Source organism: Kribbella sp. NPDC002412 (assembly GCF_053592935.1).
On sequence record NZ_JBSFBL010000011.1, the window covers coordinates 1 to 110,252 of the forward strand.

Annotated in this window: 114 protein-coding genes and 1 riboswitch (1 of these 115 running past the window's edge); of the genes, 68 read left to right on the forward strand and 46 right to left on the reverse strand. The window is 69.7% G+C overall.

Going from position 1 to position 110,252, the window contains the following annotated elements; genetic code table 11:
* Positions 1–216: 216 nt before the first annotated feature.
* Together ACWCOV_RS11350 and ACWCOV_RS11355 are read right to left on the reverse strand one after the other, a co-directional pair.
* Positions 217–579 (reverse strand): VOC family protein, encoded by a 363-nt coding sequence (locus tag ACWCOV_RS11350; protein ID WP_449829136.1) that lies wholly within the window; start codon positions 577–579, stop codon positions 217–219.
* A gap of 57 nt (positions 580–636) precedes the next feature.
* Entirely contained in the window at positions 637–3,291 is a 2,655-nt protein-coding gene (locus tag ACWCOV_RS11355; protein WP_449829137.1) for an alpha/beta fold hydrolase, read from the reverse strand.
* 58 nt (positions 3,292–3,349) lie between these two features.
* Between ACWCOV_RS11355 and ACWCOV_RS11360 the strand changes: the two genes are divergently transcribed.
* The 4 genes from ACWCOV_RS11360 to ACWCOV_RS11375 all read left to right on the forward strand — a co-directional run bounded on the left by ACWCOV_RS11360 (position 3,350) and on the right by ACWCOV_RS11375 (position 7,127).
* A complete protein-coding gene (locus ACWCOV_RS11360; protein ID WP_449829138.1) occupies positions 3,350–3,982 on the forward strand; it encodes a DUF998 domain-containing protein in 633 nt (210 codons plus the stop codon).
* Positions 3,979–4,428, forward strand: a complete 450-nt coding sequence (locus tag ACWCOV_RS11365; RefSeq protein WP_449829139.1) for a YdeI/OmpD-associated family protein — start codon at positions 3,979–3,981, stop codon at positions 4,426–4,428. Before ACWCOV_RS11360 ends, ACWCOV_RS11365 begins: the two co-directional genes overlap by 4 nt.
* On the forward strand, positions 4,428–4,778 hold the full coding sequence (locus ACWCOV_RS11370; RefSeq protein WP_449829140.1) for a YciI family protein: 351 nt from the start codon (positions 4,428–4,430) through the stop codon (positions 4,776–4,778). The genes ACWCOV_RS11365 and ACWCOV_RS11370 overlap by 1 nt, the downstream gene beginning before the upstream one ends.
* Positions 4,779–4,889: 111 nt before the next feature.
* Positions 4,890–7,127, forward strand: coding sequence for an arylsulfatase (locus ACWCOV_RS11375; protein ID WP_449829141.1), 2,238 nt, complete (start codon positions 4,890–4,892; stop codon positions 7,125–7,127).
* On the opposite strand, the gene ACWCOV_RS11380 is transcribed toward ACWCOV_RS11375, so the two are convergent.
* Entirely contained in the window at positions 7,124–7,816 is a 693-nt protein-coding gene (locus ACWCOV_RS11380; RefSeq protein WP_449829142.1) for a M23 family metallopeptidase, read from the reverse strand. The two genes, ACWCOV_RS11375 and ACWCOV_RS11380, sit on opposite strands and share 4 nt — an antisense overlap.
* 124 nt (positions 7,817–7,940) lie before the next feature.
* Between ACWCOV_RS11380 and ACWCOV_RS11385 the strand changes: the two genes are divergently transcribed.
* Together ACWCOV_RS11385 and ACWCOV_RS11390 are read left to right on the forward strand one after the other, a co-directional pair.
* Positions 7,941–9,701 carry a PHP domain-containing protein gene (locus ACWCOV_RS11385; protein ID WP_449829143.1) on the forward strand — a complete coding sequence of 587 codons (1,761 nt, stop codon included), beginning with the start codon at positions 7,941–7,943 and terminating at the stop codon, positions 9,699–9,701.
* A gap of 5 nt (positions 9,702–9,706) precedes the next feature.
* Complete coding sequence (locus ACWCOV_RS11390; RefSeq protein WP_449829144.1) at positions 9,707–10,279, forward strand: hypothetical protein; 573 nt, start codon at positions 9,707–9,709, stop codon at positions 10,277–10,279.
* Here the strand turns inward: ACWCOV_RS11390 and ACWCOV_RS11395 are convergent.
* On the reverse strand, positions 10,276–12,522 hold the full coding sequence (locus ACWCOV_RS11395) for a HelD family protein (protein WP_449829145.1): 2,247 nt from the start codon (positions 12,520–12,522) through the stop codon (positions 10,276–10,278). The genes ACWCOV_RS11390 and ACWCOV_RS11395 overlap by 4 nt on opposite strands.
* A gap of 169 nt (positions 12,523–12,691) precedes the next feature.
* Between ACWCOV_RS11395 and ACWCOV_RS11400 the strand changes: the two genes are divergently transcribed.
* Both ACWCOV_RS11400 and ACWCOV_RS11405 read left to right on the forward strand, forming a co-directional pair.
* Positions 12,692–13,219, forward strand: coding sequence for an NADPH-dependent FMN reductase (locus ACWCOV_RS11400; protein WP_449829146.1), 528 nt, complete (start codon positions 12,692–12,694; stop codon positions 13,217–13,219).
* A 30-nt stretch (positions 13,220–13,249) separates the two neighbouring features.
* On the forward strand, positions 13,250–14,260 hold the full coding sequence (locus tag ACWCOV_RS11405; RefSeq protein ID WP_449829147.1) for an LLM class flavin-dependent oxidoreductase: 1,011 nt from the start codon (positions 13,250–13,252) through the stop codon (positions 14,258–14,260).
* Here ACWCOV_RS11405 and ACWCOV_RS11410 read toward each other — a convergent pair.
* Positions 14,257–14,754, reverse strand: a complete 498-nt coding sequence (locus tag ACWCOV_RS11410) for an Lrp/AsnC family transcriptional regulator (RefSeq protein WP_449829148.1) — start codon at positions 14,752–14,754, stop codon at positions 14,257–14,259. The two genes, ACWCOV_RS11405 and ACWCOV_RS11410, sit on opposite strands and share 4 nt — an antisense overlap.
* A 142-nt stretch (positions 14,755–14,896) precedes the next feature.
* Between ACWCOV_RS11410 and ACWCOV_RS11415 the strand changes: the two genes are divergently transcribed.
* Positions 14,897–16,051, forward strand: a complete 1,155-nt coding sequence (locus ACWCOV_RS11415) for a trans-sulfuration enzyme family protein (protein WP_449829149.1) — start codon at positions 14,897–14,899, stop codon at positions 16,049–16,051.
* Between the two features lie 24 nt (positions 16,052–16,075).
* On the opposite strand, the gene ACWCOV_RS11420 is transcribed toward ACWCOV_RS11415, so the two are convergent.
* On the reverse strand, positions 16,076–16,648 hold the full coding sequence (locus ACWCOV_RS11420) for a ClpP family protease (protein ID WP_449829150.1): 573 nt from the start codon (positions 16,646–16,648) through the stop codon (positions 16,076–16,078).
* A gap of 126 nt (positions 16,649–16,774) precedes the next feature.
* On the opposite strand from ACWCOV_RS11420, the gene ACWCOV_RS11425 reads away from it, so the two are divergent.
* The 3 genes from ACWCOV_RS11425 to ACWCOV_RS11435 all read left to right on the forward strand — a co-directional run bounded on the left by ACWCOV_RS11425 (position 16,775) and on the right by ACWCOV_RS11435 (position 18,632).
* A complete protein-coding gene (locus ACWCOV_RS11425; protein ID WP_449829151.1) occupies positions 16,775–17,131 on the forward strand; it encodes a helix-turn-helix domain-containing protein in 357 nt (118 codons plus the stop codon).
* A gap of 3 nt (positions 17,132–17,134) precedes the next feature.
* Complete coding sequence (locus tag ACWCOV_RS11430) at positions 17,135–18,118, forward strand: pyridoxal-phosphate dependent enzyme (protein ID WP_449829152.1); 984 nt, start codon at positions 17,135–17,137, stop codon at positions 18,116–18,118.
* 121 nt (positions 18,119–18,239) lie between these two features.
* Complete coding sequence (locus ACWCOV_RS11435; RefSeq protein ID WP_449829153.1) at positions 18,240–18,632, forward strand: GNAT family N-acetyltransferase; 393 nt, start codon at positions 18,240–18,242, stop codon at positions 18,630–18,632.
* Here the strand turns inward: ACWCOV_RS11435 and ACWCOV_RS11440 are convergent.
* Complete coding sequence (locus tag ACWCOV_RS11440) at positions 18,619–19,494, reverse strand: hypothetical protein (RefSeq protein ID WP_449829154.1); 876 nt, start codon at positions 19,492–19,494, stop codon at positions 18,619–18,621. The genes ACWCOV_RS11435 and ACWCOV_RS11440 overlap by 14 nt on opposite strands.
* Before the next feature lie 100 nt (positions 19,495–19,594).
* Here ACWCOV_RS11440 and ACWCOV_RS11445 point away from each other — a divergent pair, with 100 nt between their 5' ends.
* The 3 genes from ACWCOV_RS11445 (at position 19,595) to ACWCOV_RS11455 (ending at position 22,394) form a co-directional block, all read left to right on the forward strand.
* Positions 19,595–20,164, forward strand: coding sequence for a DUF4865 family protein (locus ACWCOV_RS11445; protein WP_449829303.1), 570 nt, complete (start codon positions 19,595–19,597; stop codon positions 20,162–20,164).
* 102 nt (positions 20,165–20,266) lie between these two features.
* On the forward strand, positions 20,267–21,451 hold the full coding sequence (locus ACWCOV_RS11450; RefSeq protein ID WP_449829155.1) for an MFS transporter: 1,185 nt from the start codon (positions 20,267–20,269) through the stop codon (positions 21,449–21,451).
* Positions 21,452–21,461: 10 nt separating this feature from the next.
* Complete coding sequence (locus tag ACWCOV_RS11455) at positions 21,462–22,394, forward strand: DMT family transporter (protein WP_449829156.1); 933 nt, start codon at positions 21,462–21,464, stop codon at positions 22,392–22,394.
* Here ACWCOV_RS11455 and ACWCOV_RS11460 read toward each other — a convergent pair.
* Complete coding sequence (locus ACWCOV_RS11460; protein WP_449829157.1) at positions 22,313–23,008, reverse strand: TetR/AcrR family transcriptional regulator; 696 nt, start codon at positions 23,006–23,008, stop codon at positions 22,313–22,315. The genes ACWCOV_RS11455 and ACWCOV_RS11460 overlap by 82 nt on opposite strands.
* Positions 23,009–23,058: 50 nt before the next feature.
* On the opposite strand from ACWCOV_RS11460, the gene ACWCOV_RS11465 reads away from it, so the two are divergent.
* Positions 23,059–23,970, forward strand: a complete 912-nt coding sequence (locus tag ACWCOV_RS11465) for an SDR family oxidoreductase (protein WP_449829158.1) — start codon at positions 23,059–23,061, stop codon at positions 23,968–23,970.
* On the opposite strand, the gene ACWCOV_RS11470 is transcribed toward ACWCOV_RS11465, so the two are convergent.
* Positions 23,967–24,767 carry an MBL fold metallo-hydrolase gene (locus tag ACWCOV_RS11470; protein WP_449829159.1) on the reverse strand — a complete coding sequence of 267 codons (801 nt, stop codon included), beginning with the start codon at positions 24,765–24,767 and terminating at the stop codon, positions 23,967–23,969. The genes ACWCOV_RS11465 and ACWCOV_RS11470 overlap by 4 nt on opposite strands.
* A gap of 14 nt (positions 24,768–24,781) precedes the next feature.
* Entirely contained in the window at positions 24,782–25,378 is a 597-nt protein-coding gene (locus ACWCOV_RS11475) for a LysE/ArgO family amino acid transporter (protein WP_449829160.1), read from the reverse strand.
* Positions 25,379–25,451: 73 nt separating this feature from the next.
* Here ACWCOV_RS11475 and ACWCOV_RS11480 point away from each other — a divergent pair, with 73 nt between their 5' ends.
* A complete protein-coding gene (locus tag ACWCOV_RS11480; RefSeq protein ID WP_449829161.1) occupies positions 25,452–26,345 on the forward strand; it encodes a LysR family transcriptional regulator ArgP in 894 nt (297 codons plus the stop codon).
* Here the strand turns inward: ACWCOV_RS11480 and ACWCOV_RS11485 are convergent.
* Positions 26,326–26,829, reverse strand: a complete 504-nt coding sequence (locus ACWCOV_RS11485; protein ID WP_449829162.1) for an N-acetyltransferase family protein — start codon at positions 26,827–26,829, stop codon at positions 26,326–26,328. The two genes, ACWCOV_RS11480 and ACWCOV_RS11485, sit on opposite strands and share 20 nt — an antisense overlap.
* Before the next feature lie 64 nt (positions 26,830–26,893).
* Here ACWCOV_RS11485 and ACWCOV_RS11490 point away from each other — a divergent pair, with 64 nt between their 5' ends.
* Positions 26,894–28,039 carry a calcium:proton antiporter gene (locus ACWCOV_RS11490; protein ID WP_449829163.1) on the forward strand — a complete coding sequence of 382 codons (1,146 nt, stop codon included), beginning with the start codon at positions 26,894–26,896 and terminating at the stop codon, positions 28,037–28,039.
* On the opposite strand, the gene ACWCOV_RS11495 is transcribed toward ACWCOV_RS11490, so the two are convergent.
* The 3 genes from ACWCOV_RS11495 to ACWCOV_RS11505 form a co-directional block, all read right to left on the reverse strand.
* A complete protein-coding gene (locus tag ACWCOV_RS11495; protein WP_449829164.1) occupies positions 28,005–29,447 on the reverse strand; it encodes an ankyrin repeat domain-containing protein in 1,443 nt (480 codons plus the stop codon). The two genes, ACWCOV_RS11490 and ACWCOV_RS11495, sit on opposite strands and share 35 nt — an antisense overlap.
* 141 nt (positions 29,448–29,588) lie before the next feature.
* A complete protein-coding gene (locus ACWCOV_RS11500) occupies positions 29,589–29,948 on the reverse strand; it encodes a YybH family protein (protein WP_449829165.1) in 360 nt (119 codons plus the stop codon).
* Positions 29,945–30,979 carry an amidohydrolase family protein gene (locus ACWCOV_RS11505; RefSeq protein WP_449829166.1) on the reverse strand — a complete coding sequence of 345 codons (1,035 nt, stop codon included), beginning with the start codon at positions 30,977–30,979 and terminating at the stop codon, positions 29,945–29,947. The genes ACWCOV_RS11500 and ACWCOV_RS11505 overlap by 4 nt, the downstream gene beginning before the upstream one ends.
* A gap of 114 nt (positions 30,980–31,093) precedes the next feature.
* Here ACWCOV_RS11505 and ACWCOV_RS11510 point away from each other — a divergent pair, with 114 nt between their 5' ends.
* Genes ACWCOV_RS11510 through ACWCOV_RS11520 form a run of 3 tightly spaced genes read left to right on the forward strand, consistent with a single transcriptional unit; the run spans position 31,094 to position 32,584 of the window.
* Positions 31,094–31,510, forward strand: a complete 417-nt coding sequence (locus ACWCOV_RS11510) for a hypothetical protein (RefSeq protein ID WP_449829167.1) — start codon at positions 31,094–31,096, stop codon at positions 31,508–31,510.
* A 2-nt stretch (positions 31,511–31,512) separates the two neighbouring features.
* Complete coding sequence (locus ACWCOV_RS11515; RefSeq protein ID WP_449829168.1) at positions 31,513–31,944, forward strand: thiol-disulfide oxidoreductase DCC family protein; 432 nt, start codon at positions 31,513–31,515, stop codon at positions 31,942–31,944.
* Positions 31,916–32,584 (forward strand): TetR family transcriptional regulator, encoded by a 669-nt coding sequence (locus ACWCOV_RS11520; RefSeq protein WP_449829169.1) that lies wholly within the window; start codon positions 31,916–31,918, stop codon positions 32,582–32,584. The genes ACWCOV_RS11515 and ACWCOV_RS11520 overlap by 29 nt, the downstream gene beginning before the upstream one ends.
* 127 nt (positions 32,585–32,711) lie before the next feature.
* Here ACWCOV_RS11520 and ACWCOV_RS11525 read toward each other — a convergent pair whose 3' ends face one another.
* A complete protein-coding gene (locus ACWCOV_RS11525; RefSeq protein WP_449829170.1) occupies positions 32,712–33,224 on the reverse strand; it encodes a DinB family protein in 513 nt (170 codons plus the stop codon).
* A gap of 197 nt (positions 33,225–33,421) precedes the next feature.
* Here ACWCOV_RS11525 and ACWCOV_RS11530 point away from each other — a divergent pair, with 197 nt between their 5' ends.
* Positions 33,422–35,170 carry a DEAD/DEAH box helicase gene (locus tag ACWCOV_RS11530; RefSeq protein ID WP_449829171.1) on the forward strand — a complete coding sequence of 583 codons (1,749 nt, stop codon included), beginning with the start codon at positions 33,422–33,424 and terminating at the stop codon, positions 35,168–35,170.
* A 62-nt stretch (positions 35,171–35,232) separates the two neighbouring features.
* Here the strand turns inward: ACWCOV_RS11530 and ACWCOV_RS11535 are convergent, their stop codons facing one another.
* Complete coding sequence (locus ACWCOV_RS11535) at positions 35,233–35,790, reverse strand: CGNR zinc finger domain-containing protein (RefSeq protein WP_449829172.1); 558 nt, start codon at positions 35,788–35,790, stop codon at positions 35,233–35,235.
* A 37-nt stretch (positions 35,791–35,827) separates the two neighbouring features.
* Here ACWCOV_RS11535 and ACWCOV_RS11540 point away from each other — a divergent pair, with 37 nt between their 5' ends.
* Genes ACWCOV_RS11540 through ACWCOV_RS11550 form a run of 3 tightly spaced genes read left to right on the forward strand, consistent with a single transcriptional unit; the run spans position 35,828 to position 38,601 of the window.
* Positions 35,828–36,787 carry a phosphotriesterase family protein gene (locus ACWCOV_RS11540; protein ID WP_449829173.1) on the forward strand — a complete coding sequence of 320 codons (960 nt, stop codon included), beginning with the start codon at positions 35,828–35,830 and terminating at the stop codon, positions 36,785–36,787.
* Positions 36,788–36,802: 15 nt separating this feature from the next.
* A complete protein-coding gene (locus ACWCOV_RS11545; protein WP_449829174.1) occupies positions 36,803–37,171 on the forward strand; it encodes a DUF1304 domain-containing protein in 369 nt (122 codons plus the stop codon).
* 41 nt (positions 37,172–37,212) lie between these two features.
* Positions 37,213–38,601 carry an MFS transporter gene (locus ACWCOV_RS11550; protein ID WP_449829175.1) on the forward strand — a complete coding sequence of 463 codons (1,389 nt, stop codon included), beginning with the start codon at positions 37,213–37,215 and terminating at the stop codon, positions 38,599–38,601.
* Here the strand turns inward: ACWCOV_RS11550 and ACWCOV_RS11555 are convergent.
* Positions 38,582–39,223: a LysE family translocator gene (locus ACWCOV_RS11555; RefSeq protein WP_449829176.1), complete on the reverse strand. Its 642-nt coding sequence runs from the start codon at positions 39,221–39,223 to the stop codon at positions 38,582–38,584. The genes ACWCOV_RS11550 and ACWCOV_RS11555 overlap by 20 nt on opposite strands.
* A 155-nt stretch (positions 39,224–39,378) precedes the next feature.
* A riboswitch (cobalamin riboswitch) is annotated at positions 39,379–39,487 on the forward strand.
* A gap of 49 nt (positions 39,488–39,536) precedes the next feature.
* Here ACWCOV_RS11555 and ACWCOV_RS11560 point away from each other — a divergent pair.
* From ACWCOV_RS11560 to ACWCOV_RS11575, 4 genes are all read left to right on the forward strand, one after another.
* Positions 39,537–39,734, forward strand: a complete 198-nt coding sequence (locus tag ACWCOV_RS11560; RefSeq protein WP_449829177.1) for a CbtB domain-containing protein — start codon at positions 39,537–39,539, stop codon at positions 39,732–39,734.
* Positions 39,735–39,738: 4 nt separating this feature from the next.
* Complete coding sequence (locus ACWCOV_RS11565; RefSeq protein ID WP_449829178.1) at positions 39,739–40,488, forward strand: CbtA family protein; 750 nt, start codon at positions 39,739–39,741, stop codon at positions 40,486–40,488.
* Between the two features lie 37 nt (positions 40,489–40,525).
* Positions 40,526–41,074, forward strand: coding sequence for a histidine phosphatase family protein (locus tag ACWCOV_RS11570; RefSeq protein WP_449829179.1), 549 nt, complete (start codon positions 40,526–40,528; stop codon positions 41,072–41,074).
* Positions 41,075–41,162: 88 nt separating this feature from the next.
* Positions 41,163–41,546, forward strand: coding sequence for a hypothetical protein (locus ACWCOV_RS11575; protein ID WP_449829180.1), 384 nt, complete (start codon positions 41,163–41,165; stop codon positions 41,544–41,546).
* 145 nt (positions 41,547–41,691) lie between these two features.
* Here the strand turns inward: ACWCOV_RS11575 and ACWCOV_RS11580 are convergent, their stop codons facing one another.
* From ACWCOV_RS11580 to ACWCOV_RS11595, 4 genes are read right to left on the reverse strand one after another with little or no spacing between them, the layout of a single operon-like run.
* Positions 41,692–42,069, reverse strand: coding sequence for a VOC family protein (locus ACWCOV_RS11580; RefSeq protein WP_449829181.1), 378 nt, complete (start codon positions 42,067–42,069; stop codon positions 41,692–41,694).
* Positions 42,070–42,074: 5 nt separating this feature from the next.
* Complete coding sequence (locus ACWCOV_RS11585) at positions 42,075–42,665, reverse strand: class I SAM-dependent DNA methyltransferase (RefSeq protein WP_449829182.1); 591 nt, start codon at positions 42,663–42,665, stop codon at positions 42,075–42,077.
* A 36-nt stretch (positions 42,666–42,701) separates the two neighbouring features.
* On the reverse strand, positions 42,702–43,553 hold the full coding sequence (locus tag ACWCOV_RS11590) for a fumarylacetoacetate hydrolase family protein (protein WP_449829183.1): 852 nt from the start codon (positions 43,551–43,553) through the stop codon (positions 42,702–42,704).
* Between the two features lie 25 nt (positions 43,554–43,578).
* Complete coding sequence (locus ACWCOV_RS11595) at positions 43,579–44,274, reverse strand: GntR family transcriptional regulator (RefSeq protein WP_449829184.1); 696 nt, start codon at positions 44,272–44,274, stop codon at positions 43,579–43,581.
* A gap of 107 nt (positions 44,275–44,381) precedes the next feature.
* Between ACWCOV_RS11595 and ACWCOV_RS11600 the strand changes: the two genes are divergently transcribed.
* Positions 44,382–45,473: a mandelate racemase/muconate lactonizing enzyme family protein gene (locus ACWCOV_RS11600; protein ID WP_449829185.1), complete on the forward strand. Its 1,092-nt coding sequence runs from the start codon at positions 44,382–44,384 to the stop codon at positions 45,471–45,473.
* Entirely contained in the window at positions 45,470–46,309 is an 840-nt protein-coding gene (locus ACWCOV_RS11605) for an amidohydrolase family protein (RefSeq protein WP_449829186.1), read from the forward strand. The genes ACWCOV_RS11600 and ACWCOV_RS11605 overlap by 4 nt, the downstream gene beginning before the upstream one ends.
* On the opposite strand, the gene ACWCOV_RS11610 is transcribed toward ACWCOV_RS11605, so the two are convergent.
* Positions 46,306–47,382: a DNA polymerase IV gene (locus ACWCOV_RS11610; RefSeq protein WP_449829187.1), complete on the reverse strand. Its 1,077-nt coding sequence runs from the start codon at positions 47,380–47,382 to the stop codon at positions 46,306–46,308. The genes ACWCOV_RS11605 and ACWCOV_RS11610 overlap by 4 nt on opposite strands.
* A gap of 43 nt (positions 47,383–47,425) precedes the next feature.
* Positions 47,426–47,860 carry a GNAT family N-acetyltransferase gene (locus ACWCOV_RS11615; RefSeq protein ID WP_449829188.1) on the reverse strand — a complete coding sequence of 145 codons (435 nt, stop codon included), beginning with the start codon at positions 47,858–47,860 and terminating at the stop codon, positions 47,426–47,428.
* 109 nt (positions 47,861–47,969) lie between these two features.
* Between ACWCOV_RS11615 and ACWCOV_RS11620 the strand changes: the two genes are divergently transcribed.
* Entirely contained in the window at positions 47,970–48,284 is a 315-nt protein-coding gene (locus tag ACWCOV_RS11620) for a WhiB family transcriptional regulator (protein ID WP_360514274.1), read from the forward strand.
* A 27-nt stretch (positions 48,285–48,311) separates the two neighbouring features.
* Entirely contained in the window at positions 48,312–48,725 is a 414-nt protein-coding gene (locus ACWCOV_RS11625) for a PaaI family thioesterase (protein WP_449829189.1), read from the forward strand.
* 28 nt (positions 48,726–48,753) lie between these two features.
* On the opposite strand, the gene ACWCOV_RS11630 is transcribed toward ACWCOV_RS11625, so the two are convergent.
* From ACWCOV_RS11630 to ACWCOV_RS11640, 3 genes are all read right to left on the reverse strand, one after another.
* Positions 48,754–49,101 carry a TFIIB-type zinc ribbon-containing protein gene (locus ACWCOV_RS11630; RefSeq protein ID WP_449829190.1) on the reverse strand — a complete coding sequence of 116 codons (348 nt, stop codon included), beginning with the start codon at positions 49,099–49,101 and terminating at the stop codon, positions 48,754–48,756.
* Between the two features lie 63 nt (positions 49,102–49,164).
* Positions 49,165–51,069: a penicillin-binding transpeptidase domain-containing protein gene (locus ACWCOV_RS11635; RefSeq protein ID WP_449829191.1), complete on the reverse strand. Its 1,905-nt coding sequence runs from the start codon at positions 51,067–51,069 to the stop codon at positions 49,165–49,167.
* Positions 51,070–51,272: 203 nt separating this feature from the next.
* Positions 51,273–52,031 (reverse strand): VOC family protein, encoded by a 759-nt coding sequence (locus tag ACWCOV_RS11640; RefSeq protein ID WP_449829192.1) that lies wholly within the window; start codon positions 52,029–52,031, stop codon positions 51,273–51,275.
* A 138-nt stretch (positions 52,032–52,169) separates the two neighbouring features.
* On the opposite strand from ACWCOV_RS11640, the gene ACWCOV_RS11645 reads away from it, so the two are divergent.
* A complete protein-coding gene (locus ACWCOV_RS11645; protein WP_449829193.1) occupies positions 52,170–52,502 on the forward strand; it encodes an L-rhamnose mutarotase in 333 nt (110 codons plus the stop codon).
* Here ACWCOV_RS11645 and ACWCOV_RS11650 read toward each other — a convergent pair.
* From ACWCOV_RS11650 to ACWCOV_RS11670, 5 genes are all read right to left on the reverse strand, one after another.
* A complete protein-coding gene (locus tag ACWCOV_RS11650) occupies positions 52,499–53,203 on the reverse strand; it encodes a pirin family protein (protein ID WP_449829194.1) in 705 nt (234 codons plus the stop codon). The genes ACWCOV_RS11645 and ACWCOV_RS11650 overlap by 4 nt on opposite strands.
* A gap of 5 nt (positions 53,204–53,208) precedes the next feature.
* Entirely contained in the window at positions 53,209–53,724 is a 516-nt protein-coding gene (locus ACWCOV_RS11655) for a DinB family protein (RefSeq protein ID WP_449829195.1), read from the reverse strand.
* A 101-nt stretch (positions 53,725–53,825) separates the two neighbouring features.
* Complete coding sequence (locus ACWCOV_RS11660) at positions 53,826–55,241, reverse strand: trypsin-like peptidase domain-containing protein (RefSeq protein WP_449829196.1); 1,416 nt, start codon at positions 55,239–55,241, stop codon at positions 53,826–53,828.
* Between the two features lie 151 nt (positions 55,242–55,392).
* Positions 55,393–57,030, reverse strand: a complete 1,638-nt coding sequence (locus ACWCOV_RS11665) for a sensor histidine kinase (protein WP_449829197.1) — start codon at positions 57,028–57,030, stop codon at positions 55,393–55,395.
* A complete protein-coding gene (locus ACWCOV_RS11670; protein ID WP_449829198.1) occupies positions 57,027–57,719 on the reverse strand; it encodes a response regulator transcription factor in 693 nt (230 codons plus the stop codon). The genes ACWCOV_RS11665 and ACWCOV_RS11670 overlap by 4 nt, the downstream gene beginning before the upstream one ends.
* A 128-nt stretch (positions 57,720–57,847) precedes the next feature.
* Between ACWCOV_RS11670 and ACWCOV_RS11675 the strand changes: the two genes are divergently transcribed.
* Positions 57,848–58,846 (forward strand): acetamidase/formamidase family protein, encoded by a 999-nt coding sequence (locus ACWCOV_RS11675; RefSeq protein WP_449829199.1) that lies wholly within the window; start codon positions 57,848–57,850, stop codon positions 58,844–58,846.
* Here ACWCOV_RS11675 and ACWCOV_RS11680 read toward each other — a convergent pair.
* Positions 58,781–59,695, reverse strand: a complete 915-nt coding sequence (locus tag ACWCOV_RS11680) for a DMT family transporter (protein ID WP_449829200.1) — start codon at positions 59,693–59,695, stop codon at positions 58,781–58,783. The genes ACWCOV_RS11675 and ACWCOV_RS11680 overlap by 66 nt on opposite strands.
* Before the next feature lie 75 nt (positions 59,696–59,770).
* On the opposite strand from ACWCOV_RS11680, the gene ACWCOV_RS11685 reads away from it, so the two are divergent.
* Together ACWCOV_RS11685 and ACWCOV_RS11690 are read left to right on the forward strand one after the other, a co-directional pair.
* Complete coding sequence (locus tag ACWCOV_RS11685) at positions 59,771–60,220, forward strand: Lrp/AsnC family transcriptional regulator (protein WP_449829201.1); 450 nt, start codon at positions 59,771–59,773, stop codon at positions 60,218–60,220.
* Between the two features lie 188 nt (positions 60,221–60,408).
* Complete coding sequence (locus ACWCOV_RS11690) at positions 60,409–61,620, forward strand: pyrophosphate--fructose-6-phosphate 1-phosphotransferase (RefSeq protein ID WP_449829202.1); 1,212 nt, start codon at positions 60,409–60,411, stop codon at positions 61,618–61,620.
* Here ACWCOV_RS11690 and ACWCOV_RS11695 read toward each other — a convergent pair.
* Entirely contained in the window at positions 61,617–62,048 is a 432-nt protein-coding gene (locus ACWCOV_RS11695; protein WP_449829203.1) for a low molecular weight protein-tyrosine-phosphatase, read from the reverse strand. The two genes, ACWCOV_RS11690 and ACWCOV_RS11695, sit on opposite strands and share 4 nt — an antisense overlap.
* Positions 62,049–62,050: 2 nt before the next feature.
* Complete coding sequence (locus ACWCOV_RS11700) at positions 62,051–62,440, reverse strand: phage holin family protein (RefSeq protein ID WP_449829204.1); 390 nt, start codon at positions 62,438–62,440, stop codon at positions 62,051–62,053.
* 149 nt (positions 62,441–62,589) lie between these two features.
* Between ACWCOV_RS11700 and ACWCOV_RS11705 the strand changes: the two genes are divergently transcribed.
* Genes ACWCOV_RS11705 through ACWCOV_RS11740 form a run of 8 tightly spaced genes read left to right on the forward strand, consistent with a single transcriptional unit; the run spans position 62,590 to position 71,512 of the window.
* On the forward strand, positions 62,590–63,738 hold the full coding sequence (locus ACWCOV_RS11705) for a DUF4185 domain-containing protein (RefSeq protein WP_449829205.1): 1,149 nt from the start codon (positions 62,590–62,592) through the stop codon (positions 63,736–63,738).
* Positions 63,735–64,442 carry a FadR/GntR family transcriptional regulator gene (locus ACWCOV_RS11710; protein ID WP_449829206.1) on the forward strand — a complete coding sequence of 236 codons (708 nt, stop codon included), beginning with the start codon at positions 63,735–63,737 and terminating at the stop codon, positions 64,440–64,442. Before ACWCOV_RS11705 ends, ACWCOV_RS11710 begins: the two co-directional genes overlap by 4 nt.
* Positions 64,443–64,458: 16 nt before the next feature.
* Positions 64,459–65,745, forward strand: a complete 1,287-nt coding sequence (locus ACWCOV_RS11715; RefSeq protein ID WP_449829207.1) for an ABC transporter substrate-binding protein — start codon at positions 64,459–64,461, stop codon at positions 65,743–65,745.
* Positions 65,742–66,671, forward strand: coding sequence for a carbohydrate ABC transporter permease (locus tag ACWCOV_RS11720; protein WP_449829208.1), 930 nt, complete (start codon positions 65,742–65,744; stop codon positions 66,669–66,671). Before ACWCOV_RS11715 ends, ACWCOV_RS11720 begins: the two co-directional genes overlap by 4 nt.
* Positions 66,658–67,467, forward strand: a complete 810-nt coding sequence (locus ACWCOV_RS11725) for a carbohydrate ABC transporter permease (RefSeq protein WP_449829209.1) — start codon at positions 66,658–66,660, stop codon at positions 67,465–67,467. The genes ACWCOV_RS11720 and ACWCOV_RS11725 overlap by 14 nt, the downstream gene beginning before the upstream one ends.
* Before the next feature lie 9 nt (positions 67,468–67,476).
* The gene (locus ACWCOV_RS11730; protein WP_449829210.1) at positions 67,477–68,241 is read left to right on the forward strand and encodes an SDR family NAD(P)-dependent oxidoreductase; all 765 of its coding nucleotides are present in this window, start codon (positions 67,477–67,479) and stop codon (positions 68,239–68,241) included.
* A complete protein-coding gene (locus tag ACWCOV_RS11735) occupies positions 68,238–69,452 on the forward strand; it encodes an enolase C-terminal domain-like protein (RefSeq protein WP_449829211.1) in 1,215 nt (404 codons plus the stop codon). The genes ACWCOV_RS11730 and ACWCOV_RS11735 overlap by 4 nt, the downstream gene beginning before the upstream one ends.
* Entirely contained in the window at positions 69,449–71,512 is a 2,064-nt protein-coding gene (locus ACWCOV_RS11740; protein WP_449829212.1) for a hypothetical protein, read from the forward strand. Before ACWCOV_RS11735 ends, ACWCOV_RS11740 begins: the two co-directional genes overlap by 4 nt.
* Here ACWCOV_RS11740 and ACWCOV_RS11745 read toward each other — a convergent pair.
* The gene (locus ACWCOV_RS11745) at positions 71,496–72,164 is read right to left on the reverse strand and encodes a GntR family transcriptional regulator (RefSeq protein WP_449829213.1); all 669 of its coding nucleotides are present in this window, start codon (positions 72,162–72,164) and stop codon (positions 71,496–71,498) included. The genes ACWCOV_RS11740 and ACWCOV_RS11745 overlap by 17 nt on opposite strands.
* A 183-nt stretch (positions 72,165–72,347) precedes the next feature.
* Between ACWCOV_RS11745 and ACWCOV_RS11750 the strand changes: the two genes are divergently transcribed.
* A complete protein-coding gene (locus ACWCOV_RS11750; protein ID WP_449829214.1) occupies positions 72,348–73,949 on the forward strand; it encodes a phage tail tip lysozyme in 1,602 nt (533 codons plus the stop codon).
* Positions 73,949–74,551: a PEGA domain-containing protein gene (locus ACWCOV_RS11755; RefSeq protein ID WP_449829215.1), complete on the forward strand. Its 603-nt coding sequence runs from the start codon at positions 73,949–73,951 to the stop codon at positions 74,549–74,551. The genes ACWCOV_RS11750 and ACWCOV_RS11755 overlap by 1 nt, the downstream gene beginning before the upstream one ends.
* A gap of 4 nt (positions 74,552–74,555) precedes the next feature.
* On the opposite strand, the gene ACWCOV_RS11760 is transcribed toward ACWCOV_RS11755, so the two are convergent.
* Positions 74,556–75,428, reverse strand: a complete 873-nt coding sequence (locus tag ACWCOV_RS11760) for a dimethylarginine dimethylaminohydrolase family protein (RefSeq protein ID WP_449829216.1) — start codon at positions 75,426–75,428, stop codon at positions 74,556–74,558.
* A 246-nt stretch (positions 75,429–75,674) separates the two neighbouring features.
* Between ACWCOV_RS11760 and hisC the strand changes: the two genes are divergently transcribed.
* Together hisC and ACWCOV_RS11770 are read left to right on the forward strand one after the other, a co-directional pair.
* The gene (hisC, locus tag ACWCOV_RS11765; protein ID WP_449829217.1) at positions 75,675–76,754 is read left to right on the forward strand and encodes a histidinol-phosphate transaminase; all 1,080 of its coding nucleotides are present in this window, start codon (positions 75,675–75,677) and stop codon (positions 76,752–76,754) included.
* A complete protein-coding gene (locus ACWCOV_RS11770) occupies positions 76,751–77,467 on the forward strand; it encodes an SDR family NAD(P)-dependent oxidoreductase (RefSeq protein WP_449829218.1) in 717 nt (238 codons plus the stop codon). Before hisC ends, ACWCOV_RS11770 begins: the two co-directional genes overlap by 4 nt.
* 362 nt (positions 77,468–77,829) lie before the next feature.
* Here ACWCOV_RS11770 and ACWCOV_RS11775 read toward each other — a convergent pair whose 3' ends face one another.
* Both ACWCOV_RS11775 and ACWCOV_RS11780 read right to left on the reverse strand, forming a co-directional pair.
* A complete protein-coding gene (locus ACWCOV_RS11775; protein ID WP_449829219.1) occupies positions 77,830–78,426 on the reverse strand; it encodes a hypothetical protein in 597 nt (198 codons plus the stop codon).
* A gap of 476 nt (positions 78,427–78,902) precedes the next feature.
* A complete protein-coding gene (locus ACWCOV_RS11780; RefSeq protein ID WP_449829220.1) occupies positions 78,903–79,850 on the reverse strand; it encodes an EamA family transporter in 948 nt (315 codons plus the stop codon).
* 152 nt (positions 79,851–80,002) lie between these two features.
* Between ACWCOV_RS11780 and ACWCOV_RS11785 the strand changes: the two genes are divergently transcribed.
* The 5 genes from ACWCOV_RS11785 to ACWCOV_RS11805 all read left to right on the forward strand — a co-directional run bounded on the left by ACWCOV_RS11785 (position 80,003) and on the right by ACWCOV_RS11805 (position 86,138).
* Positions 80,003–81,202, forward strand: coding sequence for a phytase (locus tag ACWCOV_RS11785; RefSeq protein ID WP_449829221.1), 1,200 nt, complete (start codon positions 80,003–80,005; stop codon positions 81,200–81,202).
* 350 nt (positions 81,203–81,552) lie between these two features.
* Positions 81,553–82,719, forward strand: coding sequence for a pyruvate dehydrogenase (acetyl-transferring) E1 component subunit alpha (gene pdhA / locus ACWCOV_RS11790; protein WP_449829222.1), 1,167 nt, complete (start codon positions 81,553–81,555; stop codon positions 82,717–82,719).
* Positions 82,719–83,696, forward strand: a complete 978-nt coding sequence (locus tag ACWCOV_RS11795; protein ID WP_449829223.1) for an alpha-ketoacid dehydrogenase subunit beta — start codon at positions 82,719–82,721, stop codon at positions 83,694–83,696. Before pdhA ends, ACWCOV_RS11795 begins: the two co-directional genes overlap by 1 nt.
* Positions 83,696–85,186, forward strand: coding sequence for a dihydrolipoamide acetyltransferase family protein (locus ACWCOV_RS11800; RefSeq protein ID WP_449829224.1), 1,491 nt, complete (start codon positions 83,696–83,698; stop codon positions 85,184–85,186). Before ACWCOV_RS11795 ends, ACWCOV_RS11800 begins: the two co-directional genes overlap by 1 nt.
* Before the next feature lie 121 nt (positions 85,187–85,307).
* Positions 85,308–86,138: an EamA family transporter gene (locus ACWCOV_RS11805; RefSeq protein WP_449829225.1), complete on the forward strand. Its 831-nt coding sequence runs from the start codon at positions 85,308–85,310 to the stop codon at positions 86,136–86,138.
* Between the two features lie 80 nt (positions 86,139–86,218).
* Here the strand turns inward: ACWCOV_RS11805 and ACWCOV_RS11810 are convergent, their stop codons facing one another.
* Positions 86,219–87,673: a S8 family peptidase gene (locus tag ACWCOV_RS11810; protein WP_449829226.1), complete on the reverse strand. Its 1,455-nt coding sequence runs from the start codon at positions 87,671–87,673 to the stop codon at positions 86,219–86,221.
* Positions 87,674–87,961: 288 nt separating this feature from the next.
* Here ACWCOV_RS11810 and ACWCOV_RS11815 point away from each other — a divergent pair, with 288 nt between their 5' ends.
* The 7 genes from ACWCOV_RS11815 (at position 87,962) to ACWCOV_RS11845 (ending at position 93,749) form a co-directional block, all read left to right on the forward strand.
* Positions 87,962–88,702, forward strand: coding sequence for a GntR family transcriptional regulator (locus ACWCOV_RS11815; RefSeq protein WP_449829227.1), 741 nt, complete (start codon positions 87,962–87,964; stop codon positions 88,700–88,702).
* The gene (locus ACWCOV_RS11820; protein WP_449829228.1) at positions 88,699–90,015 is read left to right on the forward strand and encodes an MFS transporter; all 1,317 of its coding nucleotides are present in this window, start codon (positions 88,699–88,701) and stop codon (positions 90,013–90,015) included. Before ACWCOV_RS11815 ends, ACWCOV_RS11820 begins: the two co-directional genes overlap by 4 nt.
* 99 nt (positions 90,016–90,114) lie before the next feature.
* On the forward strand, positions 90,115–91,104 hold the full coding sequence (locus ACWCOV_RS11825; RefSeq protein WP_449829229.1) for an ATP-binding cassette domain-containing protein: 990 nt from the start codon (positions 90,115–90,117) through the stop codon (positions 91,102–91,104).
* Positions 91,101–91,916 carry an ABC transporter permease gene (locus ACWCOV_RS11830; RefSeq protein ID WP_449829230.1) on the forward strand — a complete coding sequence of 272 codons (816 nt, stop codon included), beginning with the start codon at positions 91,101–91,103 and terminating at the stop codon, positions 91,914–91,916. The genes ACWCOV_RS11825 and ACWCOV_RS11830 overlap by 4 nt, the downstream gene beginning before the upstream one ends.
* A gap of 118 nt (positions 91,917–92,034) precedes the next feature.
* Entirely contained in the window at positions 92,035–92,526 is a 492-nt protein-coding gene (locus tag ACWCOV_RS11835) for a pyridoxamine 5'-phosphate oxidase family protein (protein ID WP_449829231.1), read from the forward strand.
* Positions 92,527–92,566: 40 nt separating this feature from the next.
* Positions 92,567–93,010, forward strand: coding sequence for a VOC family protein (locus ACWCOV_RS11840; protein ID WP_449829232.1), 444 nt, complete (start codon positions 92,567–92,569; stop codon positions 93,008–93,010).
* A 109-nt stretch (positions 93,011–93,119) separates the two neighbouring features.
* Positions 93,120–93,749, forward strand: a complete 630-nt coding sequence (locus tag ACWCOV_RS11845; RefSeq protein ID WP_449829233.1) for an NYN domain-containing protein — start codon at positions 93,120–93,122, stop codon at positions 93,747–93,749.
* Positions 93,750–93,853: 104 nt separating this feature from the next.
* Here ACWCOV_RS11845 and ACWCOV_RS11850 read toward each other — a convergent pair whose 3' ends face one another.
* Entirely contained in the window at positions 93,854–95,203 is a 1,350-nt protein-coding gene (locus ACWCOV_RS11850; RefSeq protein WP_449829234.1) for a serine hydrolase domain-containing protein, read from the reverse strand.
* A gap of 86 nt (positions 95,204–95,289) precedes the next feature.
* Here ACWCOV_RS11850 and ACWCOV_RS11855 point away from each other — a divergent pair, with 86 nt between their 5' ends.
* Positions 95,290–98,529 (forward strand): BTAD domain-containing putative transcriptional regulator, encoded by a 3,240-nt coding sequence (locus ACWCOV_RS11855; RefSeq protein WP_449829235.1) that lies wholly within the window; start codon positions 95,290–95,292, stop codon positions 98,527–98,529.
* Positions 98,530–98,535: 6 nt separating this feature from the next.
* Here the strand turns inward: ACWCOV_RS11855 and ACWCOV_RS11860 are convergent, their stop codons facing one another.
* The 5 genes from ACWCOV_RS11860 to paaI all read right to left on the reverse strand — a co-directional run bounded on the left by ACWCOV_RS11860 (position 98,536) and on the right by paaI (position 103,159).
* On the reverse strand, positions 98,536–99,162 hold the full coding sequence (locus ACWCOV_RS11860; protein ID WP_449829236.1) for a TetR/AcrR family transcriptional regulator: 627 nt from the start codon (positions 99,160–99,162) through the stop codon (positions 98,536–98,538).
* A gap of 186 nt (positions 99,163–99,348) precedes the next feature.
* Entirely contained in the window at positions 99,349–99,879 is a 531-nt protein-coding gene (locus ACWCOV_RS11865; RefSeq protein WP_449829237.1) for a DinB family protein, read from the reverse strand.
* 329 nt (positions 99,880–100,208) lie between these two features.
* Positions 100,209–101,510: a phenylacetate--CoA ligase PaaK gene (paaK, locus tag ACWCOV_RS11870; RefSeq protein WP_449829238.1), complete on the reverse strand. Its 1,302-nt coding sequence runs from the start codon at positions 101,508–101,510 to the stop codon at positions 100,209–100,211.
* Positions 101,511–101,525: 15 nt separating this feature from the next.
* Entirely contained in the window at positions 101,526–102,731 is a 1,206-nt protein-coding gene (gene pcaF / locus ACWCOV_RS11875) for a 3-oxoadipyl-CoA thiolase (protein ID WP_449829239.1), read from the reverse strand.
* A complete protein-coding gene (paaI, locus tag ACWCOV_RS11880) occupies positions 102,728–103,159 on the reverse strand; it encodes a hydroxyphenylacetyl-CoA thioesterase PaaI (protein WP_449829240.1) in 432 nt (143 codons plus the stop codon). The genes pcaF and paaI overlap by 4 nt, the downstream gene beginning before the upstream one ends.
* Before the next feature lie 118 nt (positions 103,160–103,277).
* Between paaI and paaN the strand changes: the two genes are divergently transcribed.
* From paaN to ACWCOV_RS11895, 3 genes are read left to right on the forward strand one after another with little or no spacing between them, the layout of a single operon-like run.
* Positions 103,278–104,945, forward strand: a complete 1,668-nt coding sequence (gene paaN / locus ACWCOV_RS11885; RefSeq protein ID WP_449829241.1) for a phenylacetic acid degradation protein PaaN — start codon at positions 103,278–103,280, stop codon at positions 104,943–104,945.
* Positions 104,938–106,314, forward strand: coding sequence for a serine hydrolase (locus tag ACWCOV_RS11890; protein WP_449829242.1), 1,377 nt, complete (start codon positions 104,938–104,940; stop codon positions 106,312–106,314). Before paaN ends, ACWCOV_RS11890 begins: the two co-directional genes overlap by 8 nt.
* Before the next feature lie 13 nt (positions 106,315–106,327).
* Complete coding sequence (locus ACWCOV_RS11895; RefSeq protein ID WP_449829243.1) at positions 106,328–106,846, forward strand: flavin reductase family protein; 519 nt, start codon at positions 106,328–106,330, stop codon at positions 106,844–106,846.
* On the opposite strand, the gene ACWCOV_RS11900 is transcribed toward ACWCOV_RS11895, so the two are convergent.
* Entirely contained in the window at positions 106,834–107,295 is a 462-nt protein-coding gene (locus ACWCOV_RS11900) for a MarR family transcriptional regulator (RefSeq protein ID WP_449829244.1), read from the reverse strand. The two genes, ACWCOV_RS11895 and ACWCOV_RS11900, sit on opposite strands and share 13 nt — an antisense overlap.
* 58 nt (positions 107,296–107,353) lie before the next feature.
* On the opposite strand from ACWCOV_RS11900, the gene ACWCOV_RS11905 reads away from it, so the two are divergent.
* The 3 genes from ACWCOV_RS11905 to ACWCOV_RS11915 form a co-directional block, all read left to right on the forward strand.
* Complete coding sequence (locus ACWCOV_RS11905) at positions 107,354–107,794, forward strand: deazaflavin-dependent nitroreductase (RefSeq protein ID WP_449829245.1); 441 nt, start codon at positions 107,354–107,356, stop codon at positions 107,792–107,794.
* Positions 107,795–107,798: 4 nt separating this feature from the next.
* Positions 107,799–108,830, forward strand: a complete 1,032-nt coding sequence (locus ACWCOV_RS11910; protein WP_449829246.1) for a zinc-dependent alcohol dehydrogenase family protein — start codon at positions 107,799–107,801, stop codon at positions 108,828–108,830.
* A gap of 205 nt (positions 108,831–109,035) precedes the next feature.
* Positions 109,036–110,252 carry the 5' portion of an ABC transporter substrate-binding protein gene (locus tag ACWCOV_RS11915; RefSeq protein WP_449829247.1) on the forward strand. Its footprint extends 64 nt past the window's final position, so 1,217 of the gene's 1,281 nt are visible here — the first part of the coding sequence; its start codon is at positions 109,036–109,038; its stop codon lies beyond the right edge, outside the window.

The window sequence follows — 110,252 nt, forward strand, 5'->3', positions numbered from 1 at the left end:
CCCACGCCGAACAACGCAAGAAAGCCCCAGTAGACAGCGCGCCAGGCCAGCGCGGGTCACCTCGATCACCAAAGGTGTCGTTGGCGGCAAGCGGGCGTTGGCGCTCTGCCCCCCGCTTGCCGCCCTTTCTCCCCTGAATGCGCCTGATTGCAAGACCCTGGAACAGAAGACCCCGTCCGCACCGGTTCCCCAAGGCCGGTGCGGACGTTTCTTTGCTCAGAGCCCGGCGAAGTACTCCGGCTTCATCTGGATCAGCTGGACGTAGTTGCCGTCCGGGTCGACCACGGTGGCGAACCACCCGACCCCACGGTCCTCCGGGTGCACCAGCCACTCGACGTCGAGGCTGCGCAGGTGCGCGGCCGCGGCCTCGATGTCGTCGACGGCGAAGTTCACGATGCACCGGCCGGGCTCGGCGGTCTTCGCGGCGACGTCGTCGCGGTGCTCGATCACCAGGCCGAAGCCGCCGAGGTTCAGGTTGCCGTAGCCGTCCACCTCGGCGTGGAAGCCGTCGCGGTACCACGCCTTCAACCGCTCCGGGTCGGCGCTGCCGAGCAACATGCTGTTCAGAACGGGCTGCATAACTGTGCCTATCTGCGAGAGAGCTGCCGATCAGCTCACGCACCAGGTACGTCGGAACTAGGCGAGCCGGCTCGACATGGTCCGGTCGACGAAGTCCTCGACGATCGGCCCGAGCACGTCCGGCTCGACGTCGTGCGGATGCCCGTCCATGGTCAGCCGCCGCCCGTCCGGGAGCAGGTCGGCCACGACCTGCGCGGTGTTCCGGCGCCAGTCCCGGCTCTCGCCGCCGTCGATCACCAGCGTGGGCACGGTGATCGCGGTCGCCCAGTGGTCCGGGATGGTGAAGTCGCCCATCACCAGGACGTCGTACGCCAGCGTCGGCGCCAGCGCCTCCAGGTCCTTCCACAGCGGGGCGGACCGCATCGGCGCGAGCACCTCGGCCGGCATCTCGACGGCCTGGACCAGGAACAGCTCGGTCGCGTCGCCGTACCGGTCCTGCCTGACCAGTTCTTGCAGCCGGTCCGCGAAGTCCGCCGCGAGTCGCGGCCGGGTGTCGTCGATGATGAACGGCGGCTCGATCAGCAGCAGCCCGAGGATCGGCACGCCGTACACCGCCGCCTCGGCCGCGAGCACTGCGCCGGACGAGACCCCGAGTGCGTACGCCGAACCGCCGGCCGCGTCCACGACCGCGGCCAGGTCCTCGAACTCCCGCTCGACCGCCCACGGCAGCACCTCGCCGCTGTCGCCCCGGCCACGCCGGTCGTAGGTCACCACGGTGAACTTGCCGGCCAGCCGTTTGGCGAGCGGGACGAAGGTCCGCCGGTCGTTCAGCGCGCCGCCGACGAGCACGATCGCCGTCTCGCCCGCGCCGTACGTCTCGAGCACGATCGGGGTCCCGTCGGCCGAGGTCACGGTCGTTGTCCGCGGCAACATCGTGGCCGGGGTAGCGGTCGGCGTCGGGGCGTCGCCGTACAGGCCGCCGAGGTATGCGAACAGCTCGCTGTGCCCGTACAGCCGGGGCTCGGTGTGCCGCGCGAGGCCTTCGAAGTACCGCTCGTACCGGCGTCGCGTGGTCTCGAGCTCCCCGGCTTCCTCCAGCCGCTGCAGGCAGAACGCGCGGACCGTCTCCAGCAGGCGATACCGCGAACCGGACGTCCCATCCACGCGGACGACGAGCGAGCGGTCGACCAACCGGCTGAGTAGCTCGGCCACCTCGGCGACCGGTACGTCATCGCCCGCACACACCGCCTCAGCCGCGGCCAGCGTGCACCCGCCGGGATGCGGTGCCAGCCGGCGCAGCACCGCCCGCTCGGGTTCGCCGAGCAGGTCCCAGCTCCAATCGACCATCGCCGACAACGTCTGCTGCCGATCGGGTAGACCGCGCCCGCGGTAGCGGTCGTCGAACCGGTCGACCAGGTCGCGCACATCCATCGCCGCCACCCGGCTCGCGGCCAGCTCGAGCGCGAGCGGGAGCCCGTCGAGCCGACGGCAGAGCGCGACCACTGCCGCGGTGTTGTCGGCGGTCAGGGTGAAGCGCGGATCCGCCGCGGCAGCACGCGCGACGAAGAGCTGGACGGCCGGGCTGGCGGCCGCGTCCGTGTCAGCGGAGGGGAGGCCCAGCGGTGGAACCGGCCAGCGATGCTCTCCCGCGACTGCAAGCGGCTCGCGGCTGGTCGCGAGGATCCGCAGCTCGGGTGACTCGCGCAGCAGCCGGGCAGCCACGTCCGCGGCGGCCTCGATCACGTGCTCGCAGTTGTCGAGGACAAGCAATCCGGTCGTTGCCTCGATCAACGCCGACACCTCGTCGGCCGTCGCGCCGGCGTCGAGTGCGGCGAGCTCGGCCAACCAGGCTTCGTCCCCGCTTCGGCGGGCTGCCGCGAGTGCAAGGCTCGTCTTGCCGACCCCACCCGCACCGGTCAGCGTCACCAGCCGGGCCGAGGCAAGGCGCTCCGCCACCTCGTCCACAGCTGCATCGCGGCCGATCAGCTCGACCTCGGCCGGCAGGTTGGTCTTCAACGGCTCGCGGACGGTCGGCGGCTCGATCAGGATCTCCTGATGCAGCGCGACCAGCTCCGGGCCGGGATCGAGCCCGAGCTCGTCGGCCAACCGGTTCCGCAGGTCGGTGTAGCTCTCCAACGCCTCGGCCTGCCGGCCGGACTGATGCAACGCCTTCATCTGTACGGCGCGCAGCCGCTGACGCAACGGGTTCCGGGCCACGAGCTCGGCCAGCTCGGCGACGAGTTCGTCGTACTCACCGAGCACCAGGCGGGCCTCGGCGTACGCCTCCTGAACGGCCAGCCGCTCCTCGTCGAGCCGGTCGATCGTCGCCCGGGCAAACGCGTCCTGCGCGACATCGGCGTACGCCGGACCGCGCCAGAGCGTGAGCGCATCGGCCAGAGTGGCGGCACGCATCCGGGCGTTGCCGGTCTGCCGGGCCCGGGCCGCCAGCGCGCGGAACCGGCCGGAATCCACAGCCTCGGCCGCGACCGTGATGAGGTAGCCGGCGGGCGTCGTCCGCACCAGGTCGCGTGCCCCGGGCTCGGCGTCGTCCAGGGCCTTGCGCAGTTGGGAGACCCGGGTCTGGAGCGTCGCGGTCGGGTTGGCCGGGAGCTCGTCGCCCCACAGATCATCGATGATCGCCGCCGCCGCGACCGGCCGCCCTGCGTGCAGCAGCAGGTCAGCCAGCAGTCCCCGCACCTTCCGGTCCGGGATCCGCACCGCCTGGCCGTCATCGGTCCAGGCCGTCACCGGCCCCAACACCCCGAATCGCATGCGCCTCAGCCTAGGACTCCCGAAGGTTTTCTGAAGGCCTTCGCTCGACGCTGAAGCCATGAAACGACCTCTCCTGCTGGCCGGGGCACTCGCCGGCCCTCTGTACGTCGGGATCGGGACCGTCGAGGCGATCGTCCGCGACGGGTTCGACATCCGCAAACACTCGCTCAGCCTGCTCGCCAACGGGACCGGCGGCTGGGTCCACTCGGTGATGATGGTCGGCACCGGACTGCTGACCGTGCTCGGCGCGATCGGGCTCGCCAAGTCCTTCGCTCCAGGCGAGCGGTCGCGCTGGGGCGTCGGCGGCCTGCTCGTGTACGGCGCCGGCGTGGCCGCGGCCGGGTTCATGCGGGCCGATCCGGCGCTCGGGTTCCCGCCGGGGACACCGGACGCGATGCCGGAGACGGTGAGCTGGCACGGGGCCGGGCACGTCATCGCCGGGATGATCGGGTTCATCGGGCTGATCGTCGCCTGCTTCGTGCTCAGCCGGTGGTTCGGGCGGCACCGGTCGGCCGGCTGGTCGCGGTTCTCGCTGATCACCGGCATCGTCTACTTCCTCGGCCTGGCCGGTCTCGGCGCCGGGGCCGGCACCGCGGCCGTCAACCTCGGTTTCACCGTCGCTGTCATTCTGGGCTGGACCTGGATCACCTTGCTGATGCTGCGCGCTCGCGCGGAGGGGAGTCTGCGATGAAGTTCACGGCCGAGCTCGAGGGCACCGGGAAGACCGCGGCCGGGTTCGAGGTTCCCGCCGAGATCGTCGAGGCGCTCGGCGGCGGCGCGCACCCGAAGGTCAGCGTGACCGTCAACGGGTTCACCTTCCGGACCTCGATCGCCCGGATGGGTGGGCGGTACCTGCTCGGCGTCAGCGGGGAACGCCGTACCGCTGCCGGGGTCGCGGCGGGGGACGTGCTCGAGGTCGACGTGGTGCTCGACACGGCTCCGCGCGAGGTCGACGTACCCGAGGAGTTTGCCGCGGCGCTGGCCGGGGACGCGAAGGCGCAGGAGTTCTGGCAGACGCTGAGCTACAGCAAGCAGCAGTGGCACGTGCTGCAGGTGACCGGCGCCAAGACCGAGGAGACCAAGGCACGGCGGATCGAGAAGTCGATCGGCATGCTGCGCGAGGGCCAGGCCCGCTGATGCGATTCATCGCCTTGCTGCGTACGTCGGAGTCGCACGGCTTCCCGCCACCCGCGCTGCACGAAGGCATCGCCGCCCTCGGCGCCGAGGCCGTCCGCAGCGGGGTCCTCGTCGACACCGCGGGGCTGCTGCCGATCGCGACCGCGACCCGAGTCGGAGTGCACGCCGGCCACCTGACCGTCACCGACGGTCCCTTCGAGGACCCGACCCCGCTCGGCGCCTACGCGGTGTACGACGTCGCGACCCGGGCCGAGGTCATCCACTGGACCGAGCGGTTCATGGACCTGCATCGCCGTACCTGGCCGGGCTGGGAAGGCGAGTCGGAGATCCGCCAGATCGTCGGGCCGTGACATCTCGCGGACACCCGGCGGCTCTTGACACCGGCATTCGGCGGGGAAATCCTGGGCAACAACTAGGTGCACTGGTCCGACCAGTGCACTCCGGGCGAGCGCAGGAGGGTCATGGACGAGAGCCGGCGGTTCGAGGGGCGGATCGGCCTCACCCACCTGGACTCGGTGCCGCACTGGGCGCCCGTCCCGACGCCGGGAGCCTCGGCGCCGAACGTGGTCTACGTGGTCCTCGACGACGTCGGGTTCGCCGACCTCGGCTGCTTCGGGTCGGAGATCGACACCCCGACGATCGACGGGCTCGCCGCCGACGGGCTGCGGTACGTGAACTTCCACGCGACGCCGTTGTGCTCGCCGACCCGGGCGTCGCTGCTGACCGGGCGGAACCACCACTCCGTCGGCATGCGCCTGCTGTCCAACCTCGACACCGGCTACCCGAACGGGCGCGGTCAGGTCACGAAGGCGGCCGCGACCGTGGCCGAGCTGCTGGTCGACGCCGGCTACAACACGATGTGCGTCGGGAAGTGGCACCTCGCGCCGACCGAGCACACCACCGCGTCCGGTCCGTACGACCAGTGGCCGCTCGGCCGCGGCTTCGAGCGGTACTACGGCTTTCTCGAGGCCGAGACCGACTGCTTCTACCCCGAGCTCTACGCGGACAACCACGCGATCGAAGCGCCGGCGCGGCCCGAGGACGGCTACCACCTGACCACCGACCTGGTCGATCAGGCAATCGCGTTCGTCCGGGCGCAGACCTCGACGACGCCGGAGAAGCCGTTCTTTCTGCATCTCGCCTTCGCCGCCGCGCACGCACCTCACCAGGCTCCGCAGCAGTACCTCGACAAGTACCGCGGCCGGTACGACGAGGGCTGGGACGTCATCCGGGACCGCCGGATCGCCCGGCAGAAGGAGCTCGGCGTCATCCCGCCCGACACGCAACTGTCCCCGCGCAACGACGGCGTCGAGCCGTGGGCGGAGCTCACCGACGACGAGCGCCGGCTGTTCGCCCGCCTGCAAGAGGCGTACGCCGCCATGCTCGACCACACCGACGCCGAGCTGCGCCGGTTCGTCGACGCGCTGGCGGCGCTGGGCCGGCTGGACAACACGATGATCGTGGTGATGTCCGACAACGGCGCGAGCCAGGAGGGCGGCAAGCGCGGCTCGCTCAACCCGGCCGCGTTCCAGAACGGCATCGAGCCGGACTTCGCCTGGAACCTCGAGCACCTGGACGAAATCGGCGGACCGCGCGGGCACTCGAACTACCCGTGGGGCTGGGCGCAGGCGGGCAACACCCCGTTCCGGCGCTACAAGCAGAACACGCACGAGGGCGGGGTACGCGTGCCCCTGGTCGTGCGGTACCCGGGGCGGATCGCCGACTCGGGAGCGATCCGGTCCCAGTTCCACCACGTCATCGACATCACCCCGACCGTGCTCGACCTCGTCGGCGTCGAGGCGCCCGCGACGTACCGAGGGGTGCCTCAGCTCCCGCTGCACGGGACGCCGCTGACCTACACGTTCGACGACGCCGAGGCGCCGACCACGCATCGCACGCAGTATTTCGAGATGTTCGGCCACCGGGCGATCTGGCACGACGGCTGGAAGGCCGTCGCCTTTCACCAGCGGGGGACGGACTACGCCGAGGACCGCTGGGAGCTGTACGACACCACGACCGACTGGTCGGAGTGTGACGACGTCGCTTCCCGCTACCCGGAGAAGCTGGCGGAGCTGCAGCAGCGGTTCTGGGCGGAGGCGGGCAAGTACGACGTGTTGCCGCTCGACGACCGCGGATTCGCTGTCCGGGCCAAGGTGGCCAGGCCGGGATCGATCCGTGCCCGCCGCACGTTTGTCTACTACCGCGGGATGCCGCACCTGCCGGCGGCCGCGTGCCCGCCGACGATGAACCGTTCGCACCGGATGACCGCCTTCGTCGAACGCACTGACTCGGACGGTGACGGCGTGCTGGTGGCGCTCGGTGGCGTGGCCACCGGGTTCTCGTTGTTCGTCAAGGACGACCGGCTGGTCTTCGACCACAACTACCTCGGCAAGCACACCGTCTTCCGGTCCGATGCGCCGATTCCCGTGGGTACGACGGAGCTCGCGGTGGACGTGGAGAAGACCGGCGACTGCACCGCCTCCGTGCGGCTCCTGGTCGACGCCAAAGAAGTTGCCTCCGGCAAGCTCGACGCCGTGCTGCCGAACTTCCACGGCTGGGAAGGCCTCGACATCGGCCACGACGGCGCGTCCCCGGCGTCGACCGAGTACACCGGCACCTTCCCGTACCAAGGCCACCTGGACCGCGTCGAGATCACTCTTCCTGACGACGACGTGCCGCTCTTCGAGGCCGTCGACTAGCAGTAGGAGCGACAGCCGCGGTCGGAACCGTAAGCTCGGCGGGCCTTGGCTACCGCCGCGACAGGGGACAATTGGCGGCCTTCGCGCCACGCGTTCAGGTAGGGCTGGGGTGGGACGGAGCCGCGGCGGATCCACCAGCGGCCGGGTGGGGTCGGCCAGCTGATTCCGAAGTGCAGGTGGGGCGGGGTGACCCGGGCGCTCCCGGTGTTGCCGATCGAGCCGAGCAACTGGCCGGCGCGGACCCGCAATCCTGGCTTGATGCCGGCACCGATCGCAGACAGGTGTGAACCGTAGTACCGCACGCCGTCGACCCCCACCACGGACACCGACAACCCACCGCGGTCCCGGCCGACGTTGGTCTCCGGGTCCCACCGGTCGACTGCGGTCACCTCGTCCACCTGACCGTCCACCGGCGCGACGAACTTGCAGCCGGTCTTCGCGAAGATGTCCGACGCCGGATAGTCATGATGACTCTGTGACGCAGAGGCTTCGCAGCCGCGGATGGGGAACACGTACGTTGCCGCGGGCAAGGGTGACGGCGACCGGCTGGGCGGCTGCGCCGACGGCCTGCTCGCCCGCACCGCCGGCGCGTCCGGCGGAGAATCGCTGCACGCAGGCAGCGCGAGCAGACCACCGACCGTGACAGCGGTGGTCGCGGCCCGTCGGAACGTCGCCCAGCGAGTTCTCATCCCGGGCCATTGAAGTGGTCCGGCGGCGGGTTGTCCATCGGTAGGCGTTCACCGGGACAACATCTGGTGGTCATGGGAAAGGGCGATGATCGCGCGGGATTCCGCCATCCGAGAGGACTGCACGATGGGGCACGCGCACGACCACAGCCACCCGCACTCGCATGACCACGACCACGGTCATGACCACGACCACGGTCACGGGCATCACCACCACCACCCGAACACCGAGCTGGACGCGGCCACGCTGGCGGCGCTCGACGAGTCGGTGCCGGACAGCGACCTGTCGCCGAGCGAGGTGTCCCGGCGGGCCCTGCTGCGGTCGGCAGGCATCCTCGGAGGTACGGCCGCCCTCGCCGTCACCGGAGTGCAGGCTGCCGCGGCCGCCGCGCCCAAGGACGGCTGGATCTTCAAACCGGGCAGCCGTCCCAACGTCTGGCTGGCCGGCGACCACCACATCCACACGCAGCTGAGCTCCGACGGCATGTACCGGGTGATCGACCAGGCGCGGCACGCGGCGGCCTACGGCTTGGACTGGCTGGTCATCACCGACCACGGCGGCGCGACGCACGCCCGGATCGGCGTCGACCTGGTCAACCCGCAGATCAAGGCGGCCCGGTCGGAGCTGCGCAACACGCTGATCTTCCAGGGCCTGGAGTGGAACATCCCGGCCGCCGAGCACGGCACCGTCTTCGTGGCGCCGGGCAGCCGTGAGGTCGACGTACTGAAGCAGTTCGAGAACAGCTACGACGGCAGCGTGAAGGGAGCCGGCGCGAACACACCCGCCAACGAGGCGCTCGCGGTGTCCGGCATCCAGTGGCTGGGTCAGCAGGTCGACCGCCGCCGGGTCGCGGACGCGTTGTTCCTGGCCAACCACCCGGCTCGCAACGGCATCGACAGCCCGCATGAGATCCGCAACTGGCGCGACGCCGACCCGCGGATCGCGGTCGGCTTCGAAGGCGCGCCGGGTCACCAGGCGGCCGGTCTGCCGGCCGGGATCGGCGCCGCGAACGCACGCGGCTTCTACGGCAACTCGCCGAACGCGAACTCGTTCTCCGGTTACCCGGCCGAGAGCTACCGCACCTGGGGCGGTTTCGACTGGATGACGGCGACCGTCGGCGGCCTGTGGGACAGCCTGCTCGCCGAGGGCAAGCCGTGGTGGATCAGCGCGAACTCCGACTCGCACGTGAACTGGAACGAGACCGCCCGTCGCCCGGACGGCTCGAGCCAGGCGCAGTTCGACCGGGACGGCCGCTACATGGACCCTGTCTACGGCAACACGGTCAACTCGACCGCAGGCGACTTCTGGCCCGGCTTCTACAGCCGCACGCACGTCGGCGCGGACCGGCGCGACTACCTCGCGGTGATGGAGGGCCTGCGCAACGGCCGCGTCTGGGTCGACCACGGCGCACTGGTCAAGGGCGTCGAGGTCGAGGTCCGTGAGGTCGGCAAGCGGTACGGCGAACCGCTCGGCGGCGCCCTGATCACGCGCAAGGGCCGGGCTCTCGAGCTCGTCGTCCGGATCACCGCGCAGACGATGCCGAACTGGGCGACCTTCGTGCCGACCCTCAACCGGGTCGACGTGATCCAGGGCGCGGTGACCGGAACCGTCTCCGACCGCGACACCTTCACCACGCCGAGCACGAAGGTGGTCCGGCAGTGGGACACCTCGGGCCGGCGCGGCACGTTCGAGCTCGTCTACCCGCTGGGCAAGGCGGAGGCGCCGTACTACGTCCGCGTCCGCGGCACCGACGGGAACCGCAGCCAGGCCGGGTACCTCGGCGCGGCAGTCGACCCGGCCGGGCCGCAGCTCGACGTGGTCGGCGACGCGGACCCGTGGGTCGACCTGTGGTTCTACACGAACCCGATCTGGGTCCTGCCGAAGTAACCGACATGATCATCGCGATCGACGCGGACAGCCGGGACACGGCCACGGCCGACCACCTGCTGTACGACCTGCTCGACGCCGTGCACCAGCCGGTCGTCGCCTGCACCCATTTGGTGGCAGGCGGCGACCGCCCGCACGTCGCGGTGTCGCTGATGAGCACCGCGGACCTGGCCGACGCCGTCCGCGGCCACTTCGCCACTCAGCACGCCGGGCTCGCGATCACCCGGCCGGGCGCGTCCGAGCCGGAGCTGGCCGGCCCGAGCCACCTCGTCCGCGGCGCCTACCGCGCCGCCGTGGAAGCAGCCCTCGGTACGGCGGGACGCGCGGTCCGCTGGCCCGGCCACGAACAGGCCCACGGCGTCCTGCCCGCCGCCGAGCTCCGCACCCGCTGCGGCATCGACGACCTCGAAGCCGTCGGCGGCATCCCGATCACCGACGACGCACTCGTCGACACCCGAGACTTCCTCCGCCCCCTCCGCCGCGCCGGCCGCCTGGTCCTCCAGCTACAACCCGCCGCCGGCAACCTCCTCATCCCCTTCGAACTCCAACACCAACAAAAGTGCTGCGCCGACCACTAACGGCGGTCGTCCCAGGCGGTGGAGGGCTGGAGTACTTCGGGGAGGGGGCCGACTACGCCGAGGCGTTGGGTGCAGCGGGTCAGGGCGACGTACAGGTCGCGCAAGCCGCGTGGTGACTCGATCAGGATGCCGTCGGGGTCGACGACCAGGACCGAGTCGAACTCGAGGCCCTTGGCGCCGGCCGCGCTCAGCACCGTCACGTCGTTGAGGTGAGCGACCGCCTCCTGCACGAACTCGAGGCGGTTGCGGGACGTGATGACACCGACCTGCCCGTGCTGCGTCTCCTCGGCCGCGACCTTCTGCACGTACGCCGCCTGGTCGGCGGGCGCGATGTCCGCGTGCCAAGGCCGCACCCCGGTCGACCGGACCGAGCGCGGCGCCTTCGCCCCCGGGTCGACCTCGCGCAGGACGTCACCAGCGAGCTCCATCACCTCGGCGGGCGTGCGGTAGTTGAGGGTCAGCTCGGCCAGCCGCCAGCGATCGCCGAACGTCGACCCGAGCGCGCCCTCCCAACTCGTCCCGCCGCCGATCGCGCCGGTCTGCGCGACGTCACCGACCACAGTCATCGAGCGAAGCGGGCACCGCCGCGCGATCGCCCGCCACGCCATCGGCGTCAGCTCCTGCGCCTCGTCCACGATCACGTGTCCGTAGGTCCACCGCCGGTCGGCGCCGGCCCGGTCGGCCAGCGTCCGGTCGTCGTCCGCCTCGTACCGCTCCGCGAGCATCTCGGCGTCCAGGATGTCCTTCGCGGTCAGCACCTCCGCGTCGTCGTCCTCGTCGAAGTCCGTCGACCCCGAACCGGTCAGCACGTCCAGCGAGCCTTGCGCGTAAGCGATCGCCCGTGCCCGGGCCGCTTTCTCCTTCGCCGCTTCCCGGCCGTCGTCCCCGAGCAGCTCGGCCGCTTCGTCCAGCAGTGGTACGTCGGACGGGCTCCAGTCATCGCCGTACCGCAGGAGGTGTTCGCGATCCAGGACACTCAGCTGCGGCGCGGCCAGGGTCAGCCGGTCCTCGTCGCCGTACAGGTCCTCGAGGAGTTTCTGCGGGCTGAGCAGCGGCCACAGTTGGTCGAGCACCGCCTGCACGGTGGGCTCCGCGAGGACTTCCTTGCGCAGCTCCTGACGGTCGTAGTCGTCGAGCAGGTTCTCGCCGCCGAGCGGGTCGGCCCCGATCAGGTCGGCGTACTGGTCCGTGAGGAAGTCGACGACCTCGGTCAGGAAGAACGGCCGCGCCTGGTTGTGCGTGAGGTTGCGGCTGCGGGCCCGCGCCCGGGCGTCCGCGCAGAACGGCGGGTCGAGCCGCAGCACGGTGCGGTCGACGGTGAGGTGGATCGGACGGTCCGGCACCCACTGCCGGTCGTCGACCGCCTTCGCGATCACCTCGGCCATCACCGCGCGGCCCTTCACCTCGGCGCTCTCCGCGACCTCCGGCCGGGTCGCGGTCAGGCCCGGGTACAGCTCGGCGACCGTCACGAGGCGGACGCCGTCCTCACCGAGCGACGGCAGCACCTCGCCGATGAAGCGCAGAAACGCCGGATTCGGCCCGACCACCAGAATTCCGCGCTTTTCCAGCTGCTCACGGTGCGTGTAAAGCAAATACGCCGCCCGGTGCAGCGCGATCGCGGTCTTGCCGGTGCCCGGACCGCCCTGGACGACCAGGATTCCGGGCAGTTCCGAGCGGATGATCCGGTCCTGGTCGGCCTGGATCGTCTGCACGATCGACTCCATCCGGCCGGTCCGGCGGGCCTCGAGCGCGGCGAGCAGGACGGCCTCGCCCATCACGCCGGTGCCGGGTTTGGACGCGTCCGGCGCGTCCCGGTCCAGGTCGAGCTGCTCGTCCTGGACGTCGACCACCTTGCGTAGCCGGGTCCGGATGTGGCGGCGCCGTACGACGCCCTCGTTCGCGACCGCGGTGGCGATGTAGAACGGGCGGGCCGCGGGCGCGCGCCAGTCGACCAGCAACGGTTCGTAGTCGGCGTCGTGCAGCCCGAGCCGGCCGATGTGCAGGGTCTCGCCGTCGGCGGCGTCCAGGCGGCCGAAGTACAGGCCTTCCTCGGCGGAGTTGAGCCGGGCCAGCCGGGTGTTCAGCTCACGGATCCGGCCGTCGCGCTGGTGCAGGGCCTGCGCGTTGCGGGTGTGGACCAGCTGCTCGTCCTGCTTGCGGGCCTCGGCGCGCTCCCGCTCGGCGTCGAGCGCAGCGTAGAACGCCGTCAGGTGAACCTGCTCGGCCTGAACCGGATTCGGCAATTCAAACCCCTTGTGATAAAATGCGGTCCGTTGGTTCCTGGAGGACATTTCTGCATTTCCTCCGGTGGCAGCCACAAATCCATGAGTTTATCCCGGATCCCGCCTTTTCTGAACTGCTCCTCGTCTCGACCTTGACCTCAAGTCGTGTTGAGGTATTAGCGTCCACGCCGTGACCGTTCATCCGCTGCGGCTGGCCCTGCTCACCCGCACCGTCGACCCCGGTCGCTTCGGCACTCTGGTCACCCATTGGTTCGCCCGCCAGGTCGAGCAGTCCGACGACTTCAAGCTCGACCCGATCGACCTGAGCGCCGTGCCACTGCCCGAGCTGCCGGCCCGCATCGCCGAGGCCGACGCAGCAGTCATCGTCACCGCGGAGTACAACCACGCGTACCCAGGTGACCTCAAGACCGCGATCGACGCCGTACGGCGGCCCTGGTACGGCAAGCCGATCGCCTTCGTCGTGTACGGCGGCCGGTCAGGCGGACTGCGGGCCGCCGAGCAGCTGCGACTGGTGTTCGGCGAGCTCCATGCGGTCACGATTCGCGACACCCTCGGCTTCCACGAGACCGACTTCACCGCGGACGGCGAGCCCGCCGACCCCACGACACCCCATGCTGCGGTGTCGCTGCTCGACCAGCTCGCCTGGTGGGCCAGGCCACTACGGGATGCTCGCGAACGAACGCCGTACCCGGAATAGCTCGCGACGGGCGGCGGTTGGTGGTTGAACGTGACCTCCGAACCGATGCCGTTGTCCGTGCTCGACCTCTCGCCGGTGCCGACCGGATCGCGGCCGTCGCAGGCGCTGCACGAGACGCTGGAGCTGGCCCGCGCCGCAGAGGCCGCCGGGTACCACCGCTACTGGCTGGCGGAGCATCACAACATCCCGAGCGTCGCCAGCTCGACTCCCGAGGTGATGATCGCGGCCGTCGCCGCGGCCACCTCGCGCATCCGCGTCGGCTCCGGCGGCATCATGCTGCCGAACCACTCGCCGCTGAAGGTCGCCGAGACGTTCCGCGTGCTGGCCGGCCTGCACCCGGATCGCATCGACCTCGGCATCGGCCGCGCACCCGGCACCGACCAGCGGACCGCGCTGGCGCTGCGTCGCAGCCGGGAGGCGCTCGGCGCTGACGACTTCCCCGAGCAGTACGCCGAGCTTCGCGCGTACGCCGAGGGCTTCCCGGCCGGCCACCCGTTCGCGCCGATCTCCGCGCAACCCGACGACGTACCGCTGCCGCCGGTGTGGATCCTCGGCTCCAGCACGTACGGCGGCCAGGCCGCGGCCGCACTCGGGACGGGGTTCGCGTACGCCGGTCACTTCGGGACGCTGGATCCGGCCGGTGTGATCGCGTCGTACCGGGAGAACTTCCAGCCGTCCGACCACCAGTCGACGCCGCACGTCATCCTCGCGCTGGCCGCGATCGTCGCCGACACCGAGGAACGCGCGCAGCAGCTCGCGCAGGCCAACGCGCTGTCCATGCTGCGCCTGCGCTCCGGCCGGCCGGGTCCGCTGCCGTCACCCGAGGAAGCCGCCGCCTACCCGTGGTCCGACGCCGAGCGCGCGGCCGTCGAGGAGTGGGCCGGGCTGGTCTCCGTCGGCACGCCTGACCAGGTCGTTGCCGATCTGTCGAGCCGCGCGAAGGCCGCGGACGCCGACGAACTGATCATCACCACGAACATCCACGACCCCGCCGAGCGCCGGCACTCCTTCGCGCAGCTGGCCGCCGCCTGGGGTCTCTAGCTCGCTCCGCCGCGGACGTGCTCGAAGATGAGGCTCGTCTCGGCGTGTACTACGGCTGGGTCAGCGGTCAGGTGGTCCAGCACGAACTCGCGGAGCGCGTCCGGCGACGCAGCCGACACGTGCAGCAGGTAGTCGTTCGCGCCGCTGACGTGGAACAGCGACAGCACTCCCGGTAGCCCGGGCACCTTCGTCCGGAAGCGGTTGATCTCATCGCGGGAGTGCGCCCCGATGCGCACCGCGACCAGCGCCTGCAGCGGCTGTCCGAGCGCCGCCAGGTCCACGTCGGCGTGGAAGCCCCTGATCACCCCGCGCTCCCGCAGCGACCGCACCCGCATCAGGCAGGTCGACGGGGCGATTCCGGCTGCCTCCGCGAGCGCGTTGTTCGGCATCCGGCCGTCGGCGGCCAGCAGCCGGACCAGCTCGCGGTCGACGTCGTCGAGCCCGTCGGGAGCCGCGCGCGGGGCCGGTCCCGGGGTCCGACGATCCTTCGGCATGGCACCACTGTAGGACTCCTCCACAGAATCCACAGCGTGTGGATGAGCCTGTGGATGAATTTTCTTCGGAACTCTTGCGGCAGATCTGCAGAAGATTCCATCCTCGTCGCCGAGTGAGTGCAGGCGACATGAGGAGGCACGCATGACCCAGCTCGACACCCGGTCGGTGCACGCCGGCCGCGACGACCTCACCGCGCTCGGCGTCCACGTGCCGCCGATCGACCTGTCCACGACCTATCCGCTGCCCGGGGTGACGGCCGGCGGGACGTCGTACGACGTACTCACGCAAGGCAAGGCGCCGGACGGCGGCAGCCTGGTGTACCAGCGGCTGTGGAACCCGACGGTGGCCCGGTTCGAGGAGGCGCTCGCGGAGCTCGAGCGCACCGACTCGGCGGTCGCGTTCGGGTCCGGGATGGCTGCGCTCACCGCTTGTCTGCTCGCCACTGTCGCCGCCGGCCGCCCGGACGTGGTCGCCGTACGGCCGCTGTATGGCGGGTCAGACCACCTGTTGTCCACAGGCCTGCTGGGTACGACGGTCAGCTACACGTCGGCCGATTCGGTGGCAGCGGAGATCCGGCCGGAGACCGGGTTGGTGCTTCTGGAGACGCCGGCCAACCCGACCGTGGAGCTTGTGGATATCGCGGCGGTGGTCCGGCAGGCGGGCGACGTGCCCGTGCTTGTGGACAACACGTTCGCGACGCCCGTCCTGCAGCAGCCGGCTCGTCACGGGGCGAGCCTGGTGCTGCACTCGGCAACCAAGTACCTCGGCGGCCACGGCGACGTCATGGGCGGCGTCGTCGCGGCCGGCGCGGAGTGGACAGCCCGGCTCCGCCAGATCCGGGCCGTGACCGGTGGCCTGCTGCACCCGCTGGCCGCGTACGAACTGCACCGGGGACTGCAGACGCTGCCAGTGCGAGTACGGGCGCAGCAGGCAACCGCCACCAAACTCGCCGACTGGCTGACCGCCCAGCCGTCTGTGGAAAAGGTCTACTACCCAGGTCTCACCGACCCCCACGAACTGATCGGCCGTCAGCAGTCAGGCCCCGGCGCCGTCCTGGCCTTCACAGTCGCGGGCGGCTACGAAGCCGCCGCCCGAGTAGCCGACTCGCTGAAGCTCATCACCCACGCAGTCTCCCTAGGCGGCGTAGACACCCTCATCCAGCACCCCGCCGCCCTAACGCACCGCCTGGTGGCCAAGGAAGCCAAGCCCGGAGACGCCCTCCTCCGCCTCAGCCTGGGCCTGGAAGACCCCGAGGACTTGACCGCCGACCTGCTCCAGGCACTCGCCCGCGCCTGACCAGCCACCCCTACACGCCGGCCGTCAGGCCGGTACTGCGGTTGGCCTCGTGAGGACCCGGTCGATGATGCCGTAGTCCTGGGCGGCCTCGGCGGTGAACCAGCGGTCTCGGTCGAAGTCGGTGGTGATGCGGTCGAGGGGTTGGCCGGTGCGTTCGCTGATCAACCGGGCCAGGTCTTCGCGGGCTTTGATCGCCTGCTCGGCCTGGGTCTTGATGTCGGAGGCCGTGCCGCCCATGCCGCCGGTCGGCTGGTGCATCATGATCCGGGCGTGCGGCAGCGCGTACCGCTTGCCCGGCGTGCCGCAGGTGAGCAGCACCTGACCCATCGACGCGACCAGGCCCATCGCGTACGTCGCCACGTCGTTCGAGATGAAGTTCATCGTGTCGTAGATCGCCAGCCCGGCCGACACCGAGCCGCCGGGGGAGTTGATGTAGAGCGAGATGTCCGCCTTCGGGTCCTCGGCGTTCAGCAGGATCAGCTGTGCGCACAGGGCGTTGGCGTTCTCGTCCTTGATCTCGTCGCCCAGGACGAGGATCCGCTGCCAGAGCAGCCGCTGGTAGATGTGGGTGTCGAGGGTGTTCGGCGTTTCGCTCATGCCGTCCAGCCTGCGGCCGGACCGTCCGGAACCGGCCGGGAATCTGCCCGTGGCAGATCTGCCCACCGCAGACCTGGCCGGGATGGCACACTCGGTACAGGAGATCCGGAGGCGAGGAGGCCAGACGTGTTGCTACGCCAGGTGATCGGGAACGTCTTTCGCCGGCTGCGGCGTGAGCGGGGGATCACCCTGCGCGAGCTCGCCGAGCTGGCCCAGGTGTCGGTGCCCTACCTGTCCGAGATCGAGCGCGGCCGCAAGGAGCCGTCGTCCGAGATCCTGGCCGCGATCTGCCGCGCGCTGGACCTCGAGCTGACCGATCTGCTGGCCGAGGTGCAGTTCGACCTGGCGACCGCGGTCCGGTCCACGCTGCCGATCCGTCTCCAGACGGCCGCGATCCGGGTCGAGCAGTCGGCTCCGCGCCGGATCACCTCGTCCCCGCGTGCCTACTCCGGCTCGGCCGAGGCCTTCTGCCTGGTCGCCTAGGTCGTGCGCTGGTACGACAACCCGACCGCACGCTCCTGGCGTACGGCGCCTCCACCGGACGAGGTGCTGGCGTTCCACCAGAGCCTGCCCGGGTACCGCCTGACGCCGCTGACCCCGGTCCCGTCGCTGGCCGCTGAGCTGGGTGTCGGCCAGGTCTTGGTGAAGGACGAGTCGCAGCGGCTCGGCCTGCCCGCGTTCAAGGCGCTGGGCGCGTGGTGGGCGATCCACCGGGCGATGCAGGACCACGCGGGTCCGGTGGAGCTCGTCACCGCGACCGACGGCAACCACGGCCGGGCGGTCGCTCGCCGGGCCGCGATGCTCGGGCTGCCGTCCCACGTGTTCGTCCCGGACGTCGTGAGCGATGCGGCGATCGACGCGATCCGGTCCGAGGGCGCGACGGTGACTGTCGTACCTGACACGTACGACGCCGCGGTCGCCGAGGCAGCGTCGTACTCGGACGACCCTGGCCGGCTGTTGATCCAGGACTCCGCCTGGCCCGGGTACGAGGTGGTGCCGCAGCACATCGTGGACGGCTACTCGACCCTGTTCCGCGAGATCGACGTACAGCCCGACCTGGTCGTCGTGCCGATGGGTGTGGGGTCGATCGCGCAGGCGGCAGTCACCCACTACCGCAGCGGTTCGTCCACTCCCGCTGTGCTGGGCGTAGAGCCCGCCTCCGCCTCCTGCGTCACCACCAGCCTGCTGGCCGGTGAGCTTGTCACTGTCCCCACCGGCAAGACAGTCATGGCCGGCCTCAACTGCGGTACGGCGTCGACCCTCGCCTATCCCGTACTTCGCTCAGGCCTCGACTACGCCGTCACAGTCGACGACGACGAGGCACTGCAAGCAGTGGATGACCTGGCCGCGGCCGGCATCTCGTCGGGCGCAAGCGGCGCAGCCACGCTGGCCGGCCTCCGTGCCGCCCGCGACCGCCTCCAACTCACCCCGGACAGCACCATCATCCTGATCAGCACCGAGGCCCGCTAAAGCAGAAGACTGCAAGCACAGCCCCGTCCTAGCCTGACCGGATGCAGACTCACGTGAAGTCGGCCGCACCTGACGAGGTCGCGGGCTGGAGCGCTCGCCTGGCTGCGGCGGAGAGAGTGCTGTGAAGCTCGTGGTGCGGTTTCCGGTGGATGACGTGGAGCTGTCGACGCTGCACGCGGTTGCGTTCGGTGGCGAGGTCGAGGTGCAGGCGTGGCGAGAGCGGCTGGAGCGGTGGGCGCTCACCTGGGTGGGGGCCTTCAGCAACGAGCAGCTGGTCGGCTTCGTGCAGGTGTGCTGGGACGGCGGTGCCCATGCGTTCGTGCTGGACACCGCCGTACATCCGGACCATGGTCGGCAAGGCATCGGGAAGCGGTTGGTGCTTGCTGCGGCTGAGGAGGCGAAGGCCGCCGGGTGTGAGTGGCTGCATGTGGACTACGAGCCACACCTGACCGCCTTCTACGTCGAGGCCTGCGGCTTCAGGCCGACCGACGCGGCGCTGCTCAAGCTGAGATAGCGGTCAGCCGCTCGGTGGACACGCAGGAGATCAGGCAGCGCTCCTTCGCGTCGCCGAGCAGGTCGGCAGTCCACGTGGTGAAGCCACCGTCGCCCAGCTCCGCGCCGTCGCAGCCGATGCCCAGCGCCGTACCGGCGTAGTAGTTCCGGCCCTTCTCCCGCGCCGCGTCCTCGACCAGCTCGGTCTTCAGCGCCGGGCGGACGGTGTCGTCGATCCGCTCCCGCACAGCCGACGGCGTGAACGTCGTGAACGTCAGCTCGGCCGCGTCACCCAGCACGTCGTGCCAGTAGCGCAGGTGATCTACCAGCAGCTCCGCCTCGGTCCGTCCCGAGCCGGTGTCCCGCGCACTCGACACCAGCACGAACAGCTGGAAGTGCGCGAACATCCCCGGCCCGTCGACCGCCTGTGCCCGCACGACTCGCTGGCACGCAGCCAGGTGTACACGTGGCTCACCAGCACGACGCCGTACGGCGGCCTCGATCGCCAGCTCGTTGGTCGGGTCGCTGGCGACCTCGGTGCTGCGGATCGTGCTGAGCACCTGGTGCTGGTTGATGTTGGAGACCGCCGAGCACGTGCCGAGGGGCGTCACCGGCGACAGCTCGACGCCCGCGAACTGGTCTGGCAGCAGCTCCCACAGCCGCTGCTGGGTCTTCACGAGCCGCCGCGGGTCGGACGTGGACGGCTGCACGAACCGGTCCTGCTGCCACCGCTGCAGCAGCCGCGCCGGCGTCACCTTCGCGGCCCGGCCACGGCTCACGTCCAGCAGCACGGACTGCAGGTCCGACGGACTCAGCCCGTCGACCAGCGCGTCGCGGCTGCCCTCCGGCAACTTCGCCCAGATCCGTTCGCTCACGTCACCCATCGCCCTACTCTGACCGACGCGTGGACGACCGCGCTCCCCAATTCTTCTGTACCTACTAGTATGTCGGCGACCGAGCGGAAGGGTGTGGACCGTGGACGCGATGCAGTACGAGATCACGTTGCCGACCGACTACGACATGGGGATCATCAGGCGGCGGGTGGCGACCACCGGGCACCGGCTGGACGACTTCGACGGGCTGGGGATCAAGGCGTACCTGATCCAGGACCGGGCCAACGGCGCGATGATCAACCAGTACGCGCCGTTCTACCTGTGGAACGACTCGGCCGGCATGGGCCGCTTCCTCTGGGGCGGCGGGTTCTTCAGCGCGATCTGCACGTCCTTCGGCCGTCCGCCGGTGCGGCACTGGACCGGCGTGGAGGCACTGGCCGGCCCGGAGTCGGACCAGCCCGCACTGAGCGCGACCAGGCACACGCAGGCACTGCCCAACGACGTGGACCCCGCGGATCCGGTCGGTGTGGCGCTCGAGGTGCTGCGCGAGAACGCAGGGCGATCCGGCGTCCACTCCGCGGCGCTGGCCGTCGATCCCAGCCGCTGGGAGCTGGTGTTCTTCACCTTGTGGAGCTCGCCCGAGCCGGGCGCGGTGCCCGGCACGCGGTACCAGGTCCTGCACTTGTCCACACCCGGAAGAAAAGACCTGCTGGGGCGCTGATTTCGCCGTATCTTTCAAGGCATGAGATACCCGAGCCCGCACCTTTGACGCCCTGACCGCCTACCGAAGAGCCTGTCCACTCGCATCGTCGCGTACGAGGCGTTGCAGGACTTCATCCCGCTGTATCCGCTGTACCAGCTGCTGTTCGCCGACCACGGGTTGTCGGCTGCCCAGATCTCGATCCTGTTCGTCATCTGGTCGACGACTGCCTTCGTGCTCGAGGTGCCGTCCGGCGCCTGGGCCGACACGTACTCACGGCGGAAGCTGCTGGTCCTCGGCGCGCTGATCAGCGCGCTCGGGTACACGGCGTGGATCACCGTGCCGTCGTTCGCCGGCTTCGCCCTCGGCTTCGTGCTCTGGGGCGTCTCGTCCGCGCTGATTTCCGGCACATTCGAGGCCTTCGTGTACGACGAGTTGGCTGCCCGCGACTGCACGGACAAGTACGCCGGGCTGCTCGGCCGGGCCAGGTCGGCCTCGCTGATCGCCAACCTCGCCGCGACCGCGTTGGCCGCGCCGCTGTTCGACCTCGGTGGCTACGTGCTGGCGGGAATCGTCAGTGTCCTCAGCTGCCTGGTTCAGGCTGCTGTCGCGCTGACCCTCCCGGAGGCGCCGGCCGTCGAGCCGGCCCAGCCGGAGGAGGACGAGCCACACTCGACCTCCACCCGGGCTGCCCTCACCGAGTACTGGACGATGCTGCGGGCCGGTGTGACCGAGGCGTTGACCAGTCGGGCCGTGCGGCGAGCGGTGGTGCTCGTCGCCTTGCTGGGTGGCTTCCTGGCGTTCGACGAGTACTTCCCGTTGCTCGCGCGAGATGCGGGAGCGTCGACCACGGTGGTGCCGTTGCTGATCGCGGTGACCGTCGCCGCGCAGGCGATCGGCGGCGCGCTCGCGGGACCGGCGTACAAGTTGCCAGCAGCAACCTTCGCGGTCGGGCTCGGCGCGACGGCCGGACTCATCGCCTGGGGTGCGCTGAGCGGCACGGCCTGGGGCTTCGCGCCGATCGCGATCGGGTACGGCGTTATGCAGCTGGTGATCGTGGTCGCCGAGGCGCGGCTGCAGGACTCGATCACCGGTCCGGCGCGAGCGACCGTGACGTCGGTGTCCGGGTTCTTCGCCGAGGTGTTCGCGGTCGCGGTCTACGTCGGGTTCGCGGTCGGTTCGTTGTGGTTCAGCATGGCGGTGCTGGTTGCCGCGTTGACGATCCCGGTGTTGCTGACGGCGATCGTCGTACCGTTCGCGCTGCCGCCGGCGAAGAATTCGGTGTCCGCCGAAGTGTCCGAGACCTAGCGTCGTAGGTATGAGGAAAGACAGCGTGTTGGCGGTGGGTGCGGCGGCGGTGGCGGTCGTGTTGTGGGCTGCGGCGTTCGTGGCGATCCGTCATGTCGGGCACGAGTTCTCGGCCGGTGCGCTGTCGTTGGGCCGGTTGCTGGTCGGCAGCGTGCTGCTGGGAGTGTTCGTGTTCACCCGCCCACGCCGCTGGCCGGCGAAGGGTGACTGGAAGTTCCTGCTGCCGTGCGGGCTGTTGTGGTTCGGCGTCTACAACCTCACGCTGAACGCGGCCGAGCAGCACCTCGACGCCGGCACGACCTCGATGCTGGTGAACATCGGCCCGCTGCTGATCGCCTTGCTGGCCGGCGTGTTCCTGCACGAGGGCTTCCCGCGCCAGTTGGTGATCGGCAGCATCGCCGCGTTCGGCGGGGTGGTGCTGATTGGCATGTCGTCGTCCGACGGACAGGCCGAGACGTGGGGCGTCGTCTTGTGCCTCGTCGCCGCGGCGGCGTACGCGATCGGGGTCGTCACGCAGAAGCCCCTGCTCGCCAGGCTGCCGGCGCTCGAGGTGACCTGGCTGGCCTGCGTCATCGGCACGATCAGTTGTCTTCCGTTCGCGCCGGCCTTGGTCCGGGAGACGGCTGACGCGCGACCGTCGAGCATCTGGTGGGTCGTGTTCCTCGGTGCGTTCCCGACCGCGATCGCCTTCACCGCCTGGGCCTACGCGCTGGCCCGGACCACCGCCGGGCGGATGGGCGCGACGACGTACCTGGTCCCGCCGCTGACGATCTTCCTCGGCTGGCTGCTGCTCGGCGAGAGCCCGGCGCCGCTGGCCTATCTCGGCGGCCTGCTCTGCCTGGTCGGGGTCGCGATCTCGCGCTACCGGCCGCGGCCGGCCAAGGTCGCGATGCCGGCGGTGAGCACCGCGAGTCCGGACTCGAAGCCGCTGTCGAAGTCGTAGGCGAGGCCTTCCGGCCCCAGCTCATTGACCACCCGCACCAGCGTCGGCGCCTTGCCTTCGGGCAGTCCCTGCACCCGAGCGAGCAGGTCGGGCGCCAGGTCGAACGTCTCCGAGCGGACCGAAGCCTCGCCCAGGGCGAAGCCGTGGATGAAGTCGACCAGCGTGTTCACCGACTCGACGATCTGCCGCGGTGACAGCCCGGCCCGGTCGAGCGCGCGGTAGTACGGCTCCACTGTCACGACCACGACCTCCGAGACTGTCGACGTATCGGACAGCACCTGCAGCGCCAGGTTCGGATGTGCCCGGAGCGCGTTGCGATACGCCCGCGCCGCCTCCTTGAGCTGCTCCTGCCACGGCACGGCGTCGCCCGGATCGGTCTGCTCCACGCCGGCGAACACGAGCTCGGCGAGCCCACCGAGGACGGCCGCCTTGTTCGGCAGGTGGTGGTAGAGCGACATCGGGTTGACCCCGAGCGTGGACGCGAGCCGCCGCATGGTGAGCGCGTCGATCCCCTCGTCGTCGACGATCCGCAGCGCCGCCGTCAGGATCGCCTCCCGGCTCAGCCGCTCCTCCCCGGCACGGGGTCGACCGGACCGCTTGCCAGCATTAACCATACGCCGTATGGTACATAACCATACAACGTATGGAAAATGTGGAGGCGGGTATGAAGCCGTTGGCGGGGAAGGTTGCGTTGGTGACCGGGGCGAGCCGGGCGGCCGGCCGGGGCATCGCGGTCCAGCTCGGCGCCGCGGGCGCGACCGTGTACGTGACCGGGCGCACCACGAAGGGGCGGCGGTCGGAGATGAACCGGCCGGAGACGATCGACGAGACCGCCGAGCTGGTCGACCAGGCCGGCGGCCACGGCATCGCCGTACCGGTGGACCACCTGGATCCCGAGCAGGTCCGCGCGCTGGTCGAGCGGATCGAGGCCGAGCAGGGCGCGCTGCACATCCTGGTGAACGACATCTGGGGTCAGTTCAGCGAGCCCGAGTGGGACAAGACCGTCTGGGAGAGCAACCTCGAGGACGGCCTGCGGCTGCTCCGGCTCGGCGTCGACACGCACGTGATCACCAGCCACTACGCGCTGCCGCTGCTGATCAAGTCACCGGGTGGCCTGGTCATCGAGATGACCGACGGGACGAACGAGTACAACGCGGACAACTACCGCGTCTCGTTCTTCTACGACCTCGCCAAGGGCGCCGTCAGCCGGATGGCGTTCGCGCTCGCGCATGAGCTCGACAAGTACGACGCGACCGCCGTCCTGCTCACGCCCGGCTGGCTGCGGTCCGAGGCGATGCTCGAAGGCTTCGGCGTGACCGAGGAGACCTGGCAGGACGCGACCGAGCGGATCCCGCACTTCGCGATCTCCGAGAGCCCGTCGTACGTCGGCCGCGCGGTGGCGGCCCTGGCCGCGGATCCCGACGTACGGCGCTGGAACGGCAAGTCCACGTCGAGCGGCGAGCTCGCGCAGGTCTACGGCTTCACCGATCTCGACGGGAGCCGGCCGGACGCGTGGCGCTACATCGTCGAGGTCCAGGACCCCGGCAAGCCGGCCGACACCACCGGCTACCGCTAAAGCTTGTACGGCGGGCAAACCTCGCTGCCATCGGCCGGAGTGGCCAGCGCGCGCGCATCACCGGACAGCGCAGCATGGGGATGGGCGGCCGCGATCGGGATCCCCGACGCGGCCGCCAGCGCGAGCACCTCCCGCCGCGACGTCACGGCCCGCGCCGGATCCCGCTCGTACACGTAGATGAGCTCAGGCCATCGAGCCTGCGCCGGATGCACCAGCACGTCACCGCCGAGCACTGCCCGCTCGGTCACCACCGACTGATGCCCGGGCGTGTGCCCGGGCGTCGGCACGAGCCGCAGCCCGCGTATCCCGGTCTCACCGTCCACAACCCGGAGCTGCTCGGCGTCGACGATCGGCCGGATCATCCGCTCGTACGTCGCCCCGCCCCGCACATGCTCGAGCTCGGCCCGCTGTACGACGTACTCCGCATTCTCGAACCGCGGCCGCTCGGCCTCCGCGCTCCACCCCACGTGATCCAGGTGCACATGCGTCAGCACCACGGTGTCGATGTCGCTCTCTCGTACGCCGACCTTCGCCAGCAACCCCGGCAGCCGTCCGCTCACCCCCAGCCACTCAGCGGCCTCGCCGCCCGCTGGGCCCACTCCCGCGTCAACGAGAACGACACCTGCGTCCCCGGTCACGAGATAGCTGTGGAAATGCAGCCACCACCCCGCGGCCCGCACGTTCCCGGGCATCACCGCCGAGGTCCACTCCGCATGGTCCGCACTCCACCCCGGCAGCGCGTCCTCGACGGGCTCCGGGAACACTGCCACCGCATCGCACAACACCGTCACGTCCACGGGCACAGTCTGGGTCAGTCGAGGAGCATCCAGGTGGCCAGACCGGCCATCAGCACGGCGATGGTCGAATCGAGGACCTGCCAGGCGCGCGGGCGGGCGAACAGGGGCGTGAGCTTGCGGGCGAAGAACCCGAGCGCGAAGAACCAGGTGAACGACGCGGTGACAGCGCCGATGCCGTAGACCCAGCGGCCGTCGGCGCCGCGCTGGTTGGCCAGCGATCCGAGCAGGACGACGGTGTCGAGATACACGTGCGGGTTGAGGTAGGTGAAGCCGAGGCAGGTCAGCAATACGCTGCGGAGCGCGGCGGGAGCGTGGTCGGCCGGGCTGATCGCGCCGGGGTTGAGCGCGCGCCTGGCGGCGAAGGCGGCGTACACGAAGAGGAAGGCGGCGCCGCCGTACTTCGCGATGTCGAGCGCGAGCTCGCTGCGGGTGAGCAGGGCGCCGAGGCCGGCGATGCCGCTGGAGATGAGGAGTGCGTCGGACAGGGAGCAGACCAGCACCACCGGCAGCACGTGCTCGCGACGCAGGCCCTGACGCAGCACGAAGGCGTTCTGCGCTCCGATCGCGACGATCAGGGACAACGTCGTGGCAAATCCGGCAAGGAGGGGCATGGCTACGACGGTAGGTAACCCGACTCCATCAGACCAGCTAAAGATTCTGAAGGGGCATTAGCATGGCTTCATCATGCAGATCGACTCGGCACAGCTCGACACCTTCGCAGCCGTCGTTGACGAAGGCAGTTTCGACGCGGCCGCGCGCCGGCTGAACATCACGCCCTCTGCCGTCAGCCAGCGGATCAAGGCGTTGGAGAGCCGGCTCGGCCAGGTCGTCGTGATGCGAGCCAAGCCGGCGAAACCCACCGAGGCGGGGGAGGCCCTGCTCCGGCTGGCCAGGCAGGTCTCGCTGCTCGAGTTGGAGGCGATCGCCGCGGTCCGTGGCAAGGTCGACACGCTCCGCCTGCCGATCGCGGTGAACGCGGACTCGCTCAACAACTGGTTCCTGCCCGCGATGCTCGACCTGTCCGAGCAGCACGCCGCGCGGTTCGTCGTCCATCAGGAGGACGAGGAGCACTCCGCGGAGTTCCTGCGCAACGGCACGGTGCTCGCCGCGGTGACCGGCGACCCGCGGCCGGTGCAGGGCTGTCGCGTGGTGCCGCTGGGGAAGATGCGGTACCTGCCGGTTGCCACGCCCGCGTTCGCGGAGCGCTGGCTGGCCGGGAAGCCGTTGCCGGAGGCGCTGGCCGAGGCGCCGATGATCGTGTTCAACACCAAGGACCTGCTGCAGCACCGGCTGATCCGCAAGGTCACCAGGCGCAGGCTCGACCCGCCGACGCACGCGGTGCCGGCGCCCGGCGCCTTCCACCAGGCCGTCCGGATCGGCCTCGGCTGGGGAATGATCGAGGACGAGGTCGCCGAGCCCGACCTGGCCGCCGGCCGCCTGGTGGATGTTGCCCCTGGCAAGTACATCGACGTGCCGCTGTACTGGCAGCACTGGAAGCTCCAGTCCAGCGTCCTGGACGCGCTGACCGCAGCAGTCCTGCGCGCCGCCTCCGTGGGTCTCAGAGCGGGCGGTGCATGACGTGCAGGCCGACGTACCCGTGCTTGGGGTGGTGGAAGGCCTCGGGGACGGTGCCGATGATGGTGAAGCCCAGGTCCTGCCACAGGTGCACGGCTGCCGCGTTGGTCTCGACGACGGCGTTGAACTGGATCGACCGGAAGCCTGATCGCCGGGCCCAGTCGATCATGTCCTCGCAGAGCAGCCGCCCGACGCCCTTGCCGCGGGCGGCCGAGCCGACCATGAAGCTCGCGCTCGCGACGTGCGACCCCGGCCCCGGCCGGTTCGGGTACATGTTGGCGCTGCCCAGAACGGTGCCATCGGCATCGACCGCGACCGTGGTCCGGCTGAGCGGGTCCTTGGACGGTGACATCCAGAGCGCCCGCGCCCGCTCCTCGGTGAGATCCGGGTCGTAGGCGTAGGTCTCCTGCGCGGTGACGATGTCGTGGAAGAACGGCCAGATCGCCGCCCAGTCGGCCGGTGTGGCATTCCTGATCTGTACTGACATAGTGCGAGAAGCATCACCCGAGAAGCCCAGGATGCCAACACCATTCCCGATAGACTGCCTGGGGATGACAAACACCGTGATCCAAGGGCTCCCACGCTGGAGTCTGGCCGTCCCCCCGTTGGCCTTCCTCGTGCTGTTGGTGTCCTGGGGTCGCGACCTGGGCGCGGTCCTGCTGATCCTGGTCTGCGCCGGGCTCGGCGCCGCCGTGATCGCGGCCGTCCACCATGCCGAGGTCGTCGCGCACCGCGTCGGCGAACCGTTCGGCACGCTGATCCTGGCGCTCGCGGTGACCGTGATCGAGGTCGCGCTGATCGTGACGCTGATGGCGTCCGGCGGCGACAAGGCGTCGTCGCTGGCGCGGGACACGGTGTTCGCCGCGGTGATGATCACCTGCAACGGCATCCTCGGGTTGTCCCTCGTCGTAGGCTCGCTGCGGCACCACGTGCAGGAGTTCCGTGTCCGGGCGTCCAGCAGCGCCCTGGCCGTGATGACCGCGCTCGTCACGCTCAGCCTGGTGCTGCCGACGTTCACGACCAGCGCGCCGGGCCCGCAGTTCAGCCCGGCCCAGCTCGCCTTCGCCGGTGTCGTCTCCCTGGTGATGTACGGCGTCTTCGTCTTCGTCCAGACCGTCCGGCACCGCGACTACTTCCTGCCGGTCCTCGCCGGTGCGCCGGAGGTCCAGCGGCACCGTGATGTCGAGGCGCCGGCCGTGGTCGACGAGGAGGACCCGGACGAGCATGCGGCCGCGCCAAGCGGCAAGACTGCACTGCTCAGCCTGGGCTTGCTCTTCGTCTGCCTGGTCTCGGTGGTCGGGCTCGCCAAGACGGTGTCGCCGAGGCTCGAGTCCGCGGTCGAGTCGGCCGGCGCGCCGCTCGCGGTGGTCGGCGTCCTCATCGCCCTGCTCGTGCTGCTGCCGGAGACGGTTGCCGCAGTCCGCGCAGCACTGCGGAACCGCCTCCAGACCAGCGTGAACCTCGCGCTCGGGTCGGCGCTCGCCAGCATCGGCCTCACCATCCCGGCCATCGCGATCGCGTCCATCTGGCTCGACGGGCCGCTGGTGCTCGGGCTGGGCGGCAAGGAGATGGTGCTGTTCGTGCTCACGGTGGTGACCGGCATGCTGACGCTGGCCACCGGCCGTGCGACGTTGCTGCAGGGCGCCGTACACCTGATGGTTTTCAGCGCGTTCCTGTTCCTTGCGGTAAGCCCTTGAGGTAGTCGATCACCGCCTGCTGGTGGTTGTGCTCGGCCCAGCCGAGCGCGTTCCCGCCGTACGACGGATCGCGTTGCTCCGGGTCGGAGCCGAGCTCGATCAGCTTCTTCACGGTGTCGAGGTGGCCGTAGAGCGCTGCCTGGTGGATTGCTGCGGATCCGCCCATGATGTTCAGGTCGAAGCCCAGGTTCCGCAACGGTTCCAGGGCTTGCGTCCGGCCGATCTCGCCGGCCCGGATCGGGAGGTAGGGATTGCGGGCGACGGCACGCGCGGCGAGCTCGGGGCTGACGTCCGGGGTCTCACCTCGCATGATCGCGGCGAACACCTCGTGGACTTCGTCCAGCGGGGCCGCCCCGGCAGCGCGGAGGAGCTCGGCGATCTCGGTGTGCCCTTGTATGGCGGCCAGCTCGTAGGCCCGGTGTCCGCAGAAGACCGGGTGCTCGGTCCCGCGCCCCTCCGGATCAGTGCCTTGGGCAAGCACCAGTTCGACCCGATGCAGGAGGCCTTCGGACGAGGCGAACACCAGCTCGTCCTCCATCAGCTGCTGTGGTGTCGGGTGCGCAGCCGTCATCCGTTCATGCCAAGGACCGCCGTCGCCCCGGCCGAGTCCATACTCGAGCAGGAGCTCCAGGTGCACGTCGTCGTACGGCGGGGGAGCACCGGGACCGCAGTTGTACATGGTCTGGCTGTCGTTCGGGTCAGCGCCGGCGTCGAGCAGCAGCCGGGCGAGCTCGACCCGGTCGCGATGCGGTGGCTGATCGCCTTCGCCACGGCCGAAGACGCCGGTCAACGCGGTGAAGGGCGACGGCAGGCCTTGCCAGAGATAGCCCGCGTTCGGGTCCGCGCCGTGTTCGAGCAGCAGGCGCGCGATCTCCACCTGATGCGGCGCGTCCAGACGGCTGTAGGTCAGGTAGACCAACGGCTCCCAGCGGTACGGCCCGCCTTCTGCGCGGGCCTGCTGCGGAAGATCCGCGCGTACGGCGTCCAGCTCGCCGGCCACCACCTTGGTGTAGATGTTGCTCAAGGCAATGTCCGGGGAGCGTTCGAGCAGCTCCCGCGCGGCGTGCTGCCGAGCCGGGTCGTCCTGCCCGTAGTGCAGAGTCGCCAGCCGGAGGAACTCGTCCGCTCGCTGCTCGGGCGTCTCGAGCGGGCCGCCGATCGGCTGCCGATGCGGCGACCGGCTGTACCGGTCGACCAGCTCGAGATGCCGCACGATCCGCGGCCAGCTGGGGAATCCGTAGCTCCGGGCGATCACCAGCTGCGCGTCGGCCAGCGTCTGCACCGGGTGGAACTCGGCGGCGAGGGCGACTGCGTCGGGGTTGTCGGCACGGACCTGCTTGAGGAGCTGCTTGGCCTGCTTGCGCAGGTGGTCCAGGTGCGGGTCGTTCGGGAGATTCCGGGTCGGCATCGCGACCTCCTCTCTACGAGCCTGCTGTCCGCGTCGTCAGGCGAGAAAGGAGGTGAACAGCTACCGCACAACTCCATGATCAGGTGGGCTGAGCCCTTCCCGCGGACCGGTGGCACCCTGAGCGCCTACCGGAAGGCTAGCTCAGAGCGGCTTTTCCATCCACCACTCGGTGAACTCGTGGGCGCGGTCCTTGTCGAGACGGATCACCCACAAGTTGCTGAACTCGGCCGGCGGTTCGGTCAGGTACGTGGTCCAGCCGCGGACGAACCCGACCCCGTCGCCGAACCCGAGCACGTCGTACTCGAAGGTCGTCTCACCCGGCGCGTCCGCGACCTCCAGCCAGGCGGTCGCGATCGCGTCCCGGCCGAGCACCGGCTCCTCGTCCGGCCGCCGGTACCAGGCGGCGTCCTCGGTCCACAATGCCGCGATGTCGGCCGGGTCGTTCGACTCCCAGGCCCTCCGGTACTTCGCGACCCAGCGGTCCAGGTCCTTCTCCTTCACGCGATCCGCCGGTGGTTCAGGACGACCGCCGCCGGGTTCGTGAGGACGGCGGGGTGCTCGCGCGGATCGGCGTCGTACGTGACGAGGTTGCCGTCGCCGCGGAGGCCGAGGTACTCCTGCGCGCTCGTCGACGCGGCGGCCAGCGCCTGGTCCACGGTCAGCCCGTGCTTCACGAGCAGGGCGACTTCGCCGGCCACGGAGCCCACGACGTCGGATCCGGTCAGCACGCGAACGCCGTACCGGTCGGCGAGCGGGAGCACCGATGCGAGGTACTCCGACCGGGCCTGGCGGCGCGACTCCTGCTCCGGGGTGGCGTTCGGGATCTCGCTGACCGAGGCGCAGAGGGTCGGCGTCCAGGCGCCGCCGCGAGCGCCGAGGGCCTCCAGGTCCTGCTCGGTGAGTGACGTACCGTGCTCGATCGAGTCGACACCGACCCGGATCAGCTCGCTGACGATCGCAGTGTTCGTGTGCGCCGCGACTCGCGCACCCCGTGAGTGCGCGAGGTCGACCATCGCCTGAATGACGTCGGTCGGGTAGGTCTGCGCCACTTCGCTGCCGCGGATCGGGCCGTCCGGTCCGACCGCCGGAAAGTCGGCGACGAGCTTGAGCCAGGTCGCGCCGTCGGCGATCTCGGCCTCGACCGCGGCCAGCAGGTCCTCCGGGGCGACCGGGTCGTACATCCCCGGGAAGTAGCGGCCCTGCGGGGCGAGGAAGCGCCCGGCCGCGAGCACGAACGGACGGCCGTCGTCCTCGGTGGTGGCCAGCTTGAGCGTCACCTCACGGTTGCCGCCGACGTCCCGCAGCGCGCTCACTCCGGCGTTGGCCAGCTCGCCGAGCCGCTCGTTCGCGAAGTCCGCGCCGAACATCACCGGCCCGTTGTCGCCGGGCCCCATCGTCAGGTGGCAGTGCGAGTCCACCAGCCCCGGTACGGCGAACCGCCCAGGCAGCACGTCGTCGTCACCGGCGCCGAACACGAGCCGGCCGGCGTCCCCGGCCGGCAGGACCGTCCCCTCGAAGACCCAGGTCGTCATCCCGCCATCCTGCCCCAGCACGAGACCCAGCTCACGTCACAGGCTACTTGAACATGTTCAAAAGGTGCCTGTAGGTTCAAGTTGAACGTGTTCAAAAGTGAGGATGTGATCGGCATGACCGTGACGACGTACCTGCTGTACCTGGTGATCTCCGTGCCGCTGATCGTGTGGGTGGCGCGCACCCTGAGCCGGAACGGGCGGATCTTCCTGGTCGACGTGTTCCACGGCAACGAGGACTTCGCCGACGCGGTGAACCGGCTGCTCGTGGTCGGGTTCTACCTGGTGAACCTGGGCTTCGTGACGCTGTTCCTGCGCACCGACAACGCGGTGGTGGACGCGCGCGGGGTGTTCGAGCAGCTGAGTGTGAAGCTCGGCATCGTGATGCTCGTGCTCGGCGCGCTGCACCTGACGAACGTCTGGATCTTCAACGCGATCCGCCGCCGCAGCCGGATCGACGAGATGACCAACCCGCCGGTGCCGCCGAACGACGTGCTCCCGCCCGCCGAGCCGTCGCCGCGCTTCGGTTACTGATCATGCGCGAGCTGACCGTCCTGTACGACGAGCAGTGTGGGCTGTGCCGCCGGTTCAGAGCGTGGCTGGCGGCGCAGCGGCCGGCGCCGAACGGGCGCGGAGGGGTGGTGCACCTGCGGTTCGTCGCGGCGGGGTCGGCGGACGCGCGGGCGCTCTACCCCGGCCTGGACCACGCGGCCACGCTGCGGGAGGTGACGGTGGTCGCCGACGACGGTTCCGTGTACGTCGGCGACCGGGCGTGGATCGTGTGCCTGTGGACGACGTGGGAGCACAGGCACACCGCCGTACGGCTGGCGAGTCCGGCGATGCGGCCGGTGGCGCGGGCCATGGTGCAGGCGGCCGCCGGTCTGCGGAGCTGGACCAGCGTTCGGGATCCTGGGGAGGGAGGTGACTACGCTGACCGATGTGACGGAAAGTGCGACGTCGAAGGGTGAGCAGACCCGGGAGCTGATCCTGTCCACCGCGCTGCGGCTGTTCCGCGAGCAGGGGTACGGCAAGACGACGATGCGCGCGATCGCCACCGAGGCGGGCGTGTCGGTCGGCAACGCGTACTACTACTACAGCTCCAAAGAGCACCTGATGCAGGCGTACTACGACCACCTGCAGGACCAGCACCGGGAGGCGGTCGCGTCGATCCTGGCCACGGAGAAGGCGTTCGTGCCGCGGTTGACCGGCGTACTGCGGACCTGGCTCGAGGTGGCAGCGCCGTACCACGAGTTCGCCGGGACGTTCTTCAAGACGGCGGCCGAGCCGAAGAGCCCACTGTCGCCGTTCAGCGACCAGTCCAGGCCGGCCCGGGAGGCGAGCGTCGAGACCTTCCGCCAGGTCGTCGACGGCTCCGACCTCAAGCTCCCCGCCGACCTGAAGGCGGAACTGCCCGAACTGCTGTGGCTGATGCAGATGGGCATCGTGCTGTTCTGGGTCCACGACGACAGCACCGACCTCCGCCGCACCAAGGCCCTGATCGACCGCTCGGTCCCGCTGGTCGACCGCCTCCTCCGACTGACCCGCGTCCCGGGCGTCCGCGGCGTGGTCAACGACATCGTCGGCCTGATCCGGTCGGTCAAGGTCTGACACTTCCCGGGGGCGTGCGGAGGAACTGGTGGGCTTGAACAGGCTATTTCCTGTTCAAGCCCACCAGACACCCGGTCAGCCCCCGACTCCTGGCCACGGCGGAGGGGCCACGCGTGCGTGTGGGGGACTACTCGCCCGTCGAGCCGTCGATCCGTTCGCGGAGAAGATCCGCGTGCCCGTTGTGCCGGGCGTACTCCTCGACCATGTGGAAGAGGAGCCAGCGGAGTGAGTACTCGGTCCCGAACTTCGGCCGGATGAAGGTGTGGTCGAGCTCGTACTCGGCGGCGATGCCGTCGGAGATCTTCACGATCTCCTGGTAGCCGGCCAGATCCTCCTCCGCCTGTGCGGGGTCGACCAGGTCGAAGTCGCCGTCCGGGTACTCGTTGCTCCAGAACTTGTGCTGCACCTCCTGCCCGGCGAGGCAGCGCTGGTACCAGTAGCGCTCGACCTCGGTCAGGTGACGGACCAGCCCGATCAACGACATGCTCGACGGCTCGACCGTGCGCTGGACGAGTTGCTCGCCGGTCAGCCCGGACAGCTTCCAGAGCAGTGTGCCGCGGTGGAAGTCGAGGAAACCCTGCAGGAGCTCGCGTTCGCTCCCGACCTTGGCCGGGATCACCCGGGAGTCAGCCGTAGTCACGCGCTGAACCTATGTGACGGACCTCCTGTGGACAACTCACGTGCGCGTGGCCCCCGGTGCCGTAGACTGATCGAGACGGCCCGCCCAGTTCTGCCTCGGGCCGGTGAGCGCAAACACACTGCGCCAGCAGTCGACTACCACGCGCCGCGGCCGGAGCCGCGCCGGGCAGGACGACCCCCGATCTTTTGGAGCATTGCATGGCGGTCAGCCGCCCCACGTCCACATCCACGCAAGACCAATCCACTTCCACCTCCCGTCCGCGCCGCCGGCGCCGCTCCGGCGCCCGGCCCGACGGTGCAGGTGCGCCTTCGACCGCCGCACCTTCCAGTACCACGGCGGGTGCGCCTACTCCAGCCGCGGACGGCAGTCAGCAGCGGCCGAGCCGCAACCGGCCGCGCCGCCGCGGTGACCGGCAGCCGAAGGTTGTCAACAGCAACAACACCGCAGACCTCAACGCGTACGACGACGTGGCCGAGTTGGTTGTCCCCGACAACCTCACGTTCGCCGATCTCGGCGTACCGGGTCCGTTGGTGGCCGCGCTGTCCGTTGCCGGTGTGTCCAAGCCGTTCCCGATCCAGGCGGCGACGCTGCCGGACTCGCTGGCCGGCAAGGATGTGCTCGGTCGCGGGCGGACCGGCTCCGGCAAGACGTACGCGTTCGTGCTGCCGGTGATCGCCCGCCTCGCCGCGAGTGGTTCCAAGCGCCGGCCGCATCACCCGCGGGCGTTGATCCTGGCCCCGACGCGTGAGCTGGCGACCCAGATCCAGGCGTCGATCACGCCGCTGACCGACGCGTTCGGCCTGCGCACGATGACGATCTTCGGCGGCGTCGGCCACGGCCCGCAGATCACCGGCCTGCGCAAGGGCGCCGACATCGTCGTCGCCTGCCCGGGCCGGCTCGAGGACCACCTGCAGGCCGGTCACGTGCGGCTCGACGCGGTCGAGATCACCGTGCTCGACGAGGCCGACCACATGGCCGACCTCGGCTTCCTCCCCGCCGTACGGCGGATCCTCGAGGCGACCCCGGCGGACGCCCAGCGGCTGCTGTTCTCGGCCACGCTGGACGCCGGCGTCGACGTACTCGTGCAGCGGTTCATGACCGACCCGGTCACGCACAGCGTCGACTCGGCGCAGTCGCCGGTCGCGAAGATGACCCACCACGTGCTGCACGTCCAGTCCGACTCCCGGCTGCCGGTGCTTGTCGACCTGACCGCGGCGCCGGGCCGGTCGCTCGTCTTCACCCGGACCAAGTACGGCGCCAAGGCGCTGACGAAGAAGCTGATCGCCCAGGGCGTCCCGGCCGTCGAGCTGCACGGCAACCTGTCACAGGGCGCCCGGACCCGGAACCTCGAGGCCTTCGGCAACGGTACGGCGAAGACGCTGGTCGCGACCGACATCGCGGCGCGCGGTATCCACGTCGACGACGTCGCGCTGGTGATCCACGCGGATCCGCCGATCGAGCACAAGGCGTACCTGCACCGTTCGGGTCGCACCGCCCGCGCCGGAGCCGAGGGCACGGTCGTGACGCTGATGACCGACGACCAGGTCCGCGATGTCCGCGACCTCACCCGCAAGGCCGGGATCGCCCCGACCATCACCAAGCTCAAGGCCGGCGACCCGCTCCTCACCGAGTTGGCTCCAGGCGAACGCACCTTTGTCGAGCCGCAGCTCCAGGCATCAGAGCGCGTCGCCTCCACCGGCTCCGGCTCAGCGCGCGGCAACCGCCGCCGGCGTGGCTCGCAGTCGGCGACGGGCCAGCGGTCCGCCGGGCAGCGCCCAGGAGATGGGACCAAGTCGGGCGGCCCGTCCCGCGGTCGTGGTCGCTCCAAGTCCGCGAGCACACCGAAGACCTACAGCACCACCACGCCGGGCTCGAGCTCACGCACCGCCGGAGCTGCCGCTTTCTCCGCCGGCGCCCGCATCGGCACCTCCCGCCGCGCCCGCTGAACCAACTACACGACCCGGGCCCGGCTTGGCGCTGACGCTCGGGGGCAGTTCGAAAGGCCCGGTCAGGTGTTGGCTGGCTGGGCCTTCCGGGCTCGGTGGGCTCGGACTCGGCCTCGGGTGGCGCAGGTCGGGTTGGGGCACCACCGGCGCCGCCCCGACGGGTCGCTGAACACGCCCCGGCAGTCATGCTCCGGGCACGCCGAGAGGAACTCCCGCTCCGGCCCGGTCAACTGATCGATCGCCTGCCGCGCGATCCGCCCGAGCGCCTCGGCTGCCGTCGCCGGCCGGCTCCGCACGAGCCGACCGGTCACTTTCACCCGCATCGGCTCGTCGCCGACCAACCTCTCGAGCGCCTTCACCTGGGTCGCATCGGGGCGTACGCCGTCGACTGTTGCCAGCGCGATCGGCCGCAACAGCTCGCGCAGTTCGTACGCCGACGCCAGATCCTCGGCCGTCACCTTCCGCACCGGCCGCAACTCCACCCGGTCGAGCCACTCCGCGAACCGCTCGACCGTCGGCAACCGCTCCACCGGGTGCTCGCCGAAGTGCGTTCCGCGGGTCGCCAGGAGGTTCAGCCAGGTCGCGCCCAGGTCGAAGCGAAAGTCCATCCGATCAGCCACCTGGACATCGTAACGCCCCGCCCGTTACGTTGGTAACGTGTCAACCATTACAACGTCCGACCGAGCCGCTCGTGACCGGGCGGGCGTCGGCGTCCGGGCCGTGCTGGGCGACCTCGCACCCGATGAGCTCGGCGTCTGCGACTCGCACGACCACCTGTTCTTCCGTTCGGTCGTGCTGCCCGGGCAGGAGCTGGATGATGTGAACGCGGCGCTGGCCGAGGTGCGGGACTTTGCCGCGGCGGGTGGGCAGGCCATCGTGCAATGGACACCTCACGGGTTGGGGCGGCACGCGGACGAGCTGCCGGAGATCTCAAGGAATACAGGGGTTTCGATCGTCGCGGCCACTGGGCTGCATCGGGTCGAGCACTACCCGGAAGGGTTCGTCGCCGGTTTATGTGATCGGCTGGTGGAGATCTTCGTCAGGGAGCTGACCGTTGGCATCGGCAACAGTTCGGTGCGGGCCGGTTTGATCAAAGTGGCCGGCGGGTTCCAGGTGCTCGACCATCATGCGCGGTTCGTGATGCGGGCCGCGGCCGAGGCGTATCACGCGACCGGCGCGCCGATCGCGGTTCACCACGAGCACGGCTCGGCGGCGGACGCCGTACTGGATCTGCTGGTCGACGAGCTCGCCGTACCGCCGTCGAGCGTGATCCTCGGGCACCTCAACCGGTCGCCTGACCACAGGGCGCACCGGGAGCTGGCCGAGCGTGGCGCGTGGCTGGCCTTCGACGGGCCGTCGCGGGCTAACCACGCGACCGACCCGTGGCTGATCGAGTGCCTCGCCGCACTCGTCGACAGCGGGTACGGCGACCGGCTGCTGCTCGGCGGGGACACCACGACCGCACGGGCCCGGGCCGCGACCGGAGAGGGGCCTGGCATGCCGTACCTGCTCACCCACCTCCGCCCGCGGATCGAACGGCAGCTAGGGAAGGACGTTGCGGAGGCGATCTTCCGGACCAACCCCGCGCGCGCCTTCGCGGTTGAGTGGCGCGGCTGAGAGTACGGTTCGCTCGTGAGCGTCGTTGCGCAGGTGTTCGTCGTACTGGCGGGTGTCTTCCATCTGGCGGTGTTTGCGATGGAGAGCCTGCTGTTCCGCAAGCCGAGCACGTATCGGCGGTTCCTGGTCAAGGACGAGACGGAGGCCGCGGTCGCGGCGCCGTGGGCGTTCAACCAGGGCTTCTACAACCTGTTTCTGGCCCTCGGCGCGCTCGGCGGGCTGATCGCCGGTGGTGACAAGGGGCATGCGATCGCGCTGTTCAGCTGCGCGTGCATGGCGGGCGCCGGCCTGGTCCTGATCGCCTCCGACCTCCGGATGCTACGGGCGGCCGCGGCGCAAGCCGTCCCGCCGATCGCGGCGCTGGTCCTCGCCGCCGTGCTCTAGTAGTTGACTTGAAGTGCACTTGATGTCCGAGGGTTCTCGGCATGACCACGACAGCCGCGGACCCGACCAGCACTGAAGCCACGCCCACGACAGGTGGTGTGCTCTCGCCGCAGTACCGGGCGCTGACCATCGGGATGGTCGCGCTCATCACCCTGGTCGCGTTCGAGTCGCTGGCTGTGACCACCGCCATGCCGACCGTCGCCCAGGCGCTCGACGGGCTCTACCTCTACGCTCTCGCCTTCGGCGGCCCGCTCGCATCCGGCGTGGTCGCGATGGTCATCTCCGGCACCTGGAGCGACCTCAAAGGCCCGACGCGGCCGCTCTGGCACGGGACGGCCTGGTTCCTGGCCGGCCTGCTCATCGCCGGTCTCGCACCGACGATGGAGGTGCTGGTCGTCGGTCGCGTCATCCAAGGCTTCGGATCCGGCCTGCTGACGGTTGCCCTGTACGTCGTGGTCGGGCAGCTGTACCCGGCCCAGCTGAGGCCGCGCATCTTCGCCGCCTTCGCCACCGGCTGGGTGGTGCCGTCGCTCGTCGGCCCCGCGATCGCCGGCTTGATCGTCGAGCACGCCAACTGGCGGATCGTGTTCCTCGCCGTACCGGTGATCGCGATCCCGGCGGCGCTTGTGATGCGGCCTGGTCTGGCCCGCGGGGACGCCCATGAAGCCCGGTCCGGCCGGCTCTGGGACAAGCGCGCGCTCTGGGCGGTCGCGGCTGCAGTCGGTGTGGGGCTGCTGCACTACGGCGGCCAGCAGCACGGCGGACTGCAGTTGGTGCTGCTCGCCATCGGTCTGGCCGGTGTCGTTGCGTTCGCCCCGAAGCTGCTGCCGAGCGGCACCTTCGTCTTCAGGTCCGGCCTGCCGTCGGTCGTCGCGCTCAGAGGATTGGTCGCGGCCGCGGGCTTCGGTGCCGAGGTCTTCCTGCCGCTGATGCTGACCCGGGAGCGCGGCCTGTCTCCGGCAGTCGCCGGACTCGTGCTGACCGTCAGCGCGCTGAGCTGGACCGCAGCCTCCTGGTACCGCGGCCGGCCCAACCAGCCGTTCTCGCACGCGGTCTTCCTACAAGCCGGCATGGTCGCGATCCTGCTCGGCATCGTCACCGCGGCGCTGACCCTGAACGACGGGGTCCCGGTCGTCGTCGGCATCCTCGGCTGGAGCCTGACCGGCCTCGGTATGGGCACGGTCTTCCCGACCCTGTCGGTCCTGGTCCTCGAGTACTCCGAGCGCGACGAGCAGGGCGCCAACAGCTCGGCCCTGCAGCTCAGCGACTCGTTGTCCACCGCAACGGTCCTGGCCGTCGGCGGCTCACTCTTCGCCGTACTCGAGCCGCACTCCGCCCCGACCGCCTACCTGGTCGCCTTCGGGCTCCCCGCCTTGCTCGCCCTCCTCGGCGTGCAAGCGGGACGTCGTACTACTCCTTCGAGCCTGTAACGGCGATGCTGGCGCCGAGGCCGATGATCATCAGGCCGCCGGTGCCGCCGACGAGCTCGAGCCGGCGCGGTGAGCGGGCGAACCACTCGCGGGCGGTGCCGGCGACCAGCGCCCAGACGCTGTCCGAGACCAGGGCGATCGCGATGAAGATCAGGCCGAGCATCAGGATCTGGAGCCACGCCGGGCTGCTCGCGCCCGGGTCGACGAACTGCGGCAGCGCGGCGGCGAAGAACACGGCCGTCTTGGCGTTGGTGACCCCGACCAGGAAGCCCTGACGCATGGTCCGACGGCTGCTGCCCGGCTTCACGCCGCTCGTCATCGCCGCGACCAGCGACTTGCGGCTGCGGAACGCCTGCACGCCGAGATAGATCAGGTACGCCGCTCCCGCGAGCTTCACCGCGGTCAGGGCGATCGTGCTGGCGGCGATCAGGGTGCCGAGGCCGAGGGCGACGGCGATCAGCAGGACCGCGGCGCCGACGGTGTTGCCGACCATCGTCAGCACCGCCTCCCGCCGCCCGACCGCCAGCGCCCGGCCGACGATGAACAGCACACTCGGACCGGGGACGACGATGATGATGAACGCGGTGATCGCGAACGCGACCAGATGATGAGCCGACGGCATCTGCCCAGGTTAAGCGCGGTCGTGGGGAACGTCACCTCACTTGTCCACTCGTTGACCGTGCCCCCCGTTCAACCCTTTTGTTGTTTTCGCCGGCCGCAGGCCGGCGCGGTGGGGAAAGTCACCTCCGTTGCTCACTCGTTGACCCCTGTCCAACCTCACCGCTACGGTGCGGGGGACAAACTGCGGTGCCATGAGGGAAGCCGGTGAGAGTCCGGCACGGCCGCGCCACTGTGAGCGAGCACTGCTCGTGAGTCAGGACGCTCGGGTACCAGCAGCCTTTCGAAGGGGACGCGCACTTCCCCAGGAGGTTCAGATGGCAGCTCCTGCCCGCACTGTCGCCGTACCGGCCCTTTCACCCCGGCTGCTCGCCGTCGCGCTGCTCAGCGTCGGCCTGCTGCTTGTGCTCGGCTATCTGGTCGCCTTCGACCAGGGCGCCGTGTCGCAGTCGGGCATGTACCTGCACGAGCTGATGCACGACGGCCGGCACCTGCTCGGCGTGCCCTGCCATTAGCCCGATGCGCACCTTCGGATCGCTCCTGGTGCGCGGACTGATCGTCGGACTCCTCGCCGGCCTGCTGGCCGGAGCTTTCGCGTACACGATGGGCGAACCGCACATCGATGCCGCGATCGCGATCGAGGAGGCCGCCGGCGCGCACACCCATGACCATGGCGACGGCACTGCTCAGGAAGCTGAGGAGGAGCCGCTCGTCTCCCGGGACGGCCAGCGGGCCGGCCTGTTCGTCGCCACCACCCTGTACGGCGTCGCCCTCGGCGGCATCTTCGCCGTCGGCTACACCCTGCTCCGGCGCAAGCTGCGGACCGGCAACGACTCGTACGCCGCTCTCGGCCTGGCCGCGGCCGGGTTCGTCGGGATCGTGCTCGTGCCGTTCCTGAAGTACCCGCCGAACCCGCCGGCCGTCGGCGACCCCGAGACGATCACCCGCCGTACCGTCACCTACCTGCTGACGCTGGTGATCGGCCTGCTCGCCGTGTGGGCCGGCGTCGCCGCGTCCCGCTGGGCCGCGCGGTACGGCGATCTCGCGCGGCTCGCCGGTGGGGTCGGTGCCTTCCTCGTCACGATCGTGGCGGCGTACCTGATCCTGCCCGCGATCAACGAGGTTCCGGGGTCGTTCCCCGCTACGCTGCTGTGGCAGTTCCGGTTCGCCTCGCTCGGTACGCAGGCGACCCTGTGGCTCCTGCTCGGTTTCGGGTACGCCGCCGCGGTGGACCGCCGGTTGTCCCGACAGAAGGTGGTTGCCGCTTGACTGTCTTGAATGCCTCGCCAGCGCTCGGGGAGGCCCCATGACCGGGTTGACACTGGTCGCGCATGCCCTGACTCCCGCACTGCGCGGCCTCGTCCTCGGTGGTGACGCCGAGCCGGACCCGGCGGGGTTGTCAGCCGCCCGCGAGCTCAAGCTCGAGGCCGACGCGGTGTACGCCGGGCCGGAGCTGGCCGCCGTACGCACCGCCGAAGCCCTCGGCCTGACCCCGGTCGTCGAGCCGGCGCTTCGGGACCGGGAGTACGGCGAATGGTCCGGGCGCGAGCTCGAGGACCTGCTGGCCGCCGAGCCGGAGCGGGTCGCCGCCTGGCTCGAGCGCCCGCACACCGCGACGCCGGGTGGCGAGACCGAGAACGACGTACTGACCCGGGTCGCGGACTGGCTCGGCGACGTCGGTCAGCAGGACGATCGCCGCACTGTCGTGGCCGTCGTCCACCCCGCGGTGGTCCGGGCGATCGTCCTCTACGTCCTCGACGCGCCCGCGGAGTCCCTGCGCCATGTCGACGTCCGCCCGCTGGCGACAGTCACCCTCTCCCTCCACAACGGATCCTGGTCGCTCGCGCTCAGCTGACGGTCAACCCGCAGGCGAATCGCGCTTTGGCGTCGCGGGAGTTGCCGGGCAAGGTGTATGACGGTGGGTGTCACCCGAAAGGACCCATATGACGCTCACCGAGGCCCGCAACTTCCTCCGCTCGGAACTGCTCGCGGTCGCGGCGACCGTCGTACCGGCCCAGACACCCACGGTGACCCAGGACGTCGGTCCGGTGAGCCCAGGCGCGCTCTCCGACGACCGCGGACCGGAGTCGGTGTGCACGATCACGGTCGAAACCGGCGACCCGACGTCCCCGGACCCCGAGGCCCTGATCAGCTTCGCGGCCGAGACGCTGGAGGCCCGCGGCTGGAAGGTCGAGGACGAGCCGGTTGACGACGGCAAGTACCGCGTCCTGGCGCGGCGCGAGGGCTACGACCTGACCGTAGAAGCCCACAACACCGACTGGCGCATCACGTTCACGGGCCAAACCCCTTACGTCGACGACCTGTAGGTCTGTCCCACGCAGGTCCTACCCACGCCTCCTACGCACCCGCTCCTCCGTCGCGGCCGCTACGCGCGCTCCCACCCACCCGATTCTTGCGGGCTCCCGCCCGCGACGCAGGAGCGGCTGCGTAGCACGCGTGGGATGGATCCTCTCAGCTCGTCGCGGCTCGTTCGGCGGCGCTTCGGAGGACGCAGAACTCGTTGCCTTCCGGGTCGTGCATGACGACCCAGCCCGTGCCGTCGGGTTCGCGGCGGTCGTGGGCGACGGTGGCGCCCAGGGTGAGCAGCCACTCGACCTCCTCGTCGCGAGGGCCGTCCGGTTCGAGGCACAGGTGGACTCGGTTCTTGACCACCTTCTCGTCGTCGTTCTGCTCGAACAGCAGCGTCATCGAGTCCGTCACGACGGCGGCGTACGGGTCGCCGGGCTGGTCGTCGTCGGGGCGGGGAGCTTTCAGAACCTTCAGCCAGAAGCCGGCCAGTTCGTACGGGTCGTGGGTGTCGAAGGTCACGGTGCGCACGCGCGAGGTCATGGGTCTCACTTCCGGAAGAACACGCGGTCGGGGGCGATGACAGGATCCCGGTACGGCGTGAAGCCGGCGGCGACCGCGAGGTCGGTGAGGGCGTCGGCCGTCCACCGATGCACGTGGATGTTCATGGGATGGCCGCCGTACCCGGACGTCTTGTGGTTGCTTTCGGTGCCGACGTGGAAGCCGAGCAGGAGGACGCCGCCCGGAGCGAGCACCCGGTGGAACTCCGCGAACGCGTCCGGGACCACCTCGCGGGGCAGGTGGATGATCGACCACCAGGAGATCACGCCGCTGACCGAGCCGTCCGGGAGCTCCAGGGCGGTCATCGAGCCGACGCGGTAGTCCGGGCCCGGATGGTCGCGCCGGGCGATTTCGATCATGCCGGGGGACAGGTCGACACCGATCACCGGCAGGTCGCGTTCGTGCAGGAGGCCGGCGAGCCTTCCCGGCCCACAACCCGCATCGAGGACCGGACCAGACGCCAGCTTCGCGAACAGGTCGAGGTACTCCGGCTCGTCGGCCGGCCCGTCCTGCACGATCTCGGCGTACGACTGCGCGACGGTGTCGTACGAAGTCCGGATGTCGTCGAGAAAGTCCACCCGGCCGACCCTAAGGCCGGCCGGGGACAGTTTCGATCAGGCCTTGCCGAGGGTCTGCTTCTGCTTGCCGAGGCCCTGGATCTCGAGCTCCATCGTGTCGCCGGGGGCCAGGTACGGGAACCGGCCGGACAGCGCGACGCCCTCCGGGGTGCCGGTGTTGACGATGTCGCCGGGGCTCAGGGTCATGTACTGCGACAGGTCGCGGATCAGCGCGGCCACGGTGAAGATCATGTCCCGGGTGTTCGAGGCCTGCCGGGGCTCGCCGTTCACGAAGGACTTCAGGTCGAGGTTCTGGACGTCGTCGACCTCGTCGGCCGGGATCAGCGCCGGGCCGAGCGGGTTGAAGGTCTCGCAGCACTTGCCCTTCGACCACTGGCCGCCGGACTGCTCGATCTGGAAGGCGCGCTCGGACACGTCGTTGGAGACCGCGTACCCGGCGACGCAGGCCAGCGCGTCCTCGTCGGTCTCGACGTACCGGGCCTCCTTGCCGATGACGACGGCGAGCTCGACCTCCCAGTCGGTCTTGGTCGCGCCGCGGGGCACGAGCACCTCGTCGTACGGCCCGACGACGGTGTTCGGGTGCTTGAAGAAGACGATCGGCTGCTTCGGCGGCTCGGCGCCGGACTCGGCCGCGTGGGCGGCGTAGTTCTGGCCGATGCAGACCACTGCCGGCGGGCGCGCGACCGGGGCGCCGATCCGCAGGCCCTCGACATCGGCCACCGGCAGCTCACCGGCGGCCAGCGCGGCTCGGGCGCGGGCGATGCCGTCCGAGGCGAGGAAGGCCCCGTCGATGTCGGCGGTGAGCGGGCTCAGGTCGTGAACGGTGCCGTCGGCGGCGCGCACGTACGGGCGCTCCTCGCCGACCGCGCCGAGGCGCAGCAGTTCCACAGGTATCTCCCTGGATGAGGACGGATCACTCTTTGTCGAACATCGGCCGCAACCGAGCCCGGGAGGCCTCGATGTGCGACCGCATCGCGTCGGCCGCTTCTCCCGCGTCGCCCTTCCGGACGGCGGTCACGACTGCCTTGTGCTCACGCAACGCCTTCGTCGCGATGCCGCCACCGTAGTACAGGCGGAACAGGTGCAGGTGGCAGTGTGTCCGAGCAAAGGACAGCCGCGCGGTCTCGTTGCCCGACAGCTCCAGGACCAGGTCGTGGAAGCGCTGGTCGTGCGCGGCCATCGCCCGGTAGCTCTCGTACGCCGGACGGTCCGGTACGTCGGTGTAGCTCAGCATCTCGGCCTTGAGCCGGGACAGGTCCTCGGTGCTCGCCCGCTCCGCGGCCCGGCCCGCCGCCCACGGCTCGATGAGCAGCCGGTACTCGAACAGGTCCTCGAACTCGGCCGGCGTCAGCCGGGACGACACCCGGTAACCGCGCAGCGGCTCCTTGATCACCAGGCCGTCGGACTCCAGCCGGGCCAGCGACTCCCGGATCGGGGTCTGCGAGATACCCAGCTCCCGCGTCAGCGCGTCGATGTTCAGCCGGGTGCCGGGCTCGACCACGCTGTCCATGATCAGGCCCTTGACCGTCTCGTAGACGTCGTCGCTCAGCACCTGTCGCTGCGGCAGGCGCGTGAGCTGCCCCGCCAGACCCACATGCGCATCCGTCACCGTCGGCTCCTCCCAGAGGGCTCTCATTCTGCCCCACACTTGACGGCTCCAGTGTGAAGCGGCAGCATCAGCTTCGCAATATCCTATAGGATCTGGGAGGCACCACGGTGAGTACTGCGATCGTCCGGGCCGAGGCGTTCCTGGTCGACCTCGAGGTCGAGACGGTCCGGACCGACGCGGTGCAGTCGTTCCTCAAGCAGGAGACGATCTTCGTCTCGCTGGAGACGGCCGACGGGCTCAGCGGACTGGGGTACTCCTACACGATCGGCACCGGCGGCACCGCCGTACTCGCCCTGCTCCGGGACCATCTGCTGCCGCGCCTGGCCGGCGCGGACGCGCGCAACGTCGAGGCGATCTGGTCGGACCTGTTCTGGTCGACGCACGCGACCACGGTCGGCGCGATCACCTCCCTGGCGCTGGCGGCGGTGGATACCGCCTTGTGGGACCTGCGGTGCCTTCGGGCCGGCGAGCCGTTGTGGCGGCTGGCGGGCGGGTACCGGCAGCGGGTGCCGCTGTACGACACCGAGGGCGGCTGGTTGCACCTGACAACCGACGAACTGGTCGCCGGGGCGCTGGCCTCGCAGAAAGCCGGCTGGCCAGGCGTCAAGCTCAAGGTGGGCAAGCCGCGGGTGCACGAGGATCTCGAGCGGCTGCAGGCGGTGCGCGACGCGGTCGGACCGTCGTTGGACATCATGGTCGACGCGAACCAGTCGATGACGTACGCCGAGGCCAAGCGGCGAGCCGCTGCCTTCGAAGCCGTGGACCTGTCGTGGTTCGAGGAACCGCTCCCTGCGGACGACCTGACCGGCCATGTCCGGCTGGCGGAGTCGACCTCGATCCCGATCGCGGTGGGCGAGTCGCTGTACTCGGTGTCGCAGTTCCGGGAGTACGTCGCCGCCGGCGGAGCCGGGATCGTCCAGGTCGACGTGGCCCGGGTCGGCGGGATCACGCCGTGGCTGAAGGTCGCGCACCTGGCCGAGGCGTTCAACCTCGAGGTCTGCCCGCACTTCCTGATGGAACTGCATGTCAGCCTGGCGGCCGCCGTACCGAACGGCCGGTACGTCGAGCACATCCCGCAGTTGCGGGCGATCACGCGCTCCGAGATGGTTGTCGCAAACGGTCACGCGGTGGCTCCGGACACGCCCGGGCTCGGGATCGACTGGGACAGTGACGCAATCGACGACAGGCGGGTCGCATGAGCAGAGTCGACGCTCACCATCATGTCTGGGACCTGACCGTCCGTGAGCAGAGCTGGATGGCCGGTCCGGAGATGGACCCGATCCGGCGCAGCTTCGGCATCGACGACCTGGTCCCACTGGCCGCGGCGGCCGACGTCACCGCGACCGTGCTGGTCCAGACCGTCGGGCTGGTCGAGGAGACCGTGGAGTTCCTGGAGGTTGCTGCCAGCAACGATCTGGTTGCCGGCGTGGTCGGTTGGGTCGACCTCACCGCTCCCGACATCGCCGACGTCCTGGCCGGGTTGCTCGCGCGACCGGATGGCTCGTATCTGAAGGGGATCCGCCACCAGGTCCACGACGAGCCGGACGTGAACTGGCTGCTCCGCTCCGAGGTGCAACGCGGTCTGGCCGCGGTCGCGGACGCCGGCCTGGTCTACGACCTGCTCACCAAGACCCCGCACCTGCCCGCCGCGATCGAGACCGCGCGAGCTCATCCCGGCCTCACTTTCGTCGTCGACCACATCTCCAAACCCGTGATCGGCGAGCCGCTCGAGCCCTGGGCCGGTCACTTGCGCGAGCTGGCCGCGCTCCCCAACGTGACCTGCAAGCTCTCCGGCATGGTGACCGAGGCCCCCTGGTCCACCTGGAAGCCCGCTGACCTCCAGCCGTACGCCGACACCGTCCTGGAAGCCTTCGGTCCGAGCCGGACCATGTTCGGCTCCGACTGGCCGGTCTGCCTGCTCGCCGCGTCGTACGCCGACGTCGTCAGCACCGCGGAAACCCTCACTGCCACCCTCAGCCCAGCCGACCGCGAGGCCGTCTTCAACACCACGGCCACCCGCACCTACAACCTCTAGCCAGTCGCGAACTCGACCCGGACGCCCAGCAGGCGGACCGGGCGATTCAGGTCGAACTTTTCCAGGACCGCCAGCGCGGCCGCCGCGATCACCTCGGGGTCCTGGGTGATCTCGGGGAGCTTGCGGCTCTTGATCGGGGTGTAGAAGTTCTTGAACCGGACCTTCACCGCGATCCGCTGGATGCTCCGGCCCTCAGCCACGACGTCCCGGGTCACTTCGACGGCGATTCGGCGTACCTGCTCGACGATCTCCGAGCGCTCGGCCAGGTCCTCGGGGAACGTCTCCTCGCGACTGCGGGAGACCGGCTCGCGGGGGACGTCGGTGACCTGGGTGTCACCGAGTCCGCGGCCGAGGGCGGCGTACCAGGCGCCCATCTTCGGGCCGAACCGTTTCCGGAGCACGTCGAGGTCCGCGGCGGCGAGGTCGGCGACGGTGACGACGCCGAGCTCGTTCAGGTTGCGCTCCATCCGGCTGCCGATACCCCACAGCTCCCGGACCGCCCGGTGGTTCATCACCTCCCGCCAGTTCGCGGCCGTGAGGCGGTAGACGCCGTCGACCTGAGCCGCACCGGCTTCCTCGAAGGGTGTCGCGTGCGACCGCGGCTGCTTCGCGAACGTGGTCGCCAGCTTGGCGCGGACCTTGTTGTCGCCGATGCCGATCGAGCAGGTGAGCGTCGTACTCTCGGCGACCGCCGCTCGCAGCTCCGCGGCCAGCCGCTCCGGATCGTCGGTCTCGGCGCCGACGAAGCATTCGTCCCAGCCCCACACCTCGACCACCACGGGGAACGCACGCAGCGTGTCCATCACCTCGGTCGACGCCGCCTCGTAAGCGGCCGGGTCCGACGGCAGGAACACCGCCTGCGGACACTTCTTGTACGCCGCCCGCACCGGCATCCCCGAGTGCACACCGAACTCACGGGCCTCGTACGACGCGGTGGCCACGACCTGCCGTGGTTGCGTCGGATCCCCGGACCCGCCGACCACCACCGGCAGCCCGACCAGCTCCGGGCGCCGCCGGATCTCGACAGCCGCGATGAACTGATCCATGTCCACGTGCAGGACCCACCAGCTCATACCCCACAGGTAACCACAGCCCGCCGACAAGCCCGGGCGACGCTCAGAGCTTCTTGCGCATCTGCTGTGAGGTGACGGTGTAGCCGAGCGAGGTGTAGAGGTTGATCGCGGTCCTGTTGTTGCCGAAGACGTTCAGGTCCAGCTGGGTGTGGCCGCGGCGGCGGACCTCCTCCTCGCCGGCCAGCATGATCGAGCGGCCGTAGCCCTTGCCGCGGTGGTTCTCGTCGACCTCGAGACCGAAGATGAACGGGATCCGCGGCTTCGTGGTGATCCACAGGCTGCCGACCGGCTCGTCGCCGTCGCAGGCCATCCAGATCACGTGGTCCTCGGTGTCCCGGCCGTCGGGCAGCAGCTTCTGCACCTCACGGTGTGCGACCTCGATCGCCTCCTCCGGGGTCAGCCCGCGGGCCGGTCCCATCCCGGCGGCGAACGATTCGGCGTTGCGGTGCTTCCAGGCCTCGAACTCGGCCTCGGTCATCGGACGGAGTGTGACGGGCGGCGGCGTGCTCATCTGCCGACCTTACTGCCCCGGCGTTTGCGCGACGGGTACCAGAACACGTGATGAGGACGCAGGTGAGGGAACCGGGATGAGACGGCGCAAACCGCCCGCAGGCGCAGTGGCAAAGGCGCCGGTCGGTCTGCCGTACCCGCTGATCGAGAACTGGGCCTGGCAGGACGAGGCCGCGTGCCGCGACGTGGACCCGGAGCTCTTCTTCGCCGCCGAGTCCGAGCGCGGCCTGCGCAAGCACGCCCGCGAGACGCTCGCCAAGTCACTCTGCGGGACCTGCCCGGTCCGCCGTGAGTGCCGCGAGCACGCCCTGGTCGTCGGGGAGGCGTACGGCGTCTGGGGTGGCACCACCGAGGAGGAGCGCGAACCGGCCCTGCACGCTCGGCAGCACTGAGGGTTACCCGCCGGTTAACCTGGACGGATGGAGCTGACCTACGAGCTGGCCGAGAAGGCCCTGGCCGCGCAGCCGTTCAGCGTGCTGGTCGGCGCCCGGCTGACCGCCTTCGGCGACGGCGGGGCGACCCTCGAGCTCGACATCCGCGACGACCTCAAGCAGCAGAACGGCTTCCTGCACGGCGGCGTCGTCGGCTACGCGGCCGACAACGCGATCACGTTCGCGGCGGGATCGGCGCTGGGACCCGAGGTGCTGACCGGTGGCTTCACGATCAGCTACCTGCGCCCGGCCCAGGGCGCGGTGCTGCGCGCGGAGGCGAAGGTCGCGTACGCGGGCAGCCGGCAGGCGACCTGCACCTGCGAGTTGTCGACGGTCGACGGCGACGGCGCCGCCACGCTGTGCGCCGTCGCGCAGGGCACTGTGATCGCCGCGCGTCGATGACGGGCGATCACAGCGCCGGGAACCGGGATCAGTCGAAGAGCTCTTCCAGGAAGGACTTCTTCTTCTTGCGCGGGTGGCCCTGGTTGCCGTACCGCGGGTCGTAGCGCCGGTCGTCATCGTCGTACCGGCGCCGGTCGTCGCCGCGGCGGTCGTCGTACCCCCGGCGGTCGTCGTAATCCCGGCGGTCGTTGTCGTACCGCTTCTCCTCGCGGCGAGGCTGCGGTGCGTTGTACTTCAGCTCGGCGTCGACGAGCCGCTCCAGCTCACCACGGTCCAGGAAGATCCCGCGGCACTCGCTGCACTGGTCGACGGTGACGCCACTGCGTTCGTAGGTACGCATCGCGCCTCGGCACTTGGGACAGGTCAAACTCTCCATCCAGCCACCCTAAGTGACATTTTCCCCGAAGCACCGCGAGTTCAGGGAACTCTCAGGGAAGTCCTACTGGAAGCGGCCGAGGAAGTTCTTCAGGATCGGGCCGGCGGCCTTGGCGCCGGATTCGCCGCCTTCGACGATGACGGCGAAGGCGACGTCGCCGCGGTAGCCGACCATCCAGCCGTTGGTGACGACCTTGCCGTTCTGGACCACCTCGGCGGTGCCGGTCTTGGCGGCGACCGCGCCGTTGCCGGCCAGCACCTTCGCCGTACCGCCGGTGACGGTGGTCCGCATGAAGGTGCGCAGCGCCGCAGCGGTTGCCGGTGGCAACGGAGAGGCGGCCGGCCCGGCGGCGTCCTTCTCCGGGACCAGCACCGGCTTCATCGCGGTCCCGTTCTTGACCGCCGCACCGATCATCGCGACCCCGAGCGGGCTCGCGGTCACGGTGCCCTGGCCGATCATCGACGCGGCCTCGGCGACATCGTCCTTCGGCGCCGGCACCGAACCGCCGTACGCCGGGATGGACAGGTTCAGGTCCGGGCCGAGGCCGAACATCGCGGCCGCCTTGGTCATCCCGTCCTTCGGCAGCCGGCCGTGCTGCGAGATGAACGCGGTGTTGCAGGACTCGTTGAACGCCTTCTGCATCGTGCCGGCGCCGTACGCCGCCAGGCCGTCGTAGTTCTTGAACGACTTGCCGAACACGGTGATCGTGTTCGTGCACGGCAGTGAGGTCGCGGCGGTCTCACCACTGCCCAGCAGCGCCGCCGACGTGACGATCTTGAACGTCGAGCCCGGGGCGTAGCGGCCCTGGAAGGCGCGGTTGTAGTTCGTCGGCTGCGGCCCGTTCGCCGCCGCCAGGATCTGACCCGTCGACGCTTGTACGGCGACCAGCGACGCGGGCAGCTTGCTCGTCGCCAGCGCGGCCTCGGCGGCAACCTGCAGCTTCGTGTCCAGCGTGGTCTTCACCGGCTTCCCGGCGGTGCCCTTCTGGCTGAAGACGGTCTTGATCGTCATCTTGGTCTTGCCGTCCCGCAGCGTCACCGTCCCGCCCGGCGTCCCGGCGAGCTGCTGCTGGAACGCGTACTGCAGACCCGTCGTGCCGACCTGGTCCTGCGCGGACGCGGTCGGGCCGGCGTTCTTCAGGGTCTCCTCGGTCGCGGTCTTCATCGTGCCGATGATCGACCGCGCGAACGACGCGGTCGGCGGCAGCGACTGGGTGCCGCCCATCGTCAGCACGCCGGGCAGCTTGCCCATCGTCGGCCGCAGCTTCTCCCACTCCTCGGCGCGGATGGTGATCGCGTCGACGAACTGGCCGGCCGGCGCGGCCTTGGCCCGGGCGGCGAGTTTCGCGCCGTCCACGTCGAGATACTTCGTGAAGGCGGCGTACGTCGCTGCCGTCGCCTTGGCGCCGGACGCGACACCGACGATGACGACCTGCCGGTTCGCGGTCAGCGCGGTGCCGTTGCGGTCCAGGATCGACGCCCGCGCGGGCAGTGCGCGGACCCGCTTCAGGTAGTTCGCGTCCCCGAGCCCGGGGTAGATGGTGTCGCCGGCCGCCTTGATCTTCCAGGCGTCGTTGACCTTCACGGCGGTCGCCGTACTGGTCCACTTCATCGTGCCGATGCCACGCAGCTCGGCCTCGACCGCGAGCTCCTGCGTGCAGGTGTTCCCGTCGGTGCAGTCCGGGTCGCCCTGCGGTGTCACCTTCACGGTGCTCGCGACCAGTGCGGAGTCGACATCGTCCAGCCGCTTGGCGAAGACCGTCGGGTTGTCGGTCAGCGCTCCGGCCGCGTCCGGCTTGCCGTCCGGGGCCCACGCGGCGACCCAGGCGGTGGCGAACTGCTTCACCACCTCGGCGGACGCCTGCTTCTCGTCATTGGGATCCGCTGGGCCGCTGCCGGACTTGCTGTCCGAACAACCGGCGGTGATCAGCAGACTACTCAGACAGACGATCGCAGTGGTTCGCTTCACGTTCTCAACTCTCGCACGACGACGGATGGAGACCTGGGACAGTCTTCGGCGTGTGGCACTCGCCCCACGAGGGCGAAACTACTCAAGCCACTCAAGTTACGACGCGCCCTCTGCCTCCGGGGTTGGCGGTGATCGGCAAATTCCCTGATCGGGCAGCAATCGATCGCCGCGGTGAATCACGGCAAGAGGCAGGACGAATCGCGTCAGCCCAGCGTGATGACCGCGAACGGCGCCGACTCGGCGTCCGCCAGGATCGCCATCCGGCCGAAGTCGGTGTCGAACGGTTCGCAGACGACCTGCCCATCGCCCGCGCACACCGTGGCGACCGCCGCATCGGTGGAGGCGGTCGAGAAGATCGGCAGCCACTGCGGTGGCAACGATCCCGCCGGCAGGTCCGGGTGCAGCTCGGCGACCCCGGCGACCGGCCGGCCACCGGCGTACAAGGCGGCGTACCGCGGACCGTCGCCGCCGATCTCCTCCGCCTCGTAGCCGAACACCGCGACGTAGAACGCCTTCGCCGCCTCGAAGTCCCGGCTCAGCGCCTCACTCCACACCAGCGATCCAGGATCGGTACGGCGCGGCGTCCCGCTGTGCTCGTCCGCCTGCCACAAGCCGAAGCGCGCCCCGTCCGGATCGGCCGCGATCGCCAGCTGCCCCTGCTCCTCGACGTCGTAAGGCCCCTGCACGACCCGGCCGCCGTGGGCCACGACCGAGGCGAGCGTCCGCTCCAGCTGGTCGGTCGCCAGGTACGTCGTCCAGCGGCTCGGCAGCTCTCGGCTGCTCTTCGAGCCGATCCCGCCGACGTCATGGCTGTCCAGTGAACCCGTCCAGTAGTTCCCGCGGTCGGCCCGGTCGAACGTCCAGCCGAGGAGCTCGCCGTACGACGCCTTCGCCGCCACCGGGTCGTCGGCGGCCAGGTCCACCCAGGTCGGCGTACCAGCAGGCCGGGTCCGCTGCAGCATCAGGCCTCCGGGAAGACGTTGTCCGAATCGAGCCCCAAACCTGCCAGCCGATCACCGTCCCCGTCGAGGAATCCAGCCATCGGGACGGGTAACGGTTCGGTCACCGCGGCGCCGTCACCCGGCGTATTCTGCTCCCTTGTGACGACCCGCCTAGCTCTGCACAGCCGGCTGATCCCCGGCACCGAAGAGGCCTACGAGCTCGAGCACGCCCGCGTCTGGCCCGAACTGATCACGGTGATGCGCGCCGCCGGCATCGACGACTGGTCGATCTGGCGCAGCGGCCGAGACCTGTTCCACCTGGTCGTGTGCGACGACTTCGAGGCCGCCGTCGCGAAGCTGAAGGACGACCCGGTCGACCAGCGCTGGCAGCAGCACATGAGCCAGTTCGTGGAAGGTTTCGCGCAGAACCCCGAGGGCGTGGCCGGCCAGGCCCTCCGGCACGTCTGGACGATGAGCGAGCAGCGGGACTAGTACATCTCCCACACCAGCAGCTCGGCCCCGTCGGGTCCCGCGGTGGCGCGGGGTCCGTCGACCCCGGTCAGGCGTACGGCGTCCGCCGTACCGAGGTCGCCGGCGCCTTCGAGGCTCACGGTGCCCTCGGCAACGAAGAGATGCACGTACGGCGCCGCCGGCAAGCCGACCGCCTGACCCGGAGCCAGCCGGGCCACCGACATCCCGGCGGAACTCTGGTTGATGGTGGTCGCGGTGCTGCTCGCGTGCTTCGGCAGGCCGGACGCGATCGGGACCAGTTCACCCGACGACAGGTCCACGGCAGCCTGCTGGTAGGACGGCGTGAGGTCGAACTCCTCCGGGCGTACCCACATCTGCACGTAGTGCGCGGGCTCGTCGCCGTCGTTCCACTCGGAGTGCCGGATGCCCGAGCCGGCGCTCATCCGCTGCGCCAAGCCTGGGTGCACGATACCGGTGTGGCCCTCGGAGTCCCGGTGCGCCAGGGTGCCACGCAGCACCCAGGTCACGATCTCCAGGTCCTGGTGCGGATGCGTGTCGAACCCGGTGCCGGGGGCAACGGTGTCGTCGTTGTGCGCGACCAGGAAGCCGAACCCGATGTTCGCCGGGTCGTAGTGCGGCCCGAACGAGAACGAGTGCCGCGAGTCCAGCCACGCACTCGAGGTCTGAAACCGCTCACCCGCTCGCCGGATCTCCACACTCATGACATCTAGTAGTACCCCTTCCGCCCGTCCAGCAGCTCACGCATCGCGTCGAGGTGGCCGACGTGCCGCGCGGTCTCCTCCACCATGTGCATCAGCATCCAGCGCAGCGTGGCCTGTGCCGCGCTGAAGTCCGGGTGCTTGCCGACGTCGTCCAGCGAGTGCGTGGCGACGATCTCGTTGGACTCCTTGCACTGCGCCTCGAACTCGTCCAGCAGCTGACCCAGCGGTACGCCGTCCACGATCATGTCGGCGTCCTCGGGCTCGTCCTGGAACTGCGGGTTCCCCGCGTACGACTCGCCCAGGAACAGCACGTTGAACCAGCAGTGCTCGGTCCACCGCATGTGCGACACCAGCCCAGCCGGCGTCATCAACGGCGACGTCGGCAGCACCGCCCGGTACGCATCCCCCTCGGCCAGCCCCTCCAGCTTCCAGCGCACCAGCGCCCGCTGCATGTCCAGCCACCCGACCAGCTGCGTCCGCTCATCAGCCACGTACGGCGGCCGCCCCCGAGAAAATCCCATGGCCGGACCGTAGCGTCCGGACAGCTGGGCCGCACGTCAATAAACAAAGGGACTGCGGCCGCTCGGTGGGCGGCCGCAGTCCCGGTCGGGGAGGGTTTGGGTCAGCCGGTGGGGTTGCCGTTGTCGGAGCCGAGGGTGGCGGTCACCGTCTGAGACTGGCCGTTGCGGGTCAGCGTGATCTTCACTTCGTCGCCCGGGCGGTGCGAACGGACCGCGGCGACCAACGCGTCCCCTGACGCGATCGCCTTGCCGTCCACAGCGGTCACCACATCACCCGCTTGCAGACCGGCCTTGTCCGCCGCACCGCCAGGCGTCACCTCGCCGAGGCGTGCTCCGTTGGGGAGCCCGCCGGAAGACTGCGCGTCGCCGACCTGGACGCCGAGCCGCGCATGCGTGGCCTTGCCCTTGGCCACCAGCTCGTCGATGATCGGCTTGGCCTGGTCGATCGGGATTGCGAAGCCCAGGCCGATGTTGCCGCCTTCGGATTGTCCCGATCCTCCGGCGGTCTTGATCGCGCTGTTGATTCCGACCACCTGGCCGGCGAGGTCGATCAGGGCGCCGCCCGAGTTACCCGGGTTGATCGCGGCGTCCGTCTGGATTGCTGGGAAAACCGTCGTGCTGTCCTGCTCGTTGTCGCCCGACGTCACCGGGCGGTTCAGCGCGGAGACGATACCGCTGGTCACGGTGGCCTCCAGGCCGAACGGCGAGCCGATCGCGACCACGCCCTGGCCGACGGCGAGCTTGCCGCTGCTGCCGAGAGTGGCCGGGGTCAGGTCGGTCGCGTCCGCCTTGATCACGGCCAGGTCGGTGAGCGGGTCGGTGCCCTTGATGGTGGCCTTGACCGTCCGGCCGTCGTTCAGGATCACCGAGATCTCGCCGCCGTTGCCGGCGCCCGCGACCACGTGGTTGTTGGTGACGATCAGGCCGTCCTTGCTGATCACGATGCCGGAGCCGGTCCCCGCGCCCTGCGACGTCGCGACCGCGATCTTGACCGTGCTCGGCAGCACCTTCGCGGCGGCGGCCTGCACCGAGCCGTCCGGCGCCGAGGCCGGCGCGGCCTGGTTGCCGTTCAGCGGAGCGGTCACCGACGGGGTGTTGCTGGTGGAGTCGTTCGTCGCCGAGTAGATCGCGGCCCCGCCGACACCGCTGGCGGTGCCGACCACAAGGGCCGTGGCGGCCACGAGGGCCAGGCCGAGCCGCTTGGGCTTGCCGCCGGACGACGCGGGGGCCCCGGTCTGGGCGCCCTGCGGGGGCTGCGGACCGAAGGGCCAGTTCGGGCCCGGAGACGTCCCCTGATGCGTCCCCGGCGCCCCGAACTGTGGGTAAGCACTCCCGCCCGACGGGTGCTGACCCGGCCGCGGCTGCCCACCTTGGGGCGCGAACTGCTGCTGCTGATGCGGGCCGTAGCCACCCATCGGAAGCTGCTGCGTCCGCTCAGGCAACTGCTGCGTCCGCTCCGGCTGCTGCGGGTTCTGGCCCGGCTGGTTCTGCGGCTGCTGCGGCTGGTTCTCGTTCATGGCCAATACTTTGCGGGCTGGACCTGAGAAGCCCCTGAAGATCCCGTCAGAGGTACCGAAGAACTCCATGAAGATCCCCTGAAGGATCAGTCAGCCCGTCTTCAGACACGCAGAAGCCCCCGGTACGGGCGTACCGGGGGCCGGCTGCGACTCAGCGGGTCTGGGTGGCGGCGTGCGGGAGCCACAGCGTGAACTGGGCGCCTGCACCGGGCGCGTTGCGGGCGTAGATCATGCCGCCGTGCTGCTCGGCAGCATGCTTCACGATCGCCAGGCCCAGCCCGGAGCCGGGGCGGCTACGGGCCTCGCTGGAGCGGTAGAAGCGCTCGAAGACGTGTGGCAGGTCCGCCTCGGCGATGCCTGGACCGGAGTCCGTCACCGTGAGCACGCCGTCCTGGAGCCGCACCGTGACCCGGCCGACCGGCTGTCCGTCCGCGCGTACGGGGGTGTCCTCGGGGATGCTGTACTTCGCGGCGTTGTCGAGCAGGTTCGTCACCGCGCGCCCGAGCAGCCGCTCGTCGCCCCACACCGGGAACGGAGTCAGCTGGACGTCCCACTCCAGGCCCGGCGCGCGACGGCGTACCTTCATCACCGCGTCCTCGACCACGTTGGACAGCTCGATCAGCTCGGCGTTGCGCACCTGCGGGGTGTCGCGGGCCAGCTCGGTCAGGTCGCCGATCAGCGTGGTCAGCTCGTCCATCTGCGCGCGGACGTCGTCCAGCAGCTGCTGCCGGTCCTCCGGCCGGAGGCCACCCCGCTTGTCCGCCTGGGCGAGCAGGTCGAGGTTGGTCCGGACGCTGGTGAGCGGCGTCCGCAACTCGTGCCCGGCGTCGCCGACCAGCCGCCGCTGCCGGTCCTGCGAGCGCGCCAACGCGCCCAGCATCGAGTTGAACGCCAGCGCCAGCCGCGAGATCTCGTCCGACCCGCTGATCGGAATCGGCTTCAGGTCCTCGGTCCTGGCGACATGCTCGACGGCGCCGGTCAACCGCGCCAGCGGCCGCAGGCCGGACCGCGCGATCGCGTTGCCGGCCAGTGCGGCGCCGATCACGCCGATCAGCCCGAAGGCCCACAGCACGACGCCGAGGTTGTGCAGCGTCCGGTCGATCGAGCCCAGCGACTGGGCGACGACGAGTGCGGCCGGCTGGAACAGGTCCGGATCGTCCTGGCAGTCCGCGCCGAGCGGGCAGTAGCGCGCCGGTACGGCGACCACCCGGAAGTGCGACCCGCCGTTGCGGACGCCGACGGTCCGGAGGCTGGCCTCGTTGCCCTGGGACTTGGCGACCTCGAGCTCGGCCGGGCCGATCGGCGGCAGCAGGCTGTTCCGCGCGCCGAACGTCTGCCCGTCCGCGCCGACCATGCCGACCCGGATGTCGCTGAGGCCGAGCGCGTCCGAGGGCACCCGCTCGAGGTTGCTCAGGTTCGTCAGCACGCCCTTCTGGGCGGCTGCGCCGGCGCGGTCGATCAGGCTGTCGTCGAGGTTCTGGTACATCTGCTGCCGCACGGTGATGTACGCCGCGATGCTGACGATCGCGACCGCGAGGCCGACCGCGACGGCCGCCAGCAGGGTGACGCGGGCGTGCAGGCTCAGCCGGTGCAGCTTGGCCTGCCACCAGTCCTTGGTCTGGGCAGCGGTCGCCGCCACCCGATTCCCGTTGCCGTTGGCAACGGGAGGGCCGGTCGGCGGCGGAGCGCCTGGCGGCGGCGGGCCTGGAACCGGCCCGCGCTGGGCCGGCGCGGCCTGCTGGGTCGGGCGATCGGTGTACGACGGGAAGTCGGGGTCGGACGAACTCACGGTGGGGTGTCTCTCAGGACGTAGCCGATGCCACGCACGGTGTGGATGAGGCGCGGCAGGTCGTTCACCTCGGTCTTGCGGCGCAGGTAGCCGATGTAGACCTCGAGGGAGTTCGCGGTGGTCGGGAAGTCGTAACCCCAGACGGCGTCCAGGATCACCGCGCGCTCGAGCACCCGGCGCGGGTTGCGGATCAGCAGCTCGAGCAGGGAGAACTCGGTCCGGGTGAGCGGGATCGGAACGTCGCCGCGGTGCACCTCGTGGGCGTCCACGTCGACGACGAGATCGGCGTACTGCAGCACCTCGCCGCGCTGGCCGCCCTCGCCGGGCGCGCTGCTGCGGCGGAGCAGCGCGCGGAGCCGGGCCAGCAGCTCCTCGAGGGCGAACGGCTTGGTCAGGTAGTCGTCGCCACCGGCGTCCAGGCCGTCCACCCGGTCGGCCACCGCGTCCCGCGCGGTGAGCACCAGGATCGGCACGTTGTTGCCGGCCGCGCGCAGCGCCTTGGTGGTCTCCAGGCCGTCCAGCCGCGGCATCATCACGTCCATCACCACGACGTCCGGCTCGACGTTGCCGATCACCGCGAGCGCCTCGGCGCCGTCGGACGCGGTCACCACCTCGAAGTCGTTGAACTCCAGCGAACGGCGCAGCGAGTCCCGGACCGCCCGGTCGTCGTCCACCACCAGTACGCGCATCTCTCGTTCCCCGCTCCGCTCGAAGGACTGTTCAATCTTTGTCGAGATTAGGCCGTCTCTGTGAGAATCGCCTGAGAACCCGCTGATCGCTCGCCCAACACCTCCTGGGCACCTTAGGTTTGCGACTCGTGGACATCGTCGAATTCACGCCCCAGCCCGGCGAGTACGCCTGGACCTTCGGCGGCGCCGCCCCGGTGCGGCGGATCAAGCCGGGGACAGCGTTGCGACTCTGGACCGAGGACGCGTTCTGCGGCAGCCTGCGCAGTACGGCGGACCTCGCGAGCGCATCGCTGACCATGCCGTTCGTCAACCCGCAGACCGGCCCGTTCCACGTCGAGGGCGCCGAGCCGGGGGACACCCTGGTCCTGCACTTCGTCGAGCTCACCCCGGCCCGGAGCTGGGGCGCGTCCGCGACGATCCCGTTCTTCGGCGGCCTGACCAGCACCGACCGGACGGCCACGCTCCAGGACCCGCTGCCCGAGCGGACCTGGATCTACGAGGTGAACACCGAGAAGCAGACGGTCGGATTCCAGGCGCAGGGCAGCGACTTCGAGGTCTCGCTGCCGATCGAGCCGATGCTGGGCACGGTCGGCCTCGCGCCGGCGGCCGGTGAGGTGCGCTCGTCGCTGGTGCCGGACACGTTCGGTGGCAACATGGACACGCCGGAGATGCGAGCCGGCGCGACCTGCTTCCTGAACGTGAACGTCGAGGGCGCACTGTTCTCCGTCGGCGACGGCCACTACCGGCAAGGCGAAGGTGAGTCCTGCGGGACCGCGGTCGAGGGTGCGATGAACGTCGTACTGATCGTCGACCTGCTCAAGACACCCGGACCGGCCTGGCCGCGGATCGAGAACGACGACTACCTGGCGGTGGTCGGGTCGAGCCGGCCGCTCGAGGACGCATGGCGGGCCGGACAGGTCGACATGGTCGGCTGGCTCGGGTCCCTGTACGGCCTGGACAAGCTGGACGCCTACCAGCTGCTCAGCCAGGTCAGCGAGGTCCCGCTGGCCAACGTGGTCGACGCCAACTACAGCGTGGTGACCAAGGTCCCGAAGCGCCTGCTACCGGCGGCCGACGTCTACAGCGGCATCCACCGGCACCTCCGCGACCTTGCGGCGACGCTCTGACCTGCTGACGGCCACGCCGACCAGGCACAGCGCGCCACCCGCCAGCGCAAGACCGGCCGGAGTCTCACCGAGGAACACCCACGCGAGCAGGATGGCAATCATCGGCACCAGGTACGTCGTCGCGCCCATGCGACCCGCACTCGTCCGGGACAAGGCGTAGGCCCAGGTCGTGAAGCCGAGCGCGGTCGGGAACGCACCCAGGTAGAACACCCACCACAGCGTCGCCGGACCCGCCGCACCGATCTCGTCGACCAGTCCGGGCGTGTACGGCAGGCAGACGATCGTGCCGATGATGCAGGCCAGCCAGGTGACCTGCGCGGCGGGCAGTCGACTCAGCAAAGGCTTCTGCGTGACCACGCCGACGGCATAGGACACAGCAGCTGTCACGCACAGCACTACACCCCAGGTCTCAGCCCGACCGGTCGACGTCGTCAGGCCGATCACCAGCACGCCACCGAAGGCGATCAGGCTGCCGACGACCACCTGCCGCGGGAAGCCCTCGCCCAGCGTCAGTCCGGCCAGCAGGGCGACCAGCAGTGGTGCGATGTGGACGATCATCGCCGCCGTACCCGCGTCGAGTCGCCGCTCGGCCGCGTTGAGCGCGACGTTGTAAAGACCGAACCACAGGAGTCCGCACGCCAGCAGCAGCGGCCAGTCGCGCCGCTGGGGCATCCGGAACGGCTCGCGCTTCACCAGCAGGAGCAGTCCCAGCAGGGCGCTCCCGACCAGCAGCCGGGCGAGCGACAGCGGACCGGCCGACAGTTCGGTCCCGAGGTGCCGGATCGCCACGAACGACGAGGCCCAGAGGACGACGCTCACGCCGGCGGCACCGAGTGCGAGGGGATTCATGCCCACAACGCTAGAAAGGATCAAGCGGGGTTACCATGTCGATACGGAGGTTAGGAGGCCGAGTTGCTTACCGAAATGAAAAGCGGATTGCTGGATGAGTTGAACATCCGGATTCTCCAGGAGCTGGAGGCCGATCCCCGGCTGCGGACTGCCGAGCTGGCCCGCCGACTGGGTGTCTCGACGCCGACCGTGCGCGAGCGGGTCACCCGGCTGGAGGAGTCCGGCGTGATCCGCGGCTACCGGCTCGACATCGATCCGGCCGCGCTCGGCCGGCCGGTCGCCGCCTGGGTTCGGCTCCAGCCGGGGCCGGGTCAGGTCCTGCGGATCGCCGAGCTGGCCCGGAGCACACCGGAGGTCGTCGAGTGCCACCGGATCTCCGGCGAGGACTGCTTCCTGATGCGGGTCCAGGTCCCCGCGATCGACAAGCTCGAGGACCTGCTCGACCGCTTCGGTCCCTACGGCCGCACGAACAGCTCGTTCGTCGTGTCCACCCCGGTGCCGCCGCGCCCGGTCCCACTCGACTGAGGCGGACCGCCACCCCATCACAATCGCGCTGACCCGGCAGCGGTCCCGCTCGCGCGGCTGTCGTGGCGTGGATTGTGATGGCCTGGCGATCCGCAGCCTCGTCCGAAAGCTGGGCCGAACCACCGTGGAGAGTGGTCTGCATCACTAGTCTGGTGGCGACTTCAGCGACCTTTGGAAGGACCCGACCCATGGCTGCCGACAAGTCTGTCCGCAGAGTTGCCCTGCTCACCGCCGGCGGGCTCGCGCCCTGCCTGTCGTCCGCCGTCGGCGGGCTGATCGAGCGCTACACCGAGGTGGCGCCCGACGTGGAGATCATCGCCTACCTGAACGGCTACCACGGCCTGCTCAGCGGCCGGCACCTCGACGTGACCCCCGAGGTGCGCGCCCAGGCCGGCGTGCTGCACAAGTTCGGCGGCAGCCCGATCGGCAACAGCCGGGTCAAGCTGACCAACACCGCCGACCTGGTCAAGCGCGGCCTGATCGCCGACGGCCAGAACGCGCTGCAGGTCGCGGCCGAGCGGCTGGTCGCCGACGGCGTCGACGTACTGCACACCATCGGGGGTGACGACACCAACACCACCGCCGCGGACCTGGCGGCGTACCTGCACGAGCACGACTACGACCTGACCGTGGTCGGCCTGCCGAAGACGATCGACAACGACGTGATCCCGATCCGGCAGAGCCTGGGCGCCTGGACCGCGGCCGAGCAGGGCGCGCTGTACGCCCGCAACATCATCGCCGAGCACTCCTCGAACCCCCGGATGCTGATCGTCCACGAGGTGATGGGCCGCAACTGCGGATGGTTGACCGCGGCAACGGCCCTGGCGTACCGGGACTGGTGGAAGCAGCAGGACTGGAACCCGGGCATCGGCCTGGACGCGGCCGGCTGGGATGTGCACGCCGTGTACGTGCCGGAGGCAACGATCGACCTGGACGCCGAGGCGGACCGGCTGCGCAAGGTGATGGACGAGACCGACTGCGTCAACATCTTCCTGTCCGAGGGCGCCGGCGTGGAGTCGATCGTGGCCGAGCTGGAGGCCCGCGGCGAGGAGGTCGGCCGGGACCCGTTCGGGCACGTGAAGCTGGACACCATCAACCCGGGTGCCTGGTTCGCCAAGCAGTTCGCCGAGCGGATCGGCGCCGAGAAGACGATGGTGCAGAAGAGCGGCTACTTCAGCCGCTCGGCCGCGGCCAACGACCGCGACCTCGCGCTGATCAAGGAGTGCACCGACTACGCGGTCGACGCCGCGCTGCGCGGTGAGAGCGGAGTCGTCGGCCACGACGAGGAGCGCGGCGACCAGCTCCGCGCGATCGAGTTCCCGCGGATCGCCGGCGGCAAGGAGTTCGACCCGGGCGTCGACTGGTTCGTCGGGCTGAAGGCCGAGATCGGCCAGTCCTAAGTCGTCGACCGGAGGCGGCCGACCCACACGTCGGCCGCCTTCTCGATCTGGTCGAGGACCTCGTCGAAGCCGTCGTCCTCGCCGTAGTACGGATCCGGTACGTCGACCTCCGCGAACAGCTGGACGGTTCCTCCCCGGCGGGTCAGCTCCGACAGATGGCCGGAGTCCATCGCGAGCACGAGGTCGCGGTCGGCGAACCACCCAGTCCGGAACTGCTGCGCGCGGTGTGCGCTGCCGTCGTACCCGCGCCGCCTGAGCGCGGCCGCGGCCCGCGGGTCCATCGGGTCGCCGACGTGCCACCCACCGGTCCCTGAGCTGGTCACGACCACGTCGTCGATGCCCGCCGCGGCCAGCTTCGCGCGCAGCACCACCTCGCCGATCGGCGACCGGCAGATGTTTCCGGTGCAGACGATCTCGACTCTCCGCATGGTCAGCGGATCTCCGCCTTGTCCGGGAGTACGGCGTTCAGCAGCATGCCGACGATCGTGATCACCAGCGAGCCGAGCAGCGCGGCCGGCCAGAAGCTGTCGACGTGGAACTGGACGTCCAGCTTCCCGGTGATCCACGAGGTGAGCAGCAGCATCGCGGCGTTGATCACGAAGATCAGCAGGCCGAGCGTCAGGATGATGAACGGCAGCGACAGCAGCTTCACGATCGGCTTCACGATCGCGTTCACCACACCGAAGATGGCCGCCACGATCAGCAGCGTGAGGACCCGCCGGCCGGTGCTGGCGCCCTGGATGGTGATCCCGCTGATGAGCCAGGCCGCGACCCCGAGCGCGACCGCGTTGGCGAGCAACTTGATGATCAAGTTCTTCATGCCGTCGATCCTGCCATCCGGCGGGTGGCACCCAGTCCCGTGCCGCGCCCTGATTCACCCCTGGCTCTTGACAGGCTAATGACCAAGTGATCAGATCACTTTCATTCGTCAGGTGAATGACTGCCGGGAAACCGGGGCTGGGAGCCAAGATGTCACCACGTCGTTGGGTGTCTGCAGTAGCTGTGCTGTCGCTGTCAGCGGCCGCGGTCGGCGTGCCGGCGGCCGAGGCCGCCACGCCGGACGGGACCGCCGAGTGTGACGCCGTACGGACCAACTTGACGGCTCAGGCGGAGCCGCACGCCGACCCGGAGGGCCAGCTCAACGCCTACAGCAACACCGGCAAGGGCTGGACGGGTGGCGACACCACCAACTCGGTCAAGCTGTCCGGCGGCCGGACCGTGTGGATCTTCTCCGACACCTTCCTCGGCCCGGTGAACCCCGACGGTAGCCGCCCGACCACGACGCCGTTCATCAACAACTCGTTCGTCGTGCAGCGCGGCAGCTCGCTGAAGACCGTGACCGGAGGTACGAAGGCCAACCCGACAGCACTCGTGCCGCCGCCGGCCAACGGCTGGTACTGGTTCGGCGCGGCGCAGACGAGCGACGCGGGCCGCAACCTCGACGTCGTCGCCCTGCGGTTCGAGAAGACCGGTCCGGGGCAGTGGGACTGGCGCTGGGCCAGCAACTACGTCGCCCGGTTCGACAGCAAGACGCTGAAGCTCCGCAAGCTGGTCCCGATCCCGTCCGCCGCCAACGTGCAGTGGTCGGCGTGGTTGCAGCGGGACAGCGGCTACACCTACATCTACGGCGTCGAGGACCTGGGCGCGTCGAAGTACCAGCACGTGGCGCGCGTTCGCGGCGACGACCTGACCGCGAAGCCGTGGGAGTACTGGACCGGCAGCGGCTGGTCGGCGGACGAGACCGCCTCGGTGCGCGTGCTGGAGGGCGTCGCCAACGAGCACAGCGTGACTCGGTGGCGCGACGGCTACGTGCTGGTCACGCACGACACCACCGAGCTGTTCAGCAAGCGAGTCCTCGGCTACTTCTCCTGCTCGCCGACCGGACCGTTCGTCAAGCCGGTCGAGCTCTACCAGACCCCGGAGACCGGTGCGGACGGCAGCTACCAGAACGCCAACATCATCACGTACAACTCCCACGACCACCCGGACCGGCGCCGCGGCAACGAGCTCCTGATCAGCTACAACGTCAACAGCCTGGACGCCAACACCGACCTGTACGCCGACGTGAGCATCTACCGTCCGCGCTTCGTCGCCGTCACGCTGGCGGAAGCCCGATGAGCACGTCGGGTGGCGTCGTACGGCGGAGTCTGCTCGACGACCTGGCCACGTCCATGCTGGCGCTGATCGCCGATCGCAAGCTGGCGGCCGGGGACCAGTTCGAGTCGGTCCGGTCGCTGGCCGACCGGTTCAAGGTCGCCGTACCGACTGTCCGGGAAGCGCTGCGCAGGCTTGAGGCCACCGGCGCGGTTGAGCTCCGGCACGGATCCGGTGTGTACGTCGGTCCGCACATCGGCCGCCTGGTGCTGCCGAACCCATTGGCGCCGACGCCGTCGTCGGACCGCCTGATCGAGCTGCTGCAGGCCCGGGCCCTGATCGAACCGCCCGTCGCCGCCCTGGCCGCGCGGGTCCGGACCGAGGCCGCGCTGCAGCGGATGGACCGCGACCTCACCGCCGCGGCCGAGCTGATCGCCTCCGGCGACCACGCCCAGCTGGCCGAGGTCAACATGGACTTCCACCGCTCGCTGGCACAGGCGTCCGGGAACGCGACGCTGGCCGAGGTGGTCGAGTCAGTGACCGTGGTCAACGTCCGGGAGCAGCTGGAGATCCTGCACATCCACGGCGACCGGCAGACCGACCTGGACGAGCACCGGGCCATCCACGCCGCCGTACTGGCCGGTGATCCGGAGCTGGCCGAGCGCCTCACCCGCGAACACCTCGACGGAGTCCTTGCCGTCATCAACGACCGACTTCAGCACCCCTGAGCTGGAAGGACGCATCATGCAACGCATCACCAACCGGAAAGCACTGACCGCCCTGGCGGTGGCCGGCGCGCTCGTGCTGTCCGCCTGCGGGGGCGGTGGCGGCGGCACGGAGGCCGCCAAGGGCGAGGACAAACCGGTCGACTCGCTGAAGTTCTACAACGACAAGGGTGGCTGGAAGGACGCCTTCGTCCAGGTCGGCGCGGCCAGCAAGAAGGACATCGGGGTCGGGATGGAGCCGGTCGGGTACTCCGACTCCAACACCTACACGGCGTTCATCCGGTCGTCGTTCCGGACCAAGGAGAAGGCCGACCTGTTCACCTGGCACACCGGCAAGGAGCTGGAGGACCTGGTCGACCAGAAGCTGGTCGCCGAGACCACCGACCAGTGGACCAAGGCGGTTGCCGACGGCAACGTGCCGGAGCAGCTCAAGCAGTACTTCACCTTCGACGGCAAGCAGTACTGCGTCCCGCTGAACGCCGGCTACTGGGTGATGTACTACAACAAGGCCGTCTTCAAGAAGGCCGGGATCACCGAGACCCCGAAGACCTGGGCCGACCTGGTGGCGGTCGCCGACAAGGTCAAGGCGGCCGGCGTGAAGCCGTTCTACCAGACCAACATCCTGTTCAGCTTCGTCTGGTTCGAGACGCTGCTCGCGGGCAAGGACCCGGACCTGTACGACGCCCTCGCGGCCGGCAAGGCGAAGTGGACCGACCCGGGCGTGGTCGAGGTGATGAACGAGTGGAAGAAGATGATCGACGCCGGCTACTTCAGCGACCCGGGCTCGAAGACCGAGCCGCAGGCGCAGCTGAAGAACGGTGACGTGGCGATGATCAACTTCGGCACCTGGTTCAGCGGCAACCTGAACTCGCTGAAGATGAAGGCCGGCACCGACTACGACTTCTTCGTCATCCCGAACGTGAACCCGGCGCTGCCGAAGACTTCGATGATCTTCGAGACCGGGCCGGTGTGCTCGGCGGCTCAGAGCGAGCACTCCTCGACGGTCAAGAAGTGGACCGACTGGTGGGTCACCCCGCAGGCGCAGACCGCGTGGGCGAACTCGCGCGGCGACCTGTCCTTCAACCCGAAGGCCGAGGTCAAGGATCCCAGCCTGGCCGCACTCAACAAGGACGTCGGCGGTGACGGTTACCGGCTGATCAACCGCTGGTTCGAGGCGACGCCGGTGCCGGTCGCGAACAAGGCGCTGGAAGTGTTCGGCGCGTTCGTCACCAAGCCGGGCGACCCGATGCCGGGCCTGCAGAAGATCCAGGCCGAGGCGGACGCGTACTGGGCCAAGCAGAAGTGACTTCCACCATCGAGCGGCCCGCTGCCACCAAGCAGCGGGCCACCGCCCAGCAGTCAGCCCGGACAGGTGCGCGCGTGGCACCCCTGTTCGGGCTGCCGGCTGCGGGCGTGGTCGCACTGCTGCTCTACCTGCCGTTCCTGTGGACGACGTACATCAGCTTCACCGACTACGACGGGCTGGCGTCGCCGGTCTGGTCCGGGCTGGCCAACTACAAGGCGATGTTCAGCGATCCCGACCTGGTGGGGGCGCTGGTCAACACGCTGCTGTGGGTGGCTGGCATGGTGACGCTCCCCGTGGTGCTCGGGCTGCTGGTCGCCGTACTGACGTATGGACACAAGTGGGGGACGTGGCTGCGGTTGCCGTTCCTGCTGCCGTACGCCATCTCCGGTGTGGCGGTCGGTGTCATCTGGGGCTTCGTGCTGCAGCCGGACGGCGCGCTCGGCCAGGCGCTCGGGTTCCTCGGGCTGCCCGGTGAGCACACCGGCTGGCTGCAGGCCGGTCCGGGCAACACGCTGATGATGATCGTCGCCGTGACCTGGCAGGCAGCTGGCGTGAACGCGCTGCTGTTCGTCGTCGGGTTGCAGTCCATCCCGGCCGAGCCGCTCGAGGCTGCCCGGCTGGACGGCGCCGAGGGGTTCCGGCTGTTCCTGCACCACCTCTGGCCGCAGCTTCGGCCCATCACCACGGTGGTGATCGGGCTCTCGATCGTCGGCAGTCTCAAGACGTTCGACGTGGTCTGGGTGATGACCCAGGGCGGTCCGGGTACGTCGTCCGAGACGCTCGCACTCTCCATGTACAAGGAGACCTTCGTGCTGAACGACTACGGCCAGGGCTCCGCGATCGCGTTGTTCCTCAGCCTGGTCACCTTCGCCGCGTCGATCCTGTACCTGCGCTACCAACTGGGGGACTCACGTGAGCAAGGTTAGAACCGGAGTCCTCGTCGTCCTCGGGCTGCTGTGGCTGGCGCCCGTCTACCTGCTGATCGTCAACGCGTCCAAGGCCGTCGACGGGTACGACCCCGCGACGGTGTGGAAGCCGGACGGGTTCGCCCTGTTCGCGAACTTCGCGGACGCGTGGAGCAAGGCCGCGCTCGGCGACACCCTGCTGGCGACCACGCTCTACAGCGTGGTCTCGCCGGTGCTCGCGGTGCTGATCGGCGCCGCGGCCGGCTACGCGATCGTCGTACTGCGGCTTCGCCACGGGTTCCTGTGGTTCGTGTTCATCTTCGGCGGGACGATCTTCCCGCTGCAGATGATCCTGATGCCGCTGTTCTCCGGGTTCGCCGACTCCGGCCTCTACGACACCCGGCTCGGGATGGTGATCGTCTACACCGCGATCAGCGTGCCGTTCTCGGCGTTCGTGATGCGCAACTTCTTCACCGGGATCGCGCGCAGCGTGTTCGAGGCCGCGGTGGTCGACGGCGGCGGGCTGTTCCGGATCTTCCGCAGCATCTACCTGCCGATGGCCGGGGCGGCGCTGGCCGCGATCTTCATCCTGCAGGCCACCTTCGTCTGGAACGACCTGCTGCTCGGCCTGACCCTCAGCCAGTCCGAGTCGGTCCGCCCGATCATGCCCGCGCTGACCGGCCTGCAGAGCACGTACGGCGGCGCCGCGCTGCCGACCGTGCTCGCGGGCGGCCTGCTGGTGTCGCTGCCCACCGTCATCCTGTTCCTTGCCGCACAACGCTTCTTCTCCCGGGGCCTCGCCCTCGGCCAGTTCTGAAAGGCGGATATGAGTCGCACAGTTGTGGTCACCGGGGGAGCCGCCGGTATCGGTCGCGGCGCGGTCGAGCGCTTTGTCCAGGCGGGCGACCGGGTCCTGGCGCTCGACCGGGACGCCGACGCCTTGGCAGCGCTGCACGCTGACCTCGGCGACCAGGTGACTGGCGTCGCCGTGGATGTCGGCGATCGCGAGGCGCTCGCCGCTGCCGCCGCGGACCTCGAGAGTGTCGATGCCTTGGTCTGTGCCGCGGGAGTCCAGCGCTACGGCACCGTCGTCGACACGCCGGCGTCGGTCTACGACGAGGTGATGGCGGTGAACGTCGGTGGGGTGTTCTTCGCCTGCCAGGCGTTCGTGCCGAAGCTCCCGCGGGGTGGCAGCGTCGTGGTGGTCGCCTCCGTGCAGGCGTATGCGGCTCAGAAGAGCGTGGCGGCGTACTCGATGGGCAAGGGTGCGTTGCTGTCCCTGGTCCGGGCGATGGCTGTCGACCACGCTCCGGACGGGATTCGGGTGAATGCGGTCTGCCCGGGGTCCGTTGATACGCCGATGCTGCGGACCTCGGCCGCCCAGTTCGGTGGTGGGCGGTCGACGGACGACGTGATTGCCGAGTGGGGGCGTTCGCACCCGCTCGGCCGGGTCGCGACACCGGGAGAAGTTGCCGAGGTCATCCATTTCCTCGCGTCGCCGGCCGCGGCCTTCGTGACCGGAGCGGACGTGAAGGTGGACGGCGGGCTGACCGCCGGGCTGGCCGTCGTACTGCCGGAGGATTCGAAGTGAAGATCGTCGACATCCGGGCCACGACCGTGACGATGCCGCTGGAGGCGCCGTTGCGGCACAGCAACGGCGCGCACTGGGGGCGGTTCGTGCGGACCGTGGTCGAGATCGAGGCCGACAACGGGCTGATCGGTCTGGGCGAGATGGGCGGCGGCGGGCAGAGCGCCGAGGCGGCCGTCGTCGGTCTGAAGCCGTACCTGGTCGGCCACGATCCGGCGCGCACCGAGGCGCTGCGGTGGATGCTGGCCAACCCGACCGCGAGCCTCTACAACAACCGGACGCAACTGCTGGCCGCCGTCGAGTTCGCCTGTCTCGACCTGCAGGGCAAGCACCTCGGCGTGCCGGTGCACGAGCTGCTCGGCGGCAAGGTCCGCTCGAAGGTGCCGTTCGCGAGCTACCTGTTCTTCCGGCACCCGGCCGACGACGGGACCGGCGAGATCCGGACCGCGGAGCAGCTGGTCAAGCATGCGCGCGAGCTCGTCGACGAGCACGGGTTCAGCGTGCACAAGCTGAAGGGCGGCGTCTTCCCGCCGGACTACGAGCGCGAGTGCTTCCGGGCGCTGGCCGAGGCGTTCCCCGGGCACCGGGTCCGGTTCGACCCGAACGGCGCCTTCGGGGTCGAGGAGGCGATCCGGTTCGCCCGCGGCATCGAGGACCTCGACAACGACTACCTCGAGGACCCGACCTGGGGCCTGAACGGGATGCGCCGGGTCCGCTCGAAGACCTCGATCCCGCTGGCCACGAACACCGTGGTGGTGAACTTCGAGCAGCTCGCCGCGAACGTCCGCGATCCCGCCGTCGACGTGATCCTGCTCGACACCACGTTCTGGGGCGGGATCCGGCCGTGCATCAAGGCGGCCGGCGTCTGCGAGACGTTCCAGCTCGGCGTCGCCGTGCACTCCTCCGGCGAGCTCGGCATCCAGCTGGCCACGATGCTGCACCTGGGCGCCGTCGTACCGAACCTGTCCTTCGCGGCCGACGCGCACTACCACCACCTGCGCGACGACATCATTGCCGGCGGCAAGATTCCGTACGACGGCGGCGCGATCGCGGTGCCGGACGGCCCCGGGCTCGGCGTCGAGCTGGACCGCGACAAGCTCGCCGAGTACGCGGAGCTGTTCCGCGAGCTCGGCCCCTACCCGTACGACCGGGACCCGGCCAGACCGGACTGGTACCCCCTGCTCCCGAACACCGATTGGGCCGACCCTTCATGACGATCCCGTCCAGCGCCGACCTCGCCAGCGACGTGCTGACCCACACGTACGACGACATGTTCAACCCGCCCGGGTTGACGAACTTCCTGGGCACCGCGCAGGTGGACCTGGACGTGTTCGCGATCCGCAGCGTCAACTTCCCGCCGTACTCGCACGGGGACTGCATTACCGGCCAGCTGTACGTCGACGGACGGCTGGCCCGCTCGTACGGCGGCGTCGTCGAGGTGGTGTGGCGACCGGACTGCGTCGTGCGCTCGACGGTGGTCGACGGGCTCGAGCTGCGGACAACCACCGCGTGCGCACCCGGCCGACCCGCAGTAGTTGTGCAGCTCGAGCTCGCGGGCGCACCTGGACGGTCCGTTCGCCTCGGCCTCGCGCTCGACAGCACCGCGACCCGATCGGGGAGCGGTTGGTTGAAACCCGAGCCGCCGTCGGAGCCGAACACGCTGACCGCGGCCGAGGGCCGTGTCGTCGGCACCGGGGAGTCCGGGTCCGCGGTGAGCCTCCAGGGTCTCGACGTACCAGCTGTCGCGGACCGGTCGATGCTTGAGGCAACTGTAGCTCTGGATGCTTCCGGGCAGGCGCGCGTCGGGTACGTGCATGTGCTGGCTGGGGATCTGGCTGAGGCAGGGTCGCACTACGACGCCTGTGTCGCGGACGTTTCCACCGTGATCTCTGATGCAGAACGCTTGTGGGACAAGGTGCTGGCGGATGCGTTCGACCCGGCCGGTGACGGGTTCAGTGGGTCGTTGCCGATCCTGGAGACGTCGAACGAGGCGCTGCGGAAGCTGTACTGGTGGGGCGTGCTCGGCGTGGTGTGGTTCCGGCGCGACAACCCGGCGAGCGTGCTCGGGCGGACGTACGACACGCTGATGCCGCGCTACTGGCAGACCACCACCTTCATCTGGGACTACAGCCTGTCCTCGCTGACGCATGCGCTGCTGGACCCGGAGCCGATGCGGCGGCACATCGAGCACTGGATCGACCTCGACACCCACAAGCACTTCGGGACCGAGTGGCTGACCGGCGGACCGGTCGGCTACTGGTACTCGGTCAACGACTTCGCCATGACGCGACTCGTGCGCGACTACGTGCGCTTCACCGGGGACTCCGGCTTCCTGGACGCCTCTGTGGGCGACAAGCCGGTGGCGGAGCACCTGCACGACTGGGCGACGGCCTGGCGCGGTCTGCGGGGTGAGCACGCGCTGGCGGACTACGGCGGTATCGACAACCTGCTGGAGTGCGTCAGCAGCTACGTGCACGAGGTGGCCAGCTTCAACGCCGCCAACGTCTGGTGCCTGCGCGTCGCCGCTGAGATCGCCGCACGCGCCGGAGACGACGACCGTGCCGTGCTGCTGCGCAAGGAGGCAGATGAGCAGGCAGGCCACGTCAACGAGCTGTACATCGAGGGCGCCGGCTTCTGGCACGCACGCCAGCCCGACGGCGCGCTGGTCCCGGTGCGGCACTGCTACGACTTCAACATCGTGGGTACGACGATGGCGTCCGACCTCTCGCCGGAGCAGCGCAGCGAGATGGTCGCGTTCTTCCAGCGGGAGCTGCAGACGCCCACGTGGATGCGTGCGCTGTCGCCGTACGACGCCGATGCTGCCTTCAGCGTGCGGCCGGATCACCAGTGGAACGGCGCCTATCCGGCCTGGCCGGCGGATGCCGGGCGCGCGCTGTTCGCCCTGGGTCGCGGTGACGTGCTGCTGGACTGGTTGCCGGGGTTGGCGAAGACGGCCAACCAGGGGCCGACCGGTCAGGCGCACTTCGTGGAGGAGGCGGCGCCGGCCATGGCGGGTGGGGCGCGCAAGTCGCCGCCGCAGTTCCCGTACCTGATCGACTGGTCCTGCTCGTCGTCCGGCTCCTGGGTCAGCCTGATCCTGGAGGGTGTCTTCGGCCTCGAGGTCGCGCTGGACGGCACGGTCACCGCGAACCCGCAGGTCAGCGCACTGGACCCGGACGCTCGCCTGACCGGCCTCCGGGTCGGCTCGGCGACGTACGACGTCACCGCCGCGGGCGTGGTGAGTGCGGCAGGCGGGGTCAGCGCGGCGGGGTAGCGATCGCTTCGAGCAACGACTCCTGAGCACCGGCGAGGTGGCGGCCGAGCTCCTCGACACACTCGTCGAGCTCGCCGCGCTCGAGCAGGCGGACGAGCTTGCGGTGCGAGGCCACCTGCTGCCGGGCGTCCTGGCGCAGGGCGTCCACGCGGGCCAGCGCCAGCCGCGCCTCGCCGGTGATCGCGTCGGCGGTCGCGATCAGCCGTTCGCTGCCGGTCAGCGCGACCAGGCTGCGGTGGATGGCCAGGTGCGTCTCGGTCATCGCCTCCGGGTCGGCGCCGTCCTTGGCGGTCGCGGCGAACGTCCGCATCGCCTCCCGGACCCGCTCCCGGGCGGCCTCGTCGGCGTCGAACCAGGCCCGGATCCCGGCCGACTCCAGCACGAACCGGGCCCGGCAGATGTCGGCCACCGCCTCCGGGTGCAGGATCGCGACACTGACGCCCTTGTTCGGCTCCCGGATCGCGAGGCCCTCGGTGACCAGCATCGTCATCGCCTCGCGAACGGTGCTCCGGGCAACCCCCAGGGCCTCGGCGAGCGGTTGCTCGCGCAACGGCGTACCAGGCTCCAGGTCGCCGGCGAAGAGGGCAGCGCGCAGCGCGTCGACCACCCGGTCCACCGTGGTCGAGCGATCCACCCGCAGCCGTTCGTACATGGGGAGATTCTCGTCCAGTCAAGGTCCGTTGTCGCGCTCGACCCGGCGTCCGCACCCGACCCGCCGTGCAACCTGTGGATAACTGCCGACATGATGACCTGGTTTTCGGGCAGCATTTTCCCCAGTGGCCGCCCCTCTCCGCGATCCGCCGCGGAGGGCCACTGAGCCAGCGAGGAGCCGACCGTGGGTGACAGCAAAGCACTGCCGATCCTCGGCGGCGTCATGCTGGTGCTGGTCCTGCCACTGATCATCGTGGTGGCGCTGATCGTCGGCGGCCTGGCCAGCATGGACACCGCGGCGGCCCAGTGCGTGCCGTCCGAGTCCGAGAGTGCCGCGTTCGCCTGGCCGACCGACCGGCACGAGGTCGACCAGGGGTGGTCCGACCCCGACTCCGAGGGCAACAGCCACTCCGGGGTCGACTTCGAGGTCGACGAGGGCAGCAAGGTGTACGCGGCCGAGGACGGCGAGGTCGTCTCCACCTCCGACCGCCAGGTCCGGATCAGGCACGACGAGGGCATCGAGACCCGGTACAAGTACCTCAAGACCATCTCGGTCCGGGTCGGCGACAAGGTCGAGCGCGGCAGGCCGATCGGCACCTCGGGCTCGGAGGACGAGTCCACCCCGGGCCTGACCGGCGCGCACCTGCACTTCGAGATGTGGATCGACAAGGAAGGCGACGGCAACCTCGTCAACACCGATCCCGACCCGGACGACGACGCGTTCGGCGACGAGGTCGAGGACGCCGGCGGCGGCTGCGGCTGCAGCGACCTGTCCGGGTCGAACAACCAGCAGAAGGCGTTCAACTACTTCGCCTCGAACGGGTACTCCAAGGAGCAGGCCGCCGGGATCGTCGGCAACATGATCCACGAGTCCGGCGTGGAGCCCGGCCGGAAGGAGGGCACCGCGCCCGGCACGGTCACCAACCCGTCCGACGTGGTCACCTTCTCCGGCGGCTGGGGCATCGTCCAGTGGACGCCGGCCGGCAAGATGATCAACCCGTCCCGCGAGGCCGGCGTCGACGACGCCGTGATCGGCTCGCTGGAGTACCAGCTCGAGTTCCTCAAGAAGCAGCTGGCCGGCCAGACCGCGATCCCCGAGAAGCACGCCGGCGACATGCTCAAGCAGGCGCGGACGGTCGAGGACGCCGCGGTCGCCTTCGGCCGGTACTACGAACGCTTCCTGGGCTCCGACAACCTCAACCACGAGCGGTACACCCAGCGCAAGACCGCGGCCCGCGAGGTGCTCGCGACCTTCGGCGGGACCGCGCCCTCCGAGGGCGGCGCCGGCGGCTGCGGCGCGGGCAACGGCGACATCGTGAAGACCGCGCTCCAGCTCGCCTGGGACACCCCGAACCACGGCCACAACCCGAAGCCGATCAACCCGACCTACGAGCAGGCGGTGCGGGACCACAACGGCTCGTCCGGCGAGGACGTGCTGACCGACTGCGGCGTGTTCGTGGCGACCGTGATGCGGATGAGCGGCGTCGACAAGGACTACGCCCCGCGCGGCACGACCGCCCAGATGGACTACCTGCGCAGCTCCGGGAAGTACCAGATCTTCGACAACCTGAACAACGAGGGCCAGCTCAAACCCGGCGACATCTTCATCATCGACGGCCACACCTACCTGTACACCGGCAGTTACAAGGGCGGCGACGGACGCACCTACAACGCGGCGTCGGCGTCGTTGTACGGTCACGTGCCGGAGGCCTCGCACGTGTACTTCTCCGACTACCGCGGCCACTACACGGTGGCCCGGCTCAAGCAATCTGGAGCATCGGACTGATGGATGAGAACCGGCGGCTGTTCGTGCTCAGCGGCACGGTGGTCGTGATCGCGCTGATCGTGCTCGGTGGGATCCTGCTGTTCCGCGGCAACCCGGAGCACACGCTGACCGTGAAGTCGATCCCGAACGACCTCACCCTCACCGTGGACGGCAAGCAGGTCCCCGCCAACGGCGAGATCAAGCTGAAGGAGGGCAAGCACACGCTGACCGGCGAGCGGCGTGGCTTCCAGTCCTACACGCAGACGATCGAGATCAGCGAGGACTCGCAGTACAAGATGTACCTGTTCTCCAACAGCGCGGAGGGCCGCGCCTGGGAGAAGCAGCACCCGGGTGAGCAGCTCGAGGCCGAGGCGGAGTCCGGCCGCCGCTTCGACGAGCTCAACCGCCGGCTCGCGGCCAAGTACCCGATCCTCCAGGAGCTCCCGTACATCGGCCCCGGCTTCACCATCAACCAAGGCCTGTCCCAAGCCCACCCCGGCGACCCCGAGTACCTGGCCTTCTACATCAAGATCACCGACTCCGAAGGCCAGAAGAAGGCCCTCGAATGGCTGACCGGCCACGGCTACGACCCCGACAACCTCGAACTCATCTACACGAAGTAGACGGTCAGGCGGGGAGGATGAGCTCGCCGCCTGGGGTGCTGGCTGGGGTCAGGTCGAAGTCCAGCGGGTTGGTGAGGCAGCGGGCGGAGCCGCCGGCCTTGTGGAACTCGGTGAGGTCGAGGACGACCACCCGGAGGCCGAGGCCGGTGAGGAGGTCGTGCAGGCGCGGCGAGCAGGCCGGCATGATGATCGTCTCGTTCACGACGATCGAGTTGCCGCTGAACGCGAACGCCTCCTCGTCGGTGAGCACGATCGGCTCCGGCACGATCCGGAACAGCTCCGCCTGGCTCTCCGCGTCGAACGCCGCCGGGTAGATCATCGCGTGCGTGCTGTCCACCGGGCAGAACGGCAGGTCCAGGTGGTACATGCCCTCGTGCGTGATCCGCAGCCCGCGGACCCGGACGCCCCACTCGGCCGCCAGCCGCTTGAGCGCCCCGAGCTCGGTCCGCGGCCCGTACCCGACGACCAGGCTGTCGCCGTACACGAACGCGTCCCCGGACTCGAAGTGCGGCCCGACCCCACCCGACCCGATCCGGTCGAGCGTGAACCCGTGCCCGGCGAACCAGTCGCTCGCGGTCAGCGACTCCTTCCGCCGCGGCTCGAACCGCATGTGCGAGAGCATCGCCCGCCCGTCCGCGGTCGCCAGACCGAGGTTCATCGCGTACACCATGTCCGGCGAGTCCGGTCGCTGCGCCAGCACCTCGACCGCGCCCCCGGCGTCGACGATCGCCTGCCGCAGCGAGTCCCACTGCTTCAGCGTCAGCTCGGGGTCCGGCTGGTCCTGCGTGGACATGTAGGGGTTGATCACGTAGTCGATCCGGAAGTGGTCCGGGCGGACCATCAGATACCGGCGACCCCACTCCAGCGACTGACCCATGAGCACTCCCTTGTCCCGACCCGCGCCCAGCGGCCGCGGTGCACCTGTCCCACCGCGCTCGCGCGGTTGGACAGGTCCCACCGCGCTCGCGCGGTTGCCTTTGAGATCTTTTGACAGATCCCCTGATTGTCCGACAATCCGTCAGTGTGCAGTCCGGATTGCCGCGAGTCAAACGGCTGGACCGGGGTGGGCCAGACCACGTCCGGGAGGGTGGTTCGGGAGTGGGGTTGGAGCTAGCCTGCGGGCATGAGCGCAGAGGATGTGGTGCGGTTCCGGGCGTGCCTGGACGACGTCGCGGCTTACAAGCCCGGCCGTCCGCCGGTCCGGACCGACGACCGGCCGACCTACAAGCTGTCGAGCAACGAGAACCCGTACCCGCCGCTGCCCGGCGTCCTCGCCGCCGCCACCGAGGCCGCCGGCCAGATGAACCGCTACCCCGACATGGGCGCGGTCGACCTGCTCGAGGCGCTCTCGGCGCGGTTCGGCGTACCGACGAGTGACCTTGCGGTCGCGACCGGGTCCGTCGCGCTGCTCTACCACCTGCTGCAGGCCGCGTGCTCGGAGGGCGACGAGGTCGTCTACGCCTGGCGCTCGTTCGAGGCGTACCCGATCGCGGTCCAGCTGACCGGCGCGACGTCGGTCCAGGTGCCGCTGACCGACGACGCGCGGCACGACTTCAAGGCGATGGAGGCCGCGCTCACCGAGCGGACCAAGGTGGTCCTCGTGTGTACGCCGAACAACCCGACCGGACCGGTGGTGCGGCGTGACGAGCTGCTCGCGTTCCTGGACGCCATACCGTCGAACGTCCTGGTCGTGGTGGACGAGGCCTACCGCGAGTTCGTCCGCGAGCCCGACGTGATCGACGGCATCGACGTGTACCGCGACCGGCCGAACGTCGTCGTACTCCGGACCTTCTCCAAGGCGTACGGCCTGGCCGGCTTCCGGGTCGGGTACGCCGTCGGGCACCCGCCGGTGGTGTCGGCGATCCGCAAGTGCGCCCTGCCGTTCGGGGTCAGCCACGTCGCGCAGGCCGCGGCGATCGCGTCGCTCGCCGCCGAGGAGGAGCTGCTCGAGCGGGTCGACGCGCTGGTGACCGAGCGCACCCGAGTGGTCGACGAGCTCCGCGCGGCCGGCTGGGACGTCCCCGAGACCCATGCGAACTTCGTCTGGATGCCACTCGGCGACGACACCGTCGCGTTCGCGGAGGCGGTCCAGGCCGAGGGTGTGTCGGTCCGCCCGTTCCCCGGCGACGGCGCACGGGTCACCATCGGCGAACGCGAGGCGAACGACCTGTTCCTGTCCGTCGCCCGCGCCTGGCGCCAGTGACCTCGCTGATCTGGATCTCGGGCGCATCGGCCGGGATCGGCGCGGCCCTGGCCGCAACGGTCCCGTACGGCGACGCGCGCGTGATCGACGTGTCCCGGAGCGGCGGCGGCCCGGCCGAACACTTCAAGGCCGACCTGTCGGACCCGGCTGACTGGGCCCGCGTCTCGGAGCACTTCACTGAGGAGTTGACCGGCTACGACGGCGACCGCGTGGTGTTCATCCACAACGCCGGCACGATTTCTCCGATCGGGCCGGCGGATGCGGTCGACGGATCTGACTACACCCGCGCAGTTCTGCTGAACTCCGCTGCGCCGCAGGTCCTGGGCCGGGCGTTCCTCGAGGCGACCGCCGGGCTGACGTGCGAGCGCCACCTGGTCCTGCTGTCCTCCGGTGCCGCGAAGACGGCTTATGCGGGCTGGTCGTCGTACAACGCCGGGAAGGCGGCCGTCGAACACTGGGTCCGAACGGTCGGCGCCGAACAGGACACCGCCGGCGGCTGCCGCGTGATCGCCGTAGCCCCCGGCGTGGTCGACACGGCCATGCAGTCCGAGATCCGCTCGACGCCCGAACAGGCCTTCCCCTCCGTAGCCCGCTTCCACCATCTCAAGGAATCGGGCTCCCTCACCACCCCCACGGACGCCGCCACCGGCATCTGGTCCTTGCTGGCCCGCGACCTCCCCAACGGCTCCTGCATCGACCTGAGAAACCTGTAGCCCAGGTGAGCCGGCTGGCCCCGGACGGTGGTCGGCCGGACGGTCGGCCCGCGCGCGACGGACGGCCGGGGCGACGGACGGCCGGGGCGGCGCCGGCACTCGTGACCTGACACGTCCTCTGGTGGGCTCACACACGAAATAGCCTGTTCACGCCCACCGCTCCCCGCGCGCGCCCCCGGTTTCCTTACACACGGACCAGGGGGTGAAAAGAAGTGTGCCCGGCCCGCGCTGGGACGGGGGCCGGGCGTGGTGCGGCGCCGGGAGGAGTGAGGCTTGCTCCCGGCGCCGCTGGGTGGTGCTACCGAATCAGTCACCCCACCGAGGTGACTCCTTCGGGTCCTGCATCACTGACCAGGGAGGGGTCAGTTGTTCTGCTCGGACTCCTGCTCGCAGGTCTTCAGCGAGTCGATGGAGTTGCCGTCGTTGTCCAGGCCCAGGATGCCGGACAGGTTGGTGATCGGCACGTTGCCGCCGATGCCCGTGGCCGACAGCTCGTTGTGGCAGGCCTGGAACGGGCCGACGTTGTTGTTGCTCACGGAGACCAGACCGTGCGAGTCAGCCTTGTACCACTTGTGGTTGTTCTGCTCGCTGTCCTGCTCGCAGGTCTTGACGGCGGTGATGCTGTTGCCGTCGTTGCCCCAGCCGACGATGCCGACGACGTCGCTCACCGGCACGTTGCCGCCGATGCCGGTGCCGGAACCGAAGTTGTGGCAGGCCTGGAACGGACCGACGTTGTTGTCGTCGACGGCGACGAGCGAGCCGTCCTTCTTGATCCAGTGCCAGCTCGGGCCGCCCTTGCCGTAGCCCTTGCTCGCCACGGACGCGGCGTCGGCCAGGCCGGTGCCCTGAGCCTTCTGCGTCGCGTCGTCGAGAACGTTCGCGCTCACGACGGTGGCCAGGCCCAGCGTGGCGACGGTCGCCACGGCCGCGGCGGCGGCGATCTTGCGAGTTACCTGCATTATGCCAGGTTTCCTTTCGGGTTTGACGGATTCGTCTTAGTGGTAACGACACCTGATGGGGCCGGTTACAAACTTTTTCGTCAACTATTTGATCCACGCGGGCCCTCATAGCCGTCGTGTGATGACTTCGCTGACGAGACAACGAATCCGCCCTGACCAGGCAACTTGCCGGTAACCAGGTGCGGTTGGAGGCGTCCTCACTTTTACCGGCGACCGCCCGTAACCGATGCCGGAGTCCGTCGTTGAGTGTGCGCGGGTGACGGATGAAACCCGGTGATTCGGAAGATTGTTATCGGTGGGCTCGGTGGTCGCCGAATTGGCAATACCATGATGAATCGGAATATCGTTGGAACCATTGCCGGAGTTTCGCGCCGTGTTTTTTCGGGGCAGGGCGCCGGCCGGCAACAAGGTCCCGCTGCCGCGCGCATCGGCAGCGGTGGGAGACCCGGGTCCTCAGGGGCCCGGGTTCTTCCTTGTCAGGACGTCGTCCGCGGCCGCCGCTCGGCCGTCACCACCAGGGCCACCCCGATGATGATCACGCCGCCGCCGAACAGGATCTGCCAGGTCACGTGCTCGTCGAGGATCAGCCACCCGAGCAGTACGGCGACCGCCGGGTTCACGTACGCGTAGGTCCCGATCAGCGAGATCGGCGCGTTCGCCAGTAGATAGCTGTACGCCGTGTACGCGAGCAGCGACCCGAACGCGACCAGATACCCCAGCGCGATCCACCCCGAGCCGTCGATCCGGTCCAGGTGCAGCCGTCCCGGCTCTCCCCGCAGTACGCCGAGCAACAGCATCGCCGCACCGCCGAACAGCATCTCGTAGAGCGCCGCCACCAGCGGATCGCGCGGCAGGCCCAGCTGTGGCGAGAACCGCGAGCCCGTCGCCCAGCAGATCGTGCCGACGACCAGGATCGCGACGGACAGCGGCTTCGCGCTCGTGTTGCCACCTGACAACGCGAGCAGTGCGACACCGGCGAAGCCGATCAGTACGCCGACCCACGAGAGCGCGCGTGGCCGATCGCCACCGCCGACGCGCAGCAGCATCAGCCACAACGGGATCGCGGCGACCAGCAGTGCGGCCAGCCCGGACGGCACGGTCTGCTCCGCGATCGCGACCGCGCCGTTGCCGAAGGCAAGCAGCAGCAGACCGACCACGGCGGCGCCGAACGCCTCCTGCTTGGTCACCCGCAGCCGGCGCCAGCCCGACTTCAGCGCCAGGAACCCAGCGAGCAGGACACCGGCCACCAGGAACCGGGCCGCCATCCCGAGCATCGGCGGGATCTCCGCCTGGACGACCACCCGGATCCCGAGGTACGTCGAACCCCAGACGACGTACACGACCGCCAGGGCGGACCAGATCATCGCCGTGGACGCCTGGCGCCCACTGGTCTCGGGCACTACGGCGGCGGAAGCGGAGGCCATCGTCGTCCTCACTGTCAGGGGTGTAATGCCTAAACGATAATTACGGGCCGAGGTCGGGCGCAAGGCGGTTTCCGGCCAGCAATCCGCTGTTTCCCGCCACGCCATCGGGGCCGGGCAAGGTGCCCCGTGGTGCCGACAGTGAGGAGAGTGGGATGCGGGTCGCCGCTGTGGTGGTTGGTGCGCTGGCTGTGACGCTGGGTGCCCAGCCGGCGTACGCGAGTGAGCTTCCGAAAGTGACCGCGTCGGCCGAGACCGCGCCGAACTGGGACGACGACGCGGGCGGCAACGCCAACGCGGACGACCCGGCGATCTGGATCGACACCAAGCACCCCGAGCGCAGCGTCGTAGTCGGCACGCTCAAGAACGGCGGACTGACCGTCTTCGACCTCACCGGCAAGGAGGTGCAGCGGTTCGCCACGCCGCCGGCGCCCGCGCCGGGGCAGGAGCCCGGCCGGTTCAACAACGTCGACCTGGTCGGCAATCTCGCCGTCGTGACCGACCGTGGCCGGGACCAGCTCCGGATGTACGCCGTGAAGGCCGGCCGGCTCACCGACGTGACCAGCGCCGACGCGCCACTCGTGTTCAGCAAGGACACCGAGGAGGTCCAGGAGCAGCGGACCGCGTACGGCCTGGCCGCGACCGTGGTCAACGGTCAGCCCGTCGTCGCGGTGACCCGGCGCAGCGAGACCCGGGTCGGCTTCTTCCGGCTGGTCCCGGACGGCAAGGGCAAGGTCACCTACCGCCCGATCACCACGGTCGACCTGCCGAGCAGCTTCACGCTGACCGACGGCAGCACCTGGAGCCCCTGCGAGGAGCCGGGCGACCGGCCGCAGCTCGAGGGCATGGTGTTCGACCGCACCACGAACGACCTGTACGCCGCCCAGGAGGACGTCGGCGTCTGGCGGATCCCGCTGCACGGCAAGCCCGAGTTGCTCGAGAAGGTGCGCGAGTTCGGTCAGCCGGCCGCGTACAACGAGGAGACCGAGGAGTGCGAGCCGACCGGTCCGGTCAGCGCTGACGCCGGGAAGCACCTGAGTGCGGACGCCGAAGGGCTGACGATCGCCTACCGGCACGGCGTACGGACCCTGTACGCGTCCAGCCAGGGCGACTCGACGTTCGCGATCTACCGGATGGAAGGGCGCCGGCTGGTCTATCGCACCGGCTTCCAGGTGACGGACGGTCCGTGGACGGACGGCGTACAGCACAGTGACGGGGCGGCCGTGACGACCGAGCCGCTCGGGCCGCTGTTCCCGCACGGTCTGTTCGCTGTGCATGACGGCGAGAACACGCCCGGTGACGGCGACCGTGAAGGCACCAACTTCAAGCTCGTCCGGCTGGAGACGTTGCCGTAATCGGTACTTAGTTGTGACACATCTCGCATCGATCGCCGAGTGGCTGTCACACCGCGGGAAGAAGGGGGAAGATATGACCAGTTGATGGACTGGTGTCTCAGCCGGGGACCAGTTTCGGTACCGCCGTACCCGCGAGCGTCCAGACAGTTAGCGGATCAGGCAACCGCTGGGTACGGTGTCCGGCAAGTAGTACAGCCAGTGAGGCCGGTGAGGAGGTCTACTGGTACAGAGACAGTGCATCAACCCCTGGATCCACGCGGTCCTGCCTGCGAAGCCTCACCCGGCTGAAGGGCCGGCCCCGTGCAACGTTGCGGTCGCGGCGATCCCGCGCTCGAACCCGAGGAGTGCATGTGAGTGAGTCGGTGCCGGGGATTGCCCCGGAAGTGTTCGCGCCCGTCAAGGCGCCGGTCAGTCCGCCCCAGGCCTCCGAGGAGGTCGAGTTCGTCCAGCTGCTGACGCCCGAAGGTGAGCGCGTCGAGCACCCGGACTACACGTTCGACCTGGACGACGAGGCGATCAAGGGCTTCTACCGGGACATGGTCCTGGTCCGCCGGATCGACACCGAGGCGACCGCCCTGCAGCGCCAGGGTGAGCTCGGCATCTGGGCGTCACTGCTCGGCCAGGAGGCCGCGCAGATCGGCTCCGGCCGCGCCCTCAACAGCAGGGACATGGTCTTCCCGACCTACCGCGAGCACGGCGTCGCCTGGTGCCAGGGCGTCGACCCGCTGCGGCTGCTCGGGCTGTTCCGCGGCGTCGACCAGGGCGCCTGGGACCCGCGCGACAACAACTTCCACCTCTACACGATCGTGATCGGCGCCCAGACGCTGCACGCGACCGGGTACGCGATGGGCCAGCAGCGCGACCACGCGATCGGCGACGCCGAGAACGGCGAGGCGACGATCGCGTACTTCGGCGACGGCGCCAGCAGCCAGGGCGACGTGAACGAGGCGTTCATCTGGGCGTCCGTGTTCAACGCGCCGGTCGTGTTCTTCTGCCAGAACAACCAGTGGGCCATCTCCGAGCCGATCGACCGGCAGACCCGGATCCCGCTCTACCAGCGCGCGGCCGGCTTCGGCTTCCCCGGCGTCCGCGTCGACGGCAACGACGTCCTCGCGACGTACGCCGTCACCCAGCAGGCGCTCAAGCGGGCACGCGAGGGCAGCGGCCCGACCCTGGTCGAGGCGTACACGTACCGGATGGGTGCCCACACCACCTCCGACGACCCGACGAAGTACCGGCTGAGCGAGGACCTCGAGCACTGGAAGCTCAAGGACCCGATCGCCCGGGTCCGCGCGTACCTGACCCGCTCGGCCGAGATCGACACCGAGTGGTTCGACGAGATCGACACCGAGGCGGACAAGATCGCCGCCGAGCTCCGGGCCGGCTGCCTGTCCATGCCGGACCCGTCGCTGACCGACTTCTTCGACCACGTGTACGTCGAGCAGACCGCACAGCTGGCCGAGCAGAAGCAGCAGTTCGCCGCGTACGCCGCTTCGTTCGAAGGGGAGGGGCACTGATGGCGAAGATCAGCCTCGGCAAGGGCATCAACATGGGCCTGCGGGCGGCCATGGAGGCCGACCCGAAGGTCGTCGTGATGGGTGAGGACATCGGCAAGCTCGGCGGTGTCTTCCGGGTCACCGAGGGCCTGCAGAAGGACTTCGGCGAGGACCGGGTGATCGACACCCCGCTGGCCGAGTCCGGCATCATCGGCACCGCGGTCGGCCTGGCGCTGCGCGGCTACCGGCCGGTCTGTGAGATCCAGTTCGACGGGTTCGTCTTCCCGGCGTACGACCAGATCATCAACCAGGTCGCGAAGATGCACTACCGGTCGCTCGGCAAGATCAAGATGCCGGTCGTCATCCGGATCCCGTTCGGCGGCGGCATCGGCGCGGTCGAGCACCACTCGGAGTCGCCGGAGACGCTGTTCGCGCACGTCGCCGGCCTCAAGGTCGTCTCCTGCGGCGACCCGGTGGACGCGTACTGGATGATCCAGCAGGCGATCGCCTCCGACGACCCGATCGTCTTCTTCGAGCCGAAGCGCCGCTACCACGAGAAGGCCGAGCTGGACGAGACCGTGCCGCCGGCGCTGCCGCTGCACCAGTCCAAGGTGGTCCGCGAGGGCACCGACGCGACGCTGTTCTGCTGGGGCCCGATGGTGAAGACCAGCCTGCAGGCGGCCGAGGCCGCCGTCGAAGACGGCCGGAACCTGGAGGTCGTCGACCTGCGCACGATCTCGCCGCTGGACCTGCCGGCCATCTTCGCGTCGGTGAAGAAGACCCGGCGGGCGGTCGTGGTGCACGAGGCGCCGTACACGCTCGGCCCGGGCGCCGAGCTCGCGGCCCGGATCACCGAGGAGTGCTTCTACCACCTCGAGGCGCCGGTGCTGCGGGTGGCCGGGTACGACACCCCGTACCCGCCGTCGCGGATGGAGGAGGAGTACCTGCCCGACCTGGACCGGGTGCTCGACGGGGTCGACCGGGTGATGGAGTACTGATGGGCATCCAGCAGTTCCGCCTCCCCGACGTCGGCGAAGGTCTGGTCGAGGCCGAGATCGTCAGCTGGAAGGTCAAGCCGGGCGACACGGTCAAGCTGAACGACACCGTGGTGGAGATCGAGACGGCGAAGTCGCTGGTCGAGCTCCCGGTGCCGTTCGCGGGCACGGTCACCGAGCTCCTGGTCCCCGAAGGCGAGACGGTCCCGGTCGGTACGCCGATCATCGCCGTCCAGACCGAGTCCGAGGTCCTCACCGAGGACCTCGTCCCGACCATCCCGGACGAGCCCGAGGCCGGCAAGATCGGCGGCGAAGCCCCCGGTGGCCGCACCGCCGTCCTGGTCGGCTACGGCCCTCGAACCACGGAAGCCAAACGCCGCCCCCGCAAGGGCGCCGCCGGCTCAGCGCCGGCTGCTGGTGAGGCTGCCGCGCCGTCGGTTGGTGCCCAGCCCGGCATCGCTCCTGGCGCCGTCGCCACCAGCGCCGTAGGCGCCGCGTCGGCACCGGCGTTGCAACCCGCGGCAGCTGCCGCCACCGGCGCTCAGGCTCCGGCGGCCCCGTCCGCTCCGCCCGTTGCCGGAGGCAACGGGGTTACGGGATCCGTGCATGTGTTGGCGAAGCCGCCCGTGCGGAAGCTCGCCAAGGATCTGGGGATCGACCTCGCGACTGTCACCGCGTCTGGCCCGGGCGGCATCATCACGCGGGCTGACGTCGAGGCGTACGCGTCCGGCGCGCAGGCCGCGGAGCCTGCGGCTGCGGTCGCACCGGTGGAAGCTGCTCCGGTGGTGTCCGGGCAGGGTGACACGCGGGTGCCTATCAAGGGTGTGCAGAAGGTGATGGCGCAGGCGATGGTGGCCAGCGCGTTCACGGCGCCTCATGTGACCGAGTGGATCACCGTCGACGTCAGCGAGACGATGGCGCTGGTCGAGCGGCTGAAGGGCGACAAGGCGTTCCGCGACCTCAAGGTGTCGCCGCTGCTGGTGGTCGCGAAGGCGGTCACCCTGGCGGCCCGCCGTACGCCGATCGTCAACGCGGCCTGGGACGAGCAGGCGCAGGAGATCGTCTACAAGGGCTCGATGAACCTCGGCATCGCCGCGGCCACCCCGCGTGGCCTGATCGTGCCGAACATCAAGAGCGCCGACTCGCTCACGCTGCCGGACCTGTGCCGGGCGCTGAACGACCTGGTCGCGACCGCGCGCGAGGGCAAGACCCAGCCGGCCGACCAGGCGGGCGGCTCGTTCACGATCACCAACGTGGGCGTGTTCGGGGTCGACGCCGGGACGCCGATCATCAACCCGGGTGAGGCCGCGATCCTCGCGTTCGGGGCGGTCCGCAAGCAGCCGTGGGTGGTGGACGACGAGATCGTCCCCCGCTGGATCACCACGCTCGCGCTGTCCTTCGACCACCGCATGATCGACGGCGAGAAGGGCTCCACCTTCCTCGCCGACGTCGCCGGCATCCTCGAGGACCCAGCCCGAGCCCTGATGTTCTGACGTACAACGCAAGGCCCGGGTCGGTTCGCCACCCGGGCCTTTGTGTTGTACGGCCCGGCCCGCGTCTGCCTGTGGTGAAAAACCGTCTGACCGGTGGGTGGGGTGGTGAGAGGGTGTAGCGGTGGTCGTGTTGATGGTGGTGCTTGGGGCGGCGGTGCTGCATGCCACCTGGAACGCGATGGCTCATGGTGCGCCCGACCGCGTGGCCGGGCTGGCGCTGTTCGAGCTGGCGGCGGGCGTCATCGGGCTCGTCGCCGTACTGGTGATGGGCCTGCCGCCGGCGGACACCTGGGGCTACATCATCGCGTCGGCGGTGCTGCACCTCGCGTATCTGGCCGGCCTGCTCGCGTCGTACCAGCTGGGTCAGTTCAGCCAGATGTATCCACTGGCTCGCGGTACGTCGCCCTGGGTGGTAGCCGTGGTGTCGATCGTGGTGCTGCACCAGGCGCTGGCCGTAGTCGAGCTCGCCGGCGTGCTGCTGATCTCGGCGGGGCTGATCGCGCTGGTGTTCATCGGCCGCCCGGGCCGACGGCAGGTCCCCGCGCTGCTGGCGGCGGTCGGCACCGGGCTGACGATCGCGGCGTACACCGTCGTCGACGGCCTGGCGGTCCACAAGATGCCGGTGCTGACCTACATGGGGTGGGTCTTCATGCTCCAGGGCTTCCTGATGCCGCTGGTCGTACTCGCCTGGCGCGGCCCCAGCGTCCTCCGGCAGCCCCGCTCCGCCGTACTGTCCGGCCTGGGTGGCGGCGTGGTCTCGATGGTCGCCTACGGCCTCGTCCTCTGGGCCCAAACCCGAGGCACCCTCGCCGCCATCGCCGCCCTCCGCGAAACCAGCATCATCTTCGGCGCCATCATCGGCGCCCTCTTCTTCGGCGAACGCTTCGGCCCCCGCCGAGCCCTGGCCGCAGCAGTAGTAGTCGGAGGCATCATCCTCATCAGCCTGGGCTGACGAGCAGGAGCCGATGCGTGGGTAGACCACAGTTGTTGTGAGGAGTGGGGGTCCCGGGCGGGGGACCCCCACTCGGTCTGTTAGCGGGTTACGGCGTCGAGGGAGTCGGCCAGGCCTTCGCCGAAGAAGGCGTTGTTGGCGCTGGTGCCCGTGCAGCGCGGGTCCGGGGTGGTCGGGCAGGCGGTGTCGTCGGCCTGCGTGCGGAGGGCGGACTCGAGCTGACGCGGGCCCCACCACGGGTGGGTCGACTTCATCAGCGCGGCCACGCCGGCGACGTGCGGCGACGCCATCGAGGTGCCGCTCATCCGGCCGTAGCCGCCACCCGGCCAGACCGTCGACAGGATCGAGCTGCCGGGTGCGGCGACGTCGATCTTGTTCAGGCCGAAGTTGGAGAACCCGCTCCGGACGCCGGCCTGGGTGGTGCTGGCGACGGTGACGACGCCCGGTAGCTCGGTCGGCATGTCGAGGCAGTCGTTGTTGATCGTCCGGGTCACCGGCGTCGTGTCGTTCGGGCTGTTCGAGTCGGTGGTCTTGTTGGCCAGGTCGTAGTTCGAGTTGCCGGCCGCGGCCACGGACAGCACACCGCGATGCGTGGCGTAGTCGACGGCACGCCGTACCGCTTCCTGGACGGCGCCCTGGTCGCCGGTGTCCTTGCACCAGAACTCGAACGGGTCGATGAAGTAGCTGTGGTTGGTGACGTCCATGTGGTGCTCGGCGGCCCAGACGAAGCCGCAGATCGCGTACTCCGGGTAGATGAAGCCGTCGTTGTTGACCACCTTCACCGAGGCGATCCGCACGTTCGGCGCGACGCCGACGATGCCGGTGCCGTTCCGGGCCGCGGCGACGGTCCCGGCGACGTGGGTGCCGTGCGAGCTCGTGGTCGGCCGCCACGCGCCTTCGGTCGTGTCCGGTACGCCGTTGTCCACGCAGCTGACCGAATCGGCCTTGTCGAAGTTCGGCGCGAGGTCGGGGTGGGTGTCGTCGACACCGCTGTCGTTGATGCCGACCAGGACGCTGCGGGAGCCGTCGGTGACCGCGTGCGCCTGGTCAGCCTTGATCTGGACCATGTCCCACTGATCCTTCTCCAGCGGGTCCGGCGCCGGCGCGGCCGCGACCTCGCCGAGCGACTTCAGCCCAGCCTGAGCCGGGGCTTGAGCGGCGCTGCCGACCGGGCCCTCGCTCACGGCGGCCGTCCGGGTGGCGCCGACGGACTGCACGTCACGCCCGTACTTCCCGGCGCGGACGGCGGTCTTGAAGTCGGCGTTCGTCGACTGAGCGATCACCACGCCGAGCTGGCGGTACGACTGGACGACGATGCCGCCGGCCGCGGCCACCGCCTTCTCGACCTTCTTCACATGCCCGGCGGACGCCTTGGTGTTGACCACGTAGTTCATCAGCGGCCCAGGCGCGGCCGCCGCCGAAGTCGGCTCAGCGGTCGGTACGGCGTTCGCCGTGGCGGCGCCGAACGCGGTCAGGGCCAGGGCGGCAGCAGCCAGGCCGGCGGTCAGCCGGCGTGGCCGGGAAGTTCGGATCACACTGTCTCCTCGAGGACGGTCGAGCACGGTAATCGGAGACTCTAGAGCGCTTTCCGAACCCGTGGAGTTGTTCATCCACAACGCAGGGGAAACCCTCCACAAGCCCCGCGCCGCGCGCGGGTTGGGCGGGGATCGTCACTACACGCCGTTCACTTGTTCACAGGGAGTTGCCCACATCTGTGGATTGGCCTGTGGATAACTGGTGGACAAGCTGGGGAACATCGGTGGATTGTCCGCAGTTGTAAGATAGATACAACAGAGATACCAGTCGTATGGGTGAGGGGTTCAGTGACGAGCGGGGTGCCGGAACACGCGCCGGCAAGGCCAGCAGACATCGAGTTGGGCGACCAGACCGCGGAGATCGCGCGGGTCGTGGTCGAGGCGGCGCCGGGGGTGGAGAAGATCCCGGCCGCCGAGCGCGTCTACGCGTACGTGAAGGCCGCGATCCTGGACCGCACCTACCCGGGCGGCGAGCTGCTCACCGAGGGCGAGCTGGCAACGGCCGTCGGGGTCTCACGCACCCCGGTCCGGGAGGCGCTGCTCCGGTTGGAGGAGTCCGGCCTGGTGAAGCTGTACCCGAAGAAGGGCGCGCTCGTCCTGCCGGTGCTCCCGCAGGAGATCGACGACGTGCTCGAGGCCCGCGAGCTGATCGAGACGCACGCGGCCGCCAAGGTCTGGCCGCGGCGCAAGCAGCTGGTCGAGACGCTCACCCAGCGCGTCGAGGAGATGCGCGCACATCGCGGGACCGGTGACGCGAAGAGCTTCCTGGAGGCCGACCGGGCGTTCCACGAGGCGATCGTCGGTGCCGCAGGCAACGAAATCCTGGCCAAGCTCTACAACAGCCTGCGCGACCGCCAGGTCCGGATGGGCGTGCCGGGGATCGAGGTGCAGCCGGCCCGGATGGACAAGTCCATCACCGCGCACCAGGAGATGATCGACGCCCTCGACGGCAACAGCGTGAAGCGGTTCCGGGAGTTGGTCGTCACCCACATCAACGAGGCCGCCACCGACCTGCGGAGCACTCGGTGACCGAACTCCTCTACCCCCTGGGCGGACGGCGTGCCTGGGCGGTGTGGACCACTGCTGTCCTCACCTACCTGGTGACGGTCCTGCACCGCGGCTCGATGAGTGTCGCCGGCCTGCAGGCCGCAGAGCGCTTCGACATCTCCGCATCGGCGCTGGCCAGCTTCACCGTCGTACAGCTGACTGTGTACGCCGCTATGCAGGTCCCCGTCGGTGTGCTGCTGGACAGGTACGGCTCCAAGCGGCTGCTGATCACCGCGTCCGTGCTGCTGTTCGCAGCGCAGTCCGCGTTCAGTCTGGTCGACTCGTACCCGGCTGCCCTCGCCGCACGCGCGGTGCTGGGTGTCGGCGACGCACTGGTGTTCATCAGCGTCCTGCGGGTCGTCATGTCCTGGTTCCCCGCGCTACGGCAGCCGGTGATGTCGCAGGCCACCGGAATGCTCGGTGGTGTCGGTGCGATCGTCTCGACCGTGCCGATGGCCGCTGCATTCCACAGCTTCGGCTGGACGACCACGTTCGCCAGTGCGAGTGTGCTGAGTCTGCTGACCGGTGTCGCCGTACTGTTCCTGATCAGGGACACGCCGTACGACGTGCCGCTCAAGCGGGCCAAGCAGTCGCTGAGCGAGGTGCGGAACAACCTGCGTCGCGCCTGGAAGGAGCCGGGCACCCGGCTGGGGCTGTGGACGCACTTCACGACCAGCTTCTCCGCCAGCACGTTCGGCCTGCTGTGGGGCTACCCGTTCCTGGTCCAAGGCCAGGGGGTCGCTCCCACCACGGCTGCCGCGATGCTCATCCTGCCGGTGCTGGCCGGGCTCTGCTACGGGCCTCTGGTCGGCCGGTACGCCGCTCGCTTCCCGTTCTACCGGTCCTGGATCGTGCTGGCCGTGATCGCGGGCTCGGTGGTGATGTGGACCGTTGTACTGCTGTGGCCTGGCCGGGCGCCGATGCCGGTGCTCCTGCTGCTGATCGTCGTACAGGCCGCTGGTGGTCCGGGGTCGATGCTCGGGCTGGACTACGCCCGGACGTTCAACCCGGCGACCCGGTTCGGTGCGGCCAACGGGATGGTCAACACCGGCGGCTTCATCGCCACGCTGATCTGCATCGGCATGGTCGGCATCCTGCTCGACGCGTCGTCGGGTGGAGCGCCGCAGACCATCACCGACTTCAAGTGGGCCCTCGCCTTCCAGTACGTGCTGTGGGCGATCGGCACCCGCCAGATCCTCAAGTACCGCCGCAAGGCCCGCGGCCACCTGGCCCGCTACAACCCCGAGGCCTACCAGGCCCTCCTGGCCAACCAGATCGTCCCGCTGAAGGGCTGATACCAGCGCCCTGGCACGCGCTGTCAGCCGAGTGCCAGGGCGGTGCCAGTACGTCGTCGGACGGTAGTCCCAGTGAAGTGAGTCCACTGGGAGGAACTGATGACCACAACGAACCAGGTCGCCATCGAGGCGGTCGGCTTGGTCAAGAAATATGGCGACACCACCGCCCTCGCCGGCGTCGACCTGAGCGTGCCGACCGGCACTGTGCTCGGCGTGCTCGGGCCGAACGGCGCCGGCAAGACCACGGCGGTCCGCATCCTCGGCACCCTGATCCGCCCGGACGGCGGCCACGCCACGGTCGGCGGGTACGACGTCGTCCGGGAGGCCGGCAAGGTCCGCGAGATCATCGGCCTGACCGGGCAGTACGCCTCGGTCGACGAGGACATGTCCGGCCGCCGCAACCTGGTCATGATCGGCCGGCTGCTCGGGTACTCCCGGGCGCAGGCCCGGGCCAAGGCGGACGAACTTCTGGAGCGGTTCGAGCTGACCGGCGCGGCGGAGCGGATCGCGAAGACGTACTCCGGCGGTATGCGCCGCCGGCTCGACCTGGCCGCCAGCCTGGTCGGGAACCCGAGCATCCTCTACCTCGACGAGCCCACCACCGGCCTCGACCCGCATGCCCGCAACGGCGTCTGGGAGACGGTCCGGAACCTGGTGCTCGACGGCACCACGGTGCTGCTCACCACGCAGTACCTGGAGGAGGCCGACGCGCTGGCCGACTCGATCGTGGTGTTCGACAAGGGCCAGGTGGTCGCCTCCGGGCGCCCGGCCGAGCTCAAGGCCCAGGCCGGCCGGCAGTCGCTCGACGTACGCCCGGCCGAGCCCGCGCACCTCGAGCGCGTCGCCGCGATCGTTGCCGAGTCGGTCGGCGTCCGTCCGACCGTCGACGTGGTGAACACGCTGGTCAGCGCGCCGGTCAGCGACGGCACGCCGATGCCGGTGGTGGTACGGCGCCTCGACGAAGAAGGCATCGCGGTCACCGAGTTGGCGCTGCGGCTGCCCAGCCTGGACGAGGTGTTCCTCGCCCTCACGGGGCACGCCGCCGAGGAGAAGAAGCAGGACGCCGTACTGGAAGGAGTGGGCCGATGACCACCGCAACGCTGGAAACCCCGGCCCACGCGAGCCGCCGGAGCCGGCCGTTCGCCTGGGTCGAACAGAGCCTGACGCTTGCCTGGCGCAACATCGTCCGGATCCGGCAGAACCCGGAAGCGCTGGCGGACGTGACGTTCCAGCCGATCATCTTCCTGGTGCTGTTCCTGTTCGTGTTCGGCGGCGCGATCGCCCAGGGCGGGACCTGGCGGGACTACCTGCCGTTCCTGCTGCCGGGGCTGCTGGTGCAGACCGTGGTGTTCTCCACGATGGGCACCGGCGTCGGGCTGAACGACGACTTCGCCAAGGGCGTCTTCGACCGGTTCCGCGCCCTGCCGATCGCCCGGGTGGCGCCGCTGATCGGCGCGGTCCTCGGCGACGCGGTCCGGTACACGCTGTCGATCGTGATCCTGATGAGCACCGGGTTCGTGCTCGGGTTCCGGTTCCAGAACGGGGTCGGCTACGGCCTGCTGGCGTTGCTGATCGTGCTGCTGTTCGCGCTGTCCATGTGCTGGATCTGGGTCTGGCTCGGCCTGACGCTGCGGACCGCGCAGGGAGTCCAGGGCATCGCGTTCCTGGTGATGTTCCCGCTCACCTTCGGCAGCAACGTGTTCGTCCAGACCAGCACGCTGCCGGGTTTCCTGCAGGCGTTCGTGAACGTGAACCCGGTCAAGTACCTGGTCGACCTGATGCGCGCGCTGATGCTCGGCGGCGACATCCAGACGCCGCTGCTGATCACGCTCGCCTGGATGGCCGGCCTGATCGCGGTCTTCGCGCCGCTGGCGATCCGCGCCTACCGCCGCCGTACCTGATCACCCCACCAGGGGCCGGGGCATTCCCGGCCCCTGGCGTCTCCATCGCCTGTTGCGATCGATTCGATCGAAGATCATCGCTTTTCCCAATGCTCTGGTCGAACATAGGGTCCTTGGTATGACGCCGACTGCCGAGCAACTGTCCAGCCCTCCCGGCACGCCCCTGACAGCGCTCGACTGGGCGGACGTGGAGAGGCGCGTGGCCGAAGCGGACGACTTCCTGCTCGCGACGACCGACCCGAATGGGCGGCCGCATGTGGTGCCGGTGCTGGGGGTCTGGCTCGAAGGAACGTTCTGTTTCGTCACCTTCCGGCGGTCCCGCAAGACCCGCAATCTGGAGCGCAGCAACGGCTGCGCGGTTACCGTGCCCGGTCGCGAGGTCGACCTGGTTCTCGAAGGGACCGCCCATCGCGTTCGGAGCGAAGCCCGGCTGCAGGAAGTCGCGGACCTGTTTCCGGCCAAGTATCCGTGGTGGCATCCGTTCGTCAGAGCCGGCGAGTTCTACGATCCGGCCGACAACGATCCTCGGCACGTCTACGCGGTCGAGCCGGCACAGGTGTTCGCCTTCGGCAAGGAAGACGGATTCAGCGCCACCCGGTGGCGCTTCTAGACCGTCCGAACTGTCCATGCTGTCCGTCAGAGTGGCGGGTATGACGACCAGATGGACGATGACGATCGACTGCGCGGACCCGAGCCGGCTCGCGCGTTTCTGGGGTACGGCGCTCGGCTACGTGGACTCGGATCCGCCGAAGGGCTGGGACACCTGGGAGGCGTTCATGACCGACCAGAACGTGCCCGAGGACGAGTGGAACGACGGCGCCAGCCTGTCCGACCCGAACGGCGTGCTGCCCGCCATCTCGTTCCTCAAGGTCCCCGAGCCACGCACGGTCAAGAACCGCCTGCACCTGGACCTCCAGGTCAGCGGCGGCCGCGCCGAACCCCAACCGCTGCGCGAACAACGCATCCGCGCCGTCGCAGCCACCCTCGTCGAGGCCGGCGCCACCATCGTCCACGAGATCCGCAAAGACGCCTCCCCCGACCTCGACCACCTCTGGATGTCCGACCCCGAAGGCAACGACTTCTGCGTCGTCTGAGACCTGCGTTCCGGGGACGCCCCGGCCATCCCCGGGCAGATCAAACCCTTTTGTCCACAAGGGGATTCGAGAGCCAGGGAATCGACAGAACTACGACTAGCCTGGCTCGGTGCGGATCAACGTGTACATCGATGGTTTCAACCTGTACTACGGCTGTCTCAAGGGTCAGCCGTACAAGTGGCTGAACCTCGACAAGATGTGCGAACTGCTGCTGCCGCGGTTCGAGCTCGGGCGGATCCGGTACTTTACGGCGCACGTCAAGGAGCGTCCGGGAAACCTGCAGGCACCCGTCCGGCAGCAGGCGTACCTGCGGGCGCTCGCCACCTTGCCAAGGGTGGAAGTGCACTTCGGCAGCTTCCTCACGAAGCCGACCCGGATGATGTTGGCCAACCCGCCCGCCAGCGGGTCGCGGACCGTCGAGGTGATCAAGACCGAGGAGAAGGGTTCCGACGTCAACCTGGCGACCTATCTGTTGGTGGATGCCTTCCGGAACGATGCCGAGGCGTTCGCCGTGGTCAGCAACGACTCCGACCTGACCGAGCCGATCCGGATCGTTCGCCATGAGCTCGGCACGGTGGTCGGTCTGCTCAACCCTCAGCCGGTTCCGAGCCAGCGTCTGTTGCGGTGCCGGCCGACGTTCACCAAGCCGATCAGGCCAGGTGTCCTGGGGGCCAGCCAGTTCCCGCAGAAGATCGCGGATTCCAGGGGCTCGGTCATCCACAAGCCTCAGGACTGGTGAAAAGCAGAAGCCCCACCGAAGTGGGGCCTCGCGCCCAGCCACCGAAGCAACTGGGGGAATACCGAGAGCCTAGCCGACGACCAGGCCGTGGGCAACTGGAACACTCAGTGCAGGTGTTCGCCGAAGGCCAGGGGTTGGCGGGTGCAGAGGTATGTTGCCCAGTGCAACTTTGTGGGGGTGCCGGTGGAGTCGCGGGTGATGCGGAGGAGTTCGCCGGTTTCGCGGCCGGAGGTGGTGCGGTAGACGTCTTCGGACAGGCGGGTGAAGACGGCCGGGGCGAGGTGCTCGGCTGCGGCCGGGGACTTGGCCTGGAGCTCGCCGTTCTTGACCGAGAAGACGAACGGGGTGCCTTCGGAGAACCAGGTGCCCAGGACGCCGACCAGCTCGTCCGGGACCGTCGTACCGGGGACCCAGGGGTCGGCCGGGAGCGGGTCGTCCTCGAGGACCTTGATGATGAGGTCGGTGGCCAGCAGGCTCGGCGCCGGCGCGGAAGTCGAGCTCTGCAGTGCGATGCCCGCCGTACCGGACGGCCGGTGCACGAAGGTCGACGTGATGTGGCCGGGCATGCCGCCGTCGTGGCCGACGAAGATCCGGTCGCCGCGCCGCAGCAGCATGAAGCCGAGGCCGAAGGCGAGCTGCCAGCGGTCCATGTCGGCCATGATCTGGACCTGGCACATCTCGTCCAGGGTGTCCTTCGACAGCACCTCGTCGACCGGGTTCGCGACGAACATGGCCCACTTGGCCAGGTCCTCCGCCGTACTCGCGAGCCCGCCGCAGGCGTCCATCGAGCCGAGGTTCAGCAGCTGCTCGCGCACGGGTACGTCGGAGAACGGCGGCACGTAGTAGCCGACCGCGGCCGGTCCGCCGTCCATGCCGACCGTCGTACGGCGCATCTCCAGCGGATCCAGGATCCGGGCTTTGATCGCGTCGTACCAGGACCGTCCGTCCAGCCGGGCCACGATCTCGCCGAGCAGCGAGAAGACCAGGTTCGAGTAGTGGAACCGGTGGTGCGGCTTGCCCACCCGCTCGGCCTCGTTCCAGCCCGACACCAGCTCGGCGCGGTCCGGGAACTTCATCACGTCCCAGACGTCGCCGACCGGTTCGCGCTGCATCCCGCTGGCGTGGCTGAGCATCTGCCGCACGGTGATGCCCTCGTGCTTGCTCTCCGGGATCAGCTTCTCGACCGGGTCGTCGAGGGTGAGCTTGCCCTCGTCGCGCAGTGCCATGATCGCGACCGCGGTCAGCGTCTTGCTCTGGGACGCGATCAGGAACTGGGAGTCGGCCGTCGGCGGCACACCGGGAGCGTCCAGGTCGGCCGATCCGGCTCCGTGGGACCAGGCCAGCGACCCGTTCCGGGCAACGGCTCCAACGACTCCGGGCACGCGCCCCTTGGTCTGACGTTCCGCGACGAGGCGGGTGAGCGCAGTCTGCGTCTGCGCGGCGATATCTGTCACGACTGCCGACTGTAAGGGAAGGCAATGACAAAAGGCAGGGGTGTTTCTGTCCTCTCATGTGCGAGGCTGGTCGGGTGCGCATAGCGGTGCTTGGGCCTCTCGCGATGTGGGCGGCCGACGGGACTCCGCTGGACGTCCGCGGAGTCCGGCTGCGCGGACTGCTCGCCCGGCTCGCATTGAGCGCGGGCAAACCGGTCAGCGTCGAGACTCTGGTCGACGGCCTCTGGGGCACCGAGGCGCCCAGCGCCAACGCACTGCAGTCCCTCGTCTCCCGCCTGCGCGCCGGCCTGCCCGCGACCGAGTCGAGCATCTCCGTCCAGTCCGGTCCAGCCGGCTACACGCTGACCATCGGCCCGGACTGCGTCGACGCGCTCCAGTTCGAAGACCTGGTACGGCGCGGCCGCGGGCTGATCGGCTCCGACCCGGAGAAGGCGTGGACCCTGCTCACCCAGGCGGACAAGCTCTGGCGCGGTGACGCGCTCACCGACCTCCGCGACCTGCCGTTCGCCGCCATTGAGGCCGACCGCTTGGCCGAGCTCAGACTCGCCGCCACCGAGCACCTCGCCGAGGCTGCAGTCAGCTGCGGTCACGCCCGCGAGCTGATCAGCGAGCTCGAGGGCCTAGCCGTTGCCCACCCGCTGCGCGAGCGACTGCACGAGCTGCTGATCAGAGCCCTGTACGCCGACGGCCGCCAAGCCGAGGCGCTGGCCGCGTACGAGCGAGTCCGCGAGACCCTGGCCGACGAGCTCGGCGCCGACCCGGGGACCAGGCTCCGTGACCTGCATGTCGCCGTACTGCGGGGTGACTCGATCGATCCGCCCGCCACGACGACCGTCGTACCGGCGCCGGCCGCGCCGAAGCCGCGCAGCAACCTCCGCGCGCCGATGACCAGCTTCGTCGGGCGGCGGGACGACGTGACCGAGCTGGCGCGCCTGGTGAGCGACGGGACGCGCCTGGTGACCATGGTCGGCCCTGGCGGCGCGGGGAAGACCAGACTGGCGACCGAGACCGGGCGCTCGCTGATGGAGCAGAGCGGCGACGGGATCTGGTTCGTCGAGCTCGCGCCCCTCGGCGATGCGGCCGACGTCGCGCCGGCCGTGCTGTCGGCGCTCGGCGCGACCGAGTACGTCGAGGAGCTCGGTACGGCGCTCGCACCCAAGCATTTCCCGACCAGCCGGGCCGCGACCCAGCGACTCGTCGAGGTGATCGCCGATCGCCGGATCCTGCTCGTGCTCGACAACTGCGAGCACCTGGTCAACGAGGTCGCCGGTCTGGTCGACTCGCTGCTCGCGGCCTGCCCGCGGCTGCGTGTGCTCACCACCAGTCGCGAGCCACTGAGTATCCCGGGCGAGCACCTGCACCCGGTCGGGTCGCTGGGCCTGCCGCCCGAGGACGGCGACGACGACGGCGACTACCCGGCGATGCAGCTGTTCGTCGACCGAGCTCGCGCCGTACGCCCCGACTTCATGCTCACCGACACCAACCGGACAGCGGTCGCCGAGATCTGCCGACGGCTGGACGGGATGCCGCTGGCGATCGAGCTGGCGGCAGCGCGCCTGCGGGCGCTCACTCCGGTGCAGATCGTCGATCGGCTGGCGGACAGGTTCCGCTTGCTGACCAGCGGATCGCGTACGGCGTTGCCCCGGCACCAGACGCTGCGCGCAGTCGTGGAGTGGAGCTGGGAGCTGCTCGACCCGGAGGAGCAGGCGGTCGCGCGGCGGCTGTCGCTCTTCTCCGGCGGCGCAACGCTCGAGGCCGCCGAGCAGGTGTGCAGCGACGACAACCTGCCGCCCGAGTCCGTGCTCGGCGTGCTGGCGTCCCTTGTCGACAAGTCGCTCGTCGAGGCCGCCGCCGACGACCGGTCGGTGCGCTACCGCATGCTCGAGACGGTCCGCGCCTACGCCGCCGAGCAGCTGCAGGAGTCAGGCGAGTACGGGCACTTCCGGAACGAACACACCAAGTACTTCAGCCGTCTGCTCCGCCAGGCCCGGCCGAAGCTCCGGTCCGCCGAACAGATCCAGTGGATCGCCCGGCTGACCGCGGACAACGAGAACCTCGTCGACGCTCTGCGTACGGCGATCGACAGCGGCTCGGCCCGGTTGGCGGTCCAACTGGTGGCGGCGCTCGGCGAGTACTGGAACATGTGCGGACGCCCGGCCGAAGGTGTCACGTGGATGCGGGCGGCGCTCGCCGTACCTGGTCCGAGTTCACCGCTCGACCGGGCGACGGCGCTGATGCTGTTCTCGCTCGGCACGCTGTCCAGTGGTGAGGACCCGACCGACTCGTTCCCGCAGGCCGTGCGTGGGCTGGCTGAGGTTCGCCTGCTGAGCCGGCGGCACGAGCAGGTCGCGAGCACGGGTGTCGGCCTGTTCACGAACGCGGTCTGGTCGGCGATCCGCCGGGACAAGGCGGCCTGCTTCAACGCGTTGCAGGTAGCCCGCGAGCACGAGGACCCGTGGACTCGCAACATGGGCGTGATGATGACCGCGATGTTCCGCGAGAACGAGGGCGAGGTCGACGAGATGGCCGCCGACCTGACCCTCGCGCTCGACGGGTTCCGGGCGATCGGTGACCGCTGGGGTATCTCGCTGGCCTTGCGCGGCCTGTCCAGCTACCTGGGCAACCTGGGTGAGCACCAGGACGCGCTCGAGGCGCTGGACGAGTCGATGAGCCTGCTCGAGGAGCTCGGCACCGTCGAAGGCCTTCCGCAGATCCTCGGCCAGAGCGCGATGAGCCGGATCGAGCTGGGCGACCTGGACGGCGCTCGGGCGGACCTGCAACGCGCGATGCGGCTGGCCGAGGAGACCGGTTCGCGCAGCGGCCAGGGGATGGCGTACGCCGGGATGGCGCGCATCGCACTGCGGACGGGCAAGCTCGACGACGCGAAGGAGCTGGCGGAGCGCGCGTACTCGATGCTCGACCTCGAGGCCGAGCGGATCGCGCCGCACGGCCAGGCGATGATGCTGTCCCAGCTGAGCCGGGTGAGCGTCGCGCGTGGCGAGCTCGACGACGCCGTCGCGTACAACCGCCAGGCGATGGAGCTGGGCCTGAGCACCGACGACATGCCGGTGGCGTCGGTGATCGTGGAAGGCGCCGCGGAGGTGGACCTGCTCGCCGGGGACACCGAGCTCGCCGCCCGGACCCTCGGTCTCGCGGCGGCCACGCGTGGCATGCGCAGCATCCCCACCGCCGAGGTCCGCGCGAGCTTCGAGCGACTGCGCGACGTACTGGGGGAAAGCGCGTTCGAGGAGGCGTACGAGGGCGGCGCGACGCTCACGCGGGACGAGGCGCTCGCCGAGCTGCGCAAGCGGTTCAGCTCGTCGTGAGCTGGTTCAGCTCGTCATGAGCTGCACGGCCAGCTCGCGCAACGCCTGCTGCACGGTCTGCTCGGGCGGCCGCGGGTCGGCCAGCATCCAGTCGTAGACGACGGTGTTCACCGCACCGAAGAAGCACAGGCCGAGGAACCGGAAGTCCTTGTCCTTGATCTCGCCGCGCGCGACCGCGGTGTCGCCGAGCTCCTTCACGCTGCCGATCAGCAGCTCCCGGAACGCGATCCGCTGCTCCTCGACCGCCGGACTGGTCCCGACCACTTCGACGAACGAGATCCGCGCCCGGCGAAGATCGGCCATGATCGTGCGCAGGTAGCTGTCGACCGCTGCCTCGATCCGCTCGCGGACCGGCCGGTCGGCGGTCTCGCGCAGCGCGTCACCGGTGCTGCGCACCGCCAGCTCGATCACCTGCGCGTGCACCGCGAGCAGCACGGCTTCCTTGTTCTGGAACTCGTGGTAGAAGTGCCGGGTGGACACTTTCGCCTGTGTGCACAGGCGTTCCACCGACGTCGCGGGATAGCCTTCGGTCCCGAACAACTCCAGCGCGGCGGCCAGCAACCGCTCGCGCCGCGCAGCCTTCCACTCCTCGACTGACCGCCCGGAATAACGGCGTACGGAGGGTTCCCTCATCACACCTCTTGTCGCTACCCCGTGCCAGATGCCGGACATCCTATCCACCACTCGGCGTCACTGTCGCGGTTCGCCAGGCCATCACAAATGCCGGACCAGAGCCGGGCCGAGCGTCACCCCGGTCTCGCGGTCGCGATTGTGATGGCCTGGCGGTCCGCCACCCTCAGTCTCCGGTCAGTGGCGGCCTCAGGTGGGGTCCGCCATCCGCACGTACCCGGTGCCCCCGTCGAGGAGTTCGCGGATGATGTCGAGGTGGCCGACGTGCCGCGCGGTCTCCTCGATCAGGTGGCAGAGGACGTACCGCAGCGAGGCCGCCTTGTCTGCCGGTTGCCCGCGTTCGACGGTCTCCAGTGGGAGGTCGGCGATTGCGGCGTTGGATCGCTTGCACTCGGCGTCGTACTCGTCGAGCAACTGGACCAGCGGCACGTCGTCGACGAACATCTCGGCGTCGGGATGCCCGCCTTCGGTCCATGGAGTCTGGCCGGTGTCCGGTACGCCGGCCATGCTGAGCTGGAACCACGAGTACTCGTTCCAGCGCAGGTGCGCCACCAGCCCCGCGACCGTCATCAACGGCGACGCCGGCAGAACCTTGCGGTGGGCATCTTCTTCGGAGAGTCCTTCGCACTTCATCCGGACGAAGGAACGTTGCAGGTCGAGCCATCCGATCAACTGAGCGCGCTCGTCGGCGGTCAGCGGCGGACGCTGTACTTCGGTCATTCACAGCTCCTGTGGTGTGGAGCCACCCGATCTCAGCCGCGGGTACGGCGGACAGGCGGCACGACGGTCGGACTGCACATCGCGCTCACCTCCTCTCCGCCAGTTGGCAGCACCCTATCCGCCAACAGCCGGGTCCGGAACTGGGTTTCTGGCAGTCTTGGTCACGACAGCGCCCGCACCGCGCGAAGAGGTGAGAGGTGGACCCACGGTTCGACCTTCCGCTCTACATCACGTGCCGAGGTCGCGCTGCACCTGGGTTACCGCCCACCACGCTGGGCGACTGACTCCGTCCGGGGCCCTGGAGGCCCACAGCGGAACCCACGCGTGCGTTACAGGCCTCGGTTGTCCTTGATGCGTTTGGCTTTGCCCAGCGAGCGTTCCAGGGCGTGGGGTGGGACTACCTCGACGGTGGCGGTCACGCCGACTCGGTCCTTGATTCGGCGGGTCAGATGGGTGGCGGCGGTGGGGTGGTCGGTCAGGTCGGGGGCGGCTTCCACCTGGACGGTCAGTTCGTCGAGCCGGCCGGGGCGGGTGAGGATGCAGAGGTAGTGCGGGGTGAGGCCTGGGACGAGGAGGATCTGTTCCTCGATCTGAGTGGGGAAGACGTTGACGCCGCGGACGATCATCATGTCGTCGGTGCGGCCGGTGATCTTCTCCATCCGGCGCATGCCGGGACGGGCGGTGCCGGGGAGGAGGCGGGTCAGGTCGCGGGTGCGGTAGCGCAGGACGGGGAAGGCTTCTTTGGTGAGGGTGGTGAAGACGAGCTCGCCCACCTGGCCGTCGGGCAGGACCTCGCCGGTCACCGGGTCGATGATCTCGGGGTAGAAGTGGTCCTCCCAGATGTGCAGGCCGTCCTTGGTCTCGACGCATTCCTGCGCGACGCCGGGGCCCATCACCTCGGACAGGCCGTAGATGTCGACGGCGTGCATGCCGGTGCGTTGCTCGACCTCGGCGCGCATCTGTTCGGTCCAGGGTTCGGCGCCGAAGATCCCGATGCGCAGCGAGGTGTCGCGGGGGTCGAGGCCGCGGGACTCCATCTCGTCGACGATGGCGAGGAAGTACGACGGGGTGACCATGATGATCCGGGCGCCGAAGTCCCGGATCAGGTCGACCTGCCGTTCGGTCATCCCACCGGACACCGGTACGACGGTGCACCCGAGCCGCTCGGCGCCGTAATGGGCACCCAGCCCGCCGGTGAACAGTCCGTAGCCGTAGGCAACATGACAGACGTCGCCCGCACGACCACCCGCGGCACGGATGGACCGCGCCATCAGGTCGGCCCAGTTGTCCAGGTCGCGCCGGGTGTACCCGACCACCGTCGGCCGTCCCGTCGTACCCGAGGAAGCATGCACCCGCACCACTTCCGACCGCGGTACGGCGAACATCCCGAACGGATAGTTCTCCCGCAGATCCGCCTTCGCGGTGAACGGCAGCCGGCTCAGGTCCTCGAGAGATCGCAGGTCGCCAGGAGCGAACCCCACGCCGTCCAGCGCGGCCCGATAGTGCGGGACGTTCTCGTACGCCGACGCAACCGTCGACTGCAGCATCGAGAGCTGGCGGGATCGGAGCTCGTCGACGGACAGCCGCTCACCGTCGTCACGCAGGTCCTCGGGACAAGGCTCGCCGAACATCACGACACCTCCAGGTCACGGACGCGCGAGCAGGGTCGCGATGCCCTGGCCCACGCCGATGCACATGGTGGCCAGCGCGTACCCGGCGTCGCGGTGGCGAAGCTCGAGGGCAGCGGTGAGAGCGAGACGGGCCCCAGACATCCCCAGCGGGTGGCCGAGCGCGATCGCGCCGCCGTTCGGGTTCACGTGCTCGGCGTCGTCAGGCAGACCGAGCTCCCGCAGTACGGCGAGGGACTGCGAGGCGAACGCCTCGTTCAGCTCGATCACGCCGACGTCGGACAGCGCGACGCCACACCGGTCGAGCAGTTTGCGCGTGGCCGGGGCCGGGCCGATGCCCATGATCCGCGGTGGCACGCCGGCCGCCGCCGTACCGACGATCCGGGCCAGCGGCGTGACCCCGAGCCGCTCGACGGCTGCACCGCTCATCACCAACAGAGCGGCTGCGCCGTCGTTCACGCCGGAGGCGTTGCCCGCGGTCACGGTGCCGGGGGAGCGGAACGGCGTCTTCAGTCCGGCGAGCGCTTCGAGCGAGGTCTCCCGCGGGTGCTCGTCGGTGTCGACGACCGTCACGGCGCCGCGCTTGCCCGGGACCGAGACCGGCACGATCTCCTCGGCCAGTCGCCCGTTGGCCTGCGCCTTCGCTGCGCGCTGCTGGCTGCGCAGGGCGAACAGGTCCTGGTCCTCGCGGGAGACGCCGAAGTCCGCGGCGACGTTCTCGGCCGTCTCCGGCATCGAGTCGATCCCGTACTGCTGCTGCAGCACCGGGTTCACGAACCGCCACCCGATCGTGGTGTCGAAGATCTCGGCCTGCCGGGCGAACGCGGTCGTTGCCTTGGGCATCACGAACGGCGCCCGCGACATCGACTCGACGCCGCCGGCGACGACGATCTCGTTGTCCCCGGCGATGATCGACCGAGCTGCCGAGGCGACCGCGTCCAAGCCGGATCCGCACAGCCGGTTGATCGTCGTGCCGGGGACGTCGGCGGGAAGACCGGCCAGCAGCACCGCCATCCGGGCGACGTTCCGGTTGTCCTCGCCGGCCTGGTTGGCGCAGCCGAGGATCACGTCGTCGATCAGCGCGGGATCAAGAGAAGAGTGGCGGCCCAGCAAAGCGGACACGACCCCAGCGGCCAGATCGTCGGGGCGGACCGGCGCGAGCGCGCCGCCGTACCGGCCGATCGGCGTCCGCACACCGTCCACCAGAAACGCCTCACGCGTCATGACTCTTCCTCCGAGGGGATGATCGTGCCGGACAACTGACGGCTGCGGCCGCGGAACTCGGCGATCACCTCGGCACCGCGCCGGACAGTGACGTCGTAGATCGCGTTCCGGCCGTACGACGTCCGCTCGCGCGCCTCGGCGACGAGCACGTCGCCACGCTTGGCCGGGGCGACGAAAACGATGTCGCAGGTCTGCGCGACCGTGACCAGGTTGCGTGAGTTGCACGCGAACGCGAACGCGGAGTCGGCCAGGGTGAACACGAATCCACCATGCGCGATACCGTGCCCGTTCACCATGTCCTCGCGCACCGGCATCTCGATCCGGGCGAACCCGTCGCCGACCTCGACCAGCCGCATCCCCAGGCCGGCGCTGGCGGTGTCCTCCGCCCACATCGCCGCGGCCACCCGGGCCGCCAAGTCGTCGCCCATCAGCACGTTTGCCCAATCGAGAAGCGGTGTTCAACAGTGATTTGGCTTGTGACACTCTATCCCCGGTCGCGGCATCGACTGTAACATCACAGACGCAGACCCCGAGCTTGGAGGACCCATGACCGACTGGCTGGCGACCCACCGCGAGCGCCTCGACGACGCGCTGAAGGCGATCCGCGGCCGCGGCTACCACTCCGCCTTCCCGGAGTCGCCCAGTCCGCGGGTGTACGGCGAGACCGCGGCCGCCGACGGCAAGGCCGCGTTCGAGGCCTACCTCGGTACGACATTCCCGCTGGAGATCCCGGGGTCGCGCGGCGAGGTGGTCACCGAGCACTCGCCGTACGGGATCACGCTGGACATCGCTTACCCGCGCGTGGTCGAGGACGGCCTCGACGACCTGCTCACGGCCGCCCAGGCCGGGCTCAAGTACTGGCGCAACGCCGGCATCGACGGCCGGACCGGGGTCACGCTGGAGATCCTCGACCGGCTGCACAGGCGGGTCTTCGAGCTGGCCAACGCGGTCCAGCACACCAGCGGCCAGGCGTTCGTGATGGCGTTCCAGGCCGGTGGCGCGCACGCGCTGGACCGGGCGCTGGAGGCGGTCGCGTACGCCTACGAGGAGATGAACCGGTACCCGGCCGCGGCGACCTGGGAGAAGCCCGCCAAGGGTGACCCGATCCGGATGGAGAAGACGTTCACCGTCGCCGGCCGCGGGGTCGCGCTGGTGATCGGCTGCAACACGTTCCCGACCTGGAACTCCTGGCCCGGCCTGTTCGCGTCGCTGGTCACCGGCAACGCCGTGGTGGTCAAGCCGCACCCGCTGGCCGTCCTGCCGCTGGCGATCACCGTCCAGGTCTGCCGCGAGGTGCTCGCCGAGGCCGGCCTGGACCCGAACCTGGTGACCCTGGCCGCCGAGCGGGCCGGCGACGGCCTGGCCAAGCCGCTGGCGACCCGGCCCGAGGTGAAGCTGGTCGACTTCACCGGCGGCAGCGAGTTCGGCGAGTGGCTGGAGCAGAACGCGACCCAGGCGACCGTCTTCACCGAGAAGGCCGGCGTGAACGCGGTCGTCATCGACTCGACGGACGCGTTCAAGGCGCTGACCGGGAACCTCGCGTTCACGTTGTCGCTGTACTCGGGCCAGATGTGCACCACCACCCAGAACCTGTTCATCCCGGCCGGCGGGATCGAGACCGACGAGGGGCACAAGTCCTTCGAGGAGGTCGGCGCCGGGATCGCCGGCGCGATGGGCAAGCTGCTCGGCGACGACGCCCGCGCGGTCGAGATCCTCGGCGGCATCGTGAACCAGGCTGTGATCAGCCGGCTCGAACTCGCCCCCGAGTACGGCGACGTCGTGCTGGAGTCGCGGTCGATCCAGCACCCGGCCTTCCCGGACGCCGTGGTCCGCACGCCGCTCCTGGTCGCGGTCGAGGCCAAGGACGAGGAGGTGTACGGGCGCGAGTGCTTCGGGCCGGTGTCCTTCCTGGTCCGGACCGCCGACACCGACGAGTCGATCGACCTGTTCCGCAAGACCGTCACCGACGGCGGCGCGATGACGGCCGGCATCTACTCGACCGACGCCAAGGTCCTGGACGCGGCGCGCGACGCCGCCCTGGACGCCGGGGTCGCGCTGTCGGAGAACCTGACCGGCCAGGTGTTCGTCAATCAATCGGCTGCTTTCAGCGATTTCCACGGCACCGGCGCCAACCCGGCCGCCAACGCGACATACACCGACGGCGCTTACGTTGCGAGTCGCTTCCGCGTCATTCAGTCTAGGCGTCATGTCTGATGGTGATGCGCTGCAGGAAGTTCTGACCTACTACCGCAGCTGGCTCGCGTTCAGACAGCGCTATCTGCGGGTGCCTGGCGTGCAGGCGGCCGTGTTCGCGAACGGCTCGGTCGCCTTCAGCGCGGCGTACGGTCTGGCCGACGTGGAGAGCGCCGTACCGCTGACCGAACGGCACCTGTTCCGGATCGCGTCGCACTCGAAGACGTTCACCGGGACTGCCGTGCTGCAGCTGGTCGAGAAGGGCCGGCTGCGGCTCGACGACAAGGCGGAGATGCACGTCACCGAGCTGGTCGACGCGCCGGCCGGCAAGCTGACGCTGCGGGACCTGCTGAGTCACGCCGGCGGCCTGACCCGGGACAGCGACGACGCGGACTTCTGGCAGCTCGCGCAGCCGTTCCCCGATCGCGACGAGCTGCTCGCCGTACTGCGGTCGCCGGAGGCCGCCGTGATCGCGGAGCACGAGCGGTTCAAGTACACCAACATCGGCTACGGGTTGCTCGGGCTGGTGATCGAGGCCGCGACCGGCCGCTCGTACAACGACCACGTCCGGACCGAGATCGTCGAGAAGCTCGGGCTGTCCGACCTCGGGCCCGAGCTGGATCCGGCGCGGAGCGCGGAGTACGCCACCGGCTACAGCTCGCTCGCGTACGCCGACACGCGTGTGCCGATCGACCACGTCGACACCCAGGCGCTGGCCGCCGCGACCGGGTTCTACGGCACCGCGACCGACCTGGTCACGTACTTCTCCGCGCACCTGCCCGGCGACGACCGGCTGCTGACCGACTCGTCCAAGCGGCAGATGCAGCACGCGCAGTGGAGTGTCGGGACCGACGACTGGCCGAAGTACGGGCTCGGACTGCAGCTGGCGAAGACCGGCGACCGGGAGCTGTTCGGTCACGGCGGCGGCTACCCGGGGCACATCACCCGGTCGCTGGTCGACGGCAAGGCCGGGATCGCGGTGTCGGTGCTGACGAACGCCATCGACGGCCCCGCGCAGCCGTTGGCCGAGAGTCTGTTCAAGCTGCTCGACCTGGCGGAGTCGAAGGATCGCCCGGAGCCGTCCGCCGACCTGAGCCGCTTCACCGGCCGGTACGCCGGGCTCTGGGGCGTTACCGACATCGTCGAACTCGGCGGGCGGCTGTACACCGTCGATCCCACGCTGGGCGACCCGGCGGACAAGCCCCCCACGCTGGAGGTCGACGGCGACACCCTGCTGGTGACCGAGGACCACGGCGGCGGCTCGTACGGCCAGCGCTACCACTTCACGTTCGGCGCGGACGGCCGTCCGGAGTCGATCCGGTCCGCCGGCGGCCTGCGGATGCAGCCGATCGAACAGTTCGCCCTGCCGTCGCGGGTGACAGCCGGCTGAGTACCGTTCTGGCATGACGATCCACGGCGATCATCCGTTCCTGCCGCCCGAGTCCGAGCGGAGCCCGGTACGGCGGTTGCGCGGCCGGCTGGCGTCACCCGTCGGTCTCTGGACCACCGCATACGACGGTAAGCGGGCCGGCCTGACCGTGGCGTCGATGCTCGTGGCGGACGGTGAACCCGGGTACGTCGTCGGCCTGATCGACCCGGACTCGGACCTCTGGGAAACGTTGCGCCAGGCAAGAACCGCGGTGGTTGCCCTGCTCGGTGAGCCACACCGCCAACTGGCCGACGCGTTCGGGTACGTCGCCCCGGCGCCCGGCGGCCCGTTCAAGATGATCGACTGGACCGACACCGACTGGGGTCCGGCGCCGGTCGGTGTCGAGACCTGGGCCGGCTGCACCCTGGTCACCCCGGACCCGCCCGAGGTCGGCTGGGCGCTCCAGGTCCAGCTCGAGATCGCCCACGTCGAGCTCTCGCCCGACGAGACCCCCGCCCTGGTCCACCGCCGCGGCCGCTACTACACCCTCTGACCCCGGATCCGCTCCGCCTGCCGGTCCTGCAGTTCCTCACCCTGGACCAGGAACCGGTGAATCGTCTCCAGCTCCGCCCGGGTGTAGCGAGACAAGACCGCCGTCCCGGCCGGCCTGACCGGGCCGTACAGCTTCTCCACGCGCCCCGCCACCAACGGCGTCGCCGCCACCAGCACCCGGCGCCGATCAGCTTCGTCCTTGGTGCGTACGGCGTACCCGAAGCCCTCCAGCCGCTCGATCGCAGCGGTCGTCGCGGCCGGGCTCAGACCTGCCTCGACCGCGAGCTGCCCAGCGGTCAGGCCACCACTGCGCAGCAGCAGGCCGATGCACAGCAGATCGGTCCGGTTCACACCGAGCGCCGCCGCCGCCGCGGCATCGACCCGATCGGTGGCGTTCTGGAACCGCACCACCGCCTCGGTGATCTCCGCGATCAGGTTTTGTTTCGACACTCGAAATAGTCTACCCTCGATCCAATGTTTCGATCGTCGAAATAAATCGGAGGCTGCGATGGCTGTCACGACGCCCCTGCCCGGCTGGCTGAAGCCGGTGAACCGGTTGGTCAAGCTGCTGTCCCGCGTGGGGTTGCCGCTCGGCACCATTCACGTCCTGTCCGTGCCCGGCCGCTCGAGCGGCGCGATGCGTACGACGCCGGTCTCGCCGCTGACCGTCGACGGCAAGCGCTACATCCTGAGTCCGGTGCCGACCTCGGACTGGGTGCGGAACGCGCAGGCGGCCGGGTGGGGCATGCTCGCCGCCGGCCGGAAGTCCCGGCGAGTCCGGCTGGAAGAGGTGACGGATCCGGCCGAGAAGGAGGCGGTGCTCCGGGCGTTTCCGGCCGAGGTCCCCAACGGTGTGCCGTTCTTCATCCACGTCGGCGCCGTCACGAGTGCGGACCCGGACGAGTTCGCCGCTGCCGCACCGGGGTCGGTCGTCTTTCTCGTAGTGTGAGTCCATGCGAGCCACCACGATTCACGCGCCGTACGACGTCCGGCTGAGCGACGTCGCCGATCCGAAGCTCGACGGGCCGACGGATGCGGTCGTGAAAGTGGTTGCCTCGTGCATCTGCGGGTCGGACCTGTGGCCGTACCGCGGGGAGAACAAGATCCGGCCCGGCAGCCGGATCGGGCACGAGTTCGTCGGCATCGTCGAGGAGATCGGCAGCGACGTCCGCACGGTCAAGCCGGGCGACTTCGTGATCGCGCCGTTCGTGGTGAGCGACGGGACCTGCCCGCACTGCCAGGCCGGCTACCAGACCGCCTGCCAGAACCTGGTCGGCTACGGCAGCAGGCGGGCCGACGGCGGCCAGGGGGAGTACGTCAAGCTTCCGTACGCCGATGGCACGCTCGTCGCCACGCCTGAGCTGCCGGACGACTCTCTCGTCCCGTCCCTGCTCACGCTGTCCGACGTGATGGGCACCGGTTGGCATGCGGCGCGGGCCGCTCGGGTGAAGGCCGGTGACACGGTCGTCGTGGTCGGAGACGGCGCCGTCGGGCTGTGCGGCGTACTGGCTGCTGCGCGGATGGGCGCCGCGCGCGTCGTTGCCCTGTCGCGGCACGAACCGCGGCAGAAGCTTGCGGTGGAGTTCGGCGCCACGGACATCATTGCCGAACGCGGGGACGCGGCGCGGGACGCCGTACTCGAGCTGACCGGTGGGGTCGGGGCGGACGCCGTACTCGAGTGTGTCGGGACCGGGCAGGCGATGACGACCGCCTTCGACGTCGCGCGGGCCGGGGCCACGGTCGGCTTCGTGGGGGTGCCGCACGGAGTCGAGGTGCCGATCCGGACCATGTTCAGCCGCAACGTCGGGCTGGCCGGTGGGATGGCTCCGGTGCGCGCCTACCTGCCCGAGCTGATGGCCGACGTGCTGGCCGGGGAGATCAACCCCGGCTTGGTGTTCGACTCCGAGCTCCCGCTGGCAGATGTGGCCGAGGGCTACCAGGCCATGCACGAGCGCCGCGCGATCAAGGTTTTGCTCAGGCCGTAGTCACAAACGCGCAATCTCAGTGCGCGCGGTGCCCGATCGAGCGCTCGATGTGCGCGCTCTCACACGCTAGCCGCACCGGGGGTCACGGCTGCGCAACGCGCTTGCGCGGATCGTTGACACCCGGCGCGCGGCGTGCCCAGAGTTGGGCCGTCAAGGGGGCATCGTTGTCACAGGCGGCTCCATCAACTGATCGGAGAGTGAAAACATGCGTGGTGGTCTGAGCAAGGCCGTCGCGGTGCTGGGTGCGGCGGGTCTTCTCGCGGTCAGCGCCTGCGGGAACAGCGACGACGGTGGCGGTGGAGGGGACTCGGCGGCCACCAAGGATGTCACCGTCTTCACCTGGTGGGCGGACGGTGGTGAGAAGGCCGGTCTGGACGGACTGGTCTCGGTGTTCGGTACCGAGTGCACCGACTACAAGTTCGTCAACTCCGCGGTGGCCGGTGGCGCCGGGTCGAACGCCAAGCAGGTGCTGGCGAACGACCTCGCCGCGGGCAAGCCGCCGTCGACGTTCCAGGCGCACGCCGGCGCCGAGCTGGGCGACTACATCAAGGCCGGTCAGGTCGACGACGTCAGCAACCTCTACCAGGAGTTCGGTCTGGACAAGGCCTTCCCGCAGAGCCTGATCGACAACCTGACCGTCGACGGCAAGATCTACTCGATCCCGGCCAACGTGCACCGCGCGAACGTGGTGTGGGCCAACCCGGCCGTGCTGAAGAAGGCGAACCTCGACGGCGCCACCGCGCCGGCGAACGTGGACGCGTGGATCGCGGACATGGACAAGCTGAAGGCTGCCGGCGTGAAGGCGCCGCTGGCCATCTCCAAGGGCTTCGCCCAGGAGATGCTGGTCGAGGCGGTGCTGCTGGCCGAGCTCGGCGCGGACAAGTTCAGCGGTCTGTGGAAGGGCGAGACCGACTGGGCCGGCGCCGACGTGACCGCCGCGCTGGAGAAGTACAAGAAGTTGCTGTCCTACACCAACGCCGACCGTGAGGCGATCGACTGGCCGGACGCGCTGCAGTACGTGAACAAGGGCCAGGCAGGCTACACGCTGATGGGTGACTGGGTCGCCGCGCAGCAGCTGGCCGACAAGATTCCGGACACGGCGTACACCTACTGGCCGGCTCCGGGCACGGCGGGCAACTTCCAGTACCTGGCGGACTCCTTCACGCTGCCGACCAACGGGCAGAACCCGGACGGCGCGAAGTGCTGGCTGAAGGTCACCGGCTCGGCCGAGGGCCAGAAGGCGTTCAACACCAAGAAGGGCTCGATCCCGGCCCGCTCGGACGCCCAGCCGGGCGACTACCCGAAGTACCAGCAGACCGCGATGGCCGACTGGAAGAAGGACAAGATCGTTCCGTCCTGCGCGCACGGCGCCGCCTGCACGCTCGGCCAGAACAACGACATCCTGTCCGCGATCAGCCAGTT

Coding starts and splice junctions, on each gene's coding strand:
- ACWCOV_RS11375 (WP_449829141.1), top strand. CDS start 4,890: ATGGACGAGAGCCGGCGGTTCGAGGGGCGGATCGGCCTCACCCACCTG.
- ACWCOV_RS11505 (WP_449829166.1), bottom strand. CDS start 30,979: ATGACGACCTGGGTCTTCGAGGGGACGGTCCTGCCGGCCGGGGACGCC.
- ACWCOV_RS11660 (WP_449829196.1), bottom strand. CDS start 55,241: ATGAACGAGAACCAGCCGCAGCAGCCGCAGAACCAGCCGGGCCAGAAC.
- ACWCOV_RS11495 (WP_449829164.1), bottom strand. CDS start 29,447: ATGCCGACCCGGAATCTCCCGAACGACCCGCACCTGGACCACCTGCGC.
- ACWCOV_RS11370 (WP_449829140.1), top strand. CDS start 4,428: ATGCGATTCATCGCCTTGCTGCGTACGTCGGAGTCGCACGGCTTCCCG.
- ACWCOV_RS11365 (WP_449829139.1), top strand. CDS start 3,979: ATGAAGTTCACGGCCGAGCTCGAGGGCACCGGGAAGACCGCGGCCGGG.
- ACWCOV_RS11550 (WP_449829175.1), top strand. CDS start 37,213: ATGACCACGACAGCCGCGGACCCGACCAGCACTGAAGCCACGCCCACG.
- ACWCOV_RS11700 (WP_449829204.1), bottom strand. CDS start 62,440: ATGAAGAACTTGATCATCAAGTTGCTCGCCAACGCGGTCGCGCTCGGG.
- ACWCOV_RS11350 (WP_449829136.1), bottom strand. CDS start 579: ATGCAGCCCGTTCTGAACAGCATGTTGCTCGGCAGCGCCGACCCGGAG.
- ACWCOV_RS11690 (WP_449829202.1), top strand. CDS start 60,409: ATGGCTGCCGACAAGTCTGTCCGCAGAGTTGCCCTGCTCACCGCCGGC.
- ACWCOV_RS11360 (WP_449829138.1), top strand. CDS start 3,350: ATGAAACGACCTCTCCTGCTGGCCGGGGCACTCGCCGGCCCTCTGTAC.
- ACWCOV_RS11510 (WP_449829167.1), top strand. CDS start 31,094: ATGACCGTGACGACGTACCTGCTGTACCTGGTGATCTCCGTGCCGCTG.
- ACWCOV_RS11475 (WP_449829160.1), bottom strand. CDS start 25,378: ATGCCCCTCCTTGCCGGATTTGCCACGACGTTGTCCCTGATCGTCGCG.
- ACWCOV_RS11905 (WP_449829245.1), top strand. CDS start 107,354: ATGGCTGTCACGACGCCCCTGCCCGGCTGGCTGAAGCCGGTGAACCGG.
- ACWCOV_RS11380 (WP_449829142.1), bottom strand. CDS start 7,816: ATGAGAACTCGCTGGGCGACGTTCCGACGGGCCGCGACCACCGCTGTC.
- ACWCOV_RS11740 (WP_449829212.1), top strand. CDS start 69,449: ATGACGATCCCGTCCAGCGCCGACCTCGCCAGCGACGTGCTGACCCAC.
- ACWCOV_RS11715 (WP_449829207.1), top strand. CDS start 64,459: ATGCAACGCATCACCAACCGGAAAGCACTGACCGCCCTGGCGGTGGCC.
- ACWCOV_RS11650 (WP_449829194.1), bottom strand. CDS start 53,203: ATGAGTGTGGAGATCCGGCGAGCGGGTGAGCGGTTTCAGACCTCGAGT.
- ACWCOV_RS11490 (WP_449829163.1), top strand. CDS start 26,894: ATGACAAACACCGTGATCCAAGGGCTCCCACGCTGGAGTCTGGCCGTC.
- ACWCOV_RS11455 (WP_449829156.1), top strand. CDS start 21,462: ATGAGGAAAGACAGCGTGTTGGCGGTGGGTGCGGCGGCGGTGGCGGTC.
- ACWCOV_RS11465 (WP_449829158.1), top strand. CDS start 23,059: ATGAAGCCGTTGGCGGGGAAGGTTGCGTTGGTGACCGGGGCGAGCCGG.
- ACWCOV_RS11760 (WP_449829216.1), bottom strand. CDS start 75,428: ATGGGTCAGTCGCTGGAGTGGGGTCGCCGGTATCTGATGGTCCGCCCG.
- ACWCOV_RS11890 (WP_449829242.1), top strand. CDS start 104,938: ATGTCTGATGGTGATGCGCTGCAGGAAGTTCTGACCTACTACCGCAGC.
- ACWCOV_RS11445 (WP_449829303.1), top strand. CDS start 19,595: ATGCAGTACGAGATCACGTTGCCGACCGACTACGACATGGGGATCATC.
- ACWCOV_RS11640 (WP_449829192.1), bottom strand. CDS start 52,031: ATGCTGCAGCGGACCCGGCCTGCTGGTACGCCGACCTGGGTGGACCTG.
- ACWCOV_RS11570 (WP_449829179.1), top strand. CDS start 40,526: ATGACCGGGTTGACACTGGTCGCGCATGCCCTGACTCCCGCACTGCGC.
- ACWCOV_RS11480 (WP_449829161.1), top strand. CDS start 25,452: ATGCAGATCGACTCGGCACAGCTCGACACCTTCGCAGCCGTCGTTGAC.
- ACWCOV_RS11515 (WP_449829168.1), top strand. CDS start 31,513: ATGCGCGAGCTGACCGTCCTGTACGACGAGCAGTGTGGGCTGTGCCGC.
- ACWCOV_RS11840 (WP_449829232.1), top strand. CDS start 92,567: ATGACGACCAGATGGACGATGACGATCGACTGCGCGGACCCGAGCCGG.
- ACWCOV_RS11575 (WP_449829180.1), top strand. CDS start 41,163: ATGACGCTCACCGAGGCCCGCAACTTCCTCCGCTCGGAACTGCTCGCG.
- ACWCOV_RS11860 (WP_449829236.1), bottom strand. CDS start 99,162: ATGAGGGAACCCTCCGTACGCCGTTATTCCGGGCGGTCAGTCGAGGAG.
- ACWCOV_RS11605 (WP_449829186.1), top strand. CDS start 45,470: ATGAGCAGAGTCGACGCTCACCATCATGTCTGGGACCTGACCGTCCGT.
- ACWCOV_RS11620 (WP_360514274.1), top strand. CDS start 47,970: ATGAGACGGCGCAAACCGCCCGCAGGCGCAGTGGCAAAGGCGCCGGTC.
- ACWCOV_RS11865 (WP_449829237.1), bottom strand. CDS start 99,879: ATGACCGAAGTACAGCGTCCGCCGCTGACCGCCGACGAGCGCGCTCAG.
- ACWCOV_RS11755 (WP_449829215.1), top strand. CDS start 73,949: ATGGATGAGAACCGGCGGCTGTTCGTGCTCAGCGGCACGGTGGTCGTG.
- ACWCOV_RS11795 (WP_449829223.1), top strand. CDS start 82,719: ATGGCGAAGATCAGCCTCGGCAAGGGCATCAACATGGGCCTGCGGGCG.
- paaI (WP_449829240.1), bottom strand. CDS start 103,159: ATGGGCGACGACTTGGCGGCCCGGGTGGCCGCGGCGATGTGGGCGGAG.
- ACWCOV_RS11630 (WP_449829190.1), bottom strand. CDS start 49,101: ATGGAGAGTTTGACCTGTCCCAAGTGCCGAGGCGCGATGCGTACCTAC.
- ACWCOV_RS11615 (WP_449829188.1), bottom strand. CDS start 47,860: ATGACCGAGGCCGAGTTCGAGGCCTGGAAGCACCGCAACGCCGAATCG.
- ACWCOV_RS11830 (WP_449829230.1), top strand. CDS start 91,101: ATGACCACCGCAACGCTGGAAACCCCGGCCCACGCGAGCCGCCGGAGC.
- ACWCOV_RS11580 (WP_449829181.1), bottom strand. CDS start 42,069: ATGACCTCGCGCGTGCGCACCGTGACCTTCGACACCCACGACCCGTAC.
- ACWCOV_RS11410 (WP_449829148.1), bottom strand. CDS start 14,754: ATGCCGAAGGATCGTCGGACCCCGGGACCGGCCCCGCGCGCGGCTCCC.
- ACWCOV_RS11530 (WP_449829171.1), top strand. CDS start 33,422: ATGGCGGTCAGCCGCCCCACGTCCACATCCACGCAAGACCAATCCACT.
- ACWCOV_RS11560 (WP_449829177.1), top strand. CDS start 39,537: ATGGCAGCTCCTGCCCGCACTGTCGCCGTACCGGCCCTTTCACCCCGG.
- ACWCOV_RS11745 (WP_449829213.1), bottom strand. CDS start 72,164: ATGTACGAACGGCTGCGGGTGGATCGCTCGACCACGGTGGACCGGGTG.
- pcaF (WP_449829239.1), bottom strand. CDS start 102,731: ATGACGCGTGAGGCGTTTCTGGTGGACGGTGTGCGGACGCCGATCGGC.
- ACWCOV_RS11775 (WP_449829219.1), bottom strand. CDS start 78,426: ATGCAGGTAACTCGCAAGATCGCCGCCGCCGCGGCCGTGGCGACCGTC.
- ACWCOV_RS11420 (WP_449829150.1), bottom strand. CDS start 16,648: ATGAGCGAAACGCCGAACACCCTCGACACCCACATCTACCAGCGGCTG.
- ACWCOV_RS11355 (WP_449829137.1), bottom strand. CDS start 3,291: ATGCGATTCGGGGTGTTGGGGCCGGTGACGGCCTGGACCGATGACGGC.
- hisC (WP_449829217.1), top strand. CDS start 75,675: ATGAGCGCAGAGGATGTGGTGCGGTTCCGGGCGTGCCTGGACGACGTC.
- ACWCOV_RS11910 (WP_449829246.1), top strand. CDS start 107,799: ATGCGAGCCACCACGATTCACGCGCCGTACGACGTCCGGCTGAGCGAC.
- paaN (WP_449829241.1), top strand. CDS start 103,278: ATGACCGACTGGCTGGCGACCCACCGCGAGCGCCTCGACGACGCGCTG.
- ACWCOV_RS11555 (WP_449829176.1), bottom strand. CDS start 39,223: ATGCCGTCGGCTCATCATCTGGTCGCGTTCGCGATCACCGCGTTCATC.
- paaK (WP_449829238.1), bottom strand. CDS start 101,510: ATGTTCGGCGAGCCTTGTCCCGAGGACCTGCGTGACGACGGTGAGCGG.
- ACWCOV_RS11485 (WP_449829162.1), bottom strand. CDS start 26,829: ATGTCAGTACAGATCAGGAATGCCACACCGGCCGACTGGGCGGCGATC.
- ACWCOV_RS11785 (WP_449829221.1), top strand. CDS start 80,003: ATGCGGGTCGCCGCTGTGGTGGTTGGTGCGCTGGCTGTGACGCTGGGT.
- ACWCOV_RS11895 (WP_449829243.1), top strand. CDS start 106,328: ATGACGATCCACGGCGATCATCCGTTCCTGCCGCCCGAGTCCGAGCGG.
- ACWCOV_RS11705 (WP_449829205.1), top strand. CDS start 62,590: ATGTCACCACGTCGTTGGGTGTCTGCAGTAGCTGTGCTGTCGCTGTCA.
- ACWCOV_RS11440 (WP_449829154.1), bottom strand. CDS start 19,494: ATGGGTGACGTGAGCGAACGGATCTGGGCGAAGTTGCCGGAGGGCAGC.
- ACWCOV_RS11710 (WP_449829206.1), top strand. CDS start 63,735: ATGAGCACGTCGGGTGGCGTCGTACGGCGGAGTCTGCTCGACGACCTG.
- ACWCOV_RS11685 (WP_449829201.1), top strand. CDS start 59,771: ATGAAAAGCGGATTGCTGGATGAGTTGAACATCCGGATTCTCCAGGAG.
- ACWCOV_RS11390 (WP_449829144.1), top strand. CDS start 9,707: ATGATCATCGCGATCGACGCGGACAGCCGGGACACGGCCACGGCCGAC.
- ACWCOV_RS11800 (WP_449829224.1), top strand. CDS start 83,696: ATGGGCATCCAGCAGTTCCGCCTCCCCGACGTCGGCGAAGGTCTGGTC.
- ACWCOV_RS11625 (WP_449829189.1), top strand. CDS start 48,312: ATGGAGCTGACCTACGAGCTGGCCGAGAAGGCCCTGGCCGCGCAGCCG.
- ACWCOV_RS11695 (WP_449829203.1), bottom strand. CDS start 62,048: ATGCGGAGAGTCGAGATCGTCTGCACCGGAAACATCTGCCGGTCGCCG.
- ACWCOV_RS11655 (WP_449829195.1), bottom strand. CDS start 53,724: ATGGGATTTTCTCGGGGGCGGCCGCCGTACGTGGCTGATGAGCGGACG.
- ACWCOV_RS11385 (WP_449829143.1), top strand. CDS start 7,941: ATGGGGCACGCGCACGACCACAGCCACCCGCACTCGCATGACCACGAC.
- ACWCOV_RS11680 (WP_449829200.1), bottom strand. CDS start 59,695: ATGAATCCCCTCGCACTCGGTGCCGCCGGCGTGAGCGTCGTCCTCTGG.
- ACWCOV_RS11825 (WP_449829229.1), top strand. CDS start 90,115: ATGACCACAACGAACCAGGTCGCCATCGAGGCGGTCGGCTTGGTCAAG.
- ACWCOV_RS11730 (WP_449829210.1), top strand. CDS start 67,477: ATGAGTCGCACAGTTGTGGTCACCGGGGGAGCCGCCGGTATCGGTCGC.
- ACWCOV_RS11670 (WP_449829198.1), bottom strand. CDS start 57,719: ATGCGCGTACTGGTGGTGGACGACGACCGGGCGGTCCGGGACTCGCTG.
- ACWCOV_RS11835 (WP_449829231.1), top strand. CDS start 92,035: ATGACGCCGACTGCCGAGCAACTGTCCAGCCCTCCCGGCACGCCCCTG.
- ACWCOV_RS11460 (WP_449829157.1), bottom strand. CDS start 23,008: ATGGTTAATGCTGGCAAGCGGTCCGGTCGACCCCGTGCCGGGGAGGAG.
- ACWCOV_RS11415 (WP_449829149.1), top strand. CDS start 14,897: ATGACCCAGCTCGACACCCGGTCGGTGCACGCCGGCCGCGACGACCTC.
- ACWCOV_RS11610 (WP_449829187.1), bottom strand. CDS start 47,382: ATGAGCTGGTGGGTCCTGCACGTGGACATGGATCAGTTCATCGCGGCT.
- ACWCOV_RS11565 (WP_449829178.1), top strand. CDS start 39,739: ATGCGCACCTTCGGATCGCTCCTGGTGCGCGGACTGATCGTCGGACTC.
- ACWCOV_RS11780 (WP_449829220.1), bottom strand. CDS start 79,850: ATGGCCTCCGCTTCCGCCGCCGTAGTGCCCGAGACCAGTGGGCGCCAG.